This window comes from Pectobacterium atrosepticum (assembly GCA_019056595.1).
Classification (GTDB): domain Bacteria; phylum Pseudomonadota; class Gammaproteobacteria; order Enterobacterales; family Enterobacteriaceae; genus Pectobacterium; species Pectobacterium atrosepticum.
On record CP036163.1, the window covers coordinates 57,672 to 173,014 of the forward strand.

Below are 115,343 nucleotides of genomic sequence, written 5' to 3' on the forward strand. Positions count from 1 at the left end.
AGGGAAAAACAGATACCCCCGATCAGTTTCGCGATACCGAAAGGAATCGTCGCGGTCCCGGTAGTGGCAGTAATATAAAAGACGAAGGCGATCGAAATAAACACACCCGCAGTGATCGCTAAATAAAACGTCGTACACGGTTGTTTGGTAGCTTTATAGACTCCGGCGTCTTCAGCAACTTTTGCCATAGCGGCCGGTAGTAATAGAGTGAAGGGGTTGTCAGCTTTCACACTAACTCTCTCTTAAAATTTATCAGCGTTGAGATACTAACAAAGCAGTATACGGTAAAATTTGATGTGGATCATATTGCAAGAAATTAATAGGCAGGTAAGTAGGGGGTGATAGTATAATTTTATAGGTAACGTATTGAATTATATAATATAAAAATATTTTAAATTTTACAAAAAGAGTTGAATGGCATACGTTAAACCTACCGATTTAGCGTTAATGAAAATCATGTTTTGTAGAATTTTAGTACCACCTTGTCGAGGTAATTTAATTAAAAATTCACCATTCAATAACAATACTCTGGTTATGCATCACGAATAATCAGTATTGCCCTTTGGATAATGAAATAGCCCTTTAAATTAAAGGGCTATTTCAGGTGGTGATGCGTAGATTGCTATTTGCAATGGATCGCACTCATCGCTATGAGACGCGTGCTGGCTGCCTCACTCAGGCATTATTTAGCCTGCCAATAACGACGTTTAGCTTGTTGCAGTTTTTCATAGGCAGCCAGTAGCGACTGGTGCGCAGGTAAAGAAGTAAATGTGTCATCCACGGCAAAGAGACCGTAAAAACACGCTTCTCCAGCAACGGCGGCACTGGCAGCCTCGACCGTCTCGCTGCCGTACATTTTGGTAAACGCATCGTAATATTCTGCTGGATCGCGCTCAGGCTCTTGTGCCAGTAACAGCAGGGTTTGCAGGCAGCGGTAGTAATTGCTGCGCTGTGCCGTAAAGACGGAGTCGTTGAAATCCTGCGTCCATTCTGTCCAGATCAGAGCCTGATCCAGATCGCCACCGGCCAGACCCAGCATGGCTTTCAATTCGCCAACGCGTAGAGTGAGCCAGCCGTTATCTTTTCCGGTGGCAATACCAAGCAGCTCGCGTACGCGAGTGAAGTCATCCAGCCCTTCATCATCCAACTGTTGCAACAGCGCCAGATAGTCTTCTTTTTTCCATTTGCTGTCCGGCAGCGCCAGCAGTGTGTCACGCAGATGAGCACCCATGCTGTTATTGGCTAACAGCAGATCGTCGGCAGGGTAGATATCTGACATTCCCGGCACGATGATGCGGCAGGCATAAACGGCCAGATGCTCATAGTCAGCAATGTAGACTTCTTTATCTTCCTGCTGGAAGATCGCCATCAGCGTTGCGAATTCTTCTTCTGTCGACCCTTTAAAGCTCCAGTCGGCAAATTCATAATCCGCCTGCTTCTTGAACATATCCCAGGAGATCAGACCACTGGAATCGATAAAGTGGGTTTCCAGATTAGCGTGTTCGCCAACTTCTTCATCATCGAACGTCGGTGGAGTAAATACGTCCAGATCTTTCAGGCCGCGACCCTGCAACAGTTCAGTGACGGTACGCTCCAGCGCTACGCCGAAGTCAGGGTGTGCGCCGAAGGAGGCGAAACAGGTGCCGTTAGCAGGATTAAACAGTACTACACAGATAACCGGATATTTACCGCCCAGTGAGGCATCGTAGGAAAAAATCGGGAAGCCTTCTTTTTCCAGCGTTGCAATCGCTTCGACCACGCCTGGATAGCGGTTCAACACGTCTTGTGGAATTTCCGGCAGGCTGATGGATTCAGCAATGATTCGGTTTTTAATGCTGCGCTCAAACACCTCTGACAGCCCCTGAACGCGGGCTTCGTTGGCGGTGTTACCGGCGGACATTCCGTTAGAGACGTACAGATTACCGATGATATTCATCGGAATATAGACGGTTTGCTGATCGGACTGACGAGTAAACGGCAGTGCGCAAATACCTCTGTCGGCATTGCCGGATTGCAGATCGATCAGATCGCTGGCGCTCAGTTCCTGTTCTGGGTCGTAAAACTGGTGCAGACGGGCATCCAGAATACCTTCCGGCAGCGCATCATCTTCTGGAATAGGGAACCATTTTTCATTCGGATAGTGAACGAAATCACCGTTAGCGATAGTTTTGCCGAGATAGAAGTCAGCAAAGAAATAGTTGGTGGACAGACGCTCGAAATACTCGCCTAACGCGGAAGCCAGAGCCGCTTTTTTACTGGCACCTTTGCCGTTAGTGAAGCAGAGAGGACAATCGCGATCCCGAATATGGACAGACCAGACGTTCGGCACTGGGTTCAGCCATGACGCTTCTTCGATGTTAAACCCCAGGTCCTGGAGTTGCTGTTGAAAACGGGCGATGGAGTCTTCCAGGGCGGCGTCTTTGCCTGGGATAAACGTTTGAGTCATGGTGTTCACTCTTATCGAGATTAGCGGAAGCGGCATGATACGGATTTTTCTGTCTGGACTCTATTCATTCATAACAGATCGGCAACAGCGAAAAAGAACAGACTACGTAACGTGTCGTTTTGCATAATGAAAGCGCAATAAGCATTGCAGCCGCGATGGACGAGTGATAAAACCGATAGCAGGGTAAAAGTAGTGTGGTTATGGCGGTCGTTCCGTTATAGCTACGATCTTGTAACAGCGGTGTTTTTATAACCGGCAGGTCTATATGCTCTAAATAATTCGAGTTGCAGGAAAGCCAACGCACATGCAGCTTGAAGTATGACGGGTATAAAAATGGTATTTGTAACAACGGTGATAAAACAGCCGCTATTTTTCAGGTGTGGTGAGGGGAAATGACTCAGATTTTTAATTTTAGCGCCGGTCCAGCAATGCTGCCGGTTGAAGTACTGCGTCGTGCTGAACAGGAATTATGTAATTGGAATGGCCTGGGAACATCGGTCATGGAAATCAGCCACCGCAGTAAAGAGTTTATGCAGGTTGCCGCTGAATCCGAACAAGATCTGCGTGATTTGCTGAAAATCCCCTCCAACTACAAAGTGCTCTTTTGCCACGGCGGTGCTCGTGCGCAATTTGCGGCAGTGCCGTTAAATCTCCTAGGTGAGCGCTCAACAGCGGACTACATCGACGGCGGATATTGGGCACACAGTGCAATCAATGAAGCCGAAAAGTACTGCACGCCTAACGTGATTGACGTAAAAACGCGCATAGACGATCTGCGCGGCATTAAACCGATGCGTGAATGGAAATTGTCTGATGACGCGGCGTTTGTGCATTACTGTCCGAATGAAACCATTGACGGTATTGCGATTGAAGAAGAGCCGGATTTTGGCGACAAAATTGTGGTCGCCGACTATTCTTCCAGCATTCTGTCCCGTCGCATTGACGTTAGCCGCTATGGCGTGATCTATGCCGGTGCGCAGAAAAATATCGGCCCTGCTGGCCTGACGCTGGTTATCGTGCGTGAGGATTTGCTGGGTAAAGCACGTCGTGAACTGCCATCGATTCTGGATTACCAAGTTCTGGCGGACAATGACTCCATGTTTAACACGCCGCCGACGTTTGCCTGGTATCTGTCCGGCATGGTCTTCAAATGGCTGAAAGAGCATGGCGGTCTGGCTGAAATGGAAAAACGTAACCAAGAGAAAGCTGACTTGTTGTATAGCGCGATCGATGGTAACGACTTCTATCGTAATGACGTCGCGTTGGCGAACCGTTCTCGTATGAACGTACCGTTCTTACTGGCAGATTCCGCACTGGATAAAGTCTTCCTGGAAGAGTCAGTCGCGGCGGGTCTGCATGCGCTGAAAGGCCATCGTGTTGTGGGCGGCATGCGTGCTTCTATCTACAATGCGATGCCGTTGGAAGGCGTGAAAGCGCTGACTGAGTTTATGGCCGACTTCGTACGCCGCCACGGTTGATTAACGTCAACCCCGCTATACATTTTGATCAACCCCGGGCTTTCCGGGGTTTTTATATCCACTTTGAAAGAATAGGCTTCACATGCAGGAATCCCTGACCTTACACCCCATCAAGCTGATTAACGGTACCCTTAACCTTCCAGGGTCCAAAAGCGTTTCTAACCGTGCGCTTTTGCTAGCCGCCTTGTCGGAAGGAAAGACCCGACTGACTAACCTGTTAGACAGTGACGATGTCCGTCATATGCTTACTGCGTTAACGGCGCTGGGGGTGGAATATCATCTGTCATCCGACCGGACCGTGTGTGAAATTATTGGACTGGGTGGCGCATTTGCAGCGTCGCAGCCGCTAGAACTGTTTTTAGGGAACGCGGGTACCGCGATGCGCCCACTGGCTGCAGCGCTGTGCCTGACGGATGGCGATATTGTGCTGACAGGCGAACCCCGAATGAAAGAGCGGCCGATCGGGCATCTGGTCGACGCACTACGTCAGGGCGGGGCGAAAATTGACTATCTTGAACAGGAGAATTATCCGCCGCTTCGTCTACACGGCGGTTTCCAGGGCGGTGAAATCAGCGTAGATGGTAGTGTATCGAGCCAGTTTTTGACTGCTCTGCTGATGACTGCGCCACTGGCCGCGCAGGATACGCAAATCAGCATTCAGGGCGATCTGGTTTCCAAGCCGTATATCGATATCACGCTGCATATGATGAAAGCGTTCGGTATTGACGTGCGCCATGAAAATTACCAGCACTTCTTCGTGGCAGGTCGTCAGCAGTATCGCTCACCGGGTGATTATCTGGTTGAAGGCGATGCGTCGTCGGCCTCTTATTTCCTGGCTGCGGCGGCGATTAAAGGTGGCGTTGTACGTGTGACTGGCGTGGGCCGTAATAGCGTACAGGGTGATATCCGCTTTGCTGATGTGCTGGAAAAGATGGGGGCAATCGTACGCTGGGGCGAGGATTATATTGAATGCGAACGTGGTGAACTGCACGCGATCGATATGGATATGAACCACATCCCTGATGCCGCAATGACTATTGCTACGGCGGCGCTTTTCGCTCAGGGCGGAACCACCACGCTACGTAATATCTATAACTGGCGTGTGAAAGAAACCGATCGTTTAGCTGCGATGGCGATTGAACTGCGCAAAGTGGGCGCGGAAGTGGAAGAGGGGAACGACTACATTCGTATTACGCCACCGGCCAAGCTGAAAGCGGCAGAAATCGGTACGTACAACGATCATCGTATGGCGATGTGTTTCTCGCTGGTGGCGTTGTCGGATACGCCAGTCACGATTTTGGATCCGAAGTGTACGGCTAAAACCTTCCCTGACTACTTCGAGCAATTGGCGCGTCTCAGCGAACTAGCGTGATTCCATTCTAAGGCACGGTTTTCGTGCCTTTTTTCCTCGATCGATTTCCACCACATTCCGCTGTGTTTTTTTCTGAAATTGCGTAGCGCGTTCAGAGAATGCCTTATTTTTCCCGCCATTCCGCCATTGGGGTAACCTTTCTCTGCATTGATGCGTATAATGAGGCTCCGTAATGCCATAAACGGCATAAGCGGAACTTCCCAGTATTAAGGAGAGAGAAATGACGGTGATGGCACCGGTAGTTACGGTTGACGGACCGAGCGGCGTAGGCAAAGGTACCTTATGTAAGGCATTGGCTGAAGCTTTACAATGGAACCTGCTGGACTCGGGGGCTATCTATCGTGTTTTGGCGTTGGCGGCGTTACACCACCATGTGGATATCAGTTCAGAAGATGCGCTGGTCCCGCTAGCCTCTCATCTTGATGTGCGCTTTGTTGCAGAAGACGGGCAGTTGAAAGTCATTCTGGAAGGCGAAGACGTTAGCCACGAAATTCGTACCGAAGCGGTGGGCAACACGGCTTCTCAGGCTGCAGCTTTTCCTCGTGTTCGTGAAGCATTATTACGTCGGCAGCGTGCTTTCCGTGAGGCTCCGGGGTTGATTGCCGATGGACGTGATATGGGAACGGTGGTCTTTCCTGACGCCCCAGTGAAGATTTTCCTGGATGCCAGTGCGGAAGAACGTGCACAACGTCGCATGCTACAGTTGCAGGGGAAGGGCTTTAATGTTAACTTTGAACGTCTTTTGTCTGAGATAAAAGAACGGGACGATCGTGATCGTAGCCGCCCCGTTGCGCCGTTAGTACCTGCTGCCGATGCGCTGGTGCTGGATTCAACGGAAATGACAATCGATGAAGTGATAGCGCGCGCGTTGGCTTATGCCCGCGAAATTTTAGCGTCGTAATCACAGAAAACTGAATTTTTACCTCGCTGTAAGGATGCACAGCGGGGCATGTTAAACAACCCCATCGAGCAGGATGCCAGATGGACGTTAAATTGAAACCCTTAAGATTATCAAACATGACTGAATCTTTTGCTCAACTCTTTGAAGAATCCCTGAAAGAAATCGAAACCCGTCCTGGTTCCATCGTACGTGGTGTTGTTGTGTCTATTGATAAAGATGTCGTACTGGTTGACGCCGGTCTGAAATCTGAATCTGCCATTCCGGTAGAACAATTCAAGAACGCACAGGGCGAACTGGAAATTCAGGTTGGTGATGAAGTAGACGTTGCTCTGGACGCTATCGAAGATGGCTTCGGCGAAACTCTGCTTTCTCGCGAAAAAGCTAAACGCCATGAAGCATGGCTGACGCTGGAAAAAGCCTACGAAGAAGCTGCAACTGTTACTGGTATTATCAACGGTAAAGTTAAAGGCGGTTTCACTGTTGAGCTGAACGGCATTCGTGCGTTCCTGCCAGGTTCTCTGGTAGACGTTCGTCCGGTTCGCGACACGCTGCATCTGGAAGGCAAAGAGCTTGAGTTCAAAGTTATCAAGCTGGATCAGAAACGCAACAACGTTGTTGTTTCTCGCCGTGCAGTTATCGAATCTGAAAACAGCGCTGAACGCGATCAACTGCTGGAAAACCTGCAGGAAGGCATGGAAGTTAAAGGTATCGTTAAGAACCTTACTGACTACGGTGCATTCGTTGATCTGGGTGGCGTTGATGGCCTGCTGCATATCACTGATATGGCTTGGAAACGTGTTAAACATCCGAGCGAAATCGTCAATGTGGGCGACGAAATCACTGTTAAAGTGCTGAAATTCGACCGCGAGCGTACCCGTGTGTCTCTGGGTCTGAAACAGCTGGGCGAAGATCCATGGGTCGCTATCGCTAAGCGTTACCCAGAAAGCACTCGTCTGACTGGTCGCGTAACCAACCTGACTGATTACGGCTGCTTCGTTGAAATCGAAGAAGGCGTTGAAGGTCTGGTACACGTTTCCGAAATGGATTGGACCAACAAAAACATCCACCCATCCAAAGTTGTTAACGTTGGCGATGTAGTGGAAGTAATGGTTCTGGATATCGATGAAGAACGTCGTCGTATCTCCTTGGGCCTGAAACAGTGTAAATCCAACCCATGGCAGTTGTTCGCAGAAACTCACAATAAGGGCGACCGCGTTGAAGGTAAAATCAAGTCAATCACTGACTTCGGTATCTTCATCGGTCTGGACGGCGGCATCGATGGTCTGGTGCACCTGTCTGACATCTCCTGGAACGTGGCTGGCGAAGAAGCCGTTCGCGAATACAAGAAAGGTGATGAAATCGCCGCTGTTGTTCTGCAGGTTGACGCAGAGCGCGAGCGTATCTCTCTGGGCGTGAAACAACTGTCTGAAGACCCGTTCAATAACTACCTGTCTGTTAACAAGAAAGGTGCTATTGTTACTGGTAAAGTTACAGCAGTTGACGCCAAAGGTGCTACAGTTGAATTAGCAGACGGCGTAGAAGGCTATCTGCGTGCTTCTGAAGCTTCTCGCGATCGCATCGAAGACGCAACACTGGTGCTGAATGTTGGCGACAGCGTTGAAGCGAAATACACCGGTGTTGATCGTAAAAACCGCGTTGTTAGCTTGTCTGTCCGTGCGAAAGACGAAGCTGACGAGAAAGATGCAATCGCAACTGTTAACAACAAGCCGGAAGAAAACAATTTCTCCAGCGCGATGGCAGAAGCGTTCAAAGCAGCTAAAGGCGAGTAATCACAACGGTAGAATGAGCAACGTGAGTTGCTCATTCTTGTAACGGTAGTCAGTTATCCCGGCTATTGATAGCCACGCATTTGGAGGCGCTATGACCAAGTCTGAACTTATTGAAAGGCTTGCTGGACAGCAATCTCATATCCCGGCCAAAGTGGTTGAGGATGCAGTGAAAGAAATGCTTGAACAAATGGCTTCTACGTTAGCCGAAGGCGACCGTATTGAAATCCGTGGGTTTGGCAGTTTTTCACTTCACTACCGTGCACCGCGTGTGGGTCGTAATCCGAAAACGGGTGATAAAGTTGAGCTGGAAGGTAAGTACGTCCCTCACTTTAAACCGGGCAAGGAACTCCGCGACCGCGCTAACATTTATGGCTAATTGTTAGTCATAAATATCAGCCTTATAAAAGCACTCATTTTGGGTGCTTTTTTGCATTTATCGATCTTGTTCCCTCAAAGCTTCCGCGCTATTGGCTATTTGTTCTGATTACTTATCAGAGTGCCATTCCTTGTTATACGTTTTCTTTCTCCCTTTGAGCTGTTAAGTGACCGCGACATATGAAATATGAATATTTTGATTTCCAGCCGTTTGGATGTTGAAATTTCGAATGTTATTGCCTATTTTTTATGCATTACATTAATTTCTCTAATGCATTATCTCTAAATAAGGAAAGTGTATGAGTGAAGCATGTAGCCATTCCGGTAGCATAAGCTGTTCCTGCTGTAGTCCTCTATGGAAATCATTTCTCCCCGATACGCCAGTTGATATTCCTGAGTGGGAAAACAGTCTACATATTGAAACGAAGTTATTCCGTTCCGCGCCAAATAAGGATGGTAGCCCTGGAAAAGCGATTCTGACGCTGGAAGATGGGCAGGAGGTTTCGGTTGAAGCAATTGGTATTCATGACGGACTGGTGGTTGCGACAGGTTCATATCAAGATGTGAAGGCCAAAATGCCGAAAAACACGTTGGAACATCAATTATCAGGCAAACAAACGCTGTTGCCGGGTCTGATTGAGCCACATGTGCACATCATTAACACCGCGATGTTATCTGCCATTGGCAATGATGTTAGCCCGTTTGAAGAGCAGAGATTACGCAAAGATTATAATAGGGTTTGGGTGACATCCTCTCTGGCTGAGCAGGCAAAGTCGGATACGGATAAAAATAATAGCTGGCTTATCGGCTTTGGCGCCGATCCTTCCTTGTTTATTGGCGGAGAGAAGGAATTTAATTCTGCCGTTCTTGATGAGCATGTGACGGATAAAAGACCCGTATTTGTCATCAATGCCTCGATGCATCTGGCCTATATCAATACGTGTGCGATTAAACTCGTCAGGGAATTTTATAAAGATAAAGTTATTCCACCGGATGACGGCATCCTTAAAGAAATAGACGGTATAGAGCCTGTCGTGAATGTCATTGTTAGCAGTTACCCCAAAGCAAAATTGGCGCTGATGCTAATTGAATCGGTTAACAAACTGTTTGGTGTGGCGAGTAAACGCGGCGTGACTTATATGCTCGATGCTGGCGTTGAACCCAAAGGTACTCAGCCTGGCTTCGATCAAGTGAGTTTTCTGGATAAATGGGCACATCTGCCGATCTGTCCGGTGCGGATCGGTGGTGCGCTGATCATTACGAATAGTGATGATTTCAAAAATAAGGTGGTGGATCATTACTCTCCAGGCTATGGAGATGAACATTTCCACTTGCCGTATATCAAGATTATTTCAGATGGTTCAAATCAAGGGCTGACGGGGTATCAATCCACGCCGTACTGCTGTAATAGCCGTTATGAAAAAACGCCGAGTGAGAAAAATATTGGAGCCTTCAACTTTACTCCTCCAACTGATATCAATACGCTGGTGGATAGCGTTGTGCAGCATCAATGGCCGTTGATGATTCATACTAATGGTGATGAAGCCATTAGCCTGACGTTAGCGTCATTTAAAAAGGCAGGCGTGACGTCAGGCTCTTACGAACAGCGTCGTGATCGTCTGGAACATGCATCACTGCTGACTGATGACCATCTGTCTGAAATGAAGCAACGCGGTATTTCGCCCAGTTTCTTAATTGGTCATGTGGGGTATTGGGGCTGGGCATTCCAGCAAACCATATTGGGAGAGGAACGGGCTAATCACCTTGATCGCTGCCAGTCCGCTATTAATCACGGGATGAGGATTACTTTACACAGCGATAACGGTGTTACACCGCTTGGCCCACTGCGCATGATGGAACAGGCAATTTCACGTGTGATGGAAGGCGCACCTCAAGGGACAACTCCTGCTGTGTTGCGTGAACAAGAGCGGATTTCCCGTTTCGCCGCGCTTAAAGCCGCGACCTATGATGCCGCTTGGCAATGCCATGCAGATCAATGGGTAGGTTCGCTAGTTGCCGGTAAATGTGCTGATTTTGTTATTTTGGCGGATTCCCCGCTGACCTATGACTCAGCAGATAAGAATAATCCGGTCAAAGATATGCGTGATATACCGGTTCTGGAAACCTGGAAAGGGGGGCGTAAAGTGCATTCAGGTGCTGGTCATTCTTAACGCCACTGTATCGTCATGCTAAAACCCCGCGTTATCAATGACCGATAACGCGGGGAAAGGCTTATTTATTGTGACGTTCTTTCAGGCGATTGATGATGGTCGCGAGATCTAAATCTTGATCCTGTAGCAGCACCAGCAGGTGGTACATTAAATCCGCTGCTTCATTAGTGAGCTCTTCGCGGTCGTGCACCGTTGCCGCTAATGCGGCCTCCAGACCTTCTTCACCAACTTTCTGCGCGATGCGCTTAGTGCCGCTGGCATACAGACGTGCGGTGTAAGAGCTGTCTGGGTCGGCATGCTTACGCTCTGCCAACAGTTGCTCTAGCTGATAGAGGAACGTCCAGTCGCTGGCTGCAGGCGAGAAACAGCTGCTTGTACCCAGATGACAGGTTGGTCCGATAGGATTAACCAGAATCAGCAGTGTGTCGTTATCGCAGTCTGGCGTGATAGAGACGACATTGAGGAAATGGCCGGAAGATTCTCCTTTTGTCCACAACCGCTGCTTGGTACGCGAGAAAAACGTAACCTTGCCGCTCTCTTCGGTAGCCTGCAACGCATCCTGATTCATATAGCCCAGCATCAACACTTCACCGGATACCGCATGTTGCACGACAACCGGCAGCATGCCGTCCGTTTTTTCCCAATCGAGTTGGTTTCGTTGTTCGTCGTTTAGAAAGCACTCTTCGCTTAACACACTCGAATCTCCACGCCTTGTTGCTTAAGATATTGTTTCAGTTCGCCAATATTAATAATTTGCTTGTGAAACACCGATGCTGCTAGCGCGCCATCAACGTGGGCGGTCTGGAACGCATCCAGAAAATGCTCCATGGTGCCTGCGCCGCCGGAAGCAATCAGCGGGACGTTGCAGACATCACGCACCAGATTTAACTGGTGCAAATCATAACCATTGCGCACGCCGTCCTGATTCATCATGTTCAGGACAATCTCACCCGCGCCGCGCTTTTGCACTTCTTCTACCCAATCCAGCGTTTCCCAAGTGGTGACCTTAGTTCGCGTTTCATCACCTGTGTATTGATTCACATGATAGCGGCCCGTCGAGGCATCATGCCAGGTATCAATCCCGACGACGATACACTGCACGCCATAGCGATCGGCCAATCGGGTAATTAACTCAGGGTCGGCCAGCGCCGGTGAGTTGATGGAAATTTTATCCGCGCCGAAAGAGAGTATTTGACCGGCTTCTTCCACGCTTTTAATGCCGCCCGCCACACAGAAAGGAATATCGATGACTTCCGCAACGCGGGATACCCAGCTTTTGTCGACTACACGGCCGTCGGAAGAGGCGGTGATATCATAAAAAACCAGCTCATCAGCGCCTTCCTGCGCATAGCGCTGCGCCAGCGGCACGATGTCACCGATGATTTCGTGGTTGCGGAACTGCACACCTTTGACGACCTGACCGTTACGCACGTCCAGGCAGGGGATTATCCGTTTTGCCAGCATGAAATAGCCTCCGCGACGTTAAATTTACCTTCCAACAGCGCACGGCCGACGATAACACCCTGCACACCGCTACTGCGCAAATTGGCGATATCGGTCAGATTACCGATGCCGCCGGACGCCTGAAAGGCAATCTGCGGGTAGCGCTGACTGATTTCACGATAGAGCTCGACGTTGGAGCCGCTCAGCGTACCGTCACGGGAAATGTCGGTGCACAGCACATGCTTCAGACCGAACGGCAGATATTGTTCAACGATCTGCTCAAGCGTGGCCTCTGAATTCTCCTGCCAGCCGCTGATGGCGACGTACTTCGTGCCGTTTGCGTCGATACGCACGTCTAGTGCAAGCACCAGCGCTTCTGCGCCGTAGCGGGTGAACCATTGCTGAACGAGTTCCGGCTGCTTAACCGCAGTGGACCCAATAACGACACGGCTGGCACCGGCTTTTAGCAACGCTTCTACGTCCTGCTCGGTACGAATGCCGCCGCCGATCTGTACCGGTACGCTAACGCCAGCCAACAGCGTGGTTAACAGGGGAATTTGTCGGGCAGAGGGATCTTTTGCTCCGGTCAAATCCACCAAATGCAGCACGCCTGCACCTTGTTGCTGGTAATCCTGCAAGCGGGGAAGCGGATCGCTTCCGTATTGGCGCTGCTGGCCATAATCACCCTGATGCAGACGGACAACCTGCCCATCAATCAGATCTAATGCGGGAATAATCATGACGCTCTACATCTCCAGAAAGTTTTTCAGCAGTTGCGCGCCCGCAGCACCAGAACGCTCGGGGTGGAACTGCACGCCAAAGAAGTTATCTTTTTCCAGCGCGGCGGTGAAGGCTTCGCCGTAGTTGGCTTGTGCAATCGTGTTTTCGCAGACTGGCATGGCATAGCTGTGAACAAAATAGAAATAAGCGCCGTCATCGATATCGCGGAACAAACGATGCCCGGCCTTCGGAATCACCTGATTCCAGCCCATGTGCGGCAGTGGCAAGCCGTGGTCTATTATTTTTTTTACTGGCGTATCGACAATCCCCAGCGTGGGGATACCGCCACTTTCGTCGCTGTGTGTCCCCAGCAACTGCATGCCGAGGCAAATGCCGAGAACCGGTTGGGTACAGGCTTTGATCAGCGCGATTAGATCGCGCTCTTCCAGTTGATTCATCGCGGCCTGCGCGGTACCAACACCCGGCAGAAATAGCTTGTCTGCTTGCAGGACAATCTCGGCCTCGCGGCTAACAACCGGCGTATACCCCAACCGCTGCACGGCGTAGGTCACCGAAGAGAGGTTGGCGCAGCCGGTATCAAGAATGACGACCTTCATCAGAGCACTCCTTTCGAGCTCGGCAACGTGTCACCCTCGACGCGAATTGCCTGACGTAGCGTGCGCCCGAAGACTTTAAACAGGCTTTCCACACGGTGATGATCGTTACGCCCTTTGGTTTTCAGGTGCAGCGTACAGGCCATGGAATAAGACAGTGAGCGGAAGAAGTGTTCGACCATTTCCGTACTCAGATCGCCAACGCGCTGATAGTTGAATTCGGCTTTATATTCCAGATGCGGGCGCCCTGAAATATCCAGCGCACAGCGTGCCAGACACTCATCCATCGGCAGGACGAAGCCAAAACGGCCAATGCCGCGTTTGTCGCCCAGCGCGTTATTCAGGGCTTCGCCCAGCGCCAGACCGGTATCTTCCACCGTGTGGTGATCGTCAATGTACAGATCGCCTTTCACTTCAATATTCATGCGAAAGCCGCCGTGGGTGGCGATTTGATCCAACATGTGATCGAAGAAGCCAACACCGGTGTTAATTTTGCTGCCGCCTTCCTGATCCAGCCAGACGTTTACATCAATCGCGGTTTCACGCGTAACGCGGTTGACGTGTGCATGGCGGTTACGCTTGGTTAGCTGGTCAGTAATTGCTTGCCAGTTCAGCCCGCCACGCTGGTAGAGCAGGCCGGTAATGCCCATATTTTGCGCCAACTGAATATCGGTTTGGCGGTCGCCGATGACGTAGCTATTTGCCACATCCATCAGGCCGCCGTTCAAATAGGCCGTTACCAGTTCGGTCTTGGGTTTGCGACAGGTGCAGTTATCTGCCGGTAAATGCGGACAGATCAGCACGTGCTCAAAATGGATGCCCTGCGATGTCAGAATCTGCATCATCAGGTTGTGCGGTGGATCGAAGGTTTCCTGCGGAAAGCTATCGGTTCCTAGCCCATCCTGATTGGTAATCATCACCAGCGCATAACCGGCCTTTTGCAGTGCCAGCAGCGACGGAATGACATCTGGTTCCAGCGCCAGTTTATCCAGACGGTCAACCTGAAAATCCTCAGGCGGTTCAGCAATCAATGTTCCGTCACGGTCGATAAAGAGGTATTTCTGGCCCACGTGAGCTCCTTAAAATTAAGCGTTGATGCCCGGCAATGATTGTAATGCAGCAACAACGCGTTCACATTCGTAGCGGTTGCCGATAGTAATGCGCAAACAGCCTGCGAGGCTGGGTTGCTTATTTTGGTCACGCAGAATAATGCCTTGATCCCACAGCGTTTTAAATACAGTAGGGGAGGCGGTAAAGCGTACCAGCAAGTAATTACTCTCGCTGTGAAAGACTTCCTCAATGCAGGGAATATTTTTCAGAATATCACTCAGCCAGCGGCGGTTGGCCGTCACCTCTGCAACATTCGCCTTCATTTTAGCGATCCCTTCGTGGCTCAGTGCCTGAGCCGCGATGTCCGCTACGGGAGTGGACAGTGGGTATGGCGCAATGACCTTCAGCAGGAGCTGAATTACTTCAGGGTTCGCCAGCGTGAAGCCACAGCGCAATCCAGCAAGTGAAAAGGCTTTGGACAAGGTACGCAGAATTACCAAATGAGGGAACTCAGCCAGCCAGCTTGCAGTGGACGCCTGCGGACAGAATTCAATGTAGGCTTCATCGATAACAACCAGTGCTTTTCCCTGTGCCAGCGTCAGCAGTTGGCGTAAATCATCCCGTGCAATCAGGTTGCCGGTCGGGTTGTTTGGGCTGCAAACGTAAACGACCTTGGTTCCGTCCAGCTGTGATTCAATCGCATCAAGATCCAACTGCCAGTCTGATTTGCTTGCCGCCGTGCGGCGTTCGACGCCAAACGTCTCGGCGCTAACGGCATACATACCGTAGGTCGGGGGACAGAAAAGAATGGCGTCTTTCCCCGGCTCGCAGAATGCACGAATCAGCAACTCGATACCTTCGTCAGCACCACGGCTGACCAAAACCTGTTCCGGCGTTACGCCTGCATACTCGGCGTAGCGGTTGATAACCATGACCGGCTGACATTCTGGGTAGCGGTTCAACGTCTGTAACGTTAATTGAAACTCCGGCGCTTGGGGGTATTCATTAGCATTTAGCCAGACATCGCCGTTGCCGCCCAGACGACGAGCAGACTGATAAGGTGTCAATGCACGGACGTTGGCACGTGCCAGTTCTTCAATGCTGCTCATGCTTGCTCCTTCAGTGCTGCAACGCGCAGGGTAACGGCATTTTTGTGGGCGGTCAGCTGTTCAGCCTGTGCCAGGATTTCTATTGTTGGTGCCAGTTGTAGCAACCCCTGCGGCGTGAGCTGCTGTACGGTCATGCGCTTCTGGAAATCGGCCAGACCCAGACTTGAGTAAGTCGAGGTATAGCCATAGGTCGGCAGAACATGGTTAGTGCCGGAGGCGTAGTCCCCAGCGGATTCCGGTGACCAGTCGCCAAGGAACACGGAACCGGCGCTGGTGATGCTATCAACCAATGATTCGGCATCGCGTGTCTGGATTATCAAGTGCTCAGGACCATATTGATTGCTGATTTCAATACACTGCGCCAAATCACGTGCGACGATGACGCGGCTGCTGGCAAGCGCCTGACGTGCGATGTCTGCACGAGACAGCTGCGTGAGCTGCTCTTCAACGGCGTCCGCTACGGCTTTGGCCATTGCAGCATCGGGCGTTAACAGGATGACCTGTGAATCCGGGCCGTGTTCTGCTTGCGATAGCAGGTCGGAGGCGACAAACGCGGGCGTGGCACCGCTGTCGGCGATCACCAATACTTCGGATGGCCCTGCGGGCATATCAATCGCTGCGCCATCAAGCTGCTGACTGACCTGACGCTTGGCTTCCGTGACGTAGGCATTGCCGGGGCCAAAAATTTTATCCACTTTCGGCACGCTATCGGTGCCAAACGCCATCGCGGCAATTGCTTGCGCGCCACCAAGCTGAAACACTTCTTTAATACCGCACAGCTGTGCGGCATACAGAATTTCATCGGCAATTGGCGGCGGTGAACACAGCACCACGCGACGGCAGCCTGCGATGCGTGACGGCGTTCCCAGCATCAGCACGGTTGACGGAAGTGGGGCAGATCCCCCCGGAATATACAGGCCGACGGTCGCGATAGGGCGAGTAATCTGCTGGCAACGTACGCCCGGCTGCGTTTCGATATCGACAATCGGCAGCTTTTGCGCGTTGTGGAACGTCTCGATATTACGCACGGCGATCGCCATGGCCTGTTTTACCTCATCACCCAGACGGGCGGAGGCGGCGGTAATCTCGGCATCGGTGATGCGAATCGCATCCACCTGAACCTTGTCGAACTGTGCGCTGTAGTCGCGTAAGGCGCTATCACCACGACTTTTCACGTTTGCCAGAATATCGCTCACGACTGCAGTAATGCGGTCTGACGCGGAAATGGCTGGGCGAGTCAGCAACTGGCGTTGTTCTTCAACTGAACAGCGCTGCCAGTCAACAAGCGTGCTGAAACTGCCTGTGCTATTGGTGTTGTCAGCCATGGTCATCACTCCATCATTTTTTCAATGGGCAGGACCAGAATGGAGCTGGCACCCAACGATTTCAGCTTTTCCATGGTTTCCCAGAATAGCGTTTCACTGCTGACCATGTGCATGGCAACACGGCTTTGGTCACCAGCAAGTGGCAGAATGGTCGGGCGCTCGGCACCTGGTAGCAGAGCAATGACTTCGTCCAGACGTTCACTCGGCGCGTGCAGCATGATGTATTTGGATTCACGTGCCTGAATCACGCCTTGCATACGCGTCAGCAGTTTATCGATTAGCTGTTGTTTCTCTGCGGGCATCTCACCGTCGCGCTGAATCAAGCAGGCTTTAGAACGGTAAATGACTTCGACTTCACGCAGACCGTTGGCTTCCAGCGTGGCACCGGTTGATACCAGATCGCAGATGGCGTCAGCCAGACCTGCGCGCGGTGCCACTTCAACTGAACCATTGAGCAGGCAAGATTTGAAATTGACGGATTGTCTGTCGAGATATTGTTTGAGCAGGTGAGGATACGAGGTGGCAATACGTTTATTTTGCAGGCATTCAGGGCCGGTATAGGCTTCGTCCAGCTGCATTGCCAGCGACAGGCGGCAGCCGCCAAAATCCAGACGGCGCAGCGTGAAGTAACGCGGATCTTCGCCCTGTGCCCGGCGGTTTAACAGCTCTTCTTCCAGCACGTTTTCACCGATAATACCCAGATCGACCACGCCATCCATCACCAGTCCGGGGATATCGTCATCCCGTACGCGCAGGATATCAATCGGCATATTTTCTGCGAACGCGATCAGACGCTGTTGCTGTAAGTTGATTTTGATACCGCAGCGTGCCAGCAGCTCGCGTGAATCGTCGCTCAGGCGGCCTGACTTCTGCATTGCAATCCGTAAACGTGTTTTATCCAGCATGGAAACCTCATTAACCTGTCAAATTTAAATTTCTAGAAATATAGCGAGCATAAAAAAACCCTCGGAAGATGATCTTCCGAGGGCTCTCTTTGTGTTCTGCGCCACTGGAAGATCTGAACGTCTTCCAGCACCAACCGTCCGAAAGACTAATCAGGATGATGGTGATGATGGTGGTTAAACAGAACGCGTGTCATAAAATGTCTCTTTGTTGTGCCAGTGTTTATTAAATCAGTAACGATTTATCTGTCGAATAACCTAAACCATGTTCGGGCCGTTGTGCAACATTTTTTTAGCAGATAAGGGAAGTTCGTTTTGGTTGAGCGATACGCTAGCATAATCACGCTGGATATCGGCTCTTGATAGGCAGAAAAGCCTGCGGAAATCGGACGAGCTCCGTAGCGATGGATGTAAAAGCCGTTTACTCTGTAGGCGTGGGTGTTAATCACAGGCTCCTTGCAGGGGAGAACGGCAGATGAAAAAAGTATCGATTGTTGGATTGGGCTGGCTGGGTATGCCGCTGGCTCTGGCGCTGAATGGACACGGTTACCACGTGACGGGAACCAAAACTACTCAGGATGGCGTTGAAGCGGCGCGGATGAGCGGGATTGAATGCTATCAACTGGTTCTGACGCCTGAGTTGGAATGCGATGCTGACGAGCTTAGTGCGTTACTACAGGTTGACGTATTAATTGTAACGTTGCCCGCCAGCCGAACAGCGGAAGGTGGCGAAGGGTATGCGCAAGCGGTACAGCAGTTGGTGAATATGGCGCGCGTATTTCATGTCCCGCGAATTATCTTCACCAGTTCAACCTCGGTCTATGGCGATGGTAGCGGCACAGTAAGAGAAACCTCACCGCTACAGCCGTCGACGGTAGCAGGGAAGACGCTGGTGTCCCTCGAACAGTGGTTACAGCATTTACCCGATATCTCTGTCGATATCTTGCGTCTTGCGGGGCTGGTTGGTGGCGATCGCCATCCCGGCCGTTTTCTGGCGGGTAAAACCAATCTGCCGCGTGGCAGTCATGGCGTGAATCTGGTGCATCAGGAAGATGTGCTGGCGGCAATCTTGTTGCTGCTTAAACTACCCAACGGTGGGCATATTTATAACCTGTGTGCGACAGAACATCCTGCCAGACAAGACTTTTATCCTGAACAGGCGCGCAGGTTACATGTATCTCCGCCGCAGTTTGCACCCGTGACCGATAGCTCTCAGGGCCGGATTGTTGATGGACAGCGCATTTGCCATGAGCTTGGGTTTGACTATCAGTATCCCAATCCCTCGACGATGCCGTTGAATGCGGGCGAGTCGCGCTAACCGCAGTGCGCGACCACAAGATTTACTTCGAGACGGTTCTGATTCGCCCGGATGAGCGTGAGACTATCCGGGCGGAGGCATTAAAACGACGTCCAATCACTTTCTGACGACGCAGCTTTTGCCGACACACTTTTTGGCAGCGTGTGTCGCGGTATAGAGGATGACGCACCTGAAGCTACGCGATTGTCAGACTGGGACACGCGGAAGTGTTCCAGCAACTTTTCCAACAGCACCGCCTGTTCCTCCAGCGAATTGGCGGAAATGGAGGACTCCATCACCAGCGAGGCATTCTGTTGCGTGGTGGTGTCCAGCTCGCTGATGGCCTGCGCGATTTGCCCAATTCCTCGACTCTGTTCCTCAGAGGCGGATGAAATTTCTCCCATAATGTCGTTCACGCGGGAAACGGAATCGACGATTTGCTCCATGGTTTCTCCGGCAACCGCAACAAGATGGCTACCCGCATTGGTACGTTCGACCGATTCTGCGATCAGGGCTTCGATGTCTTTGGCAGCCTGAGAGCTACGTTGTGACAAACTGCGCACTTCGCCCGCGACAACGGCAAAACCACGTCCTTGTTCACCGGCGCGTGCGGCTTCTACCGCGGCGTTCAGCGCCAGAATGTTGGTCTGGAAGGCAATGCTGTTGATGACGGTAGTGATATCGGCGATTTTTCTGGAGCTGGCTGCGATATTGTCCATCGTCGTCACCACCTGTTTCACGACCTCGCCGCCTTTAAGCGCGCTCTTGGAAGCATCGGCAGCGATCTGGCTGGCATGTTTGGCGTTGTCGGCATTGTTTTTCACCGTTGAGGTGAGTTCTTCCATGCTGGCGGCGGTTTCAACGACTGCCGCTGACTGCTGCTCAGTGCGTGACGAAAGATCGCTATTGCCTGTAGCAATTTTGCTCGCCGATTGGCTGACGCTGCCGACGCTGTCCCGGACTTCGGAAATAACGTGGCGCAACTGTTCATTCATCGTCCCCATGGCGTGGGTGAGCCTTCCCAGCTCATCGTGGCGATCGGTATGAATCGTCGTGGTCAGGTCGCCACTGGCGATGCGTTCCGCCAGCGACAGGTTATGGATGATGGGTCTGGTGATAATTCGAGTAATGTAGATGGAAATGATGATGCCGATAATGACGGCGATGAGACCGATGATCATCGTAATGGTGGCAGAGTTATAGGCCAGCTCATCATTTTTTGCTTTTACGACAGTAATGAGTGATTTGATGTCGGCGCTGCTCCGAGTACCTGCTTTCATCACGTCATTTTCTGTCTTTTTTACATCATTTAATGCCGCGTAATAGGCCGTATTAAGCTGCATGTATTGGCCAATGTAACGCCATAGCGTATCGGTTTGCGTTTTAACGTCGGCTGGTAATGAAGGAGATAATGACTGATAGGTTTTTTCTGCGTCCTTATAGCGCGAATCCAGAGCGGCTAAGGCGCTATCGGTTCCTTTCATCTGTAGCTCATAGGACCGATGCTGCATATCGGTTAACAGAAAAGCAATATCGCTTGCGTGATGATAGGTTTCACCGTCGATGAGAGCATTGCTGAGCGCTTGTCGGAAGGTATCAATGACCGTGTTTGCATTTTCTGTATTAATGGCTTCGCGTGCTCCGACCATTTTTTGCGTCGCGGTAGACATCGCAGCAACCGACTGTTGGAAATCTTCTAAGTTATTATGCAGGTTTTTAATAAAACCTAATTCTTCATCACTCCAGGAAAGCGTGTTGGCACTGTTGGTTAACGTTGATGCACTTTTTACAAAGTCGGCGAGTATGTCTTTAGTTTTTTCGTCTGCGGTGTAGAAATATTTAACGCGATTAATCTTGGCCTGGAAAACTTCAATGTTAATGTTGTAAATAAGGTTCGTTTTCTCATAAATATCCCGAATGGCAATGAATCTATTCATGCTAAGCGATGACGCAATAATGACAAGTAGTAAAATAATCCCAAACCCGGCATACAATTTATGTGCGATTTTTGTGTTACGAATTCGACTAGCAAGATGCTGCATTATAACTCTCCATGTATGACTCTTTTTTTAATAAAAATAACGATCACGATTTCATTGCTAACGGCTGTTTATGACTACCTACTATGAGTTATCGGATTTTGTTATCGCTATGTTAGTGTCGAAGCCGGAGATAATAACATTCTGTGATGGATATCAAGGTGGGCTGTGCAAATGCATAGTGTTTTATGTCAATACTGCCAAGGTAACGTAGTGTACTGATTATTTAACGCTTTATTTATTACCGAGGTAGCATTAGATCATTAAATCCGGCCCTGACGTAATATCAGGGCCGGGCGGTCAAATGTTAGAATGTCGTCCAGCCGGAATCCTGCGTTTGTTTTGCTGCAGGCGGCAGATATTTTTGCTGTGGTGGCAAACCAGAAATATTCGTTTTTGGCTTACGCCCCTCGTTCTCAGACAGACGGAAGTTCGCTACCATACTTTCCAATATTGCCGACTGTTCTTCCAGCGAGTTAGCGGAAATTGAGGATTCCATCACCAGCGCGGCATTCTGCTGCGTGGTGGTATCAAGCTCGCTGATGGCGCGGGAAATTTGCTCAATGCCACGGCTTTGCTCATCGGAGGCGGAGGCGATTTCCCCCATGATGTCGTTGACCCGTGAGACGGAGGAAACGATCTGATCCATCGCGGTTCCTGCATTGGCCACCAACTGTGTTCCCACATTGATCCGTGCCACCGATTCTGAAATCAGGCTGGCAATCTCTTTTGCAGCCTGAGATGTGCGTTGAGAAAGCGTCCGTACCTCGCTGGCCACCACGGCGAATCCACGACCTTGTTCCCCGGCTCGCGCGGCTTCTACTGCGGCGTTAAGTGCCAGAATATTGGTCTGGAAAGCAATGCTGTTGATAACGGCGGTAATGTCCGCAATCTTCCGTGAACTGTCTGAAATGCCCGACATCGTATCCACTACATTTCGTACTACTTCGCCGCCTTTGTGTGCATTTTGTGAGGCTTCGGTACTGATTTGGCTCGCCTGTTTGGCATTCTCAGCATTGTTTTTAACGGTCGATGTCAGTTCTTCCATGCTGGCGGCGGTTTCTACTACGGCGGCAGATTGTTGCTCGGTGCGTGAGGATAGGTCGCTATTACCCGCGGCAATCTTGGCCGCAGAGGTTGAAACGCTGTCCACGCTGTCACGCACATCACTGATCATGTGGCGCAGCTTTTCGTTCATTCTCCCCATTGCGGCCGTTAGCTGACCCAGTTCATCATCGCGGTCGACTGTGATCGTTGAGGTCAAATCGCCAGCAGCGATTTTTTCCGCCAGAGAGAGGTTATGAATAACAGGGCGGGTAATTTGGCGAGTAATCAGCAGTGAGATGATGATGCCGATGACCACAGCAATAAAGCCAATGATCATCGTGATCGTGGCAGAACCGTATGCCAGCGCGTCATTCTTCTCTTTGACGATAGTAATAATTGCTTTAATGGAAGCGCTACTTTTGTCCCCGCCGACCTTCACGCCGTCTTCTGCTTTTTTCAGGTCGTTGATACTCTGGAAGTAGTCGTTATTGAGCTTTTTATAGCCGGTGACATAGCTTCGCAGGCTCTCTACAGCCACTTTCTGTTCCGGCGTCAACACCGCAACGGTGCCCTGATAGCTGCTGTCAAAGCGGCTAAAAACCGCATCGAACTGCTTCGCGGCATCGGCATTTTGCCTGAGCTGCAATTCATAGGAAGCCTGCCTCAGTTCTGAAACCTGCGTTGCGAGATCCTCAGCCTGATATAGCGTTGCGCTATCAGAAGGTTGCTGTCGCAGCCTGGCGTAGAAATCAGTAGTTATGTTCTGTCCGTTAGCGGCGCTGATTTTTTCTCGATTTTCTACCACGCGCTGCGTAGCTTTGCCCATATCGGTGATTGCGCTTTGGAATTCGGCCAGATGCTGACTGAGGTCGTTAATCAGAGTTAACCCTTCTGGGCTCCATGAGAGCGTTTTCGCTTCAGTGGTTAATTCTGATGCATGTTTAACGAAGCCTGCCATCGTTTCGCGCGACTTTTCATCATAGGAGTAAAAATATTTCAGACGGTTTATTTTTGCCTGAAAGACTTCAATGTTGATGTTGTAAATAAGATTGGTTTTCTCATAGATATCACGAATTTCCCTGAAGCGCCCTGCGCTGAGTAGCGATGCTATGATGACCAATAGCAGGATGACCCCGAACCCAAGATAAAGTTTTTGGGATATTTTAAGATTTCTGATTTTTTTGGCTAAGAACATGACGTCTCTCCGGGGATAAATTACTGGTGTCGGTTTTTAATAAAGATATGACCCATAGTGCTTATCGGATTCATGGTGATTTTTTTTAGTGTGGGTGAAGAAACTAATAATAATTTGTGAGGGCTATCTCTCGCTGTTGGACAACTGCACAGCAGTTACCGGTTGAATTGCTAATAGCTGGTGGCGTTAATTGAATTCGTAATAAGTACAGGGGGTTATTATTATTTTTTAATTTTTAAAAAATGAATAAGAAAATCGCTGATTTGGAAATATATTGAAATGAAAATGGAATGAAAAACATGAATGGTTAAGTTTAGTCTTAATTCAGGTGCATCTGAGGGATTGATTAATACAGTTATTTTTTATCGCACTTTTTATAGAGAATTGTCGCCGATCTCTGGCTGTGCCGGATACCCTATGTCGGCTAATATCGTCGCCATAGGGTATGGGCTGCGGCACCTAGTGTGCGCTCTTTGTTCTATATAGACGGCGTGGGTGGCCAATCTTTCCGTAACGCATTTCGATATCGAGGAACTGGTTTTCAACGCAGAACTCCAGATAGCGGCGCGCCGTCGTTTTACTGAGCCCCGTTTGTTCGACGATATCATCGACAGAATAGAGCGTATCGCCACCATCACTGGCAAAAATCTGTTTGATTAGCCCTAGAGTGTTCTCCTCAATGCCTTTTGTGGATGATGAGGACGCTGCGCCGGACGATTGCAACTGGTAGAGAATATCAACGTTCTGCTGATCGACAATTTTGTATGTGTGCTGGGTTTTCACGAATTGAATAAATCGCTCCAGCGAAGAGCGTAGCCGCGGATAGGAGAGCGGTTTGATAATGTAATCAAAAGCCCCGCAGCGAATCGCCTGAGCACAGGTATTCATGTCGCTGGCGGCGGTGATAAAGATAACGGAGCAGTCCATTCCTTTGAGCAGTTGGCTTTCAATCAGCGAAACCCCTTCGCCGTCGGGCAAATAGTTATCAAGCAGGATCAGGCGCGGCCTGTGTTGCTGAAGGAGTTTTTTAGCTTCAAAAAGCGTAGCGGCAATCCCTATGACACGCAGATTGAAATGTTTTTCAATAAATTCAGCATGAATATTTGCCAGCTTACTTTCATCTTCAACGATTAAGACATCGAAATGTTCAGTGTGCTGCATGGTGTGAATCCCTGTTAGTAAAAGAGGATCTGATACCCGTTTTGTCCCTCTCAAGCTGTCTATGTGTAGTCAACACGCGCAGCTCAAATTAGTGGGGGTGATATCGGTATAAATAGGGAAAATATACTGCCATTCGGCTGGTTGGCCGAGACCTCGACAATTCCCTGAGCCTGATTAACGTAGCTGGCGACCAGATGCAGCCCCAGCCCGTGATCGCCCTGTGTTTTACTGGTCACGCCCATTTCAAACAGACTATCGGCAATCGCCGGATCGATCCCTGTTCCCTGATCGGCGACTTCAATGACCAGCTCTTGTTCACTGTCATAGATGTACACCTCGACAGGATAATGTGGGGTAGTGGTGGCTAATGTGGCTTCCATCGCGTTATCCAGCAAATTACCAATGATGGACATCAGCTCCGTTTCGCTCAGTGCGGGTGGAATGTGGCTAAGCTGGCAGCGTGGGTCAAAAACAATCTCAATACCTTTTTCTCGTGCTGTCGCGTACTTGCCCAGCAGCAGCCCGCACAGCGCTGGTGAACAGAAACGGTGGGAAACAAAATCCAGCACCACCTGCGCGCTTTCCGACTGCGCTTCAATATATTTAATAGCTTCGTCATAGCGTTTTAGATGCAGTAACCCGGCCAGCGTCGCGGTCCAATTAAGCTGTTCGTGGCGCAGAATGCGCAGGCTGTTAGCGTAACGCTTCACCTGACTAAGCTGCATGCTGAGCGTGTGGATATCGTTTTTACCGCGGAAGCTGATCACCCAGCCTTGAAGTTCATCCTCGAGCATAATCCGCACTCGGCTGGCAATGACGGTGGCATGGTTAAAACGGCAGATCTCATCGTGGGTGTCGCTGTTCCACATTGCCTCGCCGGAGAAGAAGGGGACGGGTTTAATCACGGTATCAATCGGCTTACCGCGCAGCATATGGGAAGGTTCGTTTAACCCGAGGATCTCTTTGGCGGCATGGTTAATAGCGGCAATACGGTGTTGCTTATTGATGGCGATGACCCCTTCGTAAATCGATTCGAGCAGCGCCTTCTGCTGCCTGACTAGCATGCGAATTTCAAGGGGTTCGAGTCCAAACATCTGTTTCTTCAGGTTGCGCGAGAACCACCAGGAAAAGATAAACAGCGCGACGAACATCGCCAGAATCGCTAGCAGAATATGCGCCAGTTTACTGAACGTCAGGTTATCGATGTGGGTTTTCAGATAGCCGACGGAAACAATACCAATGACTTGGCCGTCAGCCACGATCGGCGCTTTGCTGCGTAGCGAGATGCCGATACCACCTCGGCGCACCGTGATAATGCTTTTCCCTGCCAGAACTTCAACATTATCGCCACCTATCATCTGTGTGCCGACGAGTGCGTCATCTTCAGAATGAAACAGATGGTGTGCCTGATTATCACCGACCACGATATAACTGGCGTCACTGCGCTGTTTTAACTGCTGAAGAAGAATATCTATCTGACTGATATTTTTATTTTTTACCGATTCGATCAGCGATGGGATGATGGCGATCTCTCTGGCTTGCACCTGTGCTCGTGTACCCAGCTCAGAATACAGTTGCTTATCGATATCATGATAATAATAGATACCCGTCATTAGCAGTAGCGAAGAGAAGAAGACGATCAAATAGATAAATAATTTGATATGAAAGGAAAGTCTCAATCTCATGATGCACGCGAGCCTTGTGGTTAACTAAAAATGGTTACTGAATTTATCACGAATGGTATTAAGAATGGACTGGGAGAAAAAAACTTGTGAGCAATAACACGTTTAAATATGTTGTGACCAATACGATGATAGTAATAAATAGATAAAATTAAACGACTCTGTTTTGTTTAATAAACAACTCAATTACTTTTTATCAACATAATCATATTTGGGAAATAAAAACCATAAACGCCATAAAAACCTTAAAATTTATTATGAGCATAAAATCATCTAACTGACTGCGTAATAAGCAATTTGTTAATATAAACCATAAAAATCATAAACGCCTTTAAAACTCGTTTTTTAATTTGAAGAGAATCACATAATAATATGTGACCGCCCATTATTATGCGTTGACAAAATAAAACGGGGACTGAGTTATGAGTACGACTGATGATTCATATATTGTTGTAAATAATGAGGCAGCTGGGAAGGTTTCATTAAAGGAAAAATGGTGGCATGTTCTGGATACCTATAAAGTAGGTATTATTCCCGTGCCACTTTTTGTACTGGCGGGGGTATTAATCGGCATCGACTGCCTGAGCGGCAAGCTGCCGAGCGATATCGTTGTGATGGTGGCAACGCTGGCATTCTTCGGGTTTGCCTGTGGTGAGTTTGGCAAGCGTCTGCCGATTATCGGCAAGATGGGGGCGGCGGCAATCTGTGCGACCTTTATCCCTTCTGCGATGGTGCATTATGGCCTGCTGCCGGACGTTGTCGTTGAATCCACGACCAAGTTCTACAAAAGTACCAACATTCTGTATCTCTACATCTGCTGCATTATTGTCGGCAGCATCATGAGTATGAATCGGCAAACGCTGATTCAGGGCTTCATGCGTATTTTCTTCCCTATGCTATGCGGTGAAATCGCCGGGATGCTGGTGGGCATGGGCGTAGGTATTGCGTTAGGTCTGGATCCGTTCCAAATCTTCTTCTTCCTGATTCTGCCGATTATGGCGGGCGGGGTGGGTGAAGGGGCTATCCCTCTGTCTATCGGCTATGCCACGATTTTGCACATGGACCAAGGTGTTGCTCTGGGGCGTGTCTTGCCTATCGTAATGCTGGGCAGCCTGACTGCGATCATCCTTGCCGGTGTGCTGAATCAGTTGGGTAAACGCTATCCACACCTGACCGGTGAAGGTGAACTGATGCCGAATAAAGGCAATAACTTGGGCGGTAGTGAAAGCAGCGCTCCAGCTTCTGGCTTTAGCGGTAAAGCAGACGTAACGACCATTGCCTCTGGTGCTCTGCTGGCAATCCTGCTGTATATGGTGGGTATGCTCGGTCACAAAATGATTGGCCTGCCTGCACCAGTTGGCATGCTATTCGCCGCCGTGGTGGTGAAGTTGGCCCACGGTGTTTCACCTAAAATGTTGGAAGGCTCTCAGGTTGTTTACAAGTTCTTCCAGACTTCGGTGACGTATCCGATTCTGTTTGCCGTCGGGGTGGCGATTACACCGTGGCAGGAACTGGTCAATGCCTTCACGATTCAAAACCTGCTGGTGATTATTTCTACCGTAGTGACGCTGGTCGGGACCGGTTTCTTAGTGGGTAGAAAGATCGGCATGCACCCAATTGATGTTGCGATTATTTCCTGCTGCCAGAGCGGGCAGGGCGGTACTGGTGATGTCGCGATTCTGACGGCGGGTAACCGTATGATGCTGATGCCATTCGCGCAGATTGCCACGCGCATCGGCGGTGCCATTAATGTTTCGATTTCACTACTGGTTCTCGCCAACTTTTTAGTCTGATGTGATTCAGAAAATAAAAAGTGGTTGAGCCAAATAAATAGTGTCTTGAGAGAAATTGCGTTGAGTTAACGAAATAAAACCACCATCTGAATGGGTTTATTTTGCACAGGAAACATTATGAAACTTGCAAGCTATCGTTATAACGGTAAGGACAGTTACGGCATTTATACGGCTACGGGATTAATCGATCTCGGCGGAAAAATTGGCCACCGTTACCCCGATCTGAAAACACTGCTGGCGCAGAATGCATTACACGTTGCGCATGAATTCAGTATGAGCACGCCGGATATTGCGGTTGCGGATGTCACGTTCCTACCCGTTATTACCGCGCCAGGGAAAATACTGTGCGTGGGGATGAATTATGCGGCTAAGCGTCAGGAATTTAATGAAGAGAATCCTGCGCCAACGTTATTTGTCCGCTTTGCGGATTCGCAAACCGGACATGCAACGCCCGTCATCAAACCTCATTATTCCAGCGAGTTTGATTATGAAGGTGAACTGGCGGTCATTATCGGTAAAGGCGGACAAAATATTTCTCGAGATGTCGCGCTTTCTCATGTCGCAGGTTATAGCTGCTACATGGATGGATCTGCGCGTGACTGGCAGCACAGCTGGTTTACCGCGGGTAAAAACTGGCAGAAAACCGGTGCATTCGGTCCGTATCTGACCACCACGGATGAAATTCCCGATCCGCATGTATTGGCAATCCGCACGTATCTGAATGGCCGCATGGTGCAGGACGACAATACCAGCAGCATGATCCACAAAGTCGCTGAATTGATTGAATACATCAGTACCTTTACCGAGTTGAGCGCGGGTGACGTGATCATTACCGGTTCACCGGGTGGCGTGGGTAAAAAACGCAATCCGCCGCTGTTTATGAAAGCGGGAGACTGTATTGAAGTTGAAATCGAAAACATTGGCCATTTGCGTAACACGATAGTGGATGCCGCTGCGCCATTGAAATCGGTTCCGGTAGCCGCTGAAGCTGCTGTGCACTAAATATACAGGTAAGTACAAGGCTGCCGGCGTTAAAACCGGTAAGCCTGCAATGATTGCCCTAAATAATTCGAGTTGCAGGAAGAACCGTGATGTATGCCAATGATTCCGTCTTTTTTGACACGCTGGATGTGCGCCTTCGGGAGCAGGAGAGGGACGCCGTGCGACAGTTTCTTGCACAGTGCCAGCTCGGCATGGATGACGATATTGACATCGTTGTTGTTGGCAAGCTAGGCGGGCGGCTGATCGCCTGCGCGGGACTGGCCTCCAACACCATTAAGTGCGTTGCGGTCGATCCTGAATTCAGACACCTCAACCTGGGTGTGCAGGTGGTGAATGAAGTGATGCAGCAGGCGGCACAGCGCGGCCACTTCCACCTGTTTCTTTATACCCGACCGGAAAATGTCGACATCTTCCGAGGATGTGGATTTTACCCACTAGCGTGCTTTCAGGACAGCGCGGTGCTGATGGAAAACACACCGATTGGCATTCAGCAGTATTGTCAGTCATTGACGGCGTTTGCACAGCCCGAAGCGCTCGCAACGCGAACGGAAAAAAAGATCGGCGCCATTGTCATGAATGCAAACCCCTTCACGTTGGGCCACCGCTATCTAGCGGAACACGCGGCGCAGTCGTGTGATTGGTTGCACGTATTCGTGGTTCGGGAAGATGTTTCCTTTTTCCCCTTTAGCGAACGTCTGGAGATGGTGCAGCGCGGCGTGGAGCACATCCACAATCTAACGGTGCATGCCGGTTCGAACTACATGATCTCTAAAGCGACATTCCCCGCCTATTTCCTGAAGGAAGAGAAACTGATCACCCGCGCTCATGCCGCACTCGATTTAATCATTTTCAGGAAATATATCGCACCCGCGCTCGGGATTACCCAGCGTTTCGTCGGCACCGAACCCTTTTGCCCGGTGACGTATCAATACAACCAGGACATGCACTACTGGCTGGAGAAAGACCAGACGGTGTCTTCCCCGGCGTTAAACGTGGTTGAAATTGAACGTAAACGGCAAACATCAGGACTGGCAATTTCCGCTTCGGAAGTCAGGAAATTACTCAAACTTCGGCAGTACAGCCGTATTCAGGACATCGTGCCAGCCTCAACTTTTGAGCATTTACAACGCTATTACGAACCCGAATACGCGTAATTAAAATTAATCAGGATAAGTCTATGAAGATTGTTAAGGAGTCGCTGGCGGGCACCTTTGAGTCCAGCGATTTGCTGGTCAAAGTGGCACCGGCAGACGGGAAGCTCACCGTAGTTATCAACAGTGAAGTGATTAAGCAGTTCGGTCATCAAATTAAACAGGTCGTGAATGACACGCTGAAAGAGTTAGGCGTACAGGAAGGGACGATCATTGTGGATGACAAAGGCGCATTGGATTGTGTCATCCGTGCCCGCGTGCAAAGCGCGGTACTGCGTGCGACAGACGGACAGCAGATTGAATGGGAGAAACTATAATGAATAAGCTTCGCCGCAGTATGTTATTCCTCCCCGGTGCGAATGCCGCCATGCTGTCCAATGCGTTTATCTATAAACCTGACTCCATCATGTTCGATCTGGAAGATGCGGTTTCCTTGCGGGAAAAAGATACCGCACGCCTGCTGGTTTTCCATGCGCTCCAGCACCCGATGTATCGCGATATTGAAACCGTGGTGCGTATCAACCAGCTCAGTACGCCGTTTGGCCTGTTGGATCTTGAGGCCGCTGTGCGCGGTGGTGCCGATGTTATTCGTCTGCCAAAAACCGATTCCACCGATGATGTGGATGAGCTGGAACGTCATCTGGTTCGTATCGAAAAAGCCTGCGGCCGTGAGGTCGGCTCAACGCGCATCATGGCGGCGATTGAGTCTGCGGTGGGCGTGATTAACGCGGTTGCCATTGCACGTTCTTCCGAACGCATGATCGGGATTGCGCTGGCGGCGTTTGACTATGTGATGGATATGCAGACGGAACGCGGTGATGGCACGGAGCTATTTTATGCCCGTTGCGCGGTGCTGCATGCCGCTCGCGCTGCCGGAATTGATGCTTTCGACGTGGTTTATCCCAACGTCAATGACGATGCGGGCTTCCTGAAGGAGGTCGATCTGATCCGCAGACTGGGCTTCAACGGTAAATCCCTGATTAACCCGCGCCAGATTGAGCTGTTACACAACGCTTATGCCCCCACGCAGGATGAAGTGGACTATTCCCATCTGGTGATCAAAGCCGCCGAAGAGGGCGAACGTGCCGGTCTGGGCGTCATTTCCCTAAACGGAAAAATGATCGACGGGCCAATTATCGACCACGCCAGAAGAGTGCTGGAACGTGCTCAGGCCTCCGGCGTTCGCAAATAGCCGTTGCGTGATTACACCGCAATTGCCGCTCTCAGGAATCACAGGATTAGACAATGAGTCATTTTATTGAAGCACTGCAAAAGCAGTACCCAGAAAAACGTCATCTGCAACCCTTCGTCAACGCCAATCAAAATACGCCATGGTTGAACGATGTTGAACAAAAACATGAACGCAAACTGTGTGACGATCTGGAAGACGCGATTCGTCACAGCGGGCTGAAGGATGGGATGACGATCTCTTTCCATCACCATTTCCGCGAAGGCGATAAGGTCATTAACCGAGTGATTGATACGCTGGCGCGCATGGGTTTTCGCGATCTGACGCTGGCATCCAGCTCGCTGATGAGCTGTAACGCGCCGTTGATTGAGCACATCAAAGCGGGCGTGATCAGCCGGATTTATACCTCTGGGATGCGCGGCAAGCTGGCCGATGCGATTTCCCACGGATTAATGAAAGAACCGGTACAGATTCATTCTCACGGCGGCCGTGTCCATCTGCTGCAAAGCGGTGAGCTGAATATCGACGTCGCTTTCCTGGGCGTTCCGTGCAGCGATGAGTTTGGTAACGCCAACGGCACCGCTGGGAAATCCAGCTGTGGCTCGCTCGGCTACGCTATGGTCGATGCGCAGTTTGCCCGAAAAGTGGTACTGCTGACGGAAGCTTTGGTGCCGTTCCCGAATATGCCTGCCAGCATCGTACAAGATCAGGTGGATTATATCGTTCAGGTCGATGAAGTGGGCGATCCGGCCAAAATCAGCGTCGGCGCGGCGCGTGTTACCAGCAACCCGCGTGAATTACTGATTGCCCGTTCAGCCGCAGATGTGATTGAACATGCAGGTTATTTCAAAAACGGTTTTTCGATTCAGACGGGTTCCGGTGCAGCTTCTACGGCTTGTACGCGTTTCCTTGAAGATAAAATGCGTCAGCAAAATATTGTGGCGCGTTTTGCGCTGGGCGGTATCACCGGCGGTATTGTCGACCTGCATGAGAAAGGGCTGATCGAAAAACTGATCGATACCCAGTGCTTCGATGCCAATGCGGCCGCGTCGCTGGCGAAGAATCCGAATCATGTTGAGATTTCCACCAACGTTTATGCCAATCCGAGTTCTAAAGCGGCCTGCTGCGATCAACTGGATATGGTGATTCTCAGCGCGCTGGAAATTGACACCGATTTCAATGTCAATGTGATCACCGGTTCAGACGGCGTGATGCGTGGTGCATCCGGCGGACACTGTGATGTCGCGACGGCAGCGAACCTGACCATCGTCGTTGCACCGCTGATTCGTAGCCGTATCCCGACCGTAGTACGTCAGGTGACGACGCGCGTTACGCCGGGAGAGAGTATCGACGTACTGGTGACCGATCACGGCATTGCCGTAAACCCGGCGCGTCCAGAGGTTGCTGAACGCCTGCAACAGGCGGGGCTGAATGTGATGACGATTGAGGCACTTTATCAACGAGCGATTGCGCTTGTTGGTGAGCCACGCGCTATCGAATTTCACGATCGCATCGTCGGCGTTATTCGTTATCGCGATGGTAGCGTGATTGACGTTGTTCGTCAGGTTAAAGAAGCCAACGAATAAGCGGTAAACGCATGAGGGAATCGACGATGACAAATGCTGTTTCCATCACTCTGGAAACCTTACTCGCGGCGAAGGAACGCCGCGCAGTTCGCCAGCAAGAATGGCTCGCTCGGCACGGTGCGACGCTGGTGTCGCTGACGCTGGTCACGCCTGGGCCGGTAAAAGATAGCGAAGGCTATCGGCAGGTGATGGCGGAAGCCGTAAAGGCATTTGCCTCACTGTGCCAGACGCGCGGCTGGACAGTATTGGAAAAGCAGACATTCTGGCTGGCAACGGGGGCGGAAGGGCTGTGGGCAATCACCAAAGATGCATTGTCAGTGAAAGCGGCGACCATCGTACTGGAGGATAACCATGAACTGGGCCGGCTATGGGATTTTGACATCTTCAGCCCAGAAGAAGGATCGATTGGTCGATCCATGCTGGCGCACAGCGGACGCGCCTGCCTATTGTGCGATCAGATGGCACACGCTTGTAGCCGTTCACGTCGGCATTCACTTCCCGAGTTGCTTGAACACATTGAGGACAAGGTCAATGCCTACTTTACGCCAGCCTGACGGTGTACTGTCGGCCGCGGTCTCTCGTTCCGTCGTCAGTGAGTATCGGGAACGTTACTCACTACCGGATATCGACCAGCGCGTGGCACACGCGCTGACGATGGAAGTTATGTTGACGCCGAAGCCTGGACTGGTGGATCGCGCCAATAATGGATCTCATCGCGATATGGATGTCGCGCTGTTTCAGACCAGTATTCAGGCGATTTCTCCTTGGTTCCGACATTTTACCGACGCGGGCTATCAGCATGCTAACGTACCGCTAGCGCAGCTGTTGTCTCAGGTTCGCCCTATTGGCATCGCCTGTGAGCAGACGATGTTGTCAGCGACAAAAGGTGTGAATACCCATAAAGGTGGGATTTTCGCGTTTGGCCTGCTGTGTACCGCCGCTGGTTGGCTGACTGCGCGGGGAGAACGGGTGACGCAGCGTAGCCTGTGCGACAGCGTGGCCGCAATGTGTCACGAGTTGGTGCGTAATGAGCTAGAGACGTGCTCTGGAGCCGCAACGGCGGGTGAGCATCTCTATCAGCGGCATGGCTTAACGGGCGCGAGGGGGGAGGCCGCTAGCGGCTTCAATACCGTATGCCAGCACGCCTTGCCCGCTTTGCAGCAGGCTATTGCTGCTGGGATGGACGACGAAACGGCCCTATTGCAGACGCTGCTGGTGTTGATGGCCTACAATCCTGACACCAACGTCGTTTCGCGCGGCGGAATGGATGGATTAGCGTTTGTGCAAGACTATGCGCAGAGATTACTGGCTGGCCCACTGGATCGTCAGGCTCTGATAAAGATGGATGAGGCGTTGATTGCCAGAAATCTTAGTCCGGGCGGCAGTGCCGATCTACTGGCCTTAACTTGGCTGCTGTATCACTATCCTACCGAATAGCGAACATATGTTGCAAAACAGCGAGTTGGCCTTGTGATGGTTACGTCGATGATTCCCATCATTTGACAGCTCGTTGACACTTTTCTGATTTTTCCACTAAGGTTATTGAGAAAATTGCCGATATCGTTTTCACCAACTTCTACCCGTAATACGTCGAGTTACCATGTGCTGGCTAACCAAATTCGTTCCCGGCGAATTTTCGCTTCGCTTGCCACCCTCTTGTAACTTGAATTATTTAGGGTAGGTATCATGCTGTTTCAGGTACTCCGAGTAATCGTTTTCGATATGCAGCCAGTGCTGTGGCATCGTGTATGGCACACATGGGACTTGAAAGATAACGGAGAGGCGTGCATCAATATAAGCCATTGACACATAATCCATGTAAATAATGGTGGGGATGAAAGCGGTGAATGAAAATTTGAAAGAGCAGTTTGTTAAGCGCAACAAACTGGCTATCTGTGCAACGTTGCGCGAGTTAAAGAAGAATGATACGTCTCTGATGGTCCATCATTCTCATGGACAATTCATCAGCAAAATTCTTGACGTTGTACCCGATAATAACCTGTTTGTCTTCGATTTAGGCGGCATTGAGCGTGAAAATAGCCGTGCGCTGTATGCGGGCGCGTTGTCTTTCATTGCCGAGCCTGCTGGCGCGAAAGTTGAATTTAATGCTGAAATTGCGAAAACGGTGAACTACGACGGACTGCCTGCCTTTAGCGCGCAGATTCCTGAACTCCTTTATCTTATCCAGCGCAGAACCTATTTCCGCATCAATACGCCACTGTGGCCGCCGTTGACCTGCCGTGGCGAACTGCCGGATGACAGTGTTTTCACGTTCACCATCAAAGATCTCTCTCTGGGGGGATTAAGTCTGTATACCGACCGCGATACCACGGGGCTGTTGACCGAAGGGGACATCATTAAAAGCGTGGAGATGGATCTTGCTGACCACGGTTTTTTCTGCGTGGATTTGCAGTTTGTCGGCCAGGCAATGGTGAAGATCGTCGATAACAAAGGCGAATTGAAACTGACTCAGCGTTTGAGCTTCAAGTTCCCTTCACTGAACGCGGCACAGGAACGGGATCTTCAGCAGGTGATTTTTGAGTTGGAAAAATTACAAAACGAAAAGAAAAAGCGGTTCCAGGAATTGTAATTTTTAAGTGCAACCCTTTGTTTGGGCTTCACACATAACAGCAACGTTTTTCATTACGAGAATTAACGTATCGCCCGACTTATTTACCTATAAGTAATGCGAAAGCCCGCGTACAGGCGGCTTGAAGTATCACGGGGATAAATAAATGGTTTCTAACGTTCTCAGAGCCTTGTCAGATGAGATCGTCTGGGGCAGAATACGCGCCTTGCAAAATAACCGACGTCTAATAGCGTCGGTTATTTTTTTACATTTATGCTCGTCATACTTCAGGTTACAGGGGTATTGGTGTGGTTCTTACCTTCTCTCTGTGACTCAGGTTTGCTGGGTATAGGGTCTTCAACGAAAGAGGCCGGACAACGATCCGGATAGATAATTTTGTGTGTGCCTGTGAGCACAGTGAGGAAAGGAAAGATGGGGCAATTAACACGTTTCGCACCGGTGCCCGCCGGTTTGTGCTGCAAAGGTATTGGTTATGGCGCGACGCAGTCGCAGGTTATCTCTGGTGCTGTTACAGCCACCTCTTCTCATCGTGATTCAGGCGATCCCTGTATCCACTCTCTTATTTTCAGTACGTTCGAGTACGACTTTAGTGCGTTCGCAGATAACAATGCCGCGTCTGCCGTGATAAACGGAGGTGTGCGTCATGTCGCTTGATACGCATCTGCCTAATGCTGGCACAAAACGTACTCAGCTCAAAAGAACACTCACGCTGTGGCCCGTTGTCATGATGGGGCTGGCGTACATGCAGCCGATGACCATTTTTGATACCTTCGGTATCGTGTCTGGCCTGACTGACGGTCATGTGGCTACCGCCTATGCGTTTGCGTTGGTCGCTATTCTGTTCACGGCGCTGAGCTACGGCAAATTGGTAAAACGTTTCCCGTCTGCCGGTTCTGCTTATACCTATGCACAAAAAGCGATTAGCCCGCACGTTGGGTTTATGGTCGGCTGGTCGTCACTGTTGGACTATCTGTTCATGCCGATGATCAACATCCTGCTGGCGAAAATCTATCTGGAAGCGATTTTCCCCGGCGTTCCGTCATGGATTTTTGTGGCGGCGCTGGTCGGGCTGATGACGCTGTTTAACCTGCGTGGCATCAATCTGGTTGCTAACCTGAACTCCATTATCGTGGTGGTACAGGTCGCTATCATGGCGGTGTTCCTGGGTCTGGTGATTCACGGTGTTTATCTGGGTGAAGGTGCGGGTACATTGACCAGCACGCGTCCGTTCTGGTCCGAGGACGCCCATGTCGTGCCTATGATCACTGGGGCAACCATTCTCTGCTTCTCGTTTCTGGGTTTTGACGGCATCAGCTCTCTGTCAGAAGAAACGCATGATGCGGGCCGGGTGATTCCCAAAGCCATCTTCCTGACGGCGCTGTTCGGCGGCGTGATCTTTGTTGCCGTGGCGTATTTCCTGCAACTGTATTTCCCGGATATTTCGCGCGTTAAAGAGCCTGATGCTTCTCAGCCGGAAATTATGCTGTATGTGGCGGGTAAATTCTTCCAGTCCGTCATTCTGGTGTTCTCCTGTGTCACGGTGCTGGCATCCGGTATGGCTGCACATGCAGGTGTCTCTCGCCTGATGTATGTGATGGGGCGTGATGGCGTGTTCCCTGAGCGTTTCTTCGGCTACATCCACCCGAAATGGCGTACGCCGTCGTTGAACGTCTTGCTGGTTGGCGTGATTGCACTGTCTGCGGTTTCGTTCGATCTGGTGACAGCAACCGCGTTGATTAACTTCGGGGCGCTGGTGGCGTTTACGTTCGTGAACCTGTCGGTGATTTCACAGTTCTATATCCGTGAACGTCGCAACCGTACTGTGAAAGACACTATTAACTTCCTCGTGCTGCCCGTGATGGGTGCGTTGACGGTGGGGGCGCTGTGGGTCAATCTGGAAGCCAGTTCGATGACGCTGGGTCTGGTGTGGGCAACGATCGGGTTGTTATATCTGGCGTTTGTGACGCGTAGTTTTCGTCAGCCGGTGCCGCAATGCAGTGAAGAGCCCGTGTAAGTCAATTGATGGTTTATCGATGAAAAGAAGCGGAGCCAATGTGCTCCGCTTCTTTATGCCTTATCCCACCAGTTCCTGCGCATAGGCGTAAAGCGCTTTGAGCTGTGCCATCTTCTCTTTATCGTTTTCATGAAGCTGATACAGATCGCTGAGTTCTGACAGGTAGGACTGCAAGCGTTCCGACGTAAATACTGCACGCCGATGCTGTAGCCAACGCTGTTGCTCGCGGTCATCCAGCGTACCGGGGAAATTGCGGGCGCGGTAGCGGAAGAAAAGTGGCTCCAGACGATTATCGGCAAACGTGAGATCTAACGCAGGGAGATTCTGCGGCGCGGTCTCCTGAATAATCTTCATCGCCATGCGGTCGGCATCGCCAAAGAAGCCATCATAAAGCCGTAAATCGACATCATCAGACGCGGCAAAGGCGGGGGCTTCGGCAAACAACGCTACCACTTTCTCCCTGATGTCTGCGTTGTTACGCAGCAGCGCCAGATTATCCAGACAGCGTTGACGGTCGATGCCCAACCTTGCCGCATCCTCCGGCCGTAAGGTATTAGCTGGCGCTAATACTGGGCATTTATTGATGTGCACCAGCTTGAGCGGAACTGCGCTTTGATCGGCAGTCAGCGCATCTCGGCGCGTATATAACCGTTCACGTAATGCCTCGCTGTCCAACTCCAGCAGCGGTGTCATATCGCCAGCCAGATCGCACATGATGACCGCATTACGGTTATCCGGATGCCAGGCGAGCGGCACAATCCAACTGGTATTGCTTCTCGCCGCGCCAAACATACCGGAGACGTGAACGAGCGGCTTCATTTGTGGGATATCGATCAGTACGGAAATTTTGTTTTTATTGCGCAGCGGAAAAAGATACTCGAAAAGCTTGGGCTGCGCCTGCTTGAACAGTTTCGCCATCGCGATGGTGGCATAAACGTCGGACATCGCATCATGCGCTTGCTCGTGCGCAATACCGTTGGCTTTCGTCAGATGTTCAAGACGGAAACTGGGTAAGCCGTCATCGTTTTCGGGCCAGACGATGCCTTCCGGTCGCAGGGCATAGCAGGCGCGTAGCGCATCCAGCAAATCCCAGCGAGAATTACCGTTCTGCCAGCTGCAGGCGTAAGGATCGTAGAAGTTACGATAGAAAATATTACGGCTGACTTCATCATCAAAGCGGATGTTGTTGTAGCCCATAATGCAGGTGCCGGGCACGCTGAATGCGTCGTGGATCTGACGGGCGAACTCGGCTTCATTGACGCCTTTCGACAATGCGATCTGCGGAGTGATTCCGGTGATCATCACCGCTTCTGGCTCCGGCAGGTAATCATCGGTCGGGCGACAATAAATAACCAACGGCTCACCGATGATATTGAAATCCATATCGGTACGGACACCCGCAAACTGCGCGGGGCGATCGCGCGCTGGGTGTTTGCCAAATGTCTCGTAATCATGAATGAAAAAAGTGGGTTGTGTTTTATCGGCCATATATGCAGTTAGCTACGTGTATGCGCTGAGCCTGAAGTTAGGAAAAACAGACTGGAAAACGGCAAGGATACCATCGAATCGATTTTTCTGTGGTGCTTTACTGATTTACATCACTTCCCTGACTTACATCAATAGGAAGGGAGACATAATCACTAGGCATGTGTGTGTCCATTCGGTTACAATTTTCGTTTTAATGCGAATGATAATTAAATTCTTTATTACCTCGTAGATGACTCTGTGAGGAGCATTCGGCAACAAACAGCGAAATGGAGAACACACTTATGCGGTTAAATGCAGCGTTTGCAGCGAAGGCGACGTTATTGGCATCTATGTTTGTTTTGGCCAGCTGCGATCAGCAGGCATCGTCTTCAGAAGGGAGTCATACGGTAAGCATTGAGCATGCACAGGGAACTACACAGGTTCCGCAGCCGCCGAAGAAAGTAATTGTGTTTGACCCGACATCGTTGGATACGCTGGACGCGTTGAAAGCCGAAGGAATTGCTGGCGTACCGAAAAGCAGCACGCCGCTGCCTGCATTTTTATCAAAATACAACAGCGATAATTACCTGAACGCAGGGACGCTGTTTGAACCTGTCTATGAAGCGCTCAGCAGCGCTAAACCCGACCTGATTATTGCCGGTGGACGCACGCGCGATGCCTACGACAAACTGAGTGGCATTGCACCGACGATCTCGATGGATGTGGATGAGCATCAGTTTATGACGAGCTTTATACAGCGCATCGAGCAACTGGGCACCATCTTCGGCAAAGAAGATGAAGCGAAAAAACAGATAGATGACTTTAAACAACAGATCGTCCAAACGCGCGCCAAAACGGAAAACGCGGGCAATGCGTTGGTATTGATGATTAGCGGCGGAAAAATGTCTGCCTATGGTCCCAAATCGCGCTTTGGCTTCGTATTTGATGAGTTGGGCTTCAAACCTGCGACTGAGTTCCCTGATTCAGGCCGTCATGGCAACGTCGTGACATCAGAATTTTTGCTGAGCGTGAACCCTGAGTGGCTGTTTATTCTTGACCGTGACAGTGCGATTGGTCGCCCAGGTGGAGAATCTGCCAAACAGGTGCTGGATAATCCGCTGATTCACAAAACCAACGCCTGGAAAAACAATCACGTGGTCTATCTGGATTCTGCATCGCTGTATATCGCTGGGGGGCTGCAAAGCTACAAAAACCTCGTGAGTACCGTCAGCGACGCGTTGGATAAGAAATAACGGCAGAATCAATGAAGTCTTTTTACTATTCACTGGGTCTTTTTTTTCTGGCCTGCATGGTCGTTGTCAGCCTATTTGTTGGGGCAGGGCAGTTAAACATACAGGCCGTCTGGAACGACCCAGAAATGCGCGATATTTTCTTTATCAGCCGCGTTCCTCGCACTCTGGCTTTGCTACTGGCAGGCAGCGCGATGAGTGTGGCCGGTCTTATCATGCAGTTGCTGACACAAAACCGGTTTGTCGAACCGTCTCTGGCGGGGACCACACAGTCGGCCAGCCTTGGCCTGCTGGTGGTGATGATTGTCGTGCCTGGTGCGACAATCATCACCAAAATGGTGGTGGCGAGCCTGTTTGCGTTGGCGGGCACATTCCTGTTTATGATGCTGTTACAGCGGATTGTGCTGAAGTCTGCACTGGTTGTGCCGCTGGTTGGCATTATGCTGGGTGCGGTGATCAGTTCAATCACCACGTTTGGTGCGATGTATTTTGATCTGTTACAGGCGCTTGGCAGTTGGGAATCAGGTGATTTTTCCGGTGTCTTGCAGGGGCGTTACGAGCTGCTCTGGCTGGTTGGCGTGTTAACGCTGGTCGCCTGCTGGATTGCCGACCGTTTCACCGTCGCAGGAATGGGGCGTGAGTTCTCCGTTAATGTCGGCCTTAACTATCGACAGGTGATGTTGATGGGGCTGAGCATCATTGCCATAGTCAGTGGCGTCGTGGTGGTGGTGGTCGGTAGCCTGCCCTTTATCGGACTGATTGTGCCGAACCTAATCAGCATGATGCTGGGCGACAATGTACGCAAAACGATTCCGTGGGTGTGCCTGCTCGGCGGCGGTCTGGTACTGTGCTGCGATATTATCAGCCGCGTGATTCGTTATCCTTTCGAAATTCCGGTGAGCGTGGTTCTCGGCGTCATTGGCGCTGCCGTTTTCCTTCTCTTATTGCTAAGTCAGAAACGCCATGTCAGTCAATGAACGTAATACGGTGCTGACCGCTGCTGTCAGCGAAAAACGTGCGGGCTTATCTCCTGTCCAGCGATTGCTGTGTCTGACGGGTGTGGCTGTCGTGGTGATCGTGCTGTTTATGACCATCAATCTAGGCAGCAATTTACGCTACATTTTGACGCACCGTGGGCTGATGCTGACAACGATGCTGCTGGTGGCTTTTGCTGCCAGTGCATCGACCGTGCTATTCCAAACAGTGACGAACAACCGGGTATTGACGCCGTCGATTATGGGGTTTGAAGCCCTGTTTATCCTGATTCAAACGTCGCTGGTCTTTACTTTCGGCATTGCCGGTATTCCGGGGCTGGGTATTGAGGGCAAATTTGTTCTTGAGACGCTGCTGCTCATTATTTTCTCTGCACTGCTGTATCGCTGGCTGTTTACCGGCAGCCGCAATAACCTGCATCTGGTGTTGCTGGTCGGCATTATCTGCGGCACGTTGTTTCGCAGCATGGCGGGCTTGATGCAGCGCCTGTTGACCCCCGGTGAGTTCGCCATCTTGCAGGGGCGGATGTTTGCCACCTTCACCCGCACTGTCCCCGAACTGGTTGCGCTGTCTGTCGTGATTACGTTAGTGGTCGCGGTGGTGATCTGGCGTATGCGCTTTCGTTTTGATGTGCTGGCGCTGGGGCGCAATAACGCGATTAATCTTGGCATCGACTACAAACGCAGCGTCACTGTCATTCTACTGCTGGTTTCCGTGCTGGTCGCCATTTCAACGGCGCTGGTCGGCCCGTTGACCTTCTTAGGTTTTATGGTCGCAAACCTTGCCTATTTGGTCATTGGTTCCAGCCAACATCGCCTGTTGTTACCGGCGGCTTTCCTGCTGGGCGTCATTTCGCTGGTTGGCGGACAATTGGTGCTTGAGCATCTGCTGGATATGTCTGGCGCGCTGTCGGTCGTTATCGAATTTGTGGGTGGATCGCTGTTTATTGTGTTGCTACTGAAAAAGGTTTCCGTGTGATTGAGATCGGCAATGTAACGAAAACGTATAATAACGTGACCGTATTGAACAATGTCACGGCGACGGTGCCTCGTGGTGGCGTTACGTCGATTATCGGCCCGAATGGTGCAGGGAAGTCGACATTGTTGTCTATCATCAGTCGCCTGCTGGAAGCCGATAGCGGGCAGGTAAAAGTTAACGGCATGGATGTGATGACAACGCCAAGCGATAAGCTGGCGACGTGTTTATCCGTGCTACGGCAGGAAAATCAGTTTACCAGTCGCTTAACGGTGGCAGAGCTGGTGGGCTTTGGGCGCTATCCTTACACCAAAGGGCGACTGAACGCTGACGATCGTGAACGCATCAGCGCGGCGCTGGCTTTCCTCAACCTGACCGAGTTGAAAGATCGATTTTTAGATGAACTTTCCGGCGGCCAACGTCAGCGGGCCTATGTCGCGATGGTGCTGTGTCAGGACACGGAATACGTGTTGCTGGATGAACCGTTGAATAATCTGGATATGAAGCATGCCGTGGCGATGATGAAGCAAATTCGCCGTGCGGCCGATGAGTTAGGTAAAACCATTGTGCTAGTTATCCACGACATCAACTTTGCTTCCGCCTATTCGGACTACATCATTGCGATGCGCAAAGGGCAGATTATCTATACGGGAAAACCGGAAGACATCATGGTGTCCGATGTGTTGGAAGATATTTTCGATACGGAAGTGGCCATTGAAGAGGTTCATAACCAACGTATCGCAGTATATTACCGCTGAATACCCGTCATACTTCAAGCCGCATGTACGTTGGCAATACTCGGCTCATATTCGAGCCTCGCCCTATAGGGCCGTCGCAAGCGACGTTCAAATCGACTAAGTCAATTTGTCCTTGCTCACCCCAGTCACTTACTTGAGTAAGCTCCTGGGGACTCGTGCGGTCGCCGCCTGCATGCAACTCGAATTATTTAGGGTATGGTTTGGTGACAGAGTATCCGCTTAGCGATGCGTTAGCGCAAAGGGCGTAAGCACTGCTTGAAAGACGCTGGGTATAACCTGTATGGTGAATGCATAAAGAATTTATGTATGACTTAAGGTAAGGGCTAAAGATGGATAAGGACACTAAGCCGTGTTTCCAGGATGTGCTGGAATTCGTGCGTATGTTTCGTCGTAAAAATAAGCTTCAACGTGAAATCGTCGACAACGAAAAGAAAATTCGTGATAACCAGAAGCGCGTTCTGCTGCTGGACAACCTGAGCGAATACATTAAACCTGGCATGTCCATCGAGGACGTGCAAAATATCATCGCTAACATGCGCGGTGATTATGAAGACCGTGTTGATGACTACATCATCAAGAACGCCGATCTGTCGAAAGAACGTCGTGAGCTGTCTAAGAAACTGAAAGCGATGGGCGAAGTTAAGTAACCTAAGCACCGTTTTCTACCGTAAAAGGATCGCTTCGGCGGTCCTTTTTCTTTTGTCCTCTAAGCCATAATCCTTTTCTTTCTGTTAACTGCTAGTTTGCGTGCGGATGCTCCGGTTATTGATGGCTCTGTTGCTGGTGAACATGCTGAAGGCCCAGAGAATTAGAATCTCGCTCGCACTATGGATGTCATTTTTTGCAATTCAGTCGTTTTCTTGCGAAACGCTTCCCTACCTGAGTTTTCCGTTCTGTTGCATTAGTCTGGGTTACTGCAACATCCCATAGCGAACCACAGGGAAAGAGGGAAGGTGCATCATGGTAATGGACGATGTCGGTAAATAGTCTGGCGTGGGCGAGCGTGCTTGGCATCCTGCCGCTGCTTTTTTTACCGCAGATCCCAGCGTTAACACCGCTGTTATGGGGAATTGTGCTGTCGACCTGCGTGATATTCGTGGGATGTCGTCATGCGGGAATACGCTTTCTGGCTTTTGTTGCCGTGAGTTTTTGCTGGGCATTATTGAATGCTCAAACTCTGTTGCTGCAAATTGATCGCGTCACGCAGGACCCAGTTAACGCTGTCGTGACAATAAGCAGTATACGGTTCAGTGAACACAATGACGCCTTGCTCACCGTTAGGTTGGAGGAAGTCAACCAGCGCCGGATATTTCCTCCGCTGTATGCCCAACTTACCTTATCACCTGTTATGCAAAACTGGTGCGGTGGTCAACGCTGGGCAATCACTGCCACTTTTCGCCCCATCCATAGTCGACTAAATGAAGGCGGCTTTGATAGCCAACGCTGGGCTGTAGCCAAGCGACAACCACTATCGGGCCGTGTACTAACGGCAAACGTACTCGATGGCCGTTGTGATTTTCGCCAGCGCACGATTGCGCAGGCAGAACAGCAGGTACAAGGATTGCCTTGGCGTTCTATTTTACTGGCGCTGACGTTTGGTGAGATGAAAACGGTTAGTCCGGAACTCAAGACGCTACTTCAGAATACCGGAACGATGCATCTGATGGCGATCTCTGGTCTCCATATCGTGCTCGCGGGTCTGGTGGGTTGGGGAATGGCGCGGGCTTTACAGTATGGCTTTCCTGTACCGTGGATTGGCTACATATTCCCATTACTGATGAGTATTGTGGCTGCATGGGGATATGTCTGGCTGGCAGGAGGAAACCCTCCTGCGGTACGGTCTGCGCTGGCACTTAGCGTATGGGTTTGTCTAAAAGTGCGGAGCGTTAACTGCTCAGCTTGGCAGGTTTGGCTCTGGTGTGTTGCGTTAATTCTGGTCAGCGATCCATTAAGCGTACTGTCAGACAGTTTTTGGCTATCTTGCCTTGCGGTAGCCTCGCTTATTTTCTGGTTTCAGTGGGCACCGCTTCCCCATAAGTTACAGACCCAGCGCCGGTGGTTCTGGCTGCGCTGGATCCATCTACAAACAGGTATCACATTGCTATTGATGCCCTTGCAACTGCATATTTTCCATGGTTTTAGCATCACCTCTTTGCCCGCTAACCTTTGGGCTGTACCTTTAGTATCCTTCGTTACCACACCGCTGATTTTGCTGGCATTGACCACTATCGGGTTCGCGCCGCTGAGTGATATTCTATGGTGGCTGGCGGATATTTCGCTGCGTGTGGTATTCGCACCGCTGTCTTATCTACAGACAGGATGGATTTATCTTGATGCGTCTCTGCTACTAGGGAGTATCGCGGGATGGGGCGCAGTGGTGATATGGCGCTTTAGCTGGTGGCGAATTTATCCCGCGAGCATTGGCGCTCTGATCCTGGTTTTATTGGTATTTCGCACAAAGAGTGATGCGCCGGATTGGCGTGTGGACATGCTGGATGTCGGCCACGGTTTGGCAATCGTGATCGAACAGCGTGGGAAGGCGGTGCTATATGATACGGGAAATCGCTGGGAAGGAGGCGACATGGCGACGCGAGAAATTCTACCTTACCTGCGATGGCAGGGCGTCGATGTAGAAAACATTATCTTGAGCCACAGCCATATGGATCATATCGGGGGACTGGAGACGCTACAAACCGCTTACCCTGAAGCAACGATATATAGCGCGACCAAATCTATGAATCATCACCCTTGTCTGCGTGGTGAGCGCTGGCGCTGGCAGGATCTCACCTTTACCGTCCTATGGCCGTTAGCACTCGTCGAGAGAGCAGAAAATAACGACTCCTGCGTTATCCGCGTAGATGATGGGAAACACAGCGTCTTATTGACGGGCGATCTGGAGTCGGATGCGGAAAAGGCGTTGATTCAGTTAGAACGCAGTGCGCTGCGTGTGAATTTGTTACAAATCCCCCACCATGGCAGTAAGACCTCATCGTCACCTCCCTTTATTCGTGCAGTTAATGCTGAGTTGGCTATGGCCTCAGCGGCACGCTATAACCCATGGCGGCTGCCTTCAGTAAAGATTGTCGATCGATATCGGCAATATGGCTACTCGTGGTTGGATACTGCGTCATTCGGGCAATTAAGTGCACGTTTTTTCAGCGATTCATGGCATGTTCTGCGGTTCAGGGATCACATATCGTCGCGTTGGTATCATCAGTGGTTTGGCGTAGAGCGGTATAATGAGTAAAATGGTCGGCTATTTCTTCCCTATTCAGGTTCACTACATGCTGAATGATAAAGATCTCTCCACCTGGCAGACTTTTCGCCGCCTATGGCCGATGATCTCTCCTTTTAAGGCAGGGCTTGCTGTTGCTGCAATTGCGCTCATTATTAACGCAGCTGGCGATACACTCATGCTTTCACTGCTTAAACCTTTGCTGGATGAAGGATTTGGTAAGGCGGATCGCTCCGTATTGCTCTGGATGCCGCTGGTTGTTATTGGGTTGATGTTAGTCAGGGGGGCGTCGGGCTTTGTCTCCAGCTACTGCGTTTCTTGGGTTTCAGGCAAAGTGGTGATGAATATGCGCCGCCGCCTTTTCTCTCATATTATGGGTATGCCGGTCGCATTCTTTGATCAACAGTCAACAGGAACGCTATTATCCCGTATTACCTATGATTCAGAGCAGGTTGCGGCTTCGTCATCTGGCGCGTTAATTACTGTTGTCAGAGAAGGGGCCTCTATTATTGGCCTGTTCATTCTGATGTTCTACTACAGCTGGCAGTTGTCCATCATCCTGATTGTGATTGCGCCGATTGTGTCGATCGCCATGCGCATGGTGTCCAAACGGTTCCGTAGTATCAGTAAAAACATGCAGGATACGATGGGGCACGTCACCACCAGCACGGAGCAAATGCTTAAAGGGCATAAAGAAGTGCTGATGTTTGGCGGTCAGGACGTCGAGACTAAACGCTTCGAACAGGTCAGTAACCGGATGCGTCAGCAGGGCATGAAGATGGTATCTGCTTCTTCAATTTCCGACCCTATCATTCAGTTGATCGCTTCTCTGGCCTTGGCATTCGTGCTGTATGCTGCCAGCTTCCCTAGCGTAATGGAAACGCTAACCGCGGGGACGATTACGGTGGTGTTCTCTTCCATGATTGCGCTGATGCGTCCGTTAAAATCACTGACTAACGTGAACGCACAGTTCCAGCGCGGTATGGCCGCATGCCAGACGCTGTTCGCTATTCTGGACATGGAACAGGAACGTGACACGGGTAAACGAGAAATCGAACGTGCGAAAGGTGAGCTCGAATTCCGTCAGGTGAATTTCGCTTATCCGGCAAGAGAAAATCTGGCGCTGAAGAACATCAATCTGCATATCCCCGTGGGTAAAACGGTCGCGTTGGTTGGCCGCTCTGGTTCAGGCAAATCGACGATTGCTAGTTTGATCACGCGTTTTTACGATATTCAGTCGGGTGAGATTCTCCTCGATGGCCATGATTTACGTGAGTATCGCTTGTCTTCCTTGCGTAATCAGGTGGCGCTGGTTTCTCAAAACGTCCATCTGTTCAACGACACGATAGCAAACAATATCGCTTATGCCCGCAACGAAAACTATAGCCGTGAAGAAATTGAGCGCGCTGCAAAAATGGCATATGCAATGGACTTCATCAATAAGATGGAGCACGGTTTGGATACGGTCATTGGTGAAAATGGCGTGATGCTTTCTGGCGGGCAACGGCAGCGTATCGCGATTGCCCGTGCGCTGCTGCGTGATAGCCCAATCCTGATATTGGATGAGGCTACGTCGGCGCTGGATACGGAATCCGAACGCGCGATTCAGGCAGCATTAGACGAACTGCAAAAAGATCGGACCGCGCTGGTGATTGCACACCGTCTTTCCACGATTGAGAAAGCGGATGAGATTCTGGTGGTTGAGGATGGAAGAATTATTGAGCGAGGCAATCATACCGCGTTACTGGCGGCTAACGGTGCCTATGCTCAACTACATAGAATGCAGTTCGGCGAATGATTGAGCGTATTTGGTCCGGACAATCGCGGCTCTATTGGCTGTTACTGCCGCTTTCGTGGTTATACGGACTCATTACTTTTCTCATCCGTCAGAGCTATCGGCTAGGATGGCGGAAAAGCTGGCGATCTCCCGTGCCCATCGTGGTTGTGGGGAACCTGACGGCAGGCGGCAATGGGAAAACACCCGTAGTCATTTGGCTCGTCGAACAGTTGCAGCGCAGAGGCTATCGTGTCGGCGTGGTGTCGCGTGGTTACGGTGGAAAAGCTGAACGTTATCCGCTGCTGCTGAATGAATCGGTGACGACAGTGCAGGCTGGCGATGAACCAGTGTTGATTTTCCAACGCACTGGCGCGCCCGTTGCGGTAGCCCCTCGTCGCGCGGAAGCTGTGAGCGCATTATTGGCTCGACACACGCTAGATGTGGTGATCACAGACGATGGATTACAGCACTATGCGTTGGCAAGAGATATCGAATTGGTTGTGATTGACGGGATGCGGCGTTTTGGCAATGGATGGTGGTTGCCTGCGGGCCCGATGCGGGAAAGAGAAAGTCGCCTAGCGTTGGTGGATGCCGTCGTTGTTAACGGCGGTGTTCCGCAAACAAACGAGATAGGCATGACATTAACGGCGGGTATGGCGGTTAATTTACTGTCAGGTGAATCCCGCTCGCTTAGCCAGTTGCATGATGTGGTTGCGATGGCGGGCATCGGACATCCTCCTCGTTTTTTTGCTACGCTGCGCGATGCGGGCGTCAGCATTGCACGCGAAGTTGCCTTTGCTGACCATCAATCGTACCAGCCAGAACAGCTCGCATTGCTGACTCAAGATACGACGCAGCCGTTGCTGATGACGGAAAAAGATGCGGTAAAATGTAAGGCGTTTGCCCAGGATAACTGGTGGTATCTGCCCGTCGATGCGGTGCTAGCCGAGCCTCAGGGCACGCAATTGCTCGACAAACTAGAATATATGCTTAATCGGAATGTTGGCAGCAGAACGTAAATCGTCATTCTGCTACGATTTTAGGTATCCTCTGTGGGTATCAACTTATTAGATCGCTGCTACGGCGATAAAGAAAATGTCGGTCATTGATCGGCCAAAGATGGAGGAAGCATGGATCACCGTTTACTTGAGATTGTTGCCTGTCCTGTTTGTAATGGTCGGCTGTATTTTAATAAAGAGAAACTGGAGCTGATATGCAAGGCCGATGGGTTGGCCTATCCAGTTCGTGATGGTATCCCTGTGCTGCTGGAGAATGAGGCACGTAAACTTGGGGCTGACGAGATAACGCAATGACCTTTACTGTGATCATCCCTGCGCGCTTTGCGTCAAGCCGACTGCCGGGTAAACCGCTGGCGGACATCAACGGCAAACCGATGGTCGTTCATGTGATGGAACGGGCACAGGAATCAGGGGCACAGCGCGTCATTGTTGCCACCGATCATCCTGATGTTGAGGTTGCCGTGCGGCAGGCTGGTGGTGAAGTGTGTTTGACTCGCGCCGATCATAATTCTGGCACCGAGCGGCTGGCTGAAGTCATCGAACGCTATGGTTTTACCGATGACGACATCATTGTTAACGTTCAGGGGGATGAACCACTCATTCCATCCGTTATCATTCGTCAGGTGGCGGAAAACCTTGCAGCCAGTAAAGCAGGAATGGCGACACTGGCCGTGCCGATTGAAACCAGTGAAGAAGCCTTCAATCCGAATGCAGTAAAAGTGGTGACCGACGCTGAGGGATACGCGCTGTATTTTTCCCGAGCGACGATTCCCTGGGACAGAGAGCGTTTTGCTCAGTCGAAGGAAACCATTGGCGATCATTTCCTCCGGCATATAGGTATTTATGCCTACCGTGCGGGTTTTGTTCGTCGTTATGTCACATGGGCCCCGAGCCAACTGGAGCAAATCGAATTACTGGAGCAACTACGTGTGCTGTGGTACGGCGAGAAGATTCATGTTGCGGTTGCCAAAGCCGTTCCTAGCGTCGGTGTTGATACACCAGAAGATCTAGCCCGTGTGCGACAAGTCATGGCTGGTCAATAAAACGTATCACACTAACCTGCTATAAGTACTTCATGGGCGTCTATTCTTGACGAAATAGATGCCCATGAAACTTTTCTTAAGACCATCACTTTATTTTTAAATTATTTAGTACTTATTTAGATAACTATACCCTAAATAATTCGAGTTTCAGGCAGGCGGCAAGGGAATGAGTCCCGATGAGCTTACTCAAGTAAGTGATTCGGGTGAGTGAACGTAGCCAACGTACATGCAACTTGAAGTATGACGGGTAAATTCTTAAATTTTCTCAAACTACGCTGTATCGCTTTATTTATGCAGGTTATGTATTCCCATCCTGAATTGAACCGCCGCGAGTGGAACTTTTATTTTTATATTTAAATGCTACTATCAATTCGCCATGTTTTCGCATGGCGTTTTTTGTTATTTCAACTAAGGATGGTAATGATATGGATGCTAAACGTTATATAGCAAAAATTTTTCTCGGCGGTATGTTAATGGGTGCAGCTGCGGGCAGCAGTGCGGCGGTTTATTACATGGCACCTAACGGCGATGACGCGAGTAACGGCAGTAAAAACTCTCCCTGGAAAACGATCGATCGCGCGCAGAAAACGTTAAATGCTGGCGACCGTCTGTGGGTTCGTGGCGGTAAATACGTGTTCACTAAGGGACTGAACGTTTGTGCTACTCGCACTGATGTAGTGAATGCGATCACGCTAAGTAAGAGCGGAACGGAAGGTAAACGCATAGAGTATTGGGCGTCTAGCGGAGAAGTACCAATTTTTGATTTCAGCCAGATGCAGGATGATTGCCGCGTTAAAGGGTTCAACGTTGTCGCAGATTGGGTTTCTGTGAAAGGGTTGGAAATAACCGGTGTTCCGCAACGTAATAACCTTAACCATGAATCCTGGGGCGTGTGGAATAGGGGCAGCAATAATATATTTGAGCAGTTGAATATTCACCATATTATGGGGACGGGCCTGTTCATTCAGCGTGGGGGAAATAATCTGGTATTGAATAGTGACTCTCACCATAATTACGACCCACTGACATCTAATGGTGCGGGCCAAAGTGGAGATGGCTTCGGTGCGCATATCCCTGCTAATCAGCCAGGTAATATTTTCCGTGGTTGCCGGGCATGGTCAAACTCAGATGATGGCTTCGATTTAATTAATGCCTATTCTCCGGTGTTGATTGAAAACTCTTGGGCCTGGTCGCACGGTTATCTACCGGGGACGACACAATCACTGGCAGCAGGTAACGGCAATGGTTTTAAAATCGGTGGCTACGGTGGTGTTTATGTGGCAAATGCGGTGAAACATACCGTGCGTAACTCGGTTGCGTTTTTAAATAAGGCAGCTGGTTTTTATGCCAACCACCATCCGGTAGCGAACGATTTCTTTAACAACACGGGCTATAAAAATAACCCGAACTTTGCTATCCGCGGCATTGATGCAAACGGAAAAGCAATTGGGCTGGGTACGCTGCGTAACAACGTTTCCCACGGCGGTAAAGACTTGTCGTTCTCCGACGGGGCAAACATGCGCTATAACTCGTGGGATCTGAAAATTGTGGTATCAGATGCTGATTTCGAGAGCGTTTCCGTCACCGGATGGGATGCGCCGCGTCAGGCGGATGGTAGCTTGCCAGTACTCAAGAGCCTGCATCTTGCTTCGGGCAGCGCGTTGATCAACAAGGGTGGCGATGTCAAATTGCCTTACAAAGGATCGGCTCCAGATTTGGGTGCCTTTGAACGCGAATAGTAGTGGCGTGGTAGTACACTGGCCTGTCACTCACGATATTCCCTGCTGACGTGCAGGGGATATTGCTGCAATAACTTCAGCAGGGCGTGATCCCTGCCGTCATTGATCCCCGCTTATACTCTAAATAATTCGAGTTTCAGGCAGGCGGCAAGCGAAGGAGTCCCGATGAGCTTACATAAGTAAGTGATTCGGGTGAGTGACAAATCCGCCAAAGGCTGATTTGAGCGCTGCTTGCAGCGACCCCAACGGGGCGAGGCCCACGCGAGTGGGCTGAGTAGTGCAGCCAACGCACATGCAACTTGAAGTATGACGAGTATATTTGATCTGCATTGAAGTATTTGTCCTCTGCTCGCCGCATCATGGTGGGTGGAGCTATTTGGCTCAACTGAGGTATAGCCGTTTATGGAACAGTTGAAATCGGAACTCAGTACGGTTTTGGGGGAAAGCCTCAGCCGACTTGAGCGCATAAGCGAACAGCCCTATGCGGATCTGTATGCCTTGTATGATAAAGAGGGTCATGCGATTCCTTTGTTGGCCAAAAGTTATGTTTGCCAGGGGGTGGCGCAGCAGGAAGCCTATAAACTTTCGATGCTGGCGCGTGAAGGCGATGTCCGTCTGCCAACCGTCTATGGACTGGTGTTGACGCAACAGCAGCCTTATCGGGAACTGCTGCTGATTGAGCGCTTGCGCGGTGTGTCGGTGGAGGCTCCCCCAAGAAGCGGCCAGCGCTGGACGCTGCTGATGGATCAAATTGTTGAAAACGTACTGGCCTGGCACCGAATTGACAGCCATGGCTGTGTCGGTTCTGTCGATAGCACACAGGACAACGATTGGTTCAGTTGGTACCAGCAGCGTCTGGAAGTCCTGTGGTCTACGTTGCTTAATGTCAATGCGCCTCAGCTCACACAGCAGGATCGTACCGTGCTTTATCGTTCGCGCCAGTGTCTGGAAGTGTTGTTTGAGGATTTTGACGACAGCTGTGTGTTGGTGCACGGCAACCTTTCGCTACGCAGTATGTTGAAGGATGCGCGTAGCGACCAACTATTAGCGATGATTAATCCGGGGATGATGCTGTGGGCACCCAGAGAGTATGAACTCTTTCGGCTTTGCGAATCCGGAATGCCGGAGCAACTGCTTTATCACTACCTCAAACAAGCACCGGTATCTGAATCCTTCGTCTACCGGCGCTGGCTCTATGTCATTTGGGAAGCAGTGTCCCGCTATATCCATACAGGACAGTTAGACCGTCAGCTATTTGATGTGGCTTCTCGCGAGCTATCTCCCTGGCTGGAGTGAGTCTGCGGTTGTTCCGCGTCGTGCGGTGCTGCCGAGGTTCCCTTTAGCAACTGCCAGAGGCGACCGAGCGTTTCATACCAGGCTCGCTCGCTGTGTGATAAATAGTAAGCTGAAGGGAACACTTTCTCCCACGGGTTGAGCGCAGAGGTGATCGCCATCTGATTCGCCGGAGCGGGAATCGGTGCTAGCCCCTGAGCCTGGAAAAAGCGGATGGCGCGAGGCAGATGGTTAGCTGAGGTCACCAGCAGAAAAGGGCGATCGCCAACAATCTTAGCGGTTGCCGCTGCTTCTTCTTCCGTATCCCTTGGCGTATCAAGAATGACGATATCCTGCCGAGGGATACCCAAACTCTCTGCTACCAGCGCCGCGGTTTTCGCACTACTGACAGGATTCCCCTGTGCCGCCCCGCCAGTAAAAATCAATTTTGCGCCGGGGTTGGCATGATAAAGGCGAATGCCTTCCGTGACGCGCGGGAGGCTGTTGCTGATGAGGTTGGAGCTGGGCGCCCATTCCGCGTTATAGGTATATCCCCCGCCTAGCACGACAATATAGTCGGCTTTGCTCGCCTGTGACGTCTGCTGCCAGGTTGGATACTGTGATTCCAGTGGTAACAATAGTCGATCGGCCACAGGTTGCAGGCTGAGTAGAATAAGCATCAGCCAACTGCCTAATACCATCGTTTTCCCCGTGCGCTGCCGCCGAGTAAACCAGAGCAACAACAGGCCAACACCCATCAAAAGCAGTAGCAATGGCAGAGGTTGCAGAAGGCCACCGACGAACTTTTTGAGTGTGAAAAGCATAAAATTGCATTCCTTTTGAGTGAAAAAACCGCATCTGGGAAGATATCATGCGGTAAGGCCATTCATTCTAAGCCAGCCTGTGCCAAAATGGCAGGCTGGAAAAAATTGCATCGCGCAGACAGGTGCTGCACGATCTTCCCCCGTTTATATGATGCGGAACAATGACTGATGCAGGATCGCAATTTTAACGATATCGCCGAAAAATTTGCTCAGAATATCTATGGCACAACGAAGGGGAGACTTCGGCTGGCGGTATTGTGGCAGGATCTTAGCGAGCTTTTGGCCAAGCTTCCGGCTCGGCCTTTGCGCATCCTTGACGCGGGAGGCGGTGAAGGGCAGATGGCCTGTCGTCTGGCGGCTTTAGGACATCAGGTATTGTTGTGCGATGTTTCCGATGAGATGATTCAGCGCGCCAAAAACGCGGCAGCTGCGCAGGGTGTCAGCCATAATATGCGTTTTGTGCAGTGTGCCGCACAGGATATCGCGCAATATATGGAAAGCCCCGCCGATCTGATATTGTTCCACGCGGTGCTGGAGTGGGTCGCGCAACCGCAGCAGGCGCTGAAAATATTGTATGATTGCCTGTCGCCGGGTGGTGCGCTGTCTTTGATGTTTTATAACCATCACGGGCTGTTGATGCGTAACATGGTGCTGGGCAACTTTGATTATGTTCAGGCCGGCATGCCGAAGAATAAACGGCGTTCGTTATCGCCAGATCACCCGCTGGATCCGCAAGAAGTGTACGGCTGGCTTGATGATATGGGGCTAACTATTAGCGGAAAAACTGGCGTGCGTGTGTTTCATGACTACTTGCAGAATAAGCAGCAGCAGATTGATAAATTTGCCGATATTCTGGAGCTTGAGCAGCGGTATTGCCGACAAGAGCCTTTTGTGAGTTTGGGCCGTTATATCCATGTCATGGCGCATAAACCCCCTTTGAAGGATGCATTATGAGTGATTTTTCCCAGACTGTACCCGAACTGGTCGCCTGGGCACGAAAAAACGATTTCTCCATTTCCCTCCCCACCGAACGCTTGGCGTTTTTGATGGCGATTGCCACGCTTAATGGCGAACGTATGGATGGTGAAATGAGTGAAGGTGAGCTGATTGATGCTTTCCGTCATGTGAGTCAGGGATTTGATCAGACGAGCGAAACCATTACCATCCGCGCCAACAATGCGATTAACGATTTGGTGCGCCAGCGGTTACTTAACCGTTTTACCAGTGAACAAGCGGAAGGTAATGCGATTTACCGTCTGACCCCGCTGGGGATCGGTATTACTGATTACTATATCCGGCAACGTGAGTTCTCGACGCTGCGGCTTTCTATGCAGCTCTCTATCGTGGCGCAAGAGCTTAGCCGTGCGGCCGATGCGGCGGAAGAAGACGGCGATGAGTTCCACTGGCATCGCAACGTATTTGCGCCGCTGAAATATTCCGTTGCTGAAATTTTTGACAGCATTGATTTGTCGCAGCGCGTGATGGATGAACAGCAGCAGGGCGTTAAAGACGATATTGCTGCGCTGTTAAATCAGGATTGGCGAGCGGCGATCAGCAGTTGTGAACAACTGCTGACGGAAACCTCGTCTACGCTGCGTGAGTTGCAGGACACGCTCGAAGCCGCGGGTGACAAATTGCAGACGAGCCTGTTGAGCATTCAGGATACGATTATGAATAACCCGCATAATCTGGAGTTTGTCGATAAGCTGGTGTTCGACCTGCAAAACAAACTTGACCGCATTGTGAGTTGGGGGCAGCAGACGATAGATTTGTGGATTGGTTACGATCGGCACGTACATAAGTTTATCCGTACCGCCATTGATATGGATAAAAACCGCGTCTTTGCTCAGCGGTTGCGTCAGTCAGTGCAGAGCTATTTCGATAACCCTTGGGCGCTGACGTTTGCCAACGCCGATCGTTTGCTGGATATGCGTGATGAAGAACTGACGTTGCGTAGTGAAGAAGTGACCGGTGAACTGCCGCCGGAGCTGGAATACGAAGAGTTTAGTGAAATGCGCGAGCAACTGATCGCGTTGGTCGAGCAAGCGCTGCATAAATATAAAGCGCAACAGATCCCGCTTGATTTGAGTGAAGTGATGCGTGAATACCTCGCGCAGTATCCTCGCTCGCGGCATTTTGATGTTGCCCGAATCGTGGTCGACCAGGCAGTACGTCTGGGCGTAGCCGACACAGATTTCACCGGATTACCTGCATTGTGGCAGGCGATCAATGAGTACGGAGCCAAGGTGCAGGCCCATGTCATCGACAAATATTGAACAATTTATGCCAGTGAAGCTGGCAACCGCGCTGTCGAATAACCTCTTTCCCGCGCTGGATAGCCAATTACGCGCTGGGCGCCATATTGGTATTGAGGAACTGGAGAATCACGTATTTTTGATGGATTTCCAGGAGGTGCTGGAGGAGTTCTACAGCCGTTACAACGTGGAACTGATCCGCGCGCCGGAAGGGTTTTTCTATCTGCGTCCGCGCTCTACCACGTTGATCCCTCGCTCTGTGCTGTCCGAGCTGGATATGATGGTAGGGAAAATTCTCTGTTATCTCTATCTGAGCCCAGAGCGCCTGGCGCACGAAGGCATTTTCAGCCAGCAGGAGCTTTATGAGGAACTGCTGAGTCTCGCGGATGAAAGCAAGCTGTTGAAGCTGGTGAATCAGCGCTCCACTGGCTCCGATCTGGATCGCCAAAAGTTGCAGGAAAAAGTCAGAACCTCGCTTAACCGCTTACGTCGGTTAGGCATGATCTACTTTATGGGCAATGACAGCAGCAAGTTCAGAATTACTGAATCGGTATTCCGCTTCGGGGCTGATGTGCGCAGCGGCGATGATGCCCGTGAAGCACAGCTACGAATGATTCGCGATGGTGAAGCGATGCCTGTTGAAGGTAGTTTGTCGCTGAAAGATGACAGCGACGATAACGATCGCACCGATGATACCGCGCCAGAAACGGGCGAGGATGAATAAGAGCTTATCCCACCTCTACTGGGATAGGCTCTACGTGTTGAGGATGAACAGGAATGATTGAACGCGGTAAATTTCGCTCACTAACGCTGGTCAACTGGAACGGTTTTTTCGCCCGCACCTTCGATCTGGATGAACTGGTTACTACGTTATCCGGCGGTAACGGTGCCGGTAAATCCACCACGATGGCCGCCTTTATTACGGCGCTAATCCCTGACCTAACGCTGCTGCATTTCAGAAACACCACCGAAGCCGGTGCCACCAGCGGTTCACGCGATAAAGGCCTGCACGGTAAATTGCGTGCCGGTGTCTGCTACTCCACGCTGGATGTGGTTAACTCGCGTCATCAGCGCGTGCTGGTTGGGGTTCGTCTCCAGCAGGTTGCGGGACGTGACCGTAAAGTCGATATCAAGCCTTTCACCATTCAGGGATTGCCGACGGCTATCCAGCCGACGCAAATTCTGACGCAGATTGTCGGCGATCGTCAGGCGCGAGTGCTCTCGTTGCAGGAGCTGAAAGAGCGCGTCGAGGAGATGGAAGGCGTTCAGTTCAAGCAGTTTAACTCCATCACCGACTATCATTCGCTGATGTTTGATTTAGGCGTGGTGCCGCGTCGCCTGCGTTCTGCCTCCGATCGCAGCAAATTTTATCGTCTGATTGAAGCCTCGCTATACGGCGGTATTTCCAGCGCCATTACCCGCTCGCTGCGTGATTACCTGCTACCGGAAAACAGCGGCGTGCGTAAGGCGTTTCAGGATATGGAAGCGGCGCTGCGTGAGAATCGCATGACGCTGGAAGCGATTCGCGTCACCCAGTCCGATCGCGATCTGTTTAAACACCTGATTTCCGAAGCGACCTCCTATGTTGCGGCTGACTATATGCGGCACGCCAATGAGCGCCGCATTCATCTGGATGGGGCGTTGGAACTGCGTCGTGACCTGTTTTCCAGCCGCAACCAACTGTCGAGCGAGCAATATCGCCATGTTGAAATGGCGCGAGAACTGACGGAGCAGAATGATACCGAAGGCGATCTGGAAACGGATTATCAGGCTGCCAGCGACCACTTGAATCTGGTGCAGACAGCGATGCGCCAGCAGGAAAAGATCGAGCGTTATAACGCCGATTTGGAAGAATTGAGCTACCGCCTCGAAGAACAGAACGAGGTAGTGGAAGAAGCGCGGGAACAGCAGGCCGAAAACGAAGAGCGTGCCGATGCCGCTGAACTGGAAGTCGATGAACTGAAAAGCCAGCTTGCCGATTATCAACAGGCGCTGGACGTACAGCAAACGCGTGCCATTCAATATCAGCAGGCACAACAGGCGTTGGAACGCGCTCGCACGCTATGCCAGTTGCCGGATCTGACCGCAGAGAATGCAGATGAATGGCTTGACAGCTATCAGGCGAGAGAGCAGGAAGCGACAGAGATTCTGCTGATGCTGGAGCAGAAGCTGAGCGTGGCAGACGCGGCGCACGGCCAGTTTGAGCAAGCCTATCAGCTGGTGAGTAAAATCGCTGGCGCAGTCAGCCGTAGCGAAGCCTGGCAGGTCGCGCGCGACCTGCTGCGTGACAGCTCTTCGCAGCGCTATCAGGCTGAGCGGGTACAGCCGCTGCGGATGCGTTTGTCTGAGTTGGAACAGCGCCTGCGCGAGCAGCAGGATGCTGAACGACTATTGCAGGATTTCAGCAAACGTAACGGCCAGGATTATCAACCAGAAGAGCTAGAGTCGCTCCAACAAGAGCTTGATGCTCGTATCGAAACGCTGTCATCGCTAGTGGCGGAAGCGGGTGAGCGCCGCATGACGCTGCGTCAGGAGCTGGAGCAAACCCAACAGCGAATTCAGAAGTTGACGGCGCGTGCGCCAGTCTGGCTGGCTGCACAGGAAACGCTGACGCAACTGAGCGAGCAGAGCGGCGAAACGTTTGAAGATAGCCGTCAGGTGACGGAGTTCATGCAGCAATTGCTGGAGCGTGAACGTGAAACCACAGTTGAACGTGATGACATCGCTGCCCGCAAACGCCAAATTGAAGCGCAGGTTGATCGATTAAGCCAGCCGGGCGGTTCAGAAGACCCGCGCTTGAACGCGCTGGCAGAACGTTTTGGCGGCGTGCTGCTGTCTGAAATTTATGATGATGTGACGCTGGATGATGCCCCGTATTTCTCAGCGCTTTATGGTCCATCTCGCCATGCGATTGTGGTGTCCGATCTTTCTCTGATACGCGATCAGCTTGCCGGTCTGGAAGACTGCCCGGAAGATTTGTATCTGATCGAAGGTGATCCGCAGTCGTTCGATGACAGTGTGTTTGCCGTTGATGAGTTGGAACGCGCTGTCGTGGTGAAAGTCGCGGAACGCCAGTGGCGTTACTCTCGTTTCCCTGAAGTGCCGCTGTTTGGTCGCGCTGCGCGGGAAATGCGTTTGGAAGGCCTGCGTGATGAGCGCGAAGCGCTGGCAGAGCAGTACGCGACGCTGTCATTTGACGTGCAGAAAACGCAGCGCTTGCATCAGTCTTTCAGTCGGTTCATCGGTACTCATCTGGCTGTTGTTTTCGATGAAGATCCCGAAGCGGAAATCCGTACGCTCAGCTCTCGTCGCGGCGAACTGGATCGTGCGATGGCCAGTTTTGATGGTGAAAACCAGCAGCAGCGCCAGCAATACGAGCAGGCGAAAGAGGCCAGCGGGCAACTGAATAAACTGATTCCGCGTATTAGCCTGCTGTGCGACGAGACGTTGCAGGATCGCGTGGAAGAGATTCGTGCGGAGTTGGATGAAACTGAAGAATCGGCCCGTTTTATTCAACAGCATGGTGTGACGCTGACTAAGTTGGAACCGCTAGTTTCTGTCTTACAAAGCGACCCGCAGCAGCATGAGCAATTGCAGGAAGATTATACTCAGGCGCAGAACGTACAGCGGCAGGCAAAACAGCAGGCGTTCACGCTGACTGAGGTTGTGCAACGCCGCGCACACTTCAGCTATGCCGATTCAGCTGGAATGTTGGGTGAAAACGCTGGCCTGAATGACAAATTGCGCCATCGTCTGGAACAGGCAGAAGCGGAACGAACCAAAGCACGTGAACAGCTACGTCAGCATCAGACACAGCTGACGCAGTACAGTCAGGTTCAGGCGTCGCTGAAAAGTTCTTATGACGCTAAACAGGACATGCTGAAGGAACTGACGCAAGAGCTTCAGGATATCGGCGTGCGTGCGGATGCCGATGCTGAAGCGCGCGCCCGTCAGCGTCGTGATGAATTGCATGCCGCCTTAAGCACCAACCGTTCGCGGCGTAATCAGTTGGAGAAACAGATTACGTTCTGTGAAGCGGAAATGGACAGTTTGCAGAAGAAATTACGCAAACTGGAACGCGATTATCACCAAATGCGCGAGCAGGTTGTCACGGCGAAAGCAGGCTGGTGTACGGTCATGCGTTTGGTGAAAGATAATGGCGTTGAGCGTCGTCTGCATCGCCGTGAACTGGCCTATATGGAAGGTGATGAACTGCGTTCCATGTCGGATAAGGCGCTGGGAGCGCTGCGTCTGGCCGTTGCGGATAATGAACATCTGCGCGATGTACTGCGGCTTTCCGAAGATCCTAAGCGACCAGAGCGCAAAATTCAGTTTTACATCGCTGTTTACCAGCATCTGCGCGAACGTATTCGTCAGGATATTATCCGCACCGATGATCCGGTAGAAGCCATTGAGCAGATGGAAATCGAGCTTAATCGCCTGACCGAAGAGCTGATGGCGCGTGAGCAGATGCTGGCAATCAGCTCGCGTAGCGTGGCAAATATCATTCGTAAAACGATCCAGCGCGAGCAGAACCGTATTCGAATGCTGAATCAGGGGCTACAAGCGGTATCGTTTGGTCAGGTGAAGAGTGTTCGTCTGAACGTCAACGTGCGCGAAACGCATACCACGCTGCTCAATGTGTTGTCCGAACAGCAGGAAATGCATCAGGATCTGTTTAACAGCAATCGTCTGACCTTCTCGGAAGCGTTGGCAAAACTGTATCAACGCCTGAATCCTGAAATTGATATGGGGCAGCGCACGCCGCAAACTATCGGCGAAGAGCTACTGGACTACCGAAACTATCTTGAAATGGAAGTTGAGGTTAACCGTGGCGCGGATGGCTGGCTGAGAGCGGAAAGTGGGGCGCTGTCTACCGGGGAAGCCATCGGTACCGGGATGTCAATTCTGGTCATGGTAGTACAAAGCTGGGAAGAAGAATCTAAGCGTCTACGCGGCAAAGATATCATTCCGTGTCGTCTGCTTTTCCTCGATGAGGCGGCTCGTCTGGATGCCAAATCGATCGCGACGCTATTCGAGCTCTGCGATCGTCTGGAAATGCAGTTGGTCATCGCGGCACCGGAAAATATCAGCCCCGAGAAGGGAACCACCTACAAGCTGGTGCGTAAAGTCTACCAGAACAACGAGCACGTCCATGTGGTCGGGCTACGTGGGTTCGGAACGGAAACGCCAGAGACGCAAGAGCCAGCCTCTTAGCTTATTGAAGCTTGCAGTGATAAACCTTGCTGCTATTTTCTTCTATAATGATAAAGCCGCTTTTTTAAGCGGCTTTATTTTTGCGTAGAGAGAATGCAAGTGGTGAATAGGTTCATCAAACGCGTAAGATAATAACCAGAAGAAGAAGCAAAAATATTTTTCTCTTTATATACTGACGATAAAACAATTGCAGGCCGTAGAGGGATTTGCGGTTGTACATTGTAAAGCGGCGTATCAGTAATATTTTACGCCATATAAAATACGATCCTATTTCATTCTTTATCGTTTTCTACGATGAATGGAAAACGAAAGAATGTGCTTACGCCGGTGTTACCGTATACGAGCGAATTCGGTTTGTTATTTCCATGTTCAACGTGGATTGTCGTGAAGCATAGTGATTAATGAGTACAGGGGATAATGGATGTTGTTGTTACATAAACGAAAAATGGTCAGGCTGCTGTTGCGCGTGGGTTGTATTTGGGTCGGAAGCCTGTCTCCTTCGTTTTCGGTGCTGGCAGCATCTCCGACGGTGATATCCGGCCTATCACAAAGTTCGGGTGTGGTTTCTGTAGAAAATAGCCGTGCAGGGCTTTTGGCAGCGCTGCCGCATGGCATGACGGTACATTATCTCTCTGATTTATCATCGCTTTATGCTCAACACCAGATGCAACCTATGTGGGCAGATAATCGCGCGGTTCAGCAGTTTCAACAGCAACTCGCCGAATTAGCGATCGCGGGTGTACAGCCGCAGTTCACCACGTGGGTGACCTGGCTAACCGATCCTCAGTTGACCGGGTTTGCGCGTGATGTCGTGCTGTCGGACGCGATGCTGGGTTATTTGCAGTTCGTCTCTGGGGTAGAGCGCAGCGGTAATGACTGGCTGTACAGCAACGTGCCTTATCGCCTGCAATCTCCGGCAGCTAATATCGTTGCTCAATGGCAGCAGGCCGTGAAATTAGGTACCAGTGCAGCCTATGTCCTGTCGCTGGCACCACAGCATTCGCAATACGCCAAAATGCATGAAGCATTGAAGACGATGCTGACGGACAATCGTCCGTGGCCGAGCCTGAACTTGACGGAATCTTTGCGCCCCGAACAGCAGAGTCAGGGGCTGACGGTACTGCGTGAAATTCTGCAACGTACTGGCATGCTGTCGTCAACAGAGAGTATCACGCTGTTTAACGAAAATACCGCTGCGACAACCACATCGCTAACTGGGCAAGCGCCTGTCGTCGATGGCACTACCAATGCAGACGATCGCTACACGGGCGAATTGGTTGACGCGGTTAAACGCTTCCAGCATTGGCAAGGGCTAGAGGATGACGGCGTGATTGGTAAACGCACCCGCGACTGGCTCAATGTGTCTCCGCAAATGCGTGCCACGCTGCTGGCATTGAATATCCAGCGTTTGCGCCTGCTACCGGGTAATGTTCACACCGGTATCATGGTAAATATTCCCAATTATTCGCTGATCTATTATCAGGATGGCGCTGAGCGTTTATCGTCACGTGTCATTGTTGGGCAACCTAAGCGTAAGACGCCGTTGATGAGTAGCTCGTTGTATAACGTGGTGGTCAATCCGCCGTGGAATGTCCCGACAACACTGATTCGGCAGGATATAATTCCTAAAGTAGTACGCGATCCTGGCTATCTAGCGCGTCATGGCTATACGGTGTTGTCCGGCTGGAGTCAGGATGCAGAAGTGATTGACCCCTCGATGATCGATTGGCAGGTGGTATCACCAGAGCGTTTCCCGTATCGCTTACGTCAGGCGCCTGGTGCGAACAACTCGCTGGGGCGCTATAAATTCAATATGCCTAACTCAGAAGCGATTTATTTGCACGACACGCCGAATCACAACCTGTTCCAGCGTGATATTCGGGCACTGAGTTCCGGCTGCGTGCGCGTCAATAAGGCATCGGAACTGGCCAGTATGTTATTGCAGGATGCGGGATGGAATAATAATCGTATTTCTTCCACCCTGGATCAGGGAAACACCACCTTTGTTTCAATGAAACATCGGATTCCGGTCAATCTCTATTACCTGACCGCGTGGGTGGCGGAAGACGGCAGGCCGCAGTTCCGAACAGATATTTACAATTATGATGATACCGCCAGAGCTGGGACGAAAGTACTGTCCAGAGCAGGACTGTTACTTCAGTAAGTATTGAAAACACGGACATTAGCGGTATTCGTCTTTTATCGTTTTGCGGGGGATCGATGCGATCTCCCGCAAACCTGTAAGCAAAGCGGGTTGACTCACTTTTATCTGGCAGTTAAGGTTCAAGGCGGTGCGTTTTGTGCCTCCTTTTATACCGTTCTTTTAGCCAGGGTACTTGTTCTATGGATCACATTGACAATCATCGCCGTAAGTGGCTTGCACTGGGTGGTGCCGCGCTTGGTATCGCACTGCTTCCCGGTCAGGCATTTGCAACGTTATCTACCCCCCGACCTCGAATTTTGACGCTAGACAACCTGAATACCGGAGAGCGGCTAAAAACGGAATTCTTTGATGGCAAACGGTATAACAAATCAGAACTTTCCCGCCTGAATCACTTTTTCCGCGATTATCGCGCCAATAAAGTCAAAATGATTGACCCCCAACTTTTTGATCAGCTCTACCGTTTACAGGTCATGCTGGGTACCAACAAACCTGTGCAGCTGATTTCTGGTTATCGCGCGATAGATACCAATAATGAATTACGTGCGCATAGCAGAGGTGTGGCAAAGCAGAGCTACCACACGAAAGGGCAGGCGATGGATTTCCATATTGAAGGTGTCCAACTGGCCAACATTCGCAAAGCTGCCACCAAGATGCGCGCCGGTGGGGTTGGCTACTATCCTCGCAGTGATTTCGTTCACATCGATACCGGCCCGGTCCGCACCTGGTAACCTTCTCCCACAGCGCTACACTTTTTTGATACGGCTCGCTACTACATCGCGAGCCGTTTAGTTTATTCAACATGGAGTGATATGAAATATCAAATTGTTCCGGTGACGGCATTTAGCCAGAACTGCACGTTGTTATGGTGTGAAAAAACCAATGAAGCGGCGATCGTCGATCCTGGTGGCGATGCAGAAAAAATCAAACGCGCCGTTGCGGATGCAGGGATTTCGGTTAAGCAGATTCTGTTAACGCACGGCCATCTGGATCACGTTGGTGCTGCTGCGGAATTGGCCGAGCACTATCAGGTAGCGATTATTGGCCCGCAGATTGAAGACGCATTCTGGCTGGAAGGGTTACCGGCACAGAGCCGGATGTTTGGTCTGGAAGAGTGCGCGCCCCTGACGCCATCACGCTGGTTACAGGAAGGTGATGAGGTTAACGTGGGGGAGACGACACTGGCGGTTTTCCACTGCCCAGGTCATACGCCCGGCCACATTGTCTTCTTTGATGCTGAGTCGCGGCTGGCACAAGTGGGCGATGTTATTTTCAACGGTGGCGTAGGGCGTACCGACTTCCCACAGGGAGATCATCAGGCATTGATTGCGTCCATCAAAAATAAGCTGCTGCCGCTGGGTGACGATGTGACGTTTATTCCGGGGCACGGCCCGATGTCGACCTTAGGACATGAGCGTAAAACCAATCCTTTCCTGCGCGAAGATGTCGCGATTTGGTAGTATTTTATAGCGTTGAAAAGCTGAAATAAAAAAGCCGACACAGAATGTCGGCTTTTTTGATCGCAGAACGATCAGAGTACGGCAACAATCGCTTCGCAGAGTGGTGCCATGTTTTCTGGCGTCATTCCCGCAACATTGACTCGGCCAGAATTCACCGCATAAACGCCGAATTCGTCACGCAGACGCAGAACCTGCTCCTTGGTCAAGCCGCTGAATGAGAACATCCCATTCTGGTTGATGATGAAGGAGAAATCCTGCTGTGCGCCTTTTTCCTGCAAGGTATTCACGAACAGCTGACGCATACGCTGAATACGCTCCCGCATTGCCGTCAATTCCTGCTCCCAAATGGCCTTCAGCGCATCATTGCCCAAGATGGTAGCAACAATGGTCGCGCCGTGTGACGGCGGGTTAGAGTAGTTTGCGCGAATGGCGGCTTTCACCTGACTGAATGCCTTGTCTGCTGTTGCGGCATCAGCAGCAACCAGCGTACAGGCACCGACACGTTCATTGTACAGACCGAAATTTTTAGAGTACGAGCTGCATACGATCAGTTCAGCGTGCTTCGCAGCGAAGAGTCGCAGGCCTTCCGCATCTTCTTCGATACCACGGGCAAAGCCCTGATAGGCGAAGTCAAACAGCGGCAGCCAGCCTTTTGCTACCGACAGCTCGGCCAGCGTAGCCCACTGCTCAGCGGTAGGATCGATACCGGTTGGGTTATGACAACAGCCGTGAAACAGCACCACGTCACCCGCTTCTACGGCGTTCAGGCTATTCAGCAAACCATCAAAATCCAGTGCGTGGTTAGCAGCATCGTAATAGTCATACTGGCAAACTTCCAAACCGGCAGCAGAGAACACGTTATTGTGATTTGGCCAGGTTGGGTTACTGATCCAGATGCGTTTTGCTGACGTCTGATTTGCAATGAAATCAGCGGCTACGCGCAACGCACCGGTTCCGCCTGGGGTTTGTGCCGTACGAGCACGTTTGTCGGCAATGATGGCATTCTGCTTGCCAAACAGCAGTTCCTGCGTGCACTGACCGAATGCTGGCAGACCGTCAATGCCCAGATAGTTTTTGGTGGTTTCATTTTCCAGCAGATAGTGTTCTGCTTTTTTTACGCTGGTCAGAACCGGAGTTTTGCCGGTTTCATCTTTATAGACACCAATACCCAGATTGATTTTATCCGCGCGGTCATCGGCGCGGAAAAGATCGGTCAGCCCGAGAATAGGATCGGCCGGTGCAGCAGAGATATTTTCAAACATTGCCAGAATGTTCCATAACTGAGATGAAATAAGAATTCTCAGAGTACCGTCAGTAAAAGGCTTTGCCAACCGTTGATGTCAAAAAGAAAGGGAAATAACAGGGAGAAGGAGAGAGACGAAATAAAAGACTAGTTAGGCGAGAATAATTGGCGCAGCGTGGCGTAAAGCTGAAACAAAAAACGCGGTGAGAATTTTTCAAGTCGTTGGCAACGGCCTGTAAGGGTAGTGTGCTACCAACATAACAGGCAATAAAAAAGACAGAGCCGAGGCTCTGTCTTTTCCTGCAATACGAACGATTAACTCGTTACGTTATGCGGCGACAACTTAGAACTGGTAAGTCAGGCCAACAGCAACTTTATCGTCGTCGCTGATGCCGTAGGCATTGTCAGACTTAAGCAGATTGATGTCATATTCGGTGTAAACAGACATGTTTTTGTTGAATGCATAGGTTGCGCCCAAGCTAACATATTTGGTGATGTAATCATTTTTGTTGTTTGCATCATCTTTAGCTTTGCCAGAAACATACGCCAGAGATGGAGTCAAACCGAAATCGAAGTTGTATTGTGCAACAGCTTCAAAGATTTTGGTTTTGTCTGCGAAGCCATCAGTCAAAGCAACGCCCGCTGGGCCTGCAGTTTGACCAATATAGGATACGTTACGGTATTCACCATAGGTAGCAGCTAAATAAACAGAATTAGCTTCATATTTCAGGCCAGTGCCCCAAGCTTCAGCTTTTTTACCACGACCAGTCGTCGCATTGTTATTTTGATTATCAGTGCGGTTAACTGCAGCATAAGAACCTACGATGCCCAGACCGATATCTGATTCGTAGGAGGAAGATACGCCCCAGCCATCGCCGTTCTGTTCGTCAATATTGTTACGGCGATTTGTGCTGTCGCTGTTGTTTTTACCTTGGTATTGAACTGCGAAGTTCCAGCCATCAACTAAACCGAAAAAATCTTTGTTACGGTAGGTGGCAACACCTGTAGAACGACCAGTCAGGAAGTTATCAGAATTTGATTGATCTCCGCCCCACTCAGGCAGCACATCCGTCCAAGCCAGACTGTCGTATGCAATACCCAAGTTACGGCCGTAGTCGAAAGAACCGAAATCGGCAAATTTCAAACCAGCAAAGGCATAACGAGTTTTATCTGCGTTGGAGGAATTAGAGCTTTCTGCTCTGTTACCTTGAAATTGGTACTCGAAACGACCATAACCAGTTAATTCACTAGAAATCTGAGTCTCGCCTTTGAAGCCCAGACGTGCATAGGTTTTATCGCCATCGTTGCTATTGTCATCAGAGAAATAGTGCAGGGCGGTGATTCTACCAGTCAGATCCAGCTTGTTGCCGTCTTTGTTATAAACTTCGGCTGCGTTTGCTGCGCCTGCGATTAACAGAGCTGGGATTACTACTGCAAGAATGTTGCGTTTCATCATTATTACCCTCATTGGTGTTATTTAGACACCTGCCACTGCCATAAATAATTCTTTAGGGAACTATTCCTGAAAGTTTGGTGTCTTCCTGTGTCTGAACGCAGTTTTCCATTCACTCGCTAGTTAATCCACCCTAAAGATGCTACAAAGTTCGCAATCGAGTAACAAATGGAAATAATGTGTTTCTAAATGTAAAAATAAGGGAACTTTGTGAGACATAACAAAAATTAAAAAAAAAGAGCCGGAAAATCCGACTCTTCTTTTCTACATATTTGTTTTACTTATATTAAATTTTTATTTAGAAACTGGCATTCCGTGGAGTACGCGGGAAAGGGATCACGTCGCGCACATTTTGTACACCGGTAACATAGGCAATTAATCGTTCAAAACCTAAACCAAAACCGGAATGTGGAATGGTGCCGTAACGACGTAAATCACGATACCACCAGTAGTCTTCTTTATTCAGTCCCATCTCTTCCAGACGGCTATCCAGCGCTGCCAGACGTTCTTCACGCTGAGAGCCCCCGATGATTTCACCGATTCCTGGAGCCAGAACATCCATAGCGGCAACAGTTTTACCATCGTCGTTCATGCGCATATAGAAAGCTTTGATATCTTTCGGATAGTTTTTAACGACAACCGGTGCTTTGAAGTGTTGCTCCGCAAGATAACGCTCATGTTCGGAGGAGAGGTCAACGCCCCAGTAAACCGGATTTTCAAACTGCTGGCCGCAGTTCAGCAAAATCTCGACGGCATCGGTGTAATCTACCTGTGCAAAATCGGAGCTGACGAATTTTTCCAGTCGAGTCACCGCTTCTTTATCGACGCGCTCGGCAAAGAACGCCATATCATCGGCACGCTCGTTCAGTACGGCTTGGAAAACATATTTCAGTAGATTTTCTGCCAGAGCAGCGACGTCATCCAGAGAAGCAAAAGCCACTTCTGGTTCGATCATCCAAAACTCAGCCAGATGGCGGGCGGTGTTGGAGTTTTCTGCGCGGAAAGTCGGACCAAAGGTATACACGTTGGACAGCGCACAAGCGTAGGTTTCGCCATTCAACTGACCGGATACGGTCAGGAACGCTTCTTTACCGAAGAAATCTTTGCTGAAATCTACTTTGCCTTGTTCGGTACGCGGCAGGTTTTCCATATCGAGCGTGGAAACACGGAACATTTCACCTGCACCTTCGGTATCAGATGCAGTAATCAGCGGGGTAGACACCCAGAAATAACCGTTCTCGTGGAAGAAGCGATGAATCGCCTGCGCCAGCGTATGACGAACGCGCGCAACGGCACCGATCAGATTGGTTCGTGGACGCAAGTGCGCGACTTCGCGCAGGTATTCGATACTGTGACGCTTTGCTGCCATCGGGTAGGTATCGGGATCGTCAACCCAGCCGACGACGTTGACGTTGGTCGCTTGCAGCTCGAAGCTTTGGCCTTCACCTGGAGAGGCGACGACGTTACCGGTGATTTCAACGGAGCAACCGGTAGTCAGACGCAGTACGTCATCCTGGTAATTCGAGAGATTATTATTAACGACAGCCTGTAATGGATTAAAGCAGGAGCCGTCATAAACGGCGATAAAGGAGATACCGGCTTTAGAATCTCTCCGGGTACGTACCCAGCCGCGCACGGTGACTTCGCTGTCAACGGCAACACGGCCTTGCAGTACATCGACTACAGGCACTACGCTCATAAAATTCTCTCTTTAATTAATCGTGTGTAAGAAATATATCGTGTTTAAACGATGAGTGGCCCAATCCAAGCCATTTGCTATGTTACTTGCGATGCAACAGGACACAAGCAGAAATCACCAGAATGGCGCGAAGTTTTCGCTCATGCTGGTGAGTCTGCTGCAAAGTTGGTCAACCTCATGGGGGAAAGCCTTAACTGGCCTTTTTCACGCGGGGTAAGTCAAACGCTTTGCGTAACTCGCACACGAAGTTCTGATCCTGACAGATGGTTTTACCCGGGCTATCGGAGAGTTTCGCTACCGGTTTGCCGTTACATTCTACCAGCTTGATCACGATATTCAGCGGTTTCACGCCGGGAATGTCACACGTCAGGCGTGTACCCATGCCAAATACCAAATTCACGCGCTGGCAGAAGTGACGATAAAGCACCAGCGCTTTATCCAGATTCAGATTGTCGGAGAAGACCAGTGTTTTGCTCATCGGATCGATGTTCAAGCGTTGATAATGAGCAATGGCTTTCTCTCCCCAGTCAACAGGATCGCCAGAATCGTGGCGTAGCCCCTGATAGGCCTCGGCGAACGGTAAATCGAAATCACGCAGGAAGGCATCCATGGTGATGCAATCGGTCAACGCGATGCCCAAATGCGTGGGATATTCACGTAACCACATTTGTAGTGCGGCACGCTGGCTGTTTGCCAGCGTCGGACTAATCTGCTGATGCGCCTGAAACCACTCGTGCGCCTGCGTGCCGACAGGTGTGATGCCCAAACGGCGCGCCAGATCGTAATTGCTGGTGCCGATGAGATAAGGAAAATCGGCTTGCAGTGCCGTCACGATGGTTTGCTGGATATCACCTGAGAAGCGGCGACGCGTGCCGAAATCCATCAGTTTGAACTGACTGAGATCAACATTCATGCTGTTCTGGCGGAAACTTTCTAACGAGGTAGAAAGCTGAGCGACGGCCTGCTCTGTCGTGACGTTGGGCGAACGATGCCGATGCACGACTTCGCTGATCACCGCAAGCAGAGGAACTTCCCACAAGATCACTTCACGCCACGGCCCGGTGATGCGGATATCCAGCTTGCCAGCATTATTCTTAATCGAAACCTGCTGTGGATTAAAACGGAAGTTCCGCAGCCAGTTGAGATAATCCTGCTGAAAGAACGGCAGAGAAGAAAGATAGGTGAATTCATCGTCACTCAATGACAGGAAACGCATCAGATCAACCTGATGGGCTATCTCGTCGGCGTAAACGCCTAATAACTCATCACCGCGACAGCGAAACTCAGCCGCAACGTCGACATCATAGTAGTGATGATACACTGCCTGTTGCATGTGCAGCTTGTAGGCATCGGTATCCAGCAATGAGTGTAGAATCGGGGAAGTGTGCAAAGTCATAATGCGTTACAGCATCCTTGTAAGATGCCTATCCACCATCGGGACAATCAACAATGTTCGGTCAGTATACCTTGATTATCCGTTTATTACATTACGACAACATAGCGAGACGTGCGGGAGTGAACCACGGTACGATGATTATCCTCATTATTTTGTCGTGGTAACATTAAGATAACAGGCTTAGACTTGATCCTTGATGCTTATGACGAGGTGGAAACATTATATGAATCAACAGCCGCAAATAAAATATCGCCATGACTACCGTGCGCCGGATTACACCATTACCGACATTGCACTGGATTTCGATCTCCATGCCGAGAAAACTCGCGTAAAAGCCGTTAGTCAGGTGGTGTTGCAGGGGGAAGCAGGCGCGCCGTTGAAGCTGGATGGTGAAGGGCTGACGCTGATTAGCCTGAGCGTCAATGGGCAGCCGTGGACACATTACCAACAACAGGACGATGGCCTGATTGTGACGCAATTGCCCGCGCGTTTTACGCTCAGCATCGAAACAGACATCAATCCCACCGCCAATAGCGCGCTGGAAGGGCTATACCTCTCTGGCGAAGCGCTTTGTACGCAGTGTGAAGCCGAAGGTTTCCGCCACATTACCTATTATCTCGACCGACCGGATGTGTTGGCGAAATTCACGACACGCATCACAGCAGATAAAGCTCGCTATCCTTATTTACTCTCTAATGGCAATCGTATTGCACAAGGAGAGCTGGAAGGTGGACGCCACTGGATTGAATGGCAGGATCCGTTCCCGAAACCCGCTTATCTGTTCGCGTTGGTTGCCGGTGATTTTGATGTCCTACAGGATCGCTTCACGACACGTTCTGGCCGCGATGTTGCACTAGAGCTGTTTGTTGACCGCGGTAACCTCGATCGCACCGGTTGGGCGATGACTTCGCTGAAGAATTCGATGAAGTGGGACGAAGAGCGTTTCGGCCTGGAATACGATCTCGACATCTATATGATCGTCGCCGTTGATTTTTTCAACATGGGGGCGATGGAAAACAAAGGGCTGAACGTATTTAACTCCAAATACGTATTGGCGAAGGCAGAAACCGCGACGGATAAAGATTATCTCAACATTGAAGCGGTGATCGGCCATGAATATTTCCACAACTGGACGGGCAACCGCGTCACCTGCCGCGACTGGTTCCAGCTTAGCCTGAAAGAAGGGTTGACGGTGTTCCGCGATCAGGAGTTCAGCTCCGATCTGGGTTCGCGTCCAGTGAATCGTATTGATAACGTGCGCGTGATGCGCGGTGCGCAGTTTGCTGAAGATGCCAGCCCGATGTCGCATCCGATTCGTCCCGATCAGGTGATCGAGATGAATAACTTCTACACGCTGACGGTCTATGAAAAAGGATCGGAAGTGATCCGCATGATGCACACCTTATTAGGTGAAGAAGGCTTCCAGGCTGGCATTCGTCTGTATTTTGAGCGTCACGACGGCAGCGCGGCGACCTGTGATGACTTTGTATTGGCGATGGAAGAGGCCTCCGGTGTCGATCTCACGCAGTTCCGCCGTTGGTATAGTCAGTCAGGTACGCCGGTGTTGACCGTGCGTGATGACTACGATCCACAGACGCAACAATATCTGCTGAGCGTGAGCCAGATGACGCCAGTCGGTGCCGACAAACAGCAGAAGCTGCCGCTGCATATTCCGTTGGATATTGAGCTGTACGATCTGCAAGGGCAGGTGATCCCGCTACAGAAAGACGGTCAACTGTTGTCGTCTGTGCTCAATGTGACCGAATCCGAACAAACCTTTATTTTCGATCAGGTGCCTTGCCGTCCGATTCCTTCTTTATTACGTGAGTTTTCTGCGCCGGTAAAACTGAACTATGCCTGGAGCGATGAACAACTGACGTTCCTGATGCGTCACGCAAGCAATGCATTCTCACGTTGGGATGCGGCGCAGAGCTTACTGGCTAACTATATCCGTCTGAATGTTTCCCGCTATCAACAGAAGCAGCCGCTTTCCGTGCCGATGCATGTTGTCGATGCCTTCCGTGGCGTGTTACTGGATGAAAAGCTGGATCCGATGCTGGCTTCTCAGATTCTGACATTGCCGAGCGAAAACGAAATTGCTGAGCTGTTTGACATCATCGATCCTACTGCAATCGCTGCCGTGCGTGACAGTATGACGCGTACGATGGCGAAAGAGATGGCAGATGAGTTTCTGGCGGTATACCACGCGAATCACGCGCCGCAGTATCGCATTGAGCACGCGGATATAGGCAAACGCGCGCTGCGCAATGTCTGCCTGCATTATCTGGCGTTCAGCGATGCGGATCAGGCGGATAAATTGGTACAGGCGCAGTTCCGTCAGGCGGATAACATGACGGATTCGCTGGCAGCGCTGTCTGCGGCGGTAGAGGCTCAACTGCCGGTGCGTGATGAACTGCTGACGCAGTTTGATAACCGCTGGCATCAGGATGGCTTGGTCATGGATAAATGGTTTGTGCTGCAAGCCACCAGTCCGGCAGATAATGTACTGACCCGCGTGCGTGAATTGCTGCAACACCGTTCATTTAGCCTGAACAACCCTAACCGCCTGCGTTCGCTAGTGGGGGCGTTTGCGGCGTCGAACCCGTCGGCTTTCCATGCCGAAGACGGCAGCGGTTATCGTTTCCTGACGGAGATTCTTACCGATCTGAACACTCGCAATCCGCAGGTCGCAGCAAGGATGATCGAACCGTTGATCCGTCTGAAGCGCTATGATGCTAAACGTCAGGCGCAAATGCGTCAGGCGCTGGAGCAGTTGAAGACGTTGGAAAATCTGTCTGGCGATCTGTTCGAGAAGATCAGCAAGGCACTGCAAGACTAATCCCGCCACGCTAATCCTTCTGTCACACGCGGTAGCCTGCCGCGTGTGACATTTTCCCTTACGCTAATTTCTTACTTCCGCAAACGTTTTACTTTCCGCAGAGATGGCACTACCATCACCGACCGTGAGTTAAACCGTAATCCACTATTGCTGACTTCCAGCGTAGGCAAGATACCTTTACGATAGGGATCTCAGGAGACAATATGTTCTATCCCGTTATCAAAAAAGCCCTGTTTCAGCTCGATCCAGAGCGTGCACATGAGCTGACCTTCCAACAATTACGCCGTATTACCAACACGCCTTTTGAATTTCTCGTCCGTCAATCCGTTCCTACTAAACCAGTTACCTGCATGGGGTTATCTTTTAAAAACCCGCTGGGTCTGGCTGCGGGATTAGATAAAGACGGCGAATGTATCGATGCATTAGGCGCAATGGGATTTGGTTTTATTGAAGTGGGAACGGTAACGCCGCGTCCACAATCCGGTAATGACAAACCGAGACTATTCCGCGTAGTGGAAGCGGAAGGGCTGATCAACCGGATGGGCTTCAATAATAAAGGCGTGGACTATCTCGTCGAAAATGTAAAGAAAACGCGTTTTGGCGGTGTATTAGGCATCAACATTGGCAAGAATAAAGATACGCCAGTTGAGCAAGGTAAAGACGATTATTTGATCTGTATGGATAAGGTTTATCCTCACGCGGGTTATATAGCTATCAACATTTCGTCACCCAATACGCCGGGATTACGCAGCCTGCAATATGGTGAAGCATTAGACGATCTTTTACTGGCGATAAAGAATAAGCAGACAGAATTAAAAGAGAAGCATCAGAAATACGTCCCTGTGGCGGTAAAGATCGCGCCGGATCTTTCCGAGGAAGAATTGATCCAAATTGCCGATAGTCTGGTTCGTTATAACATTGATGGTGTGATTGCCACGAACACGACACTCGATAGAAAACTGATTCAGGGATTAAATCACTGTGGGCAAACGGGTGGATTAAGTGGACGCCCGTTACAAACAAGCAGCACGGAAATTATCCGCCGTTTGTCACAGGAATTAGCAGGACGTTTACCTATTATTGGCGTTGGCGGAATTGATTCTTTGGTCGCCGCGCGTGAAAAAATGGATGCTGGTGCGTCACTGGTACAGATATATTCAGGCTTTATTTTCCACGGTCCTCGTCTGATTAAAGATATCGTTACACATATTTAATCCGAAATGCCTTTCATTTCTAACTGGGGGTTTATTTATCCCCCCAGCTAGTCTATATTTTATCCGTTTGCGTAAATAAACTATCAACTGATGTCTGATCTTCTTACCACGATGTTTATGACGATGAAAGATTATTGCGATGTAAGAAAATACAATCAGCCATTTCTGATATTTCTACTGTGAAGGCGAAGGGTAAATAATATGAAGTTAAAACCTGACGATAACTGGCGCTGGTATTTTGATACTGAACACGATCGCCTGATGTTGGATCTGGCTAACGGCATGTTATTCCGTTCTCGTTTTCCGTCTAAAATGCTAACGCCGGATGCATTTAATGAATGTGCATTTTGCGTTGACGATGCCGCGTTATTTTTTACCTATAACGATAAATGTCAGAAAGCGGCACTGCATCGCGACCTTCAGGGCGAATTAGTCTTGAACGCGCTGGTGGCAACCCGATTCCTGAAACCGTTAATGCCGAAAAGCTGGCATTTCATCCAGCAGCCGGATGCCATGACGTATTCACCGCAGGCGGGTGACGTTGTACAAGTGCAGCTCACCGAAACACATGAAACAGCGTGCTTTTTGGTGGCGGAAGCGGGAGATAAAGCCTGTCTCTGTCTGCTGGCGCAAGAACAGCTGTCATTAAGTGGGAAAACCATGCTGCTGGGCGATGCCATAAAAATCATGCACGATAGATTAATTCTGGCCGTTGTTCAGAATAGGTCTGAGTGGGAAACCACACTGGGTGAAGGCACGTCGGCATTTGAGTATGCCAAAGTCGTCTAATCCCCCCTGGTATCGATTCCTCATACTTCAAGCTGCATGCATGTGTGTTGTTGCACTTCATCGAATTATTGCAGATGAATGTCGCTCTGCGGAATACAGCTACAGGTAAGAATCTCGCCGTTTGCTCTGATAGCGCTTTGCTTCAGTGCAGAAACCTCTCCGCTGACTAACGTCAATTTACAGCAACCGCACAGTCCTGCTCGACAAGAGTAGGGGACTCGAATGCCCTGTTGCTCCAACTGCTCCAGTAAAATCTGCTGATTGTTCCCTTGCAGTGATTTTCCCTGATAGTGAATGGTGACGGCTTGTTCGCTTTTTTCAGGCACGACAAGGCTTTCGACGACTTGACCGGAACCATAAGGACGCGGCGGTTTGGTCGCTAAGACTTCCAGCGTGTCGCCCACTCGAATGATGCCCGTATTTCTGGCTACCAGGTTTTGCCCAAAATCAACGTCGCCATTTTCGGCAGTGCGGAAAGATTGCAGCGTTGCCAGCGGCTCTGCTGACGGGTGTTTACGGCCACGTTCGGTGCTGACGGTGGTCAAAATGCAGCGACTACAGGGTTTGACGACGTCAAAAATAACCTCGCCAATACGAATGGTTTTCCAGCTATCTTCGGCAAAGGCTTCCGCGCCAGTTACTACCAGATTAGGACGGAATTGCTCAATTTTGATTCCGGCAGAGCAGCGCTGGCGTAGCGCCTGAAATGATGCATCATTGATTAACAGAAACGGATAACCGTCGGCGAACGCCAATGGAACTTCCGGATAATGCTTAACCCGCCGAGATGGTTCACTGCCCACCCAGCGAAGCTGCACGGAACGCTGGAAATAATGACTTAACCAACGATTGATAGCGTCGGGTGCGACGAGCGCGGTGAAGTGCGTTCCCCAGACTTCTGTCGGCTGTGGGGTTTCAATGAAGTCGGCAAAACGAATGGTGGCAGTTTGGCCATCCGGAGCGGCAATAAACAGCCCATCCGGTAGCAACGCGGGAGTAAATAACACCATTTGTGGATACTGGCGGGCAGTAATAAAGGTGCCATCAGATTCAGTAATCATGAAGGCACGATCGTTCGCCAAACCGCTGACGGACGCCATCGCGTGGGACAGTTGTAGCCCTCGCATCGATTTGACTGGATGTATATAAAGCCGCGTTACGCCGATCACTGACCTATTCCTTGCCGAAGTAAAGCGGCAACTTTATGACAAGCGTCTCGGATTAGCTATAATGCGCCTCAATTTCTTTCTTTAATGTATTTCTTTTTGGTGATAGTGACGACATGAATGCTTTGTTTGCCAGCACGGCGCGGGGACTGGAAGAGTTATTAAAAAGTGAACTCGAATCATTGGGTGCGCAGTCCTGTGCGGTTGTGCAGGGCGGTGTCCATTTTGAGGGTGACAACCGCCTACTGTATCAGAGCCTGCTGTGGAGCCGTCTGGCGTCGCGCATTCTGCTGCCGCTGAATGAATTCAAGGTACACAGCGATCTGGATTTGTATTTGGGCGTACAGGCGATCGATTGGTCAACGATTTTCAGCATCGATAAAACCTTTGCTGTGCATTTCACCGGCACTAATGAAGATATCCGCAACAGTCAGTACGGCGCGTTAAAAGTAAAAGACGCGATTGTGGATAGTTTTACGCGCAAAACTGGGCAGCGACCGGATGTGGCGAAACAGCAGCCAGATATTCGTGTTAACGTCTTTTTGCAGCGCGATACGGCTAGCGTCGCGCTGGATTTAAGCGGCGAAGGCTTACATCAGCGTGGTTACCGTGACTTGGCCGGGCTGGCACCGCTCAAAGAGAATCTGGCGGCGGCGATTGTTTCACGCTCTGGCTGGCAAAACGGCACGCCGATGGTCGATCCGATGTGTGGTTCTGGTACGTTGCTGATCGAAGCGGCAATGATTGCGTCCGACCGTGCACCCGGTTTGCATCGTACACACTGGGGGTTTAACGCCTGGTTAAAACACGATGCTGAACTGTGGCATGAACTGACCAGTGAAGCACAGCAGCGTGCTAGTCAAGGGTTGCAGGCGACAACGTCGCGCTTCTTCGGATCGGATAATGACCGTCGAGTGATTGAGATCGCGAAAGCCAATGCGCGTCGCGCAGGCGTTGCCGAGCTGATTTCTTTCGGCGTGAAGGATGCAGCACAGCTACAGAACCCGTTGCCGGAAGGGCCTAAAGGCACGGTTATCAGTAACCCGCCTTACGGTGAGCGTCTGGAAAGTGAACCCGCGCTGATCGCCTTGCATAATATGCTGGGCCGTAAAATGAAAAGCGATTTTGGCGGCTGGCAGCTATCGCTGTTCAGCGCATCGCCGGAGCTACTGAGCTGCCTGCAACTGCGTGCTGAACGTCAATTCAAGGCAAAAAATGGCCCGCTAGACTGCGTGCAGAAGAATTACCAACTGGCGGACACACAGGGTGAATCTGCGGGGCAAATCGCGGAAGACTTTGCCAACCGCCTGCGTAAGAACCTGCGCAAGTTGGAAAAATGGGCCAAACAGCAAGGGATTGAATGCTACCGAATCTATGATGCCGATCTGCCTGAATATAATGTAGCCGTTGATCGCTACGGCAGTTGGGTCGTCGTACAAGAATATGCTCCACCGAAAACCATCGATGCTCAAAAAGCCCGTCAAAGGCTGTTTGATGTCATTAACGCCACGCTGATTGTGCTGGAATTACCGTCGAACCGTCTGGTGCTGAAAACGCGTGAACGTCAGAAAGGCAAAAACCAGTATGAGAAGCTGGCGCAGAAAGGCGATTTCCTCCTGATGGAAGAATTTGGTGCCAAGCTGTGGGTCAATCTGACCGACTACCTCGATACTGGTTTGTTCCTTGACCACCGCATCGCCCGCAAAATGTTGGGTGAGATGAGCCGTGGCAAAGATTTTCTCAACCTGTTTGCCTATACCGGCACCGCGAGTGTTCACGCCGGATTGGGCGGCGCACGTTCGACGACCACCGTCGACATGTCGCGCACCTATTTGGAATGGGCAGAGAAAAATCTGCGGGTGAATGGCCTGACCGGGCGTCAGCATCGTCTAATACAGGCGGACTGCCTGTCATGGTTACATAATGGCCATGAACAATTTGATGTGATCTTCATCGACCCGCCGACCTTTTCTAACTCAAAACGTATGGAAGAGTCGTTTGATGTCCAGCGTGATCATCTGGCGCTGATGAAAGATCTCAAACGGCTGTTGCGCCGTGGTGGCACCATCATGTTCTCGAATAATAAACGTGGCTTCCAGATGGATATTGCTGGCCTGACGGCGCTGGGGCTGAATGCCAAAGAAATTACCGCGCAGACCCAATCTCAGGATTTTGCCCGTAATCGTCAAATTCATAACTGCTGGCTGCTAACGCATGCCGGTGAGGAAAAGTAACCGATGTCTTTAATTAGTGTTTCAGGTGCATGGCTGTCCTTTAGCGATGCACCGCTGTTGGATAATACCGAACTCCATATCGAAGAGAATGAACGTGTTTGTCTGGTTGGACGCAATGGCGCAGGTAAATCGACGCTGCTGAAAATTCTGGCCAAAGAAACTCCGCTGGATGATGGCCGCATCATCTATGAACAGGATCTGATTGTTGCACGTCTGCAACAGGATCCACCGCGTGATGTGGCTGGTAGCGTGTTTGATTTTGTTGCTGAAGGGGTTGCCGAGCAGGCGGGCCACCTGAAAAACTATCACTCCATGCTGCGTCTGGTAGAAAACGATCCAAGCGAAAAGAATCTGAACCAGTTAGCTAAGTTGCAGGACGTTCTGGAGCATCAGGGGCTGTGGCAACTGGAGAGCCGCATTCACGAAGTGCTGGAACAGCTTGGCCTGTCCGCTGATGCGCCGCTGGCGTCGCTATCCGGCGGCTGGTTGCGTAAAGCTGCACTCGGCAGAGCGTTAGTGAGTTCACCACGCGTGCTGTTGCTGGATGAACCGACCAACCATCTGGATATTGAGACGATTGACTGGCTGGAAACCTTCTTGAAAACGTTCCAGGGCTGCATCGTCTTTATCTCCCATGACCGTTCCTTTATTCGCAATATGGCGACCCGTATTGTCGACCTCGATCGCGGTAAACTGGTTTCCTGGCCGGGTAACTACGAAAAATATCTGGATGGGAAAGAAGAAGCGCTGCGGGTTGAAGATCTGCAGAATGCAGAGTTCGATCGCAAACTGGCGCAGGAAGAAGTGTGGATCCGTCAGGGTATCAAAGCTCGTCGTACCCGTAATGAAGGGCGCGTGCGGGCATTGAAGGAAATGCGTCAGGATCGTGCGCAGCGTCGTGAGGTGATGGGCTCGGCGAAAATGCAGGTTGAAGAAGCTGCTCGCTCCGGCAAGATTGTGTTTGAGCTGGAAGATGTTAGCTACCAGATTGACAATAAGGTGCTAACGCGCAATTTCTCTGCTCAGGTACAGCGCGGTGACAAGATTGCGCTGGTGGGGCCGAATGGCTGCGGTAAAACCACGCTGCTAAAATTGATGTTGGGTGGGCTGGAACCTATCAGCGGACGTGTGCATTGCGGCACGAAGCTCGAAGTTGCCTATTTCGATCAGCACCGCGCTGAACTTGATCCAGAACGCACAGTGATGGACAACCTAGCGGAAGGCAAGCAGGAAGTGATGGTCAACGGTCGCTCACGTCATGTGTTGGGCTACTTACAGGACTTCCTGTTCCATCCGAAACGTGCGATGACACCGGTAAAAGCGCTGTCGGGTGGGGAGCGTAACCGCCTACTGCTGGCGCGCTTGTTCCTCAAACCTAGTAACCTGTTGATTCTTGATGAACCGACCAACGATCTGGATGTGGAAACGCTGGAACTGCTGGAAGAATTAATCGAAAGTTATCAGGGAACCGTTCTGCTGGTCAGCCATGACCGTCAGTTCGTCGATAATTCGGTGACCGAATGCTGGATCTTCGAAGGCGATGGTAAAATTTCCCGCTTCGTCGGTGGATATTTCGATGCGCAGCAGCAGCGTGCAACGAGAACACCACTGCGAACAACGGCTGCTCCAGAGGTAACGGCGTCAGTGGCGACGGCGAACACCGCACCGTCCGCTAAACGAAATGTCGTGAAATTAAGTTATAACCAGCAGCGTGAGTTAGATCAGTTACCGCCGCGTATTGAGCAACTGGAGCAGGAGATTGAGTCGCTGCAAGCGCAGATGAACGACGCCAATTTCTTCAGCCGTCCACATGACGAAACACAGTCGGTGCTGACTGCACTGGCGGAAGCGGAAGGCGCGCTGGAAATCTGTTTTGCCCGTTGGGAAGAGCTGGAAGCACAGAGAAACGGCTAATCTGCGTTGTTTGTGTTATGTCATCAATACGGGAGGTTAACTCCCGTATTGATAGACGATGTTTTCGGTCAGAAGCTGACGAGTTTGAAGGAGAGGGCGCGTGTGTTCCCATCACGATCGGCATGACGGTAATCTTCAGCGTAAGCATGGCCTTCACGATGAACATGGCCTTGAACACGAACATCATCACCATGATGACTATATGCTTTGCCCGCAGTGTGACCTGCTGGTGGAGTTACCCATACTGTCACACGGACAGAAGGCAACCTGTCCACGTTGTAAAACCGTGCTAACTAGCCGCCAGACCGAACCGCGTAAACGGCCGGTTGGCTACGCGATAAGCGCATTGTTCATGCTATTACTGGCAAATCTATTCCCCTTTGTTTCCATGCGCGTTGCGGGAATCACCAGCGAAATTACCCTGATACAGATTCCTAAAGTGATGGTGGCGGAAAACTACGCCAGCGTCGCGACGCTATTTATGCTTTTTGTTCAACTGGTCCCGGCTTTCAGTATGGCGACCCTTATTTTGCTTTGTTTGCATGCTCAGCTGCCGTTGGCACTGAAAAAAGGCATGGGCAAGATGCTGTTTCATCTTAAAAGTTGGGGAATGGCAGAAATTTTTCTGGCTGGCGTGTTGGTCAGCTTTGTCAAACTCATGGCCTATGGTGACATTGGCATTGGCACCAGTTTTATGCCTTTCGTCCTGTTCTGTCTGCTACAGCTGCTGGCCTTCCAAAGTCTCGATCGCCGCTGGCTGTGGAATGATATTGTGTCGCCACCCGCATTACCGGCAGCACCGGTTTTGGGGAAAAGTGGGCTATCGCAAGGGCTGCGATCGTGTTCGTGCTGCACCGCTATTTTGCCAGCCAACCAGTTAATATGCCCACGCTGCCACTCACGCGGACACGCCCGTAAGAAACACAGCTTGCAATGGACGCTGGCGCTGCTGATCACCTCTGTGATGCTATATATCCCCTCGAATCTCATGCCGATCATGGTGACTGAAGCCTTCGGCGATCGTATGGGATCGACGATTATGTCAGGCGTCATCCTGCTGTGGGGAATGGGATCTTACCCTGTCGCTATGGTGATTTTTATCGCCAGCGTGATGGTGCCGACGCTAAAAATGCTGGCGTTAGGCTGGCTGTGTTGGCAGGCCAATAGCAAAACCAAAAAAACGGAAGACAGCGAGCGGATGCATGTCATCTATGAGATGGTTGAGTTTGTTGGGCGCTGGTCAATGATTGATGTATTCGTTATTGCCGTGCTGTCTGCGATGGTGCGCATTGGTCGTCTGATGAGTATTTATCCCGCCATTGGGGCGGTACTGTTCGCGGGCGTGGTGATTCTCACCATGTTTTCCGCGATGATGTTTGATCCCCGTTTGTTATGGGATCGTCGAGATGATGTTCTTCATAAGGAGTCCTCCGTTGGCGAAAGATAATCATGCCGTTGCGGATGTAGAAACGATTAAACGCTGGTCGCCGGTCTGGATTGTGCCGATTGTCACGGTGCTGATCGGTGCCTGGATACTGTTTTACCATTTTAGTCATCAAGGGCCACAAATTACGCTGATTACCAGCAACGCCGAAGGCATTGAAGCAGGAAAAACCGCAATCAAAAGCCGTAGCGTTGATGTTGGGGTGGTAGAAAGCGTGGTGCTGAGTGATGACCTCCATCGCGTGGAAATCAAAGCGCGCCTGCATGACGGTATGGATAAACTGCTAAAGCAGGATTCCGCTTTCTGGGTGGTGAAGCCGCAGATTGGACGAGAAGGCGTTTCCGGTCTAGGTACGCTGTTATCCGGTGCCTATATCGAACTGCAACCCGGCGCGAATAAGGACGATAAGCGCGAGTTTACGCTGCTGGACGCGCCGCCGCTGGCCTCACCGGATGCGAAAGGCATCAGGGTGATACTCGACAGCGATCAATCCGGGCAGTTGAATGCCGGTGACCCCGTCCTGTTCCGCGGTTATCGGGTGGGGTCGGTGGAAACCAGTGAGTTCGATCCGAAAGCGCGCAAGATGCGCTATCAGCTGTTTATCTCGGCGCCGTATGACGGGTTGGTTACCAGCAACGTCCGTTTCTGGAAAGACAGCGGCGTCGCATTCGATATGTCGGCACAAGGCATGCGTGTCGAAATGGGCTCGCTGACTACGCTGTTCAGCGGTGGCGTAAGCTTTGATATCCCGGCTGGATGGGAACTGGGCGATGCAGCCAAGGCAATGGCACAGTATCGGCTCTTTGATAGCCAGCGCAGTATTCAGGACTCGCTGTACACCGAATATAAAGAGTATTTGCTGTTCTTTAGCGAATCGATCCGTGGTTTACAGGCTGGGGCACCGGTTGAATTCCGCGGTATTCGATTGGGCACGGTTGCCGAAGCGCCATTTTTCCCGAAAAATATGAAGCAGGAACTGGATGGTGATTATCGCATTCCGGTGCTGATTCGTATTGAACCCGATCGGTTCGAGAAGAAAATTGGCGGCTCGTTCGACTTTGAGCAGCATCTGAAGCAGGCTCAATCGTTGGGGCTACGGGCCTCGATGAAGTCGGCTAACCTCCTGACAGGCGCGCTCTATATCGATTTAGATTTTTATCCAAAAGAAAAAGTGGATAAGGCGCTGTTCGTGATGGATGGCTACCCGGTTCTGCCCACCATTGATGGTGGCCTGTCACAGATTCAGCAGAAGCTGATGGCGGTGCTGGATAAGGTGAATAGCCTACCGCTGAATCCGATGGTTAATGAAGCAACGAAGACGCTGACGGAAAGTCAGGCGACGCTGCGCGAAATGCAAAAAACCTTGGCGACGTTGAACAAATTGACGTCCAGCAAAGCGATGCAAGATCTGCCGGAAGATATGCAAAAAACGCTGCTTGAGCTGAATCGGAGTATGAAAGGCTTCCAGCCTGGTTCACCAGCGTATAATAAGATGGTGGCGGATATGCAGCGGTTAGATCAGGTTTTACGGGAACTACAGCCTGTGCTGCGTACCCTGAATGAGAAAAGCAACGCGTTGGTGTTTGAGGCCTCTGGTAGTCAAGATCCTCAGCCTAAGAGGGCAAAATAATGATGAAAGTATGGACGCTAGCTCTGGTGCTGGTATTGAGCGCTTGTAGCAGTAGCAATACGCAGAAAACGTACTACCAGCTACCGACAATAGCAGATACCAGCACGGCGCAAACTGCTGTGACTCAGGGGCGTCCGCTATGGGTTGAGCATGTCAGCGTGGCGGATTATCTCGTCAATACCGGGCTGGTCTATCAGACCAACGATGTACAGTATGTTATTGCCAGTAATAACCTGTGGGCCAGTCCGTTGGATCAGCAATTGCAGCAGGCGCTGGTGGTTAATCTGGGGCATAAACTGCCCGGTTGGATCGTGACCACGCAGCCGCAGGGAAGCGAACAGGCTGTGTTGAACGTTTCTGTCACAGGCTTCCATGGCCGTTATGATGGCAATGTTGTCGTCCGTGGAGAATGGATGCTGACCTATCAGGGAAAAGTGCTTAAGCGCCCCTTTAGCGTGCTGCTGCCACAAACGGAAGATGGTTACGACGCGCTGGTAAGAACGTTGGCGCAAGGCTGGCAGCAGGTTTCCCAGTCGATTGCTCAGCAGGCAGGTACGCTTAACTAAGTTTTACCGCTGGTTGGCATTATCTGATCGTTGTTTGACACAACGACGACGCCAAAGACCAAGTTTCTAAAAATCAGACCTCTAAAGATGTAATGCTGTGATTGCATTGCGTTTTTAGAGGTTTTTTATTATTTTCAATTGGTTAGGATTTTTCATTATTGAACGGGGAAAATTCCTATTTTGGATCACAAATATGACACTGGCGTGAATTTTGCGCCTTGACCTTTGGCGGCAGAATCGGTATTGATAGTTTGTGGTTGCTTATAAAGTAATCATTGTTTTCTTTCCACCAGATAAATGATGAGGGAAATAAGGCATGAAGAGACAGAAACGCGATCGCCTTGAACGGGCTCATTCACGTGGTTATCAAGCAGGTATTGTCGGTAGACCAAAGGAATTTTGTCCTTATCAATCAATTAATGCCCGGTCTTACTGGTTGGGAGGCTGGCGAAAAGCCATGGAGGACAGGGCTGTTACCGCTTAGCGCGCCTTGTCATTAGAGGGAATGCCTCCGCTTTTGCGGAGGCTTTTGTTTTTAAGGGCGAATGTTTTTTAGGAGCCAAATGCTCTGATTCTGCCTCTCTCTGTTCAATCGACACAGAGATCAACTGAAGATTCGATCGACAAACACAATCAATAAATATATGTGTCTCGTATGACGATCCGAGGCTTTGTTGCTTCTGTAACGTCATTTACGTATCTATTTCGATTTCGATCATTTATTGCCATTTATTTATTCGTTACTGCGCGATTTTGTCTTTAGGTTGAGCGAAAAGGGTGGTTTTCCATTATTTTTTGTTAAAAAATCTATCATTACTACCTGAATGGTATGGCTCAAGGCGGCAATGTAGTGTAATTTTTTATTCGGAATTTTCTGAAAAGCAGTTAGAGATTAGAGAGAAGAATATAGTGAAATTACGAACCAGAATTGCACTGCTATGCGGCACGACCTTGTTAGGGATGCTAATTTTATCTGCGGTGGCGCTGAACACACTCTATAACACGATGATGAGTGAACGTACTGGCCAGCTCTCTACGCTGGTTGAACTGGCTCATTCGGCGGCACAGAAGGCGTATGAACTGGAGAAAAGTGGCCAACTGTCACGCGATGAAGCAGAGAAGGAGGCCAAACGGACGATCGGTAGTTTCCATCAGGGCGATCGCTATTTCTTCGTGCGCGGTTATACGAATGACGTGAACTATGTGCACCCGAATCCCAAGCGTATTGGCATCATCGATGCAAATGGCGGTAAAGAAGCCGGAGAACGCTATCGTGCTTCGCTGCAAGGCAATACGATTGGCACGGTGATCGCGGAAGGAACGCGTCCAGGTCAGCAAAATAAGGTTGAGAAGCTCTATGCCGTCATTAAATTTGAGCCGTGGGACTGGACGATTGGCTATGGTGACTACATTGACGATATTCAGCAGACGTTCTGGCACAATGCGCTGATTTTACTGTCTTTAGGACTGGTTCTGCTGTTAATTATTTCCGCGTTTGCAGGGAATATGTTGCGTACGCTGATGCGCCAGCTTGGCGGTGAGCCGCAATATGCGGTTGATGTTGTACGCGAAATCGCAGAAGGCAATTTACGTGTTGACGTTGAAACGAAGTCGGGCGATCAAACCAGTATTCTTTACGCTATCCGTGCGATGCGCGACAACTTGTCGCATCTGGTTAATCAGGTTCGCAGCAGCACAAACTCCATTGCTACGGCTTCAACGCAGATCGCATCGGGTAATGGTGATTTGTCTGCCCGTACCGAATCACAGGCCAGCGCATTAGAACAGACGGCAGCGGCAATGGAACAGCTGACCGCAACGGTGAAACAGAATGCGGATAATGCGCGCTATGCGAATGAACTTGCTGTATCGGCATCGGGTGTAGCGGTGCGCGGTGGGGATGTTGTCAGCCGAGTTGTCGTGACGATGGATTCTATCAGTTCATCATCTCGCAAAATTGTAGATATCATTGGCGTCATTGACAGCATTGCTTTCCAGACGAACATCCTGGCGCTGAATGCGGCGGTGGAAGCCGCGCGTGCTGGTGAACAAGGGCGTGGTTTTGCGGTGGTCGCAAGTGAAGTACGCATGTTGGCGCAGCGTTCGGCATCCGCAGCCCGAGAAATTAAAGGTTTGATTGATGATTCTGTTGCCAAGGTTGAAGAGGGTACGGGTTTCGTGAAGCAGGCTGGCGATACGATGAGTGAGGTGGTTGAAAGCGTGCACCGCGTAACATCCATGGTGGGCGAGATCAGCGTTGCGAGTGCAGAACAGCGCTCTGGTATTGAACAGGTCAATCTCGCGATATCGCAGATGGATCAGAGCACTGAACAGAATGCGGCGTTGGTTGAAGAAGCGCTGGCTGCGGCACACTCGCTGAACGAACAGGCACAAGAGCTGTCACGCACCGTTGAACAGTTCCGTGTGGATGAATCTGCGGGCAGCTATCTGGCGCTGGGTGCAAGATAATCTGCGTAAAATGGCAGGGCTCAGGCATTAATCGAACCCTGCTGATGTTTCTCACCCGTCCCAACACCATAAAAGAAAACGCCCTTAACTTGCGTCAAGGGCGTGTAAATCTCATGGCATGTACATGCCGGAGGATTGACTCGCGGCGTCCTGCCGCTCACCCTTCGGGCCGCCGTTGGCGGTCCAAAACGCCAGTCCTGTCGTTTTGTCGAACCCTGTCAAGACTTCTCACCCGTCCCAAGACTATAAAAGAAAACGCCCTTAACTTGCGTCAAGGGCGTTTTCTTTTATATGGCGGTGAGGAAGGGATTCGAACCCTTGATACGTTTTCACGTATACACACTTTCCAGGCGTGCTCCTTCAGCCTCTCGGACACCTCACCGTGGCCTCGCTGCATGTCTTACCAGCGGACGGCGCTAATGTAGGTAAATTGCCGGACAGCGTCAACAAACTTCTGCATTCAATACGTGTAATTAGCTAAAGTTAACGCAATTTGTTGGTTTGCTCACCGTTTTTGATCTCATCTTCGTCCATTCGTTAGCATTAGTCCAAAACCCCATGTTTCATTTTTGTTAATCATGCGTTATAAGTCCGCTGGCTGGCTGCGGAATACCCCTGAAAATGGTATGCTGACTTGCAAACGTTGACTCAGGAGAACCTATGTATCCCGTCGATTTACATATGCATACCGTTGCCAGTACGCATGCTTACAGTACCCTTCATGATTACATCGTCGAAGCGCAGCAGAAGAATATCCGCCTGTTTGCCATTACCGATCATGGCCCAGATATGGCAGATGCGCCGCATTACTGGCATTTTATGAATATGCGAGTTTGGCCGCGTCTGGTTGATGGTGTCGGCATCCTGCGTGGTATCGAAGCGAATATTAAAAACATTGAAGGCGATATTGACTGCACCGGACCTATGTTGGATCAGGTCGATGTGATTATTGCGGGCTTTCACGAGCCAGTTTTTCCACCGCAGGATAAAGATACGCATACTGCGGCGATGATCGCGACCATGGCGCGTGGTGATGCACATATCATTAGCCACCCCGGTAACCCGAAGTTTCCCGTCGATATCCGCGCAATTGCAGAGGCCGCGGCGAAATATAACGTTGCGCTGGAGCTGAATAACTCTTCTTTCATACATTCACGCCAAGGCAGTGAGCCAAACTGTCGGGCAATTGCTGAAGCCGTTCGTGACGCGGGTGGGTTACTTTCTTTAGGTTCTGATTCCCATATTGCGTTTTCTCTGGGAGACTTTACCCACTGTGAGCGTATTTTGCAGGAAGTGAATTTCCCCCAAGATCGGATATTAAACGTAAGCCCTCGGCGTGTGTTGGATTTCCTCGAACAACGTGGAATGCCTGCTATCGCTGAATTGGCTGATTTGTGACGGTGTCACTTTAAAGTGTTGTCACTTAAAATAAATAGGGTTATGAATGAACGAGTTTTCTATTGTGTGCCGCCTATTGGGCACGCTGTTTTATCGCCAGCCGCAGGATCCTTTGCTGACACCGTTATTTACGCTGATTAAGGAAGGGAAACTGGTACAGCACTGGCCGCTGGATCAGGATGCGTTGCTGGTCCGCTTACAGAAAGGGCTGGATTTACCCGCGATGGCGGCGGATTATCAGGCGCTGTTTGATAGTGAAAATGGTTCGGTTTCACCGCTGCGTTCGTCCTATGAAAGCGATGCTGATGATGCAGAAATTCGTACCTTCCTGCAACAGCGCGGTATGCCGCTAAATGACGGTGCGGTCGGTCATTTTGGTAGCTTGCTGCTCGCGGCGTCATGGTTGGAAGATCAGGCACAAGAAGATGAAACGGCCGCGCAGATTACCCTGTTCGATGAATATATATTACCGTGGAGCGATCGTTTTCTTGGGAAAGTGGAAAGTCACGCTACCACCGCATTTTATCGCACACTGTCGATAGTGTGCCGCGAAGCACTCGAAGCCATGCGGGATGAGCTGGGTGAAAGCGAAGAAGATGAAGATGAGTCTGAAGCAGAAGAGTAATACGCCAAGCCTGCTATGCCGATAGCAAAATAGCCGATAGCAAACATCGCGTATGCTATCGGCGAGTGAGCGTTAGTCAGTAAACAGGATAACGATCTGGCCGGGTTTGATTTCAATGCCTTTCGCCATTTTTTTCGCCATCGATTCCGTTGTGCTCTTATCTGCATTCAATACATAAGCCGGTTTTTGGTCAAAATAGCTTTTCAGTGATTGATTGAGATAAGGGCTTAGCGTTTTCATTACCGTCTGCATTTTTTCCGGTTGTACGGTGTAATCAACGAGTTCCATGTCCTTCAGGTAAATTGCCCCCTGAGCTTTATCAAATACCGGTTGTGCTTTTAGCGTAAGTTTCATATCAGCAGTCTGATTGCCCAGTAGAGACGAAATATCGACCTTCGCATTGCCCGCTAGCGTGATTTTACCAGGTTCTGCCCGACCAATCTGACTGGATAGCTCGGTCAAGACGATATGGGCATCCACCACGCCAGGTACGCCCAACTGTTTCTGGTAATCATTGTGCTTTTGCAGGTACTCATTCACTTCCTGCTCACTGAGCGTGTATTGCGTGAGTTTATTACAGCCGCTGAGTGTAAAGGCAAGCAGCACTGCGGCTACTGCCAGCCATCCTGATTTTTTCATTATTTTGACCTCTTAATGCTATTTATTACGCGCACAATTTATTTATCTGGGCGGTCTATTCATGCAAAAAATAACCATGATCTCGCTTGGGCAGCGTGCGCCCGATGCTCAGGGTAAACAATAGGATAGCACTGAAATGGCAGATAATGCCGCTTCAGAACGAAGCGGCGGAGTAAAACTGAATGGCTAGATTGCCAGACTACTGAGTAGCGTTACCTGAGTTTGCTTTGCCATGTTATCCCGATAGTCTGCAACGCGAGAAGGCGGCGTAACACCCGCAACGATAGACAAAGAGCGAAGCAGCGGGAAGAGATCGAAGTCATCCGTCGACAGGACGCCGTTACAGGCATTCGGCTGAACAATTAGCGGATCGAGATCCTGTAGATCATGGTTCAGTTTCTTAATCAGCCCCTGAGAATGGCTCAGATGGTCAGCAAAATTGCCTAGCTGGGCTTCCTTCTTATTAACAAAGTATTGCCGGGCAGGAGCGGAGGCAAACTCTTCAAAGGCTGCCTGCGCAAAGCGGGGAATAATCAGACGTGGCGTATATTCAGTAACTTTACGTAGCCAAGCGGCGATTGCTGGATTGGTTGAGCCAGTCAACAGCGGCTTACGGTCATAGCTGTCGATGAAATGAACAATGTCCATACTTTCTGGCATGTAGCTGCCGTCATCTTTTTGCAGAATGGGCACCATTTTCTGGCCGATCAGCCGCTCCGGTGTCGCAGCGTCATCGTTCGCCAATATTTGCAGTTCGACAGGGAGGTTTTTCAGGCCGAAGATCATGCGTGCTTTAACGCAGTAGGGGCAGTGATCATAAATGTAGAGCTTCATACGTCGTCTCCTAAATCACAGGTTGTAGACAAAGGCCGCAGCGCGGCCACGTGTGTAACCCATCATCAAACAAGGTAAGTTACGTGAGCGAGAAGACTCGCGACGAAACAATTGTTTGAATGTATTAGGAAAGTATAGAAGGGCTTTACCGACGAGATCAAACTCGTCGGTAAAATTCAGACTAATGACCACCCAGCATCGCGGGTTCGATGCGGCGTTGATTGAACTGCCAATACAGCGCGGCTAACGTCAGAAACCCTATGGTGCCGAGCATGAACCACGGCAGTTCCGGCTGATTTAATGCGTGTCCGGTATCAAATAGCCAGCCGCCGCCGCTGTAGCCAATCGCGCCGCCCAGCGCCAACCCAAGCCGGCTGAAGCCCATATAGCTGCCTCTGGCCCTGGAATCTGCCAGCGAGGCGCTCAAGGTTTCACGTGCAGGTTCAGCGATAATAGAGCCCATGTAAAACAGACTGATAAGCATCAGCAGCGGCCGAAGCTCTGTCGTCATCCCAATTGGGAACATGCTGACGGACATGATGAAAAGCCCCACCATCAAGCGCTGTTCCAACCGGAAACGCTTCTCGCTCCAGCGGGCGATAGGATAAAGCAGCGTCAGCGATAGCACCGCTTCAATGGCATACATCCATTTCACCGCAGACGGCGTTCCGGCGATTTCGTTGACCATAATGGGTAGCATTAACAGAACCTGAACGGCCAACATGTAGTAGCCCGTCAGTGTTAATACGTACATCAGGAAACGGCGGTCGCGAATCACGCGCATCAGCCCTTCTTTGATTGGCGTTCTTACCGTTGAAATACGGTAGGCCGGTAACAGCCAGGCATTAAGCCCTGCTACAAGCACGAAAATGACCGCGCCAACCCAGCAGACAACCTCAAAATCGTACTGAAGCAGCCAACTGCCGAGCAGGGCGCCAATGACGGCACCGGCGCTGTCTTGCATCATCAGTAGTGAATAGAAGCGGCCACGTTCTTGCGGGCGAATCAGCTTGATCACCAGTGCGGTACGCGGCGGATCGAATAACGTGCCACCCAAACCGGACAATGCACAGGACAGCCAGAGCAGCCAAGGCTCGTCAGCAATCGCCATGAAAACAAAACCGGAGGCGCGCAGCAGCATCCCAGTGATAATCATCGGTTTGGCACCAAAGCGGTCAGCGATGGCTCCGCCAAAAATACCCAGACCTTGCTGAATAAATTGACGCAATCCCAATGCGATACCGACTAATAATGCGGCCCAGCCGAGTTGATCGACAAAACGAATGGAAATAAGGGGGAAAACAACGAAGAACCCTAAAACCACCAGCATATTATCTAGTAATAAAAAATATTTACCCAAGCTCCGAGCTTGCGACATCAGAGGCATGTTTCACCACAACGAAGAAAGGAGGAAAATAACAGACGTGACTATTTTGTACTCTAATTCAACTTTGGTATAGCCTATTGTTGGATAATATTTTTTTATCGATTTAACGTTATCCGAGTAGCATTTCAGCGAGAAAAAATGGCTTTCCTGATTCAACTGCGCAATAACTCGGCGACGAGGATTTTACGTCCATGAATTTATGTGGTTATAGTAAGGATTATCGGGAATGCCGATATTTTCTGCTTATGTGAAATAGTCACTTTTTCAGCGCCGATGAATTTTACTTATCGATAACATGGAGAGTAGGGGGCAAAATGTTTGGCTATCGTTCAACGCCGGCAAAAGTGCAATTGACAACCGATAGGCTGGTGGTGCGTCTGGCCCATGAACACGATGCATGGCGTCTGGCTGAATACTATTCTGAAAACCGTGATTTTCTTAAGCCGTGGGAACCCGTGAGAGACGCCAGCCATTGCTATCCATCTGGCTGGCAGGCGCGGCTTAGCGTGATTAACGAAATGCATAAACAGGGCAGCGCTTATTACTTCCTCCTGTTGGATCTGAATGAAAACGAAGTGTGTGGCGTAGCGAATTTCAGTAACGTACTGCGGGGATCGTTCCACGCCTGCTATCTGGGTTACTCTCTCGGCCAGAAATGGCAGGGGCAGGGGCTGATGTACGAAGCATTGCAGTCGGCATTGTGTTACATGCAGCGTCAGCAGCATATGCATCGCATCATGGCTAACTATATGCCGCATAACCAGCGCAGTGGGAACCTATTGACGCGTTTGGGGTTTGAACGTGAAGGCTATGCGAAGGATTATCTGCTAATTGATGGCAAATGGCAGGATCATGTATTAACCGCGTTGACCAACGCCGAGTGGAAGTCTCCGCGTTAAGGAAAAATGATGAAATACCAATTGGATGCTCGCGAAGCCCGCGTAATCGGCTGCATGTTGGAAAAGCAGATCACTACGCCGGATCAGTACCCTATGTCGTTAAACAGCATCACCACGGCTTGCAACCAGAAAACCAACCGTGAGCCAGTGACGGAACTGAGCGAAAGTGAGGTACAGCAAACGCTGGATTTGCTCGTGAAGAAGCATTTCCTGCGCACGCTCAGCGGCTTTGGTAACCGTGTTGTGAAGTACGAACATCGTTTTTGCAATTCGGAGTTTGGCGATCTGAAGCTCTCTCCCGCGGAGGTCGCTCTAGTGACGACGCTTCTGCTGCGTGGTCCACAGACGCCGGGTGAACTGCGTACGCGTGCCGCTCGATTGTATGATTTTTCAGATGTTGGCGAAGCTGAATCCACCCTTGATCAATTGCAACAACGTGACGATGGCCCGTTTGTTGTACGACTCGCGCGGGAGGCGGGCAAACGGGAAAGCCGCTACCGGCACCTTTTCAGTGGTGAAGCGAGTGATGCGGCGGTTCTTGAAGAGGAAAGCGTGAACGACAATTCGCATCCGCTGGCCGAGCGAGTTGAAGCGTTAGAGACAGAGGTTGCTGAACTCAAACGTCAACTTGCCGCACTGTTAGCGTAATAGAATCTGTATCAGGGAGAAAATCAGCCATGAAGCCTCAGTTTCCATCTGCGGAAAACGTTGCAGAACCTACCGTATCCATCCAACGCCCTCGTATCGGTGTCGTCGGGTTGGGATCCATCGCGCAGAAAGCCTATTTGCCCATTCTCAGTCAGGCTGAGCGCTGGGAACTGGTTGGTGCATTTTCTCCCGATCGACAAAAGACGCAGCGGATTTGCCAACACTATCGGATGACGGGTTTCTCTGCATTGGATGAGTTGGCAGCCCACTGCGATGCGGTCTTTGTCCATAGCAGTACCGCCAGCCATTTTTCCGTTGTAAGCCAACTGCTTGAGGCGGGTGTCGATGTCTATGTGGATAAACCGCTGGCAGAGACGCTGGAGCAAGCGGAAGTGCTGGTCGAATTGGCAGAGCAACAACAAAAAATTCTCATGGTTGGCTTTAATCGTCGTTTTGCTCCGTGCTATCAGCAGCTAAAGCAACGGTTGGATCAACCCGCATCCCTGCGCATGGATAAACATCGTATTGATAGCGTCGGGCCGCAAGATGTGCGTTTTACCTTACTGGACGACTACCTGCATGTGGTTGACACCGCGCTATGGCTGGCAGGAGGTGATGCCGAATTGGTTGATGGTGTTTTGCATGCAAATGCGGACGGCCAACTACTGTATGCCGAACATCATTTCCAGAGCGGCAACTGTCAGGTGACGACCAGCATGCATCGTCAGGCCGGGAGCCAGCGAGAGTGGGTTCAGGCCGTTACCAACGGTGGGTTATATCAGGTGGATGAGATGCGTGAATGGCGTGAAGATCGCGAAGGGATGACGCTCCACCCAACTGTGCCATCCTGGCAAACTACGCTAGAACAACGTGGATTTGTCGGTGCGGTGCATCATTTCATGGCAGCGATCGAACAACGGAAACCAGCGGAAACATCCGGTAACCAGGCGTTGCTATCCCAGCGCATGATTGAAAAATTGCTGGGAAAAAGCTGAAAAGTTCAGCGGTTATGACAATGTTCGGTAGCTATTACACGCGCAATGCGTAGACTAGTCGCACCTCGCAATCAGGATGACCCCAACGGGTTAATAATCACGCCTGAACCGTTCAGAACATAATCGGATGAATTTACTTAAATCACTGGCTGCTGTCAGTTCCATGACCATGTTATCGCGCATTTTAGGATTTGTGCGCGATGCTATTGTCGCGCGTATTTTTGGTGCAGGTATGGCGACGGATGCCTTCTTTGTCGCGTTCAAACTGCCCAACCTGCTCCGACGCATTTTCGCGGAAGGTGCATTTTCACAGGCGTTCGTGCCTATTCTGGCCGAATATAAAAGCCAGCAGGGTGATGAAGCCACGAGAACGTTCCTCGCTTATGTCTCCGGTATGCTGACGCTGATTCTGGCATTAGTCACCGTGGCGGGTATGGTCGCCGCGCCTTGGGTCATTATGGTCACTGCTCCCGGCTTTGCTGCGACGCCGGAGCGCTTTGAGCTGACCTCTAATCTATTAAGAGTCACGTTTCCCTATATCCTGCTGATCTCACTGACCTCCATGGTGGGTTCGGTGCTAAACACCTGGAACCGTTTCTCGGTGCCGGCATTTGCCCCGACGCTGCTAAACGTCAGCATGATTGGCTTCGCGTTGTTTGCTGCACCGTATTTTAACCCTCCCGTAATGGCGCTGGCCTGGGCGGTATTGGTTGGTGGTTTACTGCAACTCGGCTATCAGCTACCGCATCTGAAAAAGATTGGCATGCTGGTATTGCCGCGCCTGAAATGGCGCGATCCGCGAGTCTGGCGAGTCATGAAGCTGATGGGACCTGCGGTTTTAGGCGTGTCGGTGAGCCAGATTTCGTTGATCATCAACACCATTTTCGCGTCCTTCCTCAACGAAGGGGCGGTGTCATGGATGTATTACGCCGATCGTCTGATGGAATTTCCTTCCGGCGTATTGGGGGTGGCGTTAGGGACGATCTTACTCCCGTCGCTGGCGAAAAGTTTTGCCAGTGGCAATCATGACGAGTATTCCCGCCTGATGGATTGGGGGCTTCGTCTGTGTTTCCTGCTGGCGCTACCGAGCGCGGTAGCATTAGGAATTTTAGCCAAACCTTTAACGGTGTCGCTGTTCCAGTACGGTAAGTTTAGCGCCTTTGACGCGCTGATGACCCAACGCGCGCTGGTTGCCTACTCGGTTGGGTTGATGGGATTGATTGTCGTCAAAGTGTTAGTGCCTGGCTTCTATTCCCGGCAGGATATCAAGACGCCAGTAAAAATAGCGATAGTCACGCTGATTCTGACGCAAGTTATGAACCTGATCTTTATCGGTCCGCTGCAACATGCGGGTCTGGCATTGTCCATCGGACTTGCTTCCTGCTTGAATGCAGGGCTGCTGTATTGGCAACTGCGTAAGCAGGATATTTTCCAACCACTGCCGGGTTGGAGAGGTTTTCTGGTTCGCCTGCTGGCAGCGGTTATCGTGATGTCGCTGGTTTTACTGGGCATGCTGTGGTGGATGCCCGCATGGGATGACGGCAATATGACGATGCGAATTCTGCGCTTACTGCTGGTCGTCGTCGTGGGCGCGGGATCCTATTTTGCCACGCTGGCGCTGTTGGGATTCCGACCCCGAGATTTCGCCCGCCGTAGCGTGTAACAACATTACGGAATTGCGTAGTAAAAAACGCCATTGGTGCTGCCACCAATGGCGTTTTTGTTTTACGTTGATGGATACGTTTTTAGTCGATGGAGAATTACATCTTATCGACGGTTTCGATACCCAGCGTATCCAGACCCTGCTTCAACGTTTTTGCCGTGAGCAGCGCCAGTCTTAGACGGCTCTGACGCACATCATCATTTTCGGCGTTCAGGATGGGGCAGTGTTCGTAGAAACCAGAGAACAGGCCAGCCAGATCGTACAGGTAGCTACACATCACATGCGGCGTGCCTTCGCGGGCAACGGAGGTGATGGTTTCTTCAAATTGCAGCAGGCGCGTGGCAAGCGCAAATTCGCGCTCATCATTCAGCGTAATCGGCTGCGTTAAGGTGTCTTCCTGTATGCCCGCACGCTTGAAAATGGACGCAACACGTGTATAGGCATATTGCATATAAGGCGCTGTGTTGCCTTCAAACGCCAGCATGTTATCCCAATCAAAAACGTAGTCCGTGGTACGGCTTTTCGACAGGTCTGCGTATTTAATCGCGCCGATAGAAACCACTTTCGCCAACGCTGCTAACTCGTCGCTTTCCATCTGTGGATTTTTTTCCGCGATGAGTTTCAGTGCGCGACCGTAGGCTTCATCCAATAGCTCGGACAGCTTGATCGTTCCGCCTGCACGCGTTTTGAATGGTTTACCGTCTTTGCCCAGCATCATGCCAAACATGTGGTGTTCCAGGCTGACAGAATCGGGCACGTAACCCGCTTTACGCACGATCGTCCAAGCCTGCATCAAATGCTGATGCTGACGGGAATCGATGTAGTAAAGCACGCGATCGGCGTTCAGGGTTTCATAACGGTATTTGGCGCAGGCGATATCGGTTGTGGTGTAGAGGTAGCCGCCATCTTTTTTCTGGATGATGACGCCCATCGGTTCGCCTTCCTTGTTTTTGTACTCATCAAGGAAAACTACCGTTGCGCCTTCGCTTTCAACTGCCAGACCTTTTGCTTTCAGATCGGCAACGATGTTCGGCAGCATGCTGTTATACAGGCTTTCACCCATCACATCCTGTTTGGTCAGCGTGACATTAAGGCGTTCATAGTTGATCTGGTTCTGCGTCATGGTGATATCGACGAGCTTGCGCCACATCTGACGGCAATATTCATCGCCACCCTGTAATTTCACTACGTAACCGCGTGCGCGTTCAGCGAAATCGGCATCTTCGTCGTAGTGTTTCTTCGCTTCACGATAAAACGCTTCAAGATCGGACAGATCCATCTCGTTGGCGCTTTCGTTTTGCATTTTTTCAAGGTAGGCAATCAGCATGCCGAACTGCGTACCCCAATCGCCAACGTGGTTAGCACGGATGATATTGTGGCCTAAAAACTCCAGCGTACGGGCTGCGGCATCACCAATAATGGTTGAACGCAGGTGGCCGACGTGCATTTCCTTCGCGACGTTGGGGGCAGAGTAGTCAATCACGATCGTTTGTGGTTCAACGGGCGTTAAACCCAGTTTTGGTGCATTCAGGGCGTTCTCAACTTGGCTCGCAACCCACTGCTTATCGAGAAAAATATTAATAAATCCCGGGCCCGCGATTTCTGTTTTTTCCGCAATGCCTTCCAGTGCCAAAAGCTGGACGACTTTCTCAGCCAATTGTCGCGGCGGCATGCCCAGTTTTTTCGCCACGGCCATGACGCCATTAGCCTGATAATCACCAAACTGTGCTTTTGCCGACTGACGAACCTGAGCTTCGCTGTCTGCTGGCGCGCCCGCGGCGGTTAACGCCTGGCTGACTTTTTCGGAGAGAAGAGCCTGAATATTCACCGGTTTACCTTAAATTAAAAATTAAGCCTTGCTTATACCATATTTGCCTTTCCTCGTCAGCAGACGGCGGAAGCAAAGGGATGTTCAGGCGAAAAATTACCCGCAGAGCGGGAGATAAAAAAGGCGCGATGAGATGAAAGAATGGATTGAGGAGAGCGCGATAAAAATAAAAAATAGTTTTAGGTAGAATAAAAATAAATCAAATCGTGATCTTAACGTTTTTTCGACCGACTATTTACACCAATTTTATGTGAGTTTCTGGTTTTAAAATGGCGGAAAATAGCGTATGCCGCAATAGCGATAAGCGCGATGGATATAATGAGTAAAACCATGATGATATCTCTGCGTTATTATTTATTTTCTTAATTTATACGTTTTCTTTTCAGCGTTCAATGGAGGTGGGCTTATTTAAGATTCCTCCCAGAATAGATTGCGAGAAGTATCGCAGATTAACATCGGGTAAAAAACGTTTCCGTTTATTAATCAAACGACATGGTTGCCTTTTCTTTGCATTTAATGCGTTTCACGTAACGAAGGTGTAAATAAATGTACATGGGGAAAAGTAGAATTTAATTAGAATGTACTATGGGTATGATATTCTCACTATCGAAAATAGTTATTGATATGTGATGGGCCGCGAGGAGTTTTACCCGATATGTTACCCAATGATTTGATAACGGATTTAGCGCGATTTGAGCGAGACTTACAGGAATTAGCGGGTGTGCTACAGCTGGACTTGGGCGCGTTTCATGCTGATCATATTTCGCTGCGTTGTCATCAGAATACCACGGCTGAATCATGGAAAGCGGCGTTGCTGAAGGCTGGCTGTCTGCTGTCTGAAAACCAAATCAATGGCCGCCCAATCTGCCTGTTTATACTGGATAATTCAATATCTGTCGGCCCCTGGCAGATTGATTGTATCGAATTACCGTGGCCGGGGAAAAAATATTATCCCCATGAAGGATGGGAGCATGTGGAGCTGGTGCTTTCCGGTGATACGGAAACACTGCATCAGCGTGCTTTGACCTGCTTGTCTGATGATGCACTACGTACGCCTGGCATCAAGCTTAAATTTAGTTCTCCGCAAGGCGAAAAAGAACGAATCCCTAATCCGACACTAGCAGTAACTAATGGGAAAGTGACAATAAAGTTTCATCCATTTGATATACGAGACGTTGTCACGAGCGAAATGTCTTCGTTATGAAAATAGCTGAGCATGTAGAGCAATCAGAAAGATGACATTGACTAAAAGTAAAATGGCATATCACGTTATTCATGCCACTTTCTTTTACTGTATACCCTAAATAATTCGAGTTTCAGGACAAAACGTTAGCGTTTTGAACAACGGCAGATTTGAGCGCTGCTTGCAGCGACCCCGACGGGGCGAGGTTCACGCGAGTGGGCTGAGTAGTGTAGCTAACGCACCTGCAATTTAAAGTATGACGGGTATAGAACAGATTAATAAAACTGTGGTTTATGTCATGTTTATTTCGGCGCTGTATCGCGTTCATTGTGACTCCCGTCTCCTCACGATATGAATGCGAATGCCATAGTTATTACTTTAATCGGCGTAATGATTCGTCGATTTTTCGACAATGACAATTAAGAAAAGTAGTCTGGGAGTTTACATGGAGGAGCAGCGATGACGAAACTGGAAGTATGCTGTTATAGCGTTGATTGTGCGATAACGGCAGCGCAGTCTGGGGCTGACAGGATTGAACTCTGTGCAGGACAGCGAGAAGGCGGATTAACGCCATCCTATGGTGCGCTGCGGGGTGCCCGTGAAAAGATCGCGATTCCTGTTCACCCGATTGTGCGCCCGCGAGGCGGCGACTTTTGCTACAACGCGACGGAGTTTGCTGCCATCAAATACGATATTGAGCAGGTTCGTGAGATGGGGTTCCCTGGCGTTGTTGTCGGTGCGCTGAATGAGGAAGGGCACATTGATTTGCCCAAAATGCGCGAAATCATGGCGGTGGCTCAAGGGATGGCGGTGACCTTTCACCGCGCGTTTGATATGTGTCTGAACCCTTATATTGCGCTGGAACAGCTCACCGACCTTGGCGTATCACGCATATTGAGCTCTGGGCAGCAGCAGACGGCGGAGAATGGGTTGCGGTTATTACGTGAACTAACACAGGCCAGTCGCGGTCCAATTATTATGGCGGGTTCCGGCGTGCGGTTGACTAACGTGCACAAATTTCAGCAAGCCGGTATCCGGGAACTGCATAGCTCCGCAGGTCAGTGGACGTCATCGCCTATGCGTTATCGCAAAATCGGCGTGTCGATGTGTTCTGATACGGAATTAGATGAATTTAGCCAGTATTGCGTGGATGGTGATGTGGTGGAAGCAATGAAACGGGCGGTCAGCCCGGATCGTGAAATGCAGTATGTATCGTAACGCAAAGTGTTTCATGGTGTAGCGGTTGATAGATCGCATTGTATAGACACCACATCGTCATTCTTCAATTTTGCCGCGCCGCATACCATCAGGTTTGCATGGCAAGTACCAAGCCCCAGTGTGTTGCTGGGGCTTTTTTTCAACGCCTAGGAATTTCAAAGTGCCCGTAGCCGCGTAGGACAGTGAACACAGGGGGCAGGATCCTGACTTTTTTTGGGTGGCTCCCTGAAGTCGGCACCGTCATAACAGGAAGATAATGGTTTTTTGAGCGTCACCCCGGATTTCAGGCGCAACTTCCCCGCATCACCCGGCGTACCGCATTCGCGCAATGGCCATGCGTTACCAACCAGCTCTCCCACCTTCAGCCCCTTCATGGCCCAGTGGTACACCATCCTGCCGCCGCCAGACTGCTTCGTTCGTGATTTTCATTTGCAGTTAATGTGAGCCCAAATTTGCGATAAACGCGAGCCGTTACACTTACTGGTGTGTTGATGATTTTCATACCGAACCTCCAATCGTTGACTTAGAGGGGCCGGCCCGTAGAGCCGGCGGTATTCTTCAAAGGATGCAGGGAAACCACGCCAAACAACCACCACTGGGCGGAGCGAACTCCGCCCAGTGGTTTAGCCTCTGACTCCGTAGTTCAGCGACGCCACCATGACCGTGTTACCCTGCTGAACGCGGATCTCACACAGTGAGTCGCGCACCATCTAGGTGTTAAACACAACACTATCAGGCTAAAAAAGCCAATTTTAGTGGCATTGTCTTGAACCTCTAAAGTGAAGGTTTTGGCTTTTATCCACCCCCTAACAGCCCACTGGTGTCTGCGTCGAAGCGCTTATGGGCCTGATCAGCCGCCGGTTTGAGCAAAGCGAGCAGCTCTGCCTCATTATACAACTGAGTGACTGCAATTTCCTTGGGGGTTGGCTCAATTGGGATCAGCACATCTTCGCTGTCGGCGTACAGCCAGATTGCCACAACGTGGAGTGCCGAGATGAATAATACTCGCAGTTCAACGGTTTTTCCCTGTAGTTGCGGCGATAGATCCGCCAGCTTTAGCGCCTCTACCGTCGCGGCTGCCAAATTTCCGTGGTTGAGCGAAGCGAACTCGACATGTCCGTGCACGTCGGTCAATTGCGCGTCGGCAATCGTCACTTCATCGGCAAACACTAAGTAATGCCAATCGCCGACCTTAGCGTCTTTGAGGCCTTTATCGTGAATCAGATCCTCTAGGCTGAGCGAGTAGCCACGATAGCCTTCGCTCAGCTTTATTTTGCCCGGCTTGGCGCCCGCGAATTGACGATTGATGCCGAAGCCCTGAGGTTTCAGCGCAGATTGCAGTGCCGGACGCAGTGCCTGTACGCCGTTGGAAGGCGCTTTTGGATAAGTCAATTGCATGATGTTGCCCTCTTTATTTTTTTACGGTGAAGTAAGTGTCAGTCCAATTTCCGCCGGATTTGTATAACCTGGGGAACGAGTTCAAAGCACGGGTCGAGTAACCGTAGATCGAATCTGCAATCAACAGGTAATCACCGTCGGTCCCATAGATAACCAAAAAGTGCGCACCGCCACCGTACCAGGCGCAACGCAAACCGATTGGTCGGCCCTTTTTGATCTGGTTCCGAATGGCCGACATCTGCAAGGATCCTCTATTCATGCCGTTGTAGCTGCGTGTGATTCGCAAGGCGGAATCCAAATAACCGTAGATGTTGCACGGTCCCGGTTGATTGCAGCAGTTGCGGTCCAGAGAGGCGCTGGCTACACCGCACTGGGTCCAAGACCCAGTGCGGTAGAAGTTGCCGACCGAGGCGGAAACAGCCGCCCAGCACCAATTAGTTTGGGTTTGTTTCTGCATTTTAAAATTCAGACGGGAAGTAGCCATTGCCTTAATCTGAGGAGCCGCTTCAACTTCGACCAATTGCGGATCGATCAGATGGCCTATCAGGTCGTTTAGCTTTCTGTCGCCGGTGATTCGGGTTGTTCCAGTGGTTAACATTTTTTATATCCTCTATGAGTCAAACAAGCGTCCAGCTTGATAGCTGGTTTGTTATCGATGTTGACCTATCTGCTTTTGAAGGCAAACAGCAACAGACCAACATCGCGTTACCCGACACGCTGATTCAGCGAGTCGATAAACGTGTAAATAGTCTGTCAATGCCTAACGTGATCGGAGCCATTTTTTGGCAGGGGCTGTACGTCATGAGTTGGCGTCACAACAATTTGCCGATTTCCGGCCGACTCCACGACTCACCGTTCCAGTCATACCCAAGCTCCAACATTCTTTTCCACTCAAGTCCATCACGGTTTGTTAATACTGTATCCATCATTAAGCTCCTGTTTGATTATTGTCACTGTATATATATACAGCTAATTATGGAGATTACTCACCAATAGAAAATCTGTCAACAAATGATATTGATTATCATTCTCTCGTTGTGTGGGGAGCATTGAAAAACGACAGATACTGGCATTGAATTCAGGATTAGCGCGTCCGGTCTTTGCCGGAGGATGGGGGTTAATTAAGTGCGCTACAGTGAAAATGCGTTTTTTGTCCTTGCCTATCTCAATCTGGTCAAGTGCCGAGGCCGCATGGGAGTATTTGCCGCGTTAGAGCGTTCGGGTAAAGATTCGGTTGTCGTACAGATCGGTAGAGTCGATGTAAACCGACGGGAACAGGTGTTATGCCACCTATTTGCGGTAGGGCAACGCAACGGAGATGTATCTTCAGCTCGACCGGCATTACTGTTGGTACGAGCTTTTCTGAGCAGCTATTACGGTCTGCGCGTATTGGGTCGGGCGATGCCAGTACGCGAAATTTGCTGAATGGATCGCTGTGTACGCTGCTTGGCTTACCCACGATATTGACGGTTTGGTTTTTATCGTCGACGGCGATCGGATCGCGGTTGAAGGCCGAGAATGGGGCGTTACGCGTGATGGACGAGCGTGGCCTGACGGTTGCTCATCGCAAGGTCGCTTTGCAAATGTTTTCGAATTCGACCTGGGCTCAGCCCGACGATCCACAGATACTGAAGGCGATCGTCGAGCTGTTTACGCAGGAAGTAGAGTGGGATATCTCGGGTGATGTGCAGGTCGTTCCTTGGAGCGACCCGCGTCGGAATCGGGAGGAGGTGGCTTCATTTTTCCGTGAATTGGCTAAGCAAATTATACCGGAGCGATTCGAGGTGTGGCGGATTGTGGCCGATGATGACGTCGCCGTGGCGCTTGGCGAACTGGCGTCGCGAGTCAAGCGCACTGGCCGTCTTATCGAGTTATCGTCAGTGCTTTTATCGAACGTTATAATGGAGGCGCAGAGGCCTATAGCTCAGCACCAGGTTTACGTGCAACCAATACCGCTCGTACCGGTGCGGGATAACCTTCCACCGTTTTCGTTGGATCCTCAGGGTCGAGGAATTCAGCCAGCGATTCAGTGATCATCCAGTCTGTCCGGCGCTGTTCCTGTGTTGTGGTTGTGCAGATATCGACGATGCGGACATCGACGAATCCGCATTTTTCAAGCCATGTTGTCAAAGCCACAGCAGACGGGATGAAATACACATTGCGCATTTGCGCGTAGCGTTCTCCCGGCACCAGCACCTGATTTTCATCACCTTCAATGACCAGCGTTTCCAGCACCAGCTCACCACCCGCTACCAGCTGATTTTTCAACTGCCACAGGTGGTCGAGCGGGGAACGACGATGGTACAGGACGCCCATGGAAAATACGGTATCAAACGCAGCCAGCTCGGGAAGTTGCTCAATGCCGAGTGGCAGAACGTGTGCGCGCTGGTCGTCGCCGAGTAGCTTACGCACGGCTTCAAACTGACATAAGAATAGCTGCATGGGGTCGATACCCACCGCCATCGTGGCACCTTCACCGACCATTCGCCATAGGTGATAGCCGCTGCCGCAGCCTACATCCAGAATCAGGCGATTTTTCAGCGGGCTGATATGTGGTAGAACGCGCTGCCATTTCCAGTCTGAACGCCATTCGGTGTTGATATCCACACCGTAAAGCGAAAAGGGGCCTTTACGCCAGGGCATCAGATTACGTAGCAGCTTTTCAATCCCTTCGCGCTGACCGACGGAAATATCGGGCTCGATGCGTGCTGTGACGCTGTCGTTCAAATCTAAAGAGGTTGGCTTCAGCGACGGGAGGTGTTCCAGCGAGTTAAACCATAGCTTGAACTTACCGTGCAGGGATTCTTGCTGCCAACTGCTGAGCTGTGAAGGCAGCGTGTTAAGCCAGTGGCTGAGCGGGCCCTTTGCGATTTGCTGATAAAAATTGCCGAAATCGATCACGCCTTTTCCTCTGCTTTTACGGCTAATAACGAACCAAAATTAAAACACTGAAACCAGATCTCGCTGTGCTCAAAACCAGCATCTGCCAGTCGAGCCTTATGGGTTTCTACTGAGTCGGTCAACATGACATTTTCCAGCATGCTGCGTTTCTGACTGATTTCCAGCTCGCTGTAGCCATTTGCCCGTTTGAAGTCGAGATGCATGTTGAACAGCAATTCGCCGACGTCTTTGTCCGCAAAATTGAATTTCTCAGAGAGCACAAGCACGCCGCCGGGATTCAATCCCTGATAAATACGCTCGATAAGCACTTGACGCTGGGAAGGCTCCAGAAACTGAAGAGTAAAGTTCAGCACAACCATGGAAGCATTCTTGATATCAATGTTCAGAATATCCGCTTCTATAACTTCGACAGGCGTTTCGGAGCGAAAAGCGTCAATGTGGCCACGACAGCGTTTTACCATCGCCGGAGAATTGTCTACCGCGATAATTTTGCAGTCCGGCACATGGATATTGCGTCGCATAGATAGCGTGGCTGCGCCTAGCGAACATCCCAGATCGTAGACGAGGCTATTCGAGCGGGCGAATCGCTCTGCCAGCATGCCAATCATTGAGATGATGTTGGAATAGCCGGGCACGGAACGTTGGATCATATCGGGAAATACGTCGGCAACGCGTTCGTCGAATGTCCAGTCGCCTAAATTGGCAATTGGCACAGAAAAAAGCATATCGCGGTTTGGCATGGCGGAAAGTGCACTGAGAGTAATAAAGAGGCGCACATTCTAGCAGAATACGCCATACCCGTCATACTTCAAGTTGCATGTGCGCTGTTCAAAACGCTAACGTTTTGTCCTGAAACTCGAATTATTTAGGGTATGTAGCCTTCACCTTTCACATGTGTGCGGCTTTTGATTCTCGGACGCATTATATCTGTGCGCCCGAGAGTGGTAGGTATCGTTTTTGTCGTACGCCATCAATACAGCGTGAAAACCAGATCCCAAGGGAGATAATAGAGGTTTGCTGCAATCATCAGGATGAGTGAGGCATAGGTTGCCGACATACCCGAACGCCGCCAGCGGAATTCGCGATGCCGAAGTCCGTAGTAGTGAGCTAAACGTCCGGTAATCAATAGAATGCCGCAAAAATGGATCATGATGATAAGGGCGCCATTCATTTCCATCAGTACCAGTAGAATCGCCGCAATTGGAATATATTCCACTGCATTGCCATGTACTCGGATCGCCGTTTGCAATTCATAAAATCCACCGTCGCCGTAGGCCACGCGATACTGCATTCTCAGTTTCACAACATCAATAGACAGCTTTATCAACAAGATTGCGCCGAGCACGATATAGAGCGCACTTACCATTTTTTACTCCGTAACCTAACCGAAAACGGCTTGCAGAATAATAGCTTTCCCTAACGCAACTGTCGCCTGCAAAGGCTGATTTTTTTAGCGGAAATGGGCTACGTTATGAAATTTTTTATAACTAAATGAACTAATACAGCCCCCGCATCCTGTGGTTTAAAAGAGCGTCGCCTGCTGCGGCCAATCTGGCTGAGGCGGCAGTGTCGGATCGATCTCGGCGAGTAATGGCCAAAGCTGTTGCGCCAGCGGCGGAGCATCACCGATATCCGGTGTATGGATAAAGAAGAAGGGATTCGCCTCAGGCCACTGCGGCAGCTTGTTATGCCATGACTTGAACCAGCGCAGATTTTCTTCCAGAGTTTCACTGCCGATAAAGCGGATCAGCGGCTGCGTGGCGGTCAGCACGGCGTGTACCGGCACGCGAGGCTTCTTCCGCTGGGCTTCACGCATGGCAACGCTGTCTGGCGCAGCGTGATGAACCGGACGGCTGTCGAGAATCACGCGGTTGATGCCACGCTGCTGTAGCCCCTGATTCAGCGCACGCTCCTCATCGCCTTTGGTAAAAAATAGCGGGTGACGCACTTCTACGCCGTAGCTAAATCCCTGCGGTAAGGCATCAAGAAAACGCCACAGAACGGGTAACAACACTGGCCCGAAGGTGGCGGGGAGTTGCAGCCATAGCTGTCCGATACGGTGTTCGATCGGCTCAAGGCATTGATAAAACAGGCTGACATCGCTATCGCAGTTCTGTAAGGCAGCCTTATGGCTGATCGTTGAGGGAAACTTGAAGCAAAAGCGAAAATTATCATGTGTCATATCACGCCAGCGCCCGACAATCTCGCGTGAAGGCAACGCATAAAAGGTCGTGTTACCTTCGACACAGCTAAAGTAGCGGCTGTAGTCGGCAAGATCGTTTAAACCCAACCGACTCCATGCAGGGTGCTGCCATTGTGGTAATCCGATGTACATCATCGCACCATAATTTCATTGAGCCTCAATAGGATGGCAACGATTATCGCGTAATTGCTAGACCAGCGCGAGTGAGCCGAGATAAATCGTTTATAAAATCTCATCCGCCCACTGTGTTGCCTCCATTATCATGGTAAAGAAGTTTTCTTCATCGATACCCAACTGGATTAAGAGGCGTTCAAGCTCTTCCCACTCTTGCTGTTCGTATTTAGCGATTAACGTCAGATAAACGGCAAGTTCGCCGGTGTTTTCTAATAAGCTCTGGTTAATTTTTTCCGATAGTGCGATTTGTGAGAGCAACAGCGGCATCGGTGAGTCCAATACAGCATCAAGCAGCGATAATAATCCGCATAGAAACGCCTCGGTGGTATCTTCTTTCACATTAAAAGAGGCATACAGTAATTCGAAAAATCTGGCACGAATTAAGCTAGTGCGATAAAGCTCACTGGGTTTATTCTCATTACTATTGGTAATACTAATTAATGACACAAAACGTTTGAGTTCCCGTTGCCCAAGCAGCATTGCCATAGAACGGAACGACATCGAGGTCGCAGTGATACCAAAGCGAGTGTTGTATTTGATATTGGTGATGTGGCGCATCAATTTATAATAAAGCGACAGATCGGCACAGACCAATTCTTCGATCGCGGCATAGTTGATTTCAGGTTTATTAACCTCTCTCAGTAGCCTTATGGTATTGCTGGATTTATTGACCAGTTTTTTCGATTTAATCATTTCAGGACGACTGAAAAAATACCCTTGAAAAAGTGAAATGCCCAGCTTTTTGCTTTGCATGTATTGCTCATGCGTTTCTACTTTTTCGGCCAGATAAATTAACTTACGCTGTTTGGTTCTTTTGATGAAATTTTCAATGTCGCCAAAAGTCGACAGGGTTAAATCGAATTTGATGACATCAATGTAAGGCAAAAAACGATCCCATTCTGAATCCATTGAAAAGTCATCAAGCGCAATTTTGAAGCCCTTTCTTTTTAGCTTTTTTACGGCAGCAAATAAATCATTGTCGGGTGCAGCATTTTCAAGAATTTCTATAACAACCTTTTCCTGCGGTAATACTTCAGCCTGACCATTGATCAGCATTTGATGGGGGAAATTAATATAGTAAGGCTGCTCGACTACGGATCTTGCCAATGGATTGGTTAAAAATTGATCGGAAATAAGCTGCGCAGTCGCAAATTCAGGGCTGACGTCAGGGAATTTATTGGTGATGTCCATGCGAAAAAGTAGCTCGTAGGCAACGGTTTGGCGGTGTTGATTCAAAATGGGTTGACGGGCAACAAATGAATACATACTTGTTCTCCATGTAAACCATACGCATTAGCCAATAATGGAAAAGCGTTTTTTATTAAAATTTTTTATAAAAATAAGCAGTTACTTAGTAATTTTAGCAGGTTTTACTAAAAGGGAAGGTTGGTTTCCACAAATCATCATGCTGTGGGCGTCGGTATGTCCTATGCCTTTGGGTCGATGCGCCTCCGAATATTGGCCAACTTAAATGCTGCTTTTCTGACGATTTTCTGATCACCGCACTCTTGTGGTCTGGTTTTCCTCTGATGTTTAGTTTTGTAACAACTATTCCTAGATTAGCGAACATTTCGTTAACCGAGAAGGGAATTTCGTAAAAAGAGTAGGCGGCGGCGTCGCAGAGCGTTACCTTCATGCTTATCGTTCTGGCTATTATCCTTTATAATAGCCGCCTTTTTTCACCGGACAGTAACCCAGAAAAATCATACCGTGCAGCGAAAATGCCACGGTTTTTACGTTGTGATCTACCGTGAAAAGTAATCTATCGTGAAAACGTGTGGGCTGGCGGATGAGTAAAAGGACATCGTGATGCGTACTAATTATTGCGGGCAGTTGAATTCGTCCCATGTGGGCCAGGAAGTGACATTGTGCGGCTGGGTTAACCGCCGCCGCGATCTGGGTGGTTTGATTTTTATTGATATGCGTGACCGCGAAGGGCTGGTTCAGGTGTTTTTTGACCCTGATCGTCAGGACGCATTTAAACTGGCATCCGAGTTGCGTAACGAGTTCTGCATCCAACTTACCGGTGTAGTTCGCGCCCGTCCAGAAAGCCAAATCAACAAAGACATGGCGACGGGTGAAGTTGAAATTTTTGCCAACGCACTGACAATCGTTAACCGTTCTGAAGCGCTGCCGTTGGATTCCAACCAAACCAATACTGAAGAAGCGCGTCTCAAATTCCGCTATCTGGATTTGCGCCGTCCTGAAATGGCGCAGCGTCTGAAAACGCGTGCACGTATCACCAGTTTTGTTCGCCGTTTTATGGACGACCACGGCTTCATGGACATCGAAACGCCGATGTTGACCAAAGCGACGCCGGAAGGCGCGCGCGACTATCTGGTGCCGAGCCGCGTACATAAAGGCAAGTTTTATGCGCTGCCGCAGTCCCCACAGCTGTTCAAACAGCTGCTGATGATGTCTGGATTTGACCGCTACTACCAGATCGTCAAATGCTTCCGTGACGAAGACTTGCGTGCCGACAGACAGCCTGAATTTACCCAAATCGATGTGGAAACCTCTTTCATGACCGCGCCACAGGTGCGTGAAGTGATGGAGCAACTGGTACGTGAGCTATGGCTGGACGTGAAAGGCGTCGATCTGGGTGATTTCCCGGTCATGACGTTCGCAGAAGCGATGCGTCGTTTCGGTTCCGACAAGCCAGATTTGCGTAACCCGCTGGAACTGGTCGACGTTGCCGATCTGCTGAAAGATATCGAGTTCAAAGTGTTCTCCGGCCCGGCAAACGATGCCAAAGGCCGCGTTGCCGCTATTCGCGTACCGGGCGGCTCACAGTTGAGCCGTAAGCAGATTGATGAATACGGCAAGTTTATTGAAATCTATGGTGCGAAAGGCCTGGCTTACATCAAGGTCAACGAGCGTGCTAAAGGTCTGGAAGGCGTTCAAAGCCCAGTAGCGAAATTCCTGAGTGAAGACGTTCTGTCTGCTTTGCTGGATCGTACCGCGGCGCAAGATGGCGACATCCTGTTCTTTGGTGCTGACAGCGCAAAAGTGGTGACCGATGCGCTGGGTGCGCTTCGTCTCAAGCTGGGCCGCGATCTGAACCTGACGAAAAACAATAGCTGGGAACCGCTGTGGGTGGTCGACTTCCCAATGTTTGAGGAAGATGGCGAAGGTGGGTTGTCAGCGATGCACCATCCGTTTACCGCACCGCGTGACATGCTGCCTTCTGAACTGGCGGCTAACCCCGTTTCGGCGATCGCTAACGCCTATGACATGGTCATTAACGGTTATGAAGTGGGCGGCGGTTCCGTACGTATTCACAGCGGCGAGATGCAGCAAACCGTGTTCCGCATTCTGGGCATTACTGAGCAAGAGCAGCGTGAGAAATTTGGCTTCCTGCTGGATGCACTGAAATACGGTACGCCGCCGCACGCGGGTCTGGCGTTTGGCCTTGACCGTCTGGTGATGCTGCTGACGGGCACTGATAACATTCGTGACGTTATCGCCTTCCCGAAAACGACGGCAGCAGCGTGTTTGATGACGGAAGCGCCAAGCTTCGCTAACCCAGCCTCGCTGGAAGAGCTTGCCATTGCGGTTGTTGTGAAAGGGAAAGCGGCTCAGGATGGAAAATCCGAGAACGAATAAGATGGTATACAAGCGACCTGTTTCGGTGCTGGTGGTGATTTATGCCCGTGACACCGGGCGGGTGCTGATGCTGCAACGGCGTGACGATCCTGAATTCTGGCAATCCGTGACGGGGAGTATAGAAGAAGGAGAAAGTGCGCCGTATGCTGCACAGCGTGAAGTCAAAGAAGAAGTTAACATTGATATATCCGCTGAAGCGTTATCACTCTTTGACTGCCAGCGCTGTATTGAGTTTGAGCTATTTGCTCATTTGAGACGTCGCTATGCGCCGGGGGTCACGCACAATACCGAACATTGGTATTGTCTGGCGTTACCTGCTGAGCGCGAGGTGCAATTATCCGAGCATCTTGCTTACCAGTGGCTGGATGTGCCCCATGCGGCACAGTTGACCAAGTCCTGGAGCAACCGGCAGGCGATTGAAGAATTTGTTATTTATCCGGCCTGAACAGGCTTTTTTCGGAGATTTTTATGGCAGGTCATAGTAAGTGGGCGAACACAAAGCATCGTAAAGCAGCACAGGACTCCAAACGCGGTAAAATCTTTACCAAGATTATCCGCGAATTGGTCACCGCAGCCCGTTTGGGTGGTGGCGATCCAGGGTCTAACCCACGTCTGCGCGCCGCGATCGATAAAGCACTGTCCAACAACATGACGCGCGATACTCTGAACCGCGCGATTGCCCGTGGCGTCGGCGGTGATGATGATACCAACATGGAAACCATCATTTATGAAGGCTACGGCCCGGGTGGCACAGCTGTCATGGTGGAATGCCTGAGTGACAACCGCAACCGTACCGTTTCCGAGGTGCGCCATGCGTTTACCAAAACTGGCGGTAATCTGGGGACTGATGGTTCCGTTTCGTACCTCTTCACCAAGAAGGGCGTCATTTCTTACGCACCGGGTCTGGATGAAGATACAGTGATGAACGCCGCGCTAGAAGCGGGTGCCGATGACGTCGTCACGTATGACGACGGCGCGATCGACGTCTTCACGCCGTGGGAAACATTTGGTGACGTGAAGGATGCCTTGGATGCGGCAGGCTTGAAGGCTGAGTCTGCGGAAGTGTCTATGATTCCGTCCACTAAGGCGGATATGGATGCAGAAACGGCACCGAAGCTGATGCGTCTGATCGACATGCTGGAAGATTGCGACGATGTGCAGGAGGTTTACCATAACGGTGAGATCTCCGATGAGGTGGCTGAACTGCTGTAATGGCAGGTCGGTGATGCAAAGTAGAAACAGCTACCCACATAGGCGAATCGGCGGAGCGGCACGATGACAATCGTAGCACCATGACAATCATAGTAGGCATCGACCCCGGTTCGCGCGTGACGGGTTATGGCATTATCCGCCAGCAGGGGCGGCATCTGACGTATCTCGGCAGCGGTTGTATTCGCACCGTGGTAGATGATATGCCCACTCGGCTTAAGCTGATTTACGCTGGCGTCAGTGAAATTATTACGCAATTTCAGCCAGACTGTATGGCGATCGAACAGGTCTTCATGGCGAAAAACCCGGATTCAGCCTTGAAGCTGGGGCAGGCGCGCGGTGTGGCCATCGTCGCGGGTGTGAATCAGGATCTGCCCGTGTTTGAGTATGCAGCGCGTTTGGTCAAGAAAACGGTGGTAGGTACGGGCGCAGCAGATAAAAAGCAGGTACAGCATATGGTTCGCTCATTGCTGAAACTGTCGGCCAGTCCGCAGGCGGATGCTGCCGATGCGTTGGCGATTGCGATTACTCACTGCCACTTTAACCAGAGTCTGCTGCGTACCGCAGCAGTGAAAGTAAACCCGCTGGCAGGATGACTGCGCTGAAACAGGAGGCTGGATATTCATCCTAGTGCTGTTCGCTTCAGCCTGTTGTTAGGGGAAACACAGGGGGAGGTTCCCGCAGGGACGCCTCACCCCTGTGGTCGCCCCGTGTATCTTGATGCTTAAACGATCGGTATTGCTGGATATTCATCCAGCCTTTTTTATGTTATATATTCGTCATACTTCAAGTCATTCATTCCCTATGTAAAAGGAAGCGCAACGTGATAGGTCGTCTCAGAGGCATTATCCTGGAAAAACAGCCGCCGCAGGTGCTGATAGAAGCTAACGGTGTGGGTTACGAAGTCCATATGCCGATGACGTGCTTTTACGAACTCCCTGAGCTCAATCAGGAAGCGATTATTTTTACCCATTTTGTTGTCCGCGAAGATGCGCAACTGCTGTTCGGTTTTAATGATAAGCAGGAAAGGGCGCTGTTCCGCGAGTTGATTAAAGTGAATGGCGTTGGGCCGAAACTGGCGCTGGCGATTCTCTCTGGGATGTCCGCAACGCAGTTTGTCAGCGCGGTTGAGCGCGAAGAAATTGGCGCGTTGATTAAACTTCCGGGCGTGGGTAAGAAAACGGCGGAAAGGCTGGTTGTTGAAATGAAAGATCGCTTCAAGGGCCTGAGCGGCGATCTGTTTAATTCGGTCAGTGATATTCCGCTGACGTCACCTGCTAACGTAGACAATCGCGTTGGCGAACCCGAAGCGGAAGCCGCAGCGGCACTGGTGGCGCTGGGCTACAAACCGCAGGAAGCCAGCCGCATGATTTCCAAGATCGCGCGTCCCGATGCAGACTGTGAAACCCTAATCAGGGATGCACTGCGCGCGGCGCTGTGAGGTATTGATGATAGAAGCCGACCGTTTAATTTCCGCTGACGCCGTTCCAGAAGAAGAATTTCTCGACCGAGCGATGCGGCCTAAACTGCTGAAAGAATATGTGGGCCAGCCGCAGGTGCGTGAACAGATGGAAATTTTCATCCAGGCTGCGCGTAAACGTGGGGATGCGCTGGATCATCTGCTAATTTTTGGGCCCCCCGGCTTGGGTAAAACGACGTTGGCGAATATTGTCGCCAATGAAATGGGCGTGAATATGCGCACGACATCAGGCCCAGTGTTGGAAAAAGCTGGCGACCTTGCCGCGCTGCTGACCAATCTCGAACCGCATGATGTGCTATTTATCGATGAAATCCATCGTCTGTCACCGGTTGTGGAAGAAGTACTGTATCCGGCAATGGAAGATTACCAGTTGGATATCATGATCGGTGAAGGGCCCGCTGCTCGCTCAATTAAACTCGATCTGCCTCCTTTCACACTGATTGGTGCAACGACGCGAGCGGGGTCGTTAACCTCACCGCTGCGCGATCGCTTTGGTATTGTGCAGCGTCTAGAGTTTTATAATGTAGCCGATTTGCAGTATATCGTTGGCCGCAGCGCCCAGTGTTTGGGACTGGATCTGACGCAGGAAGGCTCCCTTGAAGTGGCTCGCCGTGCGCGTGGTACGCCGCGTATCGCCAACCGATTATTGCGCCGGGTGCGCGATTTCTCCGAGGTTAAATCGGAAGGTGCGATTACTGGAACAGTGGCGACGCAGGCGTTGGATATGCTTGCTGTAGATACCGAAGGCTTTGACTACATGGACCGTAAGCTGCTGTTGGCAATCATCGATAAATTCATGGGTGGCCCTGTCGGGCTAGACAATTTAGCCGCCGCGATTGGCGAAGAACGGGAAACCATTGAAGATGTATTGGAACCGTTTCTGATTCAACAAGGGTTCATCCAGCGTACGCCGCGTGGCCGAATGGCGACTCAGCATGCCTATCGGCATTTTGGCTTAACGCGTGAAGAATAGTATCGTTTGAGCACGTTTTTCTACATCGTCCATATTTAGGGAGACTATACAGTCTCCCTAAATTTAGGTAATCAGAACCAGGCTTCCCACATTGCCCCAACGTTGAACGAGTCGAGCTGCGTATTGACCCCAGTCGTTGTCCGCGCGGTGTGTTTGTTATCCACTTCTCCGCCAGTCACATAGAAGCGCAACATCGGTCTGAACTCCGGTCCCATGGCAATCGAGACATTCTGGGAAAGTGTCAGTTTCCACCCTTTGTTGTCACCGCCCTGACCGTAGTCCACATGCTGATAGCCGGCTTCAAGCCAGGTAGAATGCACGTCATTCCAGAAATACATAGGGCGAACGATGGCATTGTAGTTACGACGGTCGTCCTGACTCGCAGAGTCGTTCGAGTAGTCGTGGTAGGCCAGCAAATATTCGACCTGCGTTTGCGGTGTGAATTTGTACTTACCTTCGAAGCTGGCATAGAAGGTTTTCAGGTTATTCGTTTTGTTGTAAACGCTGTTATCCGCATTGTCCGAATAGCGGGTGATAAACTGATTGAGGCTATTTTTCCCTGTGTGGCTCAGGACTGCACCGCCTTGCCAGGCCTTCATCCGCTCATCGTTATTCACCGCTTTTGAGTCAAAACCGTAGTTAGCGTACAGCGCAAGATCCAACGGCCCTAGCTTGATGCCATGCACTTTGGAGGTCAGCGCGTAATTGCCCTTATCGCCTGTGCCGGAGCTGCCGGTACAACTGATGCGTGAGGGGTTCGCATTATCCTCCATCACCTCAGGATTACAGGACTCCACGGCACCGACGGCTGCCACATCGAATCGAACACCGCCGATATCAACGTTTTTTATCCCCGCACCTTGACCGTCATGGTTCATCCAGAAGTAATCGTTGATACCTTGCTGTGGACGCTGGTGGAAATCACGTCCCGCCCAGAGATAGGCGTTGGGCTGAGAGGCGAAAAGATTGGTGACGCCTGCATAGGCTTTTTTCAGGTTAACTTCGTCGCCCCAGTGGTCGATCATCACGACGACATCCCAGATAGCGCCGTTGTCACCTTTGAAAGCTTTGGAAAGCTGAAATTCACCACCGTTACCTTCGTTACCCAGACGACCGAGTGCGGAAGCACCGTTATAGGA

The 115,343-nt window shown here is 50.6% G+C and carries 98 protein-coding genes, 1 tRNA gene and 3 pseudogenes (2 of these 102 cut by a window edge); 64 read left to right on the forward strand and 38 right to left on the reverse strand.

The genetic code is table 11. The annotated features are described in order from the left end of the window. On the reverse strand, positions 1-230 hold the 5' end (the start) of the coding sequence (gene focA, locus DCX48_00875) for a formate transporter FocA (protein QXE13181.1). It extends 631 nt beyond the left edge of the window; only the first 230 of its 861 coding nucleotides appear in the window; the start codon lies at positions 228-230; the stop codon falls past the left edge of the window. A 452-nt stretch (positions 231-682) separates the two neighbouring features. Beyond that, positions 683-2,446, reverse strand: a complete 1,764-nt coding sequence (locus tag DCX48_00880) for a 30S ribosomal protein S12 methylthiotransferase accessory factor YcaO (GenBank protein QXE13182.1) — start codon at positions 2,444-2,446, stop codon at positions 683-685. A gap of 392 nt (positions 2,447-2,838) precedes the next feature. Here DCX48_00880 and serC point away from each other — a divergent pair, with 392 nt between their 5' ends. The 6 genes from serC to DCX48_00910 all read left to right on the forward strand — a co-directional run bounded on the left by serC (position 2,839) and on the right by DCX48_00910 (position 10,533). Further along, positions 2,839-3,924 carry a 3-phosphoserine/phosphohydroxythreonine transaminase gene (gene serC / locus DCX48_00885; protein QXE13183.1) on the forward strand — a complete coding sequence of 362 codons (1,086 nt, stop codon included), beginning with the start codon at positions 2,839-2,841 and terminating at the stop codon, positions 3,922-3,924. 82 nt (positions 3,925-4,006) lie between these two features. Further along, positions 4,007-5,296: a 3-phosphoshikimate 1-carboxyvinyltransferase gene (aroA, locus tag DCX48_00890; GenBank protein QXE13184.1), complete on the forward strand. Its 1,290-nt coding sequence runs from the start codon at positions 4,007-4,009 to the stop codon at positions 5,294-5,296. 220 nt (positions 5,297-5,516) lie between these two features. Then, positions 5,517-6,197, forward strand: coding sequence for a (d)CMP kinase (locus DCX48_00895; GenBank protein QXE13185.1), 681 nt, complete (start codon positions 5,517-5,519; stop codon positions 6,195-6,197). 116 nt (positions 6,198-6,313) lie between these two features. Next, complete coding sequence (locus DCX48_00900; GenBank protein QXE13186.1) at positions 6,314-7,987, forward strand: 30S ribosomal protein S1; 1,674 nt, start codon at positions 6,314-6,316, stop codon at positions 7,985-7,987. 91 nt (positions 7,988-8,078) lie between these two features. Continuing rightward, positions 8,079-8,363 (forward strand): integration host factor subunit beta, encoded by a 285-nt coding sequence (ihfB, locus tag DCX48_00905; GenBank protein QXE13187.1) that lies wholly within the window; start codon positions 8,079-8,081, stop codon positions 8,361-8,363. A 298-nt stretch (positions 8,364-8,661) separates the two neighbouring features. Then, a complete protein-coding gene (locus DCX48_00910) occupies positions 8,662-10,533 on the forward strand; it encodes an amidohydrolase (protein ID QXE13188.1) in 1,872 nt (623 codons plus the stop codon). Positions 10,534-10,594: 61 nt separating this feature from the next. Here the strand turns inward: DCX48_00910 and DCX48_00915 are convergent, their stop codons facing one another. From DCX48_00915 to DCX48_00955, 9 genes are all read right to left on the reverse strand, one after another. Next, a complete protein-coding gene (locus DCX48_00915; protein QXE13189.1) occupies positions 10,595-11,227 on the reverse strand; it encodes a bifunctional phosphoribosyl-AMP cyclohydrolase/phosphoribosyl-ATP diphosphatase HisIE in 633 nt (210 codons plus the stop codon). Further along, positions 11,221-11,997, reverse strand: coding sequence for an imidazole glycerol phosphate synthase subunit HisF (gene hisF / locus DCX48_00920; GenBank protein QXE13190.1), 777 nt, complete (start codon positions 11,995-11,997; stop codon positions 11,221-11,223). Before hisF ends, DCX48_00915 begins: the two co-directional genes overlap by 7 nt. Continuing rightward, a complete protein-coding gene (gene hisA, locus DCX48_00925; protein QXE13191.1) occupies positions 11,979-12,716 on the reverse strand; it encodes a 1-(5-phosphoribosyl)-5-[(5-phosphoribosylamino)methylideneamino]imidazole-4-carboxamide isomerase in 738 nt (245 codons plus the stop codon). Before hisA ends, hisF begins: the two co-directional genes overlap by 19 nt. Before the next feature lie 6 nt (positions 12,717-12,722). Continuing rightward, positions 12,723-13,313, reverse strand: coding sequence for an imidazole glycerol phosphate synthase subunit HisH (gene hisH, locus DCX48_00930; protein ID QXE13192.1), 591 nt, complete (start codon positions 13,311-13,313; stop codon positions 12,723-12,725). After that, positions 13,313-14,380 (reverse strand): bifunctional histidinol-phosphatase/imidazoleglycerol-phosphate dehydratase HisB, encoded by a 1,068-nt coding sequence (hisB, locus tag DCX48_00935; GenBank protein ID QXE13193.1) that lies wholly within the window; start codon positions 14,378-14,380, stop codon positions 13,313-13,315. The genes hisH and hisB overlap by 1 nt, the downstream gene beginning before the upstream one ends. 15 nt (positions 14,381-14,395) lie before the next feature. After that, the gene (locus DCX48_00940) at positions 14,396-15,469 is read right to left on the reverse strand and encodes a histidinol-phosphate transaminase (GenBank protein ID QXE13194.1); all 1,074 of its coding nucleotides are present in this window, start codon (positions 15,467-15,469) and stop codon (positions 14,396-14,398) included. Continuing rightward, on the reverse strand, positions 15,466-16,794 hold the full coding sequence (hisD, locus tag DCX48_00945; GenBank protein QXE13195.1) for a histidinol dehydrogenase: 1,329 nt from the start codon (positions 16,792-16,794) through the stop codon (positions 15,466-15,468). Before hisD ends, DCX48_00940 begins: the two co-directional genes overlap by 4 nt. A 5-nt stretch (positions 16,795-16,799) precedes the next feature. Then, complete coding sequence (locus DCX48_00950; GenBank protein QXE13196.1) at positions 16,800-17,699, reverse strand: ATP phosphoribosyltransferase; 900 nt, start codon at positions 17,697-17,699, stop codon at positions 16,800-16,802. A gap of 146 nt (positions 17,700-17,845) precedes the next feature. After that, on the reverse strand, positions 17,846-17,893 hold the full coding sequence (locus DCX48_00955; protein ID QXE17110.1) for a his operon leader peptide: 48 nt from the start codon (positions 17,891-17,893) through the stop codon (positions 17,846-17,848). A 278-nt stretch (positions 17,894-18,171) separates the two neighbouring features. Here DCX48_00955 and DCX48_00960 point away from each other — a divergent pair, with 278 nt between their 5' ends. Further along, entirely contained in the window at positions 18,172-19,014 is an 843-nt protein-coding gene (locus DCX48_00960; GenBank protein QXE13197.1) for an SDR family oxidoreductase, read from the forward strand. An 80-nt stretch (positions 19,015-19,094) separates the two neighbouring features. On the opposite strand, the gene DCX48_00965 is transcribed toward DCX48_00960, so the two are convergent. The 4 genes from DCX48_00965 to DCX48_00980 form a co-directional block, all read right to left on the reverse strand. Continuing rightward, entirely contained in the window at positions 19,095-21,035 is a 1,941-nt protein-coding gene (locus DCX48_00965; protein QXE13198.1) for a HAMP domain-containing protein, read from the reverse strand. A gap of 304 nt (positions 21,036-21,339) precedes the next feature. Then, a complete protein-coding gene (locus DCX48_00970) occupies positions 21,340-23,274 on the reverse strand; it encodes a HAMP domain-containing protein (GenBank protein ID QXE13199.1) in 1,935 nt (644 codons plus the stop codon). 459 nt (positions 23,275-23,733) lie between these two features. After that, positions 23,734-24,435 carry a response regulator gene (locus tag DCX48_00975; GenBank protein QXE13200.1) on the reverse strand — a complete coding sequence of 234 codons (702 nt, stop codon included), beginning with the start codon at positions 24,433-24,435 and terminating at the stop codon, positions 23,734-23,736. 83 nt (positions 24,436-24,518) lie between these two features. Beyond that, positions 24,519-26,120 carry a sensor histidine kinase gene (locus DCX48_00980; GenBank protein QXE13201.1) on the reverse strand — a complete coding sequence of 534 codons (1,602 nt, stop codon included), beginning with the start codon at positions 26,118-26,120 and terminating at the stop codon, positions 24,519-24,521. A 419-nt stretch (positions 26,121-26,539) separates the two neighbouring features. Between DCX48_00980 and DCX48_00985 the strand changes: the two genes are divergently transcribed. From DCX48_00985 to DCX48_01035, 11 genes are all read left to right on the forward strand, one after another. After that, positions 26,540-27,910, forward strand: coding sequence for a 2-hydroxycarboxylate transporter family protein (locus tag DCX48_00985; protein ID QXE13202.1), 1,371 nt, complete (start codon positions 26,540-26,542; stop codon positions 27,908-27,910). A 117-nt stretch (positions 27,911-28,027) separates the two neighbouring features. After that, positions 28,028-28,912: an FAA hydrolase family protein gene (locus DCX48_00990; protein QXE13203.1), complete on the forward strand. Its 885-nt coding sequence runs from the start codon at positions 28,028-28,030 to the stop codon at positions 28,910-28,912. A gap of 89 nt (positions 28,913-29,001) precedes the next feature. Continuing rightward, positions 29,002-30,066, forward strand: a complete 1,065-nt coding sequence (gene citC / locus DCX48_00995) for a [citrate (pro-3S)-lyase] ligase (GenBank protein ID QXE17111.1) — start codon at positions 29,002-29,004, stop codon at positions 30,064-30,066. 23 nt (positions 30,067-30,089) lie between these two features. After that, the gene (gene citD / locus DCX48_01000) at positions 30,090-30,380 is read left to right on the forward strand and encodes a citrate lyase acyl carrier protein (GenBank protein ID QXE13204.1); all 291 of its coding nucleotides are present in this window, start codon (positions 30,090-30,092) and stop codon (positions 30,378-30,380) included. Continuing rightward, complete coding sequence (citE, locus tag DCX48_01005; GenBank protein QXE13205.1) at positions 30,380-31,255, forward strand: citrate (pro-3S)-lyase subunit beta; 876 nt, start codon at positions 30,380-30,382, stop codon at positions 31,253-31,255. The genes citD and citE overlap by 1 nt, the downstream gene beginning before the upstream one ends. A 53-nt stretch (positions 31,256-31,308) precedes the next feature. Next, entirely contained in the window at positions 31,309-32,838 is a 1,530-nt protein-coding gene (citF, locus tag DCX48_01010) for a citrate lyase subunit alpha (GenBank protein ID QXE13206.1), read from the forward strand. Positions 32,839-32,864: 26 nt separating this feature from the next. After that, positions 32,865-33,392, forward strand: coding sequence for a citrate lyase holo-[acyl-carrier protein] synthase (gene citX, locus DCX48_01015; protein ID QXE13207.1), 528 nt, complete (start codon positions 32,865-32,867; stop codon positions 33,390-33,392). After that, positions 33,370-34,275 (forward strand): triphosphoribosyl-dephospho-CoA synthase CitG, encoded by a 906-nt coding sequence (citG, locus tag DCX48_01020; protein QXE13208.1) that lies wholly within the window; start codon positions 33,370-33,372, stop codon positions 34,273-34,275. The genes citX and citG overlap by 23 nt, the downstream gene beginning before the upstream one ends. A gap of 397 nt (positions 34,276-34,672) precedes the next feature. Beyond that, a complete protein-coding gene (locus DCX48_01025; GenBank protein ID QXE13209.1) occupies positions 34,673-35,428 on the forward strand; it encodes a flagellar brake protein in 756 nt (251 codons plus the stop codon). A 411-nt stretch (positions 35,429-35,839) separates the two neighbouring features. After that, positions 35,840-36,082 carry a hypothetical protein gene (locus tag DCX48_01030; protein QXE13210.1) on the forward strand — a complete coding sequence of 81 codons (243 nt, stop codon included), beginning with the start codon at positions 35,840-35,842 and terminating at the stop codon, positions 36,080-36,082. Next, on the forward strand, positions 36,072-37,442 hold the full coding sequence (locus DCX48_01035; GenBank protein QXE13211.1) for an APC family permease: 1,371 nt from the start codon (positions 36,072-36,074) through the stop codon (positions 37,440-37,442). Before DCX48_01030 ends, DCX48_01035 begins: the two co-directional genes overlap by 11 nt. Positions 37,443-37,502: 60 nt before the next feature. On the opposite strand, the gene DCX48_01040 is transcribed toward DCX48_01035, so the two are convergent. Next, positions 37,503-38,930 carry an exodeoxyribonuclease I gene (locus DCX48_01040; protein QXE13212.1) on the reverse strand — a complete coding sequence of 476 codons (1,428 nt, stop codon included), beginning with the start codon at positions 38,928-38,930 and terminating at the stop codon, positions 37,503-37,505. Between the two features lie 266 nt (positions 38,931-39,196). On the opposite strand from DCX48_01040, the gene DCX48_01045 reads away from it, so the two are divergent. From DCX48_01045 to DCX48_01100, 12 genes are all read left to right on the forward strand, one after another. Next, complete coding sequence (locus tag DCX48_01045) at positions 39,197-40,162, forward strand: siderophore ABC transporter substrate-binding protein (protein ID QXE13213.1); 966 nt, start codon at positions 39,197-39,199, stop codon at positions 40,160-40,162. Positions 40,163-40,173: 11 nt separating this feature from the next. Beyond that, positions 40,174-41,136: an ABC transporter permease gene (locus DCX48_01050; GenBank protein QXE13214.1), complete on the forward strand. Its 963-nt coding sequence runs from the start codon at positions 40,174-40,176 to the stop codon at positions 41,134-41,136. Further along, a complete protein-coding gene (locus DCX48_01055) occupies positions 41,123-42,130 on the forward strand; it encodes an enterobactin ABC transporter permease (protein ID QXE13215.1) in 1,008 nt (335 codons plus the stop codon). The genes DCX48_01050 and DCX48_01055 overlap by 14 nt, the downstream gene beginning before the upstream one ends. Next, a complete protein-coding gene (locus DCX48_01060) occupies positions 42,127-42,885 on the forward strand; it encodes an ABC transporter ATP-binding protein (protein ID QXE13216.1) in 759 nt (252 codons plus the stop codon). Before DCX48_01055 ends, DCX48_01060 begins: the two co-directional genes overlap by 4 nt. Before the next feature lie 329 nt (positions 42,886-43,214). Continuing rightward, the gene (locus DCX48_01065) at positions 43,215-43,532 is read left to right on the forward strand and encodes a DUF496 family protein (protein QXE13217.1); all 318 of its coding nucleotides are present in this window, start codon (positions 43,215-43,217) and stop codon (positions 43,530-43,532) included. A 326-nt stretch (positions 43,533-43,858) separates the two neighbouring features. Then, complete coding sequence (locus DCX48_01070) at positions 43,859-46,132, forward strand: ComEC family protein (GenBank protein ID QXE13218.1); 2,274 nt, start codon at positions 43,859-43,861, stop codon at positions 46,130-46,132. A gap of 37 nt (positions 46,133-46,169) precedes the next feature. Further along, complete coding sequence (gene msbA, locus DCX48_01075; protein QXE17112.1) at positions 46,170-47,918, forward strand: lipid A ABC transporter ATP-binding protein/permease MsbA; 1,749 nt, start codon at positions 46,170-46,172, stop codon at positions 47,916-47,918. Then, positions 47,915-48,916, forward strand: a complete 1,002-nt coding sequence (locus tag DCX48_01080) for a tetraacyldisaccharide 4'-kinase (GenBank protein QXE13219.1) — start codon at positions 47,915-47,917, stop codon at positions 48,914-48,916. The genes msbA and DCX48_01080 overlap by 4 nt, the downstream gene beginning before the upstream one ends. Positions 48,917-49,027: 111 nt before the next feature. After that, entirely contained in the window at positions 49,028-49,210 is a 183-nt protein-coding gene (locus DCX48_01085; protein ID QXE13220.1) for a hypothetical protein, read from the forward strand. Next, on the forward strand, positions 49,207-49,959 hold the full coding sequence (locus tag DCX48_01090) for a 3-deoxy-manno-octulosonate cytidylyltransferase (protein QXE13221.1): 753 nt from the start codon (positions 49,207-49,209) through the stop codon (positions 49,957-49,959). The genes DCX48_01085 and DCX48_01090 overlap by 4 nt, the downstream gene beginning before the upstream one ends. 425 nt (positions 49,960-50,384) lie before the next feature. Next, on the forward strand, positions 50,385-51,698 hold the full coding sequence (locus DCX48_01095) for a pectate lyase (protein QXE13222.1): 1,314 nt from the start codon (positions 50,385-50,387) through the stop codon (positions 51,696-51,698). A 402-nt stretch (positions 51,699-52,100) separates the two neighbouring features. Beyond that, positions 52,101-52,994: a hypothetical protein gene (locus tag DCX48_01100; GenBank protein QXE13223.1), complete on the forward strand. Its 894-nt coding sequence runs from the start codon at positions 52,101-52,103 to the stop codon at positions 52,992-52,994. Here the strand turns inward: DCX48_01100 and elyC are convergent. After that, complete coding sequence (gene elyC / locus DCX48_01105; GenBank protein ID QXE13224.1) at positions 52,946-53,794, reverse strand: envelope biogenesis factor ElyC; 849 nt, start codon at positions 53,792-53,794, stop codon at positions 52,946-52,948. The two genes, DCX48_01100 and elyC, sit on opposite strands and share 49 nt — an antisense overlap. Positions 53,795-53,962: 168 nt before the next feature. Between elyC and cmoM the strand changes: the two genes are divergently transcribed. The 7 genes from cmoM to DCX48_01140 all read left to right on the forward strand — a co-directional run bounded on the left by cmoM (position 53,963) and on the right by DCX48_01140 (position 64,887). Further along, positions 53,963-54,748, forward strand: coding sequence for a tRNA uridine 5-oxyacetic acid(34) methyltransferase CmoM (gene cmoM, locus DCX48_01110; protein QXE13225.1), 786 nt, complete (start codon positions 53,963-53,965; stop codon positions 54,746-54,748). Further along, on the forward strand, positions 54,745-56,070 hold the full coding sequence (mukF, locus tag DCX48_01115) for a chromosome partition protein MukF (protein QXE13226.1): 1,326 nt from the start codon (positions 54,745-54,747) through the stop codon (positions 56,068-56,070). Before cmoM ends, mukF begins: the two co-directional genes overlap by 4 nt. Then, a complete protein-coding gene (gene mukE / locus DCX48_01120) occupies positions 56,051-56,773 on the forward strand; it encodes a chromosome partition protein MukE (protein QXE13227.1) in 723 nt (240 codons plus the stop codon). The genes mukF and mukE overlap by 20 nt, the downstream gene beginning before the upstream one ends. A gap of 53 nt (positions 56,774-56,826) precedes the next feature. Continuing rightward, on the forward strand, positions 56,827-61,266 hold the full coding sequence (gene mukB / locus DCX48_01125) for a chromosome partition protein MukB (GenBank protein QXE13228.1): 4,440 nt from the start codon (positions 56,827-56,829) through the stop codon (positions 61,264-61,266). 421 nt (positions 61,267-61,687) lie between these two features. Further along, complete coding sequence (gene ldtD, locus DCX48_01130; GenBank protein ID QXE13229.1) at positions 61,688-63,430, forward strand: L,D-transpeptidase; 1,743 nt, start codon at positions 61,688-61,690, stop codon at positions 63,428-63,430. Positions 63,431-63,609: 179 nt separating this feature from the next. After that, the gene (locus DCX48_01135) at positions 63,610-64,158 is read left to right on the forward strand and encodes a DUF882 domain-containing protein (GenBank protein ID QXE13230.1); all 549 of its coding nucleotides are present in this window, start codon (positions 63,610-63,612) and stop codon (positions 64,156-64,158) included. A gap of 81 nt (positions 64,159-64,239) precedes the next feature. Continuing rightward, the gene (locus tag DCX48_01140; GenBank protein QXE13231.1) at positions 64,240-64,887 is read left to right on the forward strand and encodes an MBL fold metallo-hydrolase; all 648 of its coding nucleotides are present in this window, start codon (positions 64,240-64,242) and stop codon (positions 64,885-64,887) included. Positions 64,888-64,958: 71 nt separating this feature from the next. Here DCX48_01140 and DCX48_01145 read toward each other — a convergent pair whose 3' ends face one another. The 4 genes from DCX48_01145 to pncB all read right to left on the reverse strand — a co-directional run bounded on the left by DCX48_01145 (position 64,959) and on the right by pncB (position 70,678). After that, complete coding sequence (locus DCX48_01145; GenBank protein ID QXE13232.1) at positions 64,959-66,149, reverse strand: aspartate/tyrosine/aromatic aminotransferase; 1,191 nt, start codon at positions 66,147-66,149, stop codon at positions 64,959-64,961. 324 nt (positions 66,150-66,473) lie between these two features. Beyond that, positions 66,474-67,583 carry a porin gene (locus DCX48_01150; GenBank protein QXE17113.1) on the reverse strand — a complete coding sequence of 370 codons (1,110 nt, stop codon included), beginning with the start codon at positions 67,581-67,583 and terminating at the stop codon, positions 66,474-66,476. Between the two features lie 298 nt (positions 67,584-67,881). After that, positions 67,882-69,282 (reverse strand): asparagine--tRNA ligase, encoded by a 1,401-nt coding sequence (locus tag DCX48_01155; protein QXE13233.1) that lies wholly within the window; start codon positions 69,280-69,282, stop codon positions 67,882-67,884. Between the two features lie 190 nt (positions 69,283-69,472). Further along, positions 69,473-70,678 carry a nicotinate phosphoribosyltransferase gene (gene pncB, locus DCX48_01160; protein QXE13234.1) on the reverse strand — a complete coding sequence of 402 codons (1,206 nt, stop codon included), beginning with the start codon at positions 70,676-70,678 and terminating at the stop codon, positions 69,473-69,475. Positions 70,679-70,901: 223 nt separating this feature from the next. On the opposite strand from pncB, the gene DCX48_01165 reads away from it, so the two are divergent. From DCX48_01165 to DCX48_01175, 3 genes are all read left to right on the forward strand, one after another. After that, entirely contained in the window at positions 70,902-73,517 is a 2,616-nt protein-coding gene (locus tag DCX48_01165) for an aminopeptidase N (protein QXE13235.1), read from the forward strand. A gap of 203 nt (positions 73,518-73,720) precedes the next feature. Beyond that, on the forward strand, positions 73,721-74,731 hold the full coding sequence (pyrD, locus tag DCX48_01170) for a quinone-dependent dihydroorotate dehydrogenase (GenBank protein QXE13236.1): 1,011 nt from the start codon (positions 73,721-73,723) through the stop codon (positions 74,729-74,731). 201 nt (positions 74,732-74,932) lie between these two features. Continuing rightward, positions 74,933-75,520, forward strand: coding sequence for a cell division protein ZapC (locus DCX48_01175; GenBank protein QXE13237.1), 588 nt, complete (start codon positions 74,933-74,935; stop codon positions 75,518-75,520). A gap of 65 nt (positions 75,521-75,585) precedes the next feature. On the opposite strand, the gene DCX48_01180 is transcribed toward DCX48_01175, so the two are convergent. Beyond that, positions 75,586-76,689 carry an MOSC domain-containing protein gene (locus DCX48_01180; GenBank protein ID QXE13238.1) on the reverse strand — a complete coding sequence of 368 codons (1,104 nt, stop codon included), beginning with the start codon at positions 76,687-76,689 and terminating at the stop codon, positions 75,586-75,588. 113 nt (positions 76,690-76,802) lie between these two features. Here DCX48_01180 and rlmL point away from each other — a divergent pair, with 113 nt between their 5' ends. From rlmL to pqiC, 5 genes are all read left to right on the forward strand, one after another. After that, positions 76,803-78,920: a bifunctional 23S rRNA (guanine(2069)-N(7))-methyltransferase RlmK/23S rRNA (guanine(2445)-N(2))-methyltransferase RlmL gene (gene rlmL, locus DCX48_01185; GenBank protein QXE13239.1), complete on the forward strand. Its 2,118-nt coding sequence runs from the start codon at positions 76,803-76,805 to the stop codon at positions 78,918-78,920. 3 nt (positions 78,921-78,923) lie between these two features. Then, entirely contained in the window at positions 78,924-80,834 is a 1,911-nt protein-coding gene (locus DCX48_01190) for an ABC transporter ATP-binding protein (protein ID QXE13240.1), read from the forward strand. A gap of 100 nt (positions 80,835-80,934) precedes the next feature. Beyond that, positions 80,935-82,281 (forward strand): membrane integrity-associated transporter subunit PqiA, encoded by a 1,347-nt coding sequence (gene pqiA / locus DCX48_01195; GenBank protein ID QXE13241.1) that lies wholly within the window; start codon positions 80,935-80,937, stop codon positions 82,279-82,281. After that, on the forward strand, positions 82,268-83,908 hold the full coding sequence (gene pqiB / locus DCX48_01200; GenBank protein ID QXE13242.1) for an intermembrane transport protein PqiB: 1,641 nt from the start codon (positions 82,268-82,270) through the stop codon (positions 83,906-83,908). Before pqiA ends, pqiB begins: the two co-directional genes overlap by 14 nt. Continuing rightward, entirely contained in the window at positions 83,908-84,474 is a 567-nt protein-coding gene (gene pqiC, locus DCX48_01205; protein ID QXE13243.1) for a membrane integrity-associated transporter subunit PqiC, read from the forward strand. The genes pqiB and pqiC overlap by 1 nt, the downstream gene beginning before the upstream one ends. Before the next feature lie 175 nt (positions 84,475-84,649). On the opposite strand, the pseudogene DCX48_01210 reads toward pqiC, so the two are convergent. Continuing rightward, positions 84,650-84,866 (reverse strand): annotated as a pseudogene (locus tag DCX48_01210) (hypothetical protein). On the opposite strand from DCX48_01210, the gene DCX48_01215 reads away from it, so the two are divergent. Both DCX48_01215 and DCX48_01220 read left to right on the forward strand, forming a co-directional pair. After that, positions 84,791-84,958, forward strand: a complete 168-nt coding sequence (locus DCX48_01215) for a ribosome modulation factor (GenBank protein ID QXE13244.1) — start codon at positions 84,791-84,793, stop codon at positions 84,956-84,958. The pseudogene DCX48_01210 and the gene DCX48_01215 overlap by 76 nt on opposite strands. Before the next feature lie 425 nt (positions 84,959-85,383). Beyond that, complete coding sequence (locus DCX48_01220; GenBank protein QXE13245.1) at positions 85,384-86,943, forward strand: hypothetical protein; 1,560 nt, start codon at positions 85,384-85,386, stop codon at positions 86,941-86,943. 292 nt (positions 86,944-87,235) lie between these two features. Here DCX48_01220 and DCX48_01225 read toward each other — a convergent pair. Next, positions 87,236-87,325, reverse strand: a tRNA-Ser gene (locus DCX48_01225). Positions 87,326-87,603: 278 nt separating this feature from the next. On the opposite strand from DCX48_01225, the gene DCX48_01230 reads away from it, so the two are divergent. Together DCX48_01230 and DCX48_01235 are read left to right on the forward strand one after the other, a co-directional pair. Next, entirely contained in the window at positions 87,604-88,341 is a 738-nt protein-coding gene (locus tag DCX48_01230; GenBank protein ID QXE13246.1) for a phosphatase, read from the forward strand. 46 nt (positions 88,342-88,387) lie between these two features. Next, positions 88,388-88,966: a molecular chaperone gene (locus tag DCX48_01235; protein QXE13247.1), complete on the forward strand. Its 579-nt coding sequence runs from the start codon at positions 88,388-88,390 to the stop codon at positions 88,964-88,966. 72 nt (positions 88,967-89,038) lie between these two features. Here the strand turns inward: DCX48_01235 and DCX48_01240 are convergent, their stop codons facing one another. The 3 genes from DCX48_01240 to mdtH all read right to left on the reverse strand — a co-directional run bounded on the left by DCX48_01240 (position 89,039) and on the right by mdtH (position 91,826). After that, on the reverse strand, positions 89,039-89,605 hold the full coding sequence (locus tag DCX48_01240) for a lipoprotein (GenBank protein QXE13248.1): 567 nt from the start codon (positions 89,603-89,605) through the stop codon (positions 89,039-89,041). Positions 89,606-89,791: 186 nt separating this feature from the next. Continuing rightward, the gene (locus DCX48_01245) at positions 89,792-90,439 is read right to left on the reverse strand and encodes a glutaredoxin 2 (protein ID QXE13249.1); all 648 of its coding nucleotides are present in this window, start codon (positions 90,437-90,439) and stop codon (positions 89,792-89,794) included. 181 nt (positions 90,440-90,620) lie between these two features. Further along, positions 90,621-91,826, reverse strand: coding sequence for a multidrug efflux MFS transporter MdtH (mdtH, locus tag DCX48_01250; protein ID QXE13250.1), 1,206 nt, complete (start codon positions 91,824-91,826; stop codon positions 90,621-90,623). A gap of 314 nt (positions 91,827-92,140) precedes the next feature. Between mdtH and DCX48_01255 the strand changes: the two genes are divergently transcribed. The 4 genes from DCX48_01255 (at position 92,141) to murJ (ending at position 96,031) form a co-directional block, all read left to right on the forward strand. Further along, a complete protein-coding gene (locus DCX48_01255) occupies positions 92,141-92,725 on the forward strand; it encodes a 30S ribosomal protein S5 alanine N-acetyltransferase (GenBank protein QXE13251.1) in 585 nt (194 codons plus the stop codon). Positions 92,726-92,734: 9 nt separating this feature from the next. Beyond that, entirely contained in the window at positions 92,735-93,373 is a 639-nt protein-coding gene (locus DCX48_01260) for a DUF480 domain-containing protein (GenBank protein QXE17114.1), read from the forward strand. Between the two features lie 29 nt (positions 93,374-93,402). Then, the gene (locus DCX48_01265) at positions 93,403-94,368 is read left to right on the forward strand and encodes a Gfo/Idh/MocA family oxidoreductase (GenBank protein ID QXE13252.1); all 966 of its coding nucleotides are present in this window, start codon (positions 93,403-93,405) and stop codon (positions 94,366-94,368) included. A gap of 127 nt (positions 94,369-94,495) precedes the next feature. Beyond that, positions 94,496-96,031, forward strand: a complete 1,536-nt coding sequence (gene murJ, locus DCX48_01270; GenBank protein ID QXE13253.1) for a murein biosynthesis integral membrane protein MurJ — start codon at positions 94,496-94,498, stop codon at positions 96,029-96,031. A gap of 97 nt (positions 96,032-96,128) precedes the next feature. Here the strand turns inward: murJ and DCX48_01275 are convergent, their stop codons facing one another. After that, positions 96,129-97,859, reverse strand: a complete 1,731-nt coding sequence (locus DCX48_01275) for an arginine--tRNA ligase (protein QXE13254.1) — start codon at positions 97,857-97,859, stop codon at positions 96,129-96,131. A 655-nt stretch (positions 97,860-98,514) separates the two neighbouring features. Between DCX48_01275 and DCX48_01280 the strand changes: the two genes are divergently transcribed. Further along, complete coding sequence (locus DCX48_01280) at positions 98,515-99,063, forward strand: VOC family protein (protein ID QXE13255.1); 549 nt, start codon at positions 98,515-98,517, stop codon at positions 99,061-99,063. Positions 99,064-99,501: 438 nt separating this feature from the next. Continuing rightward, positions 99,502-100,260 (forward strand): copper homeostasis protein CutC, encoded by a 759-nt coding sequence (gene cutC, locus DCX48_01285; protein ID QXE13256.1) that lies wholly within the window; start codon positions 99,502-99,504, stop codon positions 100,258-100,260. Positions 100,261-100,415: 155 nt separating this feature from the next. Here the strand turns inward: cutC and DCX48_01290 are convergent, their stop codons facing one another. From DCX48_01290 to DCX48_01305, 4 genes are all read right to left on the reverse strand, one after another. Then, complete coding sequence (locus DCX48_01290; GenBank protein ID QXE13257.1) at positions 100,416-100,652, reverse strand: hypothetical protein; 237 nt, start codon at positions 100,650-100,652, stop codon at positions 100,416-100,418. Between the two features lie 231 nt (positions 100,653-100,883). Further along, the gene (locus DCX48_01295; GenBank protein ID QXE17115.1) at positions 100,884-100,970 is read right to left on the reverse strand and encodes a Hok/Gef family protein; all 87 of its coding nucleotides are present in this window, start codon (positions 100,968-100,970) and stop codon (positions 100,884-100,886) included. A gap of 85 nt (positions 100,971-101,055) precedes the next feature. Then, positions 101,056-101,658: a hypothetical protein gene (locus DCX48_01300; protein QXE13258.1), complete on the reverse strand. Its 603-nt coding sequence runs from the start codon at positions 101,656-101,658 to the stop codon at positions 101,056-101,058. Positions 101,659-101,671: 13 nt separating this feature from the next. Beyond that, the gene (locus DCX48_01305) at positions 101,672-102,256 is read right to left on the reverse strand and encodes a hypothetical protein (GenBank protein QXE13259.1); all 585 of its coding nucleotides are present in this window, start codon (positions 102,254-102,256) and stop codon (positions 101,672-101,674) included. A 14-nt stretch (positions 102,257-102,270) separates the two neighbouring features. Between DCX48_01305 and DCX48_01310 the strand changes: the two are divergent. The 3 genes and pseudogenes from DCX48_01310 (at position 102,271) to DCX48_01320 (ending at position 103,691) form a co-directional block, all read left to right on the forward strand. Further along, a pseudogene (locus DCX48_01310) lies at positions 102,271-102,422 on the forward strand (hypothetical protein). Between the two features lie 361 nt (positions 102,423-102,783). After that, complete coding sequence (locus tag DCX48_01315; protein QXE13260.1) at positions 102,784-103,083, forward strand: hypothetical protein; 300 nt, start codon at positions 102,784-102,786, stop codon at positions 103,081-103,083. After that, a pseudogene (locus DCX48_01320) lies at positions 103,031-103,691 on the forward strand (nuclear transport factor 2 family protein). Before DCX48_01315 ends, DCX48_01320 begins: the two are co-directional and overlap by 53 nt. Here the strand turns inward: DCX48_01320 and cmoB are convergent. From cmoB to DCX48_01345, 5 genes are all read right to left on the reverse strand, one after another. After that, positions 103,576-104,559 (reverse strand): tRNA 5-methoxyuridine(34)/uridine 5-oxyacetic acid(34) synthase CmoB, encoded by a 984-nt coding sequence (cmoB, locus tag DCX48_01325; GenBank protein QXE13261.1) that lies wholly within the window; start codon positions 104,557-104,559, stop codon positions 103,576-103,578. The pseudogene DCX48_01320 and the gene cmoB overlap by 116 nt on opposite strands. Continuing rightward, positions 104,556-105,299 carry a carboxy-S-adenosyl-L-methionine synthase CmoA gene (gene cmoA, locus DCX48_01330; GenBank protein ID QXE13262.1) on the reverse strand — a complete coding sequence of 248 codons (744 nt, stop codon included), beginning with the start codon at positions 105,297-105,299 and terminating at the stop codon, positions 104,556-104,558. Before cmoA ends, cmoB begins: the two co-directional genes overlap by 4 nt. Before the next feature lie 230 nt (positions 105,300-105,529). Then, a complete protein-coding gene (locus DCX48_01335) occupies positions 105,530-105,925 on the reverse strand; it encodes a hypothetical protein (protein QXE13263.1) in 396 nt (131 codons plus the stop codon). 156 nt (positions 105,926-106,081) lie between these two features. Next, a complete protein-coding gene (locus DCX48_01340) occupies positions 106,082-106,894 on the reverse strand; it encodes a DUF72 domain-containing protein (protein ID QXE17116.1) in 813 nt (270 codons plus the stop codon). Between the two features lie 90 nt (positions 106,895-106,984). Next, positions 106,985-108,202, reverse strand: coding sequence for an EAL domain-containing protein (locus DCX48_01345; protein QXE13264.1), 1,218 nt, complete (start codon positions 108,200-108,202; stop codon positions 106,985-106,987). 543 nt (positions 108,203-108,745) lie between these two features. Here DCX48_01345 and aspS point away from each other — a divergent pair. From aspS to ruvB, 6 genes are all read left to right on the forward strand, one after another. Further along, complete coding sequence (aspS, locus tag DCX48_01350) at positions 108,746-110,542, forward strand: aspartate--tRNA ligase (GenBank protein ID QXE13265.1); 1,797 nt, start codon at positions 108,746-108,748, stop codon at positions 110,540-110,542. Between the two features lies 1 nt (position 110,543). Continuing rightward, complete coding sequence (gene nudB / locus DCX48_01355) at positions 110,544-110,987, forward strand: dihydroneopterin triphosphate diphosphatase (GenBank protein ID QXE13266.1); 444 nt, start codon at positions 110,544-110,546, stop codon at positions 110,985-110,987. Positions 110,988-111,010: 23 nt separating this feature from the next. Further along, positions 111,011-111,754 (forward strand): YebC/PmpR family DNA-binding transcriptional regulator, encoded by a 744-nt coding sequence (locus DCX48_01360; protein QXE13267.1) that lies wholly within the window; start codon positions 111,011-111,013, stop codon positions 111,752-111,754. A gap of 80 nt (positions 111,755-111,834) precedes the next feature. Next, entirely contained in the window at positions 111,835-112,347 is a 513-nt protein-coding gene (gene ruvC, locus DCX48_01365) for a crossover junction endodeoxyribonuclease RuvC (GenBank protein ID QXE13268.1), read from the forward strand. 227 nt (positions 112,348-112,574) lie between these two features. Further along, positions 112,575-113,192 (forward strand): Holliday junction branch migration protein RuvA, encoded by a 618-nt coding sequence (gene ruvA, locus DCX48_01370; protein ID QXE13269.1) that lies wholly within the window; start codon positions 112,575-112,577, stop codon positions 113,190-113,192. Positions 113,193-113,199: 7 nt separating this feature from the next. Further along, a complete protein-coding gene (gene ruvB / locus DCX48_01375) occupies positions 113,200-114,204 on the forward strand; it encodes a Holliday junction branch migration DNA helicase RuvB (protein ID QXE13270.1) in 1,005 nt (334 codons plus the stop codon). Between the two features lie 71 nt (positions 114,205-114,275). Here the strand turns inward: ruvB and DCX48_01380 are convergent, their stop codons facing one another. Then, on the reverse strand, positions 114,276-115,343 hold the 3' portion of the coding sequence (locus DCX48_01380) for a carbohydrate porin (protein QXE13271.1). It continues 312 nt past the right edge of the window; only the last 1,068 of its 1,380 coding nucleotides appear in the window; the start codon falls outside the window, past its right edge; it ends in the stop codon at positions 114,276-114,278.

Bases quoted from the DNA above. Each gene is read 5' to 3' on its own strand.
- DCX48_00880 (QXE13182.1), bottom strand. From the start codon at position 2,446: ATGACTCAAACGTTTATCCCAGGCAAAGACGCCGCCCTGGAAGACTCC.
- serC (QXE13183.1), top strand. From the start codon at position 2,839: ATGACTCAGATTTTTAATTTTAGCGCCGGTCCAGCAATGCTGCCGGTT.
- aroA (QXE13184.1), top strand. From the start codon at position 4,007: ATGCAGGAATCCCTGACCTTACACCCCATCAAGCTGATTAACGGTACC.
- DCX48_00895 (QXE13185.1), top strand. From the start codon at position 5,517: ATGACGGTGATGGCACCGGTAGTTACGGTTGACGGACCGAGCGGCGTA.
- DCX48_00900 (QXE13186.1), top strand. From the start codon at position 6,314: ATGACTGAATCTTTTGCTCAACTCTTTGAAGAATCCCTGAAAGAAATC.
- ihfB (QXE13187.1), top strand. From the start codon at position 8,079: ATGACCAAGTCTGAACTTATTGAAAGGCTTGCTGGACAGCAATCTCAT.
- DCX48_00910 (QXE13188.1), top strand. From the start codon at position 8,662: ATGAGTGAAGCATGTAGCCATTCCGGTAGCATAAGCTGTTCCTGCTGT.
- hisF (QXE13190.1), bottom strand. From the start codon at position 11,997: ATGCTGGCAAAACGGATAATCCCCTGCCTGGACGTGCGTAACGGTCAG.
- hisA (QXE13191.1), bottom strand. From the start codon at position 12,716: ATGATTATTCCCGCATTAGATCTGATTGATGGGCAGGTTGTCCGTCTG.
- hisH (QXE13192.1), bottom strand. From the start codon at position 13,313: ATGAAGGTCGTCATTCTTGATACCGGCTGCGCCAACCTCTCTTCGGTG.
- DCX48_00940 (QXE13194.1), bottom strand. From the start codon at position 15,469: ATGAGCAGCATTGAAGAACTGGCACGTGCCAACGTCCGTGCATTGACA.
- hisD (QXE13195.1), bottom strand. From the start codon at position 16,794: ATGGCTGACAACACCAATAGCACAGGCAGTTTCAGCACGCTTGTTGAC.
- DCX48_00950 (QXE13196.1), bottom strand. From the start codon at position 17,699: ATGCTGGATAAAACACGTTTACGGATTGCAATGCAGAAGTCAGGCCGC.
- DCX48_00960 (QXE13197.1), top strand. From the start codon at position 18,172: ATGAAAAAAGTATCGATTGTTGGATTGGGCTGGCTGGGTATGCCGCTG.
- DCX48_00965 (QXE13198.1), bottom strand. From the start codon at position 21,035: ATGCAGCATCTTGCTAGTCGAATTCGTAACACAAAAATCGCACATAAA.
- DCX48_00970 (QXE13199.1), bottom strand. From the start codon at position 23,274: ATGTTCTTAGCCAAAAAAATCAGAAATCTTAAAATATCCCAAAAACTT.
- DCX48_00975 (QXE13200.1), bottom strand. From the start codon at position 24,435: ATGCAGCACACTGAACATTTCGATGTCTTAATCGTTGAAGATGAAAGT.
- DCX48_00980 (QXE13201.1), bottom strand. From the start codon at position 26,120: ATGAGATTGAGACTTTCCTTTCATATCAAATTATTTATCTATTTGATC.
- DCX48_00985 (QXE13202.1), top strand. From the start codon at position 26,540: ATGAGTACGACTGATGATTCATATATTGTTGTAAATAATGAGGCAGCT.
- DCX48_00990 (QXE13203.1), top strand. From the start codon at position 28,028: ATGAAACTTGCAAGCTATCGTTATAACGGTAAGGACAGTTACGGCATT.
- citC (QXE17111.1), top strand. From the start codon at position 29,002: ATGTATGCCAATGATTCCGTCTTTTTTGACACGCTGGATGTGCGCCTT.
- citD (QXE13204.1), top strand. From the start codon at position 30,090: ATGAAGATTGTTAAGGAGTCGCTGGCGGGCACCTTTGAGTCCAGCGAT.
- citE (QXE13205.1), top strand. From the start codon at position 30,380: ATGAATAAGCTTCGCCGCAGTATGTTATTCCTCCCCGGTGCGAATGCC.
- citF (QXE13206.1), top strand. From the start codon at position 31,309: ATGAGTCATTTTATTGAAGCACTGCAAAAGCAGTACCCAGAAAAACGT.
- citX (QXE13207.1), top strand. From the start codon at position 32,865: ATGACAAATGCTGTTTCCATCACTCTGGAAACCTTACTCGCGGCGAAG.
- citG (QXE13208.1), top strand. From the start codon at position 33,370: ATGCCTACTTTACGCCAGCCTGACGGTGTACTGTCGGCCGCGGTCTCT.
- DCX48_01025 (QXE13209.1), top strand. From the start codon at position 34,673: ATGAAAGCGGTGAATGAAAATTTGAAAGAGCAGTTTGTTAAGCGCAAC.
- DCX48_01030 (QXE13210.1), top strand. From the start codon at position 35,840: ATGGGGCAATTAACACGTTTCGCACCGGTGCCCGCCGGTTTGTGCTGC.
- DCX48_01035 (QXE13211.1), top strand. From the start codon at position 36,072: ATGTCGCTTGATACGCATCTGCCTAATGCTGGCACAAAACGTACTCAG.
- DCX48_01040 (QXE13212.1), bottom strand. From the start codon at position 38,930: ATGGCCGATAAAACACAACCCACTTTTTTCATTCATGATTACGAGACA.
- DCX48_01045 (QXE13213.1), top strand. From the start codon at position 39,197: ATGGAGAACACACTTATGCGGTTAAATGCAGCGTTTGCAGCGAAGGCG.
- DCX48_01050 (QXE13214.1), top strand. From the start codon at position 40,174: ATGAAGTCTTTTTACTATTCACTGGGTCTTTTTTTTCTGGCCTGCATG.
- DCX48_01055 (QXE13215.1), top strand. From the start codon at position 41,123: ATGTCAGTCAATGAACGTAATACGGTGCTGACCGCTGCTGTCAGCGAA.
- DCX48_01065 (QXE13217.1), top strand. From the start codon at position 43,215: ATGGATAAGGACACTAAGCCGTGTTTCCAGGATGTGCTGGAATTCGTG.
- DCX48_01070 (QXE13218.1), top strand. From the start codon at position 43,859: ATGTCGGTAAATAGTCTGGCGTGGGCGAGCGTGCTTGGCATCCTGCCG.
- msbA (QXE17112.1), top strand. From the start codon at position 46,170: ATGCTGAATGATAAAGATCTCTCCACCTGGCAGACTTTTCGCCGCCTA.
- DCX48_01080 (QXE13219.1), top strand. From the start codon at position 47,915: ATGATTGAGCGTATTTGGTCCGGACAATCGCGGCTCTATTGGCTGTTA.
- DCX48_01085 (QXE13220.1), top strand. From the start codon at position 49,028: ATGGATCACCGTTTACTTGAGATTGTTGCCTGTCCTGTTTGTAATGGT.
- DCX48_01090 (QXE13221.1), top strand. From the start codon at position 49,207: ATGACCTTTACTGTGATCATCCCTGCGCGCTTTGCGTCAAGCCGACTG.
- DCX48_01095 (QXE13222.1), top strand. From the start codon at position 50,385: ATGGATGCTAAACGTTATATAGCAAAAATTTTTCTCGGCGGTATGTTA.
- DCX48_01100 (QXE13223.1), top strand. From the start codon at position 52,101: ATGGAACAGTTGAAATCGGAACTCAGTACGGTTTTGGGGGAAAGCCTC.
- elyC (QXE13224.1), bottom strand. From the start codon at position 53,794: ATGCTTTTCACACTCAAAAAGTTCGTCGGTGGCCTTCTGCAACCTCTG.
- cmoM (QXE13225.1), top strand. From the start codon at position 53,963: ATGCAGGATCGCAATTTTAACGATATCGCCGAAAAATTTGCTCAGAAT.
- mukF (QXE13226.1), top strand. From the start codon at position 54,745: ATGAGTGATTTTTCCCAGACTGTACCCGAACTGGTCGCCTGGGCACGA.
- mukE (QXE13227.1), top strand. From the start codon at position 56,051: ATGTCATCGACAAATATTGAACAATTTATGCCAGTGAAGCTGGCAACC.
- mukB (QXE13228.1), top strand. From the start codon at position 56,827: ATGATTGAACGCGGTAAATTTCGCTCACTAACGCTGGTCAACTGGAAC.
- ldtD (QXE13229.1), top strand. From the start codon at position 61,688: ATGTTGTTGTTACATAAACGAAAAATGGTCAGGCTGCTGTTGCGCGTG.
- DCX48_01135 (QXE13230.1), top strand. From the start codon at position 63,610: ATGGATCACATTGACAATCATCGCCGTAAGTGGCTTGCACTGGGTGGT.
- DCX48_01140 (QXE13231.1), top strand. From the start codon at position 64,240: ATGAAATATCAAATTGTTCCGGTGACGGCATTTAGCCAGAACTGCACG.
- DCX48_01145 (QXE13232.1), bottom strand. From the start codon at position 66,149: ATGTTTGAAAATATCTCTGCTGCACCGGCCGATCCTATTCTCGGGCTG.
- DCX48_01150 (QXE17113.1), bottom strand. From the start codon at position 67,583: ATGAAACGCAACATTCTTGCAGTAGTAATCCCAGCTCTGTTAATCGCA.
- DCX48_01155 (QXE13233.1), bottom strand. From the start codon at position 69,282: ATGAGCGTAGTGCCTGTAGTCGATGTACTGCAAGGCCGTGTTGCCGTT.
- pncB (QXE13234.1), bottom strand. From the start codon at position 70,678: ATGACTTTGCACACTTCCCCGATTCTACACTCATTGCTGGATACCGAT.
- DCX48_01165 (QXE13235.1), top strand. From the start codon at position 70,902: ATGAATCAACAGCCGCAAATAAAATATCGCCATGACTACCGTGCGCCG.
- pyrD (QXE13236.1), top strand. From the start codon at position 73,721: ATGTTCTATCCCGTTATCAAAAAAGCCCTGTTTCAGCTCGATCCAGAG.
- DCX48_01175 (QXE13237.1), top strand. From the start codon at position 74,933: ATGAAGTTAAAACCTGACGATAACTGGCGCTGGTATTTTGATACTGAA.
- rlmL (QXE13239.1), top strand. From the start codon at position 76,803: ATGAATGCTTTGTTTGCCAGCACGGCGCGGGGACTGGAAGAGTTATTA.
- DCX48_01190 (QXE13240.1), top strand. From the start codon at position 78,924: ATGTCTTTAATTAGTGTTTCAGGTGCATGGCTGTCCTTTAGCGATGCA.
- pqiC (QXE13243.1), top strand. From the start codon at position 83,908: ATGATGAAAGTATGGACGCTAGCTCTGGTGCTGGTATTGAGCGCTTGT.
- DCX48_01215 (QXE13244.1), top strand. From the start codon at position 84,791: ATGAAGAGACAGAAACGCGATCGCCTTGAACGGGCTCATTCACGTGGT.
- DCX48_01230 (QXE13246.1), top strand. From the start codon at position 87,604: ATGTATCCCGTCGATTTACATATGCATACCGTTGCCAGTACGCATGCT.
- DCX48_01235 (QXE13247.1), top strand. From the start codon at position 88,388: ATGAACGAGTTTTCTATTGTGTGCCGCCTATTGGGCACGCTGTTTTAT.
- DCX48_01240 (QXE13248.1), bottom strand. From the start codon at position 89,605: ATGAAAAAATCAGGATGGCTGGCAGTAGCCGCAGTGCTGCTTGCCTTT.
- DCX48_01245 (QXE13249.1), bottom strand. From the start codon at position 90,439: ATGAAGCTCTACATTTATGATCACTGCCCCTACTGCGTTAAAGCACGC.
- mdtH (QXE13250.1), bottom strand. From the start codon at position 91,826: ATGCCTCTGATGTCGCAAGCTCGGAGCTTGGGTAAATATTTTTTATTA.
- DCX48_01255 (QXE13251.1), top strand. From the start codon at position 92,141: ATGTTTGGCTATCGTTCAACGCCGGCAAAAGTGCAATTGACAACCGAT.
- DCX48_01260 (QXE17114.1), top strand. From the start codon at position 92,735: ATGAAATACCAATTGGATGCTCGCGAAGCCCGCGTAATCGGCTGCATG.
- DCX48_01265 (QXE13252.1), top strand. From the start codon at position 93,403: ATGAAGCCTCAGTTTCCATCTGCGGAAAACGTTGCAGAACCTACCGTA.
- murJ (QXE13253.1), top strand. From the start codon at position 94,496: ATGAATTTACTTAAATCACTGGCTGCTGTCAGTTCCATGACCATGTTA.
- DCX48_01280 (QXE13255.1), top strand. From the start codon at position 98,515: ATGTTACCCAATGATTTGATAACGGATTTAGCGCGATTTGAGCGAGAC.
- cutC (QXE13256.1), top strand. From the start codon at position 99,502: ATGACGAAACTGGAAGTATGCTGTTATAGCGTTGATTGTGCGATAACG.
- DCX48_01290 (QXE13257.1), bottom strand. From the start codon at position 100,652: ATGGTGTACCACTGGGCCATGAAGGGGCTGAAGGTGGGAGAGCTGGTT.
- DCX48_01295 (QXE17115.1), bottom strand. From the start codon at position 100,970: ATGGTGCGCGACTCACTGTGTGAGATCCGCGTTCAGCAGGGTAACACG.
- DCX48_01300 (QXE13258.1), bottom strand. From the start codon at position 101,658: ATGCAATTGACTTATCCAAAAGCGCCTTCCAACGGCGTACAGGCACTG.
- DCX48_01305 (QXE13259.1), bottom strand. From the start codon at position 102,256: ATGTTAACCACTGGAACAACCCGAATCACCGGCGACAGAAAGCTAAAC.
- cmoA (QXE13262.1), bottom strand. From the start codon at position 105,299: ATGCCAAACCGCGATATGCTTTTTTCTGTGCCAATTGCCAATTTAGGC.
- DCX48_01335 (QXE13263.1), bottom strand. From the start codon at position 105,925: ATGGTAAGTGCGCTCTATATCGTGCTCGGCGCAATCTTGTTGATAAAG.
- DCX48_01340 (QXE17116.1), bottom strand. From the start codon at position 106,894: ATGTACATCGGATTACCACAATGGCAGCACCCTGCATGGAGTCGGTTG.
- DCX48_01345 (QXE13264.1), bottom strand. From the start codon at position 108,202: ATGTATTCATTTGTTGCCCGTCAACCCATTTTGAATCAACACCGCCAA.
- aspS (QXE13265.1), top strand. From the start codon at position 108,746: ATGCGTACTAATTATTGCGGGCAGTTGAATTCGTCCCATGTGGGCCAG.
- nudB (QXE13266.1), top strand. From the start codon at position 110,544: ATGGTATACAAGCGACCTGTTTCGGTGCTGGTGGTGATTTATGCCCGT.
- DCX48_01360 (QXE13267.1), top strand. From the start codon at position 111,011: ATGGCAGGTCATAGTAAGTGGGCGAACACAAAGCATCGTAAAGCAGCA.
- ruvC (QXE13268.1), top strand. From the start codon at position 111,835: ATGACAATCATAGTAGGCATCGACCCCGGTTCGCGCGTGACGGGTTAT.
- ruvB (QXE13270.1), top strand. From the start codon at position 113,200: ATGATAGAAGCCGACCGTTTAATTTCCGCTGACGCCGTTCCAGAAGAA.